Source organism: Devosia sp. Root436 (assembly GCF_001426345.1).
Classification (GTDB): domain Bacteria; phylum Pseudomonadota; class Alphaproteobacteria; order Rhizobiales; family Devosiaceae; genus Devosia.
In genome coordinates, this window is record NZ_LMEM01000012.1 from 243,196 (window position 1) to 353,843 (window position 110,648).

The following is a 110,648-nucleotide window of genomic DNA, read 5'->3' on the forward strand; positions in this document are numbered from 1 at the left end:
CCTCGCAACCCAGAAGCCTTGACTTGCCATTGCGCCACCGCCACTTTCCGGCCACTTTAGGGCGCAAGAGCAGCGGCCCATAATACAGGGTCCACGGACAGACCCCGAACGGGCAGGTTGATGCAGTCTTATCTCGATTTCGAAAAGCCGGTTGCCGATCTTGAGGGCAAGATCGCCGAGCTCAAGGCCATGGCCGCTACCGACCAGGCCGTGAGCATCGACGAGGAGGTCAACCGGCTGTCGAGCCGCGCCGACGAGGCGCTGGTCGAAATCTACAAGAAGCTCACGCCCTGGCAGAAGACGCAGGTGGCGCGCCACCCGCAGCGCCCGCATTTTTCCGACTATGTCGGCAAGCTCATCACCGAATGGACGCCGCTGGCCGGGGACCGGAAATATCGCGAGGACGCGGCCTTGCAGGCCGGCTTCGGCCGCTTCAACGGCCAGTCCGTTGCCATACTGGGCCAGGAAAAGGGCAGTTCCACCGAAACCCGCCTCAAGCATAATTTCGGCATGGCCAGCCCCGAGGGCTATCGCAAGGCCGTTCGCATCATGGACATGGCCGACCGCTTCAACATTCCGCTGATCTCTTTCGTCGACACGGCCGGCGCCTATCCCGGCATCGGCGCCGAGGAGCGCGGCCAGGCCGAGGCCATTGCCCGCTCGACCGAGAAATGCCTCGAACTGGGCGTGCCCAATATCGCCATCGTCATCGGCGAAGGTGGCTCGGGCGGCGCCATCGCCATCGCCGTGGCCAACCGTGTGCTGATGCTGGAAAACGCCATCTATTCGGTGATTTCGCCCGAAGCGGGCGCCTCGATCCTGTTCCGCGACGCCGCCAAGGCGCAGGACATGGCGACGGCCCAGAAGATCACCGCGCAGGATCTGCTCGGCTTCGGCGTCATCGACGGCATCATCCCCGAGCCGGCCGGCGGCGCCCATCGCCACCACGAGGCGATCATGGATTCGACCCGCGGGGCCATTGCCAAGTTCCTCGCCGATTTCGAGGGCAGGGGACGGCTGGAAACGCGCGAACACCGGCGCGAGAAGTTCCTGGCGATCGGCAGCGCGCTTTAGCGACGACCAGATCACTGCGTTCAGGTCCGAGGGTAATCATCCACACGCTTGCGTGATATTGCCCCGCTTCCCGCCGATTTCGCGCCGTGCTAACGCTTCGTTCACCAGCAAAACTCATGCTGCGGTAACCACCGGCCCCTATGGGTCGCAGCTTCCTTTCGTCCATTCGGGCCGCCGACCTTGACCGCCATTATGTTTCGCAAAATTTCCGCGGCGCTGATCCTGCTCTGGGTCGCCTTCGGGCTCGTCGCCTGTGGCGGCTTCCTGCCCAAGAGCAACGACAACCGGCACAACCAGCCGCTGTCGAGCATGACCCAGGCCGGTCTGCGCAATATGGGCTCGTCCCCTGGCCAGGCCATGGTCATCCGCATCTTCAAGGAGGAAAAGACCCTCGAAGTGTGGAAGCGCACCAATGCCGGCGCCTTCAAGCTGTTCAAGACCTACGAGATCTGCGCCTTTTCCGGCGATCTCGGCCCCAAGATCAAGGAAGGCGACCGCCAGAGCCCGGAGGGCTTCTATACGATCACGCCCGGCCTGATGAATCCGCGCTCCAACTATTACCTGGCCTTCAATACCGGCTTTCCCAACAAGTTCGACCGCGTCTGGGGCCGCACCGGCAGCGACCTGATGGTGCATGGCGATTGCTCGTCGCGCGGCTGCTACGCCATGACCGACGAGGGCATTGCCGAGATTTACGCGCTGGCCCGCGAGACCTTCAAGGGCGGCAACCAGAGCTTCCAGCTGCAAATCTTCCCGTTCAGGATGACTGCCGCCAAGCTGGCCCAGCAGGCCTCCAGCCAGCATCTGAGCTTCTGGAAGGACATCAAGGAAGGCTACGACCTGTTCGAGCTGACCAAGACGCCGCCGACCTGGGACGTCTGCGAACGCCAGTATATCTTCAACGCCGCCGGTGGCGGCGCGCTCAACCCGATGGGCCCCTGCCCCGCCGTGACCCAGAATGCGGCGCTGACCCGGCAGCAGCAGGCCGACGACATCGCCTTTGCCGCCGCGGTGGAAAGCGAAGCGCAAAAGGCGGCGCGGCTGGCGGCGGAAGCCGAGCGGCAGGCCGCCGGGGAAGCCGCCGCCAAGGCGCGGGGCGAGGCCATAGGCGGCTTCTTCAGCGGCATCGGCAACATGTTCGGCGGCAAGGATGCCGATGTCGTGCCGGTGATCTCGGGCAAGCCGGCCCCCAGGCCGATGCCCCGCCTGCCGCGGTAGGATCAATCCCGGTCATTGGCAGGGCGATGCAATTGCCATTGCCCTGCACCATATCTGGGCCGCAATCTGCGCGGATCTGGACGCGGCAAAGCCAGCAATGGAGACGTCGTTTTGGAAGAGCCAGCATCGGTCGATGTTCAGGGCGAGAAGCGGGACGACCTGCCCCCTGCCCGCCGGCGCCTGCCGCTTGCCACCATGCTGAGCGCCGTGGTCGGGCTGGTGGGCATCGCCGCGCTGGGCGCCAGCGCCTTTGTCTATAGCCAAACCCAGCGCGACATCGTGCGGCTCTCCACCGATATCGCGCAATTGCGCGTCAGCCTGGAACTGTTCGGCCGCCAGCAGGGCACCCCATCGGGCACCGACAGCGCCAGCCTTTCCGACCTCGCCAATCGCCTCTCTATCCTGGAAGAAAGCTGGCGCGCTGCCCCGGCGCCTGCCGCAAGCCTGCCGTCGCTGCCGGCTGTGGCCGCCCCCGCCGACGCAGCGGGCGGCGACTGCCTGCCGACAGGAACGCGCTTCATGGTGGCTGCGGGCGACCGCTACCCGGTCTGCGGCACCGGCGCGGTAGTCGAGATCGGCGGGGTGGACGATGGCTTCATCACGCTGGCGGACGGCACCGTGATCGCCCAGGGCGGCAACATCGCCTTGCCCAACAGCGCCTGCATGATCGGCGTAGTGCCCGGCGAGGGCGGCAGCATCAGCGGCTTCGCGGAAATCAAGGTGACGTGCTGAGCATGGTGGCACGCCCTCGTGGTTCGAGGCTCGCGAAGAGCTCGCACCTCACCATGAGGGCTACTCCTGATGCGGTGTTCCAGTAGACCTCATGGTGAGGTGCGCTTCTTCAGCGCCTCGAACCACGAGGGCGTGCCACCAACAAAAAGGCCCGGATCGCTCCGGGCCTTTTTTCTAGAACGCACCGTGGCAGTGCTTGAACTTCTTGCCTGAACCGCAGGGGCATAGGGCGTTGCGGGAGACGCCGACCAGGAGCTTGGGATCGATCGGCTTGAGCGAGGGATCGTTGCCGGTGGCACCCAGCGAATCGGCGATGGTGTCGCCGCTATCGGCATCGTTCTCGCCGGTCAGCGGATCGATATGGGTCTCGCGGATGCGGGTGAGGTCGGGCGTCGGCGGGGCCACGGGGCGCGGCTGCAGCTCGACATGGCTGAGCTGGGTCGTCACCAGTTCGCGGAGGTTCGCCAGGAGACCCTGGAACAGCTCATAGGCTTCCTGCTTGTACTCGGTCAGCGGATCGCGCTGGGCGATGCCGCGCCAGCCCACTACCTTGGAGAGGTGGTCGAGCGTCACCAGATGCTCGCGCCACAGCCCGTCGATCGACTGCAGCAGGATGGACTTTTCCACCTGGCGCATGATGGCGGGATTGGGCGAGCCGGCGGCGGCCATATTGGCGACGGTACGCTCTTCCTTGGCGGCGGCCTGGGCATCGGCGGCGGCGATCAGCCGCTCGGTGACGATCTCGGCATCGATGCCTTCCTCGGCCGCCCATTCGGCCACCGGCACGTCGATATTGAGATAGGTCCGCGCAGCGGCGGCCAGCTGCTCGGTATTCCACTGCTCGGGATAGGAGCGCGGCGGGATGGCCTTGCTGACGATATTGTCGACCACGTCATGGCGCATGTCGATGACGGTCTCGCTGACATCCTCGGCATCCATCATTTCGATGCGCTGCTCGAAGATCACCTTGCGCTGATCGTTCATCACGTCGTCGTATTTGAGGATGTTCTTGCGGATATCGAAATTGCGCGCCTCGACCTTGCCCTGCGCCCGCTCGATGGCCTTGGTGACCCAGGGATGGGTGATGGACTCGCCCTGTTCCAGCCCCAGCTTGCCCAGCATGGAATCCATACTGTCCACCGGGAAGATGCGCATCAGGTCATCCTGGAGGCTGAGGAAGAAGGCTGAGTGGCCCGGATCGCCCTGGCGGCCGGAACGGCCACGCAGCTGGTTGTCGATGCGGCGGGATTCGTGGCGCTCGGTGCCGATGACCATGAGGCCGCCAGCCGCCAGCGCCTTGGCCTTGTCGGCGGCGATGGTCTGCTTGATCTCGGCGATCTTGGCCTCGCGCGCTTCCCCTTCGAGACCTTCGGTCTCGCGCTGGATGCGCATTTCGAGATTGCCGCCGAGCTGGATGTCGGTGCCGCGGCCCGCCATGTTGGTGGCGATGGTGATGGCGCCCGGCAGCCCGGCATCGGCGACGATGAAGGCTTCCTGCTCGTGGTGGCGGGCATTGAGCACATTCATGCTGCCGACATTCTTCTTGCGCAGCAGCTCGGCCAGCATTTCCGACTTTTCGATCGAGGTCGTGCCGACCAACACGGGCTGGCCGCGCTCCTGGCAATCCTTGATCAGGTCGGCAATGGCGTCGAACTTCTCGGCGGCGGTGCGATAGATGGCGTCTTCATCATCGACGCGCGCCACCGGCACGTTGGTCGGCACGGTGACCACGTCGAGCTTGTAGATGTCGGCGAATTCCTCGGCCTCGGTCGCCGCCGTGCCGGTCATGCCGGCCAGCTTCTTGTAGAGGCGGAAATAATTCTGGAAGGTGATCGACGCCAGCGTCTGGTTTTCCGGCTGGATCTTGACGTGTTCCTTGGCTTCCAGCGCCTGGTGCAGGCCTTCCGAATAGCGGCGGCCCGGCATCATGCGGCCGGAAAACTCGTCGATGATGACCACTTCGTCATTGCGGACGATATAGTCCTTGTCCTTGCGGAACAGCTTGTGCGCCCGCAGGGCCGAATTGGCGTGATGCACCAGCGCAACGTTTTCCACGTCATAGAGCGAGCCGGTCTTGAGCAGGCCGTCTTCGGTCAGTTTGGCTTCGAGCTTTTCGATGCCCTGGTCGGTGAAGGTGGCGGCGCGCTGCTTTTCGTCGAGATCGAAGTCGCCCTCCCCGATCATCGGCATCAGCGCGTCGATAGTGGTGTAGAGGCTGGAGCGGTCATCGGACGGGCCGGAGATGATCAGCGGCGTGCGCGCCTCGTCGATGAGGATGGAATCCACTTCGTCGACAATGGCGAAGGCATGGCCGCGCTGCACCATCTGGGCGCGCGTATATTTCATGTTGTCGCGCAGATAGTCGAAGCCGAATTCGTTATTGGTGCCGTAGGTGATGTCGGCGGCATAGGCCGCCTTGCGCTCGGCATCGGTGAGGCCATGCACGATGATGCCATAGCTCAGCCCAAGAAAATTGTAGATCTGGCCCATCCAGGCGGCGTCGCGGCGGGCCAGGTAGTCGTTGACGGTAACGACATGCACGCCCTTGCCGGTCAGGGCATTGAGATAGACGGCAAGGGTCGCCACCAGCGTCTTGCCTTCACCGGTCCGCATCTCGGCGATGGAGCGGTCGTTGAGCACCATGCCGCCGATGAGCTGCACGTCGAAATGGCGCATGCCGAGCACGCGCCTGGACGCCTCGCGTACCGTGGCAAAGGCCGGCACGATCAAATCGTCGAGATCGGCACCCTTTTCGAGTTGTGCCTTGAAATCGGCGGTGCGGGCGCGCAGCTCATCGTCGCTGAGCTTTTCCATCTGGGCTTCGAGCGCGTTGATGGCGCTGACCTTGCCCTGGAACCGCTTGACGTGGCGGTCGGACGGAGACCCGAATATCCGCCGGGCGAGCGAGGCAAGTGCCATATGTCAGGTCCTTTTATGACTCATCGGCGTGCGGCGGGGGAGGGGCGGAATTGGACCGGGCGGCCACGTCGACGCGATGAGAAAGCCTTTCCGGCTTTTGAATTTCTGTCATCCCGCCATACGGCGGAAAAAGCGGGGCAGATGTAAGAGCGGGCCCCTCTATTGTCAACGCCGCCGAAATGGGCGACACCTGCCTGCCCCCGCCGGAAACCCCGGCAGAAACGGGATTTTCGGCGATTGGTTGCTCACAAGGCGCGGCGCGGCACATTTTGGCCCGGTTGACGTGTGACGGCAGGCCGGAAACAGCGTTCCGGGCCGACCGGGGCGTGCTATTGCCGACCACAACGAGCCAGACGCGAGCATTTGGAAGCGCCGGCCAAGGAGATCTATCCGATGAATTTTTCCCTTTCGCGCCTCGCCCGCACCGCGAGCGTCCTTGCGCTCATGCTGGCCGCCGGCGCCCTGGCCCCGGCCTTGGCGCAGGATGCGGCGCCCGCGGCTGAGGCGCCTGCCGCCGCCGCTGCGCCAGTTTCGCCCGATACGGTGGTGGCCACCGTCGGCGGCGAGGCGATCACCGAGGCCGACCTGAGCTTTGCCGCCGAGGACCTGACCCAGGAACTGCAGCAGATGCCTCCCGAACAGCGAAAGCCGTTCCTCGTGCGCGTGCTGATCGACATGAAGGTGATGGCCCAGGCCGGGCGCGACGCCGGCATGGCCGAGACGCCCCTGTTCCAGCAGCGCCTCAAATATCTCGAAGAGCGCTCCCTGCGCCGCGCCTTCTTCGCCGAGACCATCGCCAATGCGGTGACCGAGGAGGCCGTGCGCGCAGACTATGACAAGTTCGTCGCCGACTTCGTGCCCGCCGATGAAATCCGCGCCAGCCATATCCTGGTGGCATCGGAGGAAGAGGCCAATGCGATCAAGGCCGAGCTCGATGGCGGTGCCGATTTCGCCGCTATCGCCAAGGAAAAGTCGATCGATCCCGGCGCGGCCAATGGCGGCGACCTGGGCTTTTTCGGCAAGGGCATGATGGTTGCGCCGTTTGAAACCGCCGCCTTCGCGCTGACCGATATCGGCCAGATTTCGGCGCCGGTGCAGTCCCAGTTCGGCTGGCACATCATCAAGCTGGAAGAAAAGCGCCAGTCGACCCCGCCGGCCTTCGAGCAGGTCGCCAGCCAGCTGCAGCAGCAATTGCTGATGACCACCTTCGACGACACGGTGGCCAAGCTGATGGATGGCGTGCAGATCGACATCCCCGACGCCGACCTCAAGGCCGCGGTGGATGCGCAGACCGAGACGGAAGTGGGCGCAGAACCGGCAGCGCAGTAGGGCCCGAGCGGTTCACCCTCTTCTTCACCTCTCCCTTTGGGGGAGAGGTCGACCCTCTTGGTCGGGTGAGGGGGCCTTTACTTGACGCGGTGAGGAGGAAGGCCCCCTCACCCGGCGCTACGCGCCGACCTCTCCCCCAGAGGGAGAGGCCAGAAGCCCCCGCACCATCTGCCTGGCCACCTGCCGCAACTGGACCGGGTCGCGCTCGATGCGGCCGGTCAGCAGGCGCTGCCAGATGAAGCCGGCCAGCATGTCGGCGCATAGTCCGACATCGATATCCTCGGCCAGTTCCCCTCTGACGATGCCACGCTGGAAAATCGCGCCGCTCTGGATGCGCCGTTCGGCGGAATAGTCGGCCAGCGAAGCCGCAGCGGTTTCGTCGCGCTGCGCTTCGGCAATGACGAAGCGGAACACCTGGCCCGCGCCGGTATCGCCCCAATGGGCGAAAACGCCGGTGAGGAAGGCGAAAATATCGCCCTCGACGCTGCCGGTATCGGTATGCACCGAAGCCGGCTTGTGCCGGTGATAGACATCGAGCAGCAGGGCCGTCTTGCCCGGCCACCACTTGTATATGGTCGGCTTGCCGGCGCGGGCGCGCTTGGCCACCGCCTCGATGGAAAAGCCGGCTATCCCCTCCTCGGCCACGATGGCTTCGGCAGCCTCCAGGATTGCCTGTTCGGTTTCCGGATTGCGGCGCGCGCCGATGGACCGGCGGCGATCGTCGATGTCGTCAGGGGCAAGCTCGCTCATGGAGCTCAATATGGGTCAAAAAGATTCCGAAGCAAAGGACTTGAACGAAACGTGCCGTTCCGTTACATAACGAAACGTATCGTTTCAATAGGAGCAGCAAATGCAACCCTCCCTCGCCTCCAAGCTGCGCATGGCGCTGGTGATGACCCTGGCGGTCTATCCCATCGTGACGCTCTATCTCTATGTCCTGATGCCCCTGACCATGGGCTGGGAAATGTGGCAGCGCAGCCTTGTGCTGGTGCCTGTCATGGCAAGCACCATCGTCCTGCTGGTCGTGCCGTTCATCGGCAGGCATTTCGGCGCTTTTATCGCCGGGAAGAAGGCGATGGCTTGATGAATGGGGCTACCCCTCTCCCCTTGAGGGAGAGGGTGGATTGCTGCGTTCAGCAGAAATCCGGGTGAGGGGTGCTGCGCTCGCCCATGCTTCAGTGCTCATGGATAGATCGATACCCCTCATCCGCCCTTCGGGCACCTTCTCCCTCAAGGGGAGAAGGGGACTCCGTGGCCAGCCAATCGGCACCGTCTTGCGAATGCTGCATGTTTCGGGCACACCCTTGCGACTTCGCTTGAGGACTTTGCCATGGCTGCTCACCCGGTTTCCCCGCTCGCTCCCAAATCCTATCCCGACCTGCCCGCCATATCGGGGGTGCGCTTTGCCACCGCCGAGGCCGGCATCAAGTACAAGGGGCGAACCGATGTGCTGCTGATGGCCTTTGACGAGGGCACGACGGCGGCGGGTGTGCTGACCAAATCCAAATGCTCGTCGGCCGCGGTGGACTGGTGCAAGGCCAACCTGCCGGGCGGGGTAGCACGCGGGCTGGTGGTCAATTCGGGCAATGCCAATGCCTTTACCGGCGCCAAGGGCAAGCAGAGTGTTGCCCTGACCGCCGACTATGCGGCCAAGGCCTTGGGCTGCAAACCTTCGGAAATATTCCTCGCCTCGACCGGCGTCATCGGCGAGCCGCTCGACGCGGGCAAATTTGCCGGCGTGCTGGACGCCATGGCCGGCAAGATGGGCGATGCGCCATGGATGGACCCGGCCAAAGCCATCATGACGACAGACACTTTCCCCAAGCTCAGTGGCGCCGTGCTCGACATCGACGGGGTGGAAGTCAGGATCAACGGCATCGCCAAGGGCTCGGGCATGATCGCGCCCGACATGGCCACCATGCTGAGCTTCGTGGTGACCGACATGCCGATATCGGCGCCGGTGCTGCAGGCTTTGCTGGCGCGCCATGTGCAGACCAGTTTCAACGCCATTACCGTGGATAGCGACACATCCACATCGGACACGCTGCTGGCCTTCGCCACCGGCAAGGCCGGGGTGGAGCCCATCCAGAGCATTGACGATCCGCGCGCCGAAACCTTCGGCGAAGCGTTGCGCGACGTGCTGTTCGACCTGGCCATCCAGGTGGTGCGTGACGGCGAAGGCGCCACCAAGCAGGTGTCCATCCATGTCGAGGGCGCCACCTCCGACGCCTCGGCCTTCCGCATTGCCAAGTCGATCGCCGATAGTCCACTGGTCAAGACCGCCATTGCCGGTGAGGACGCCAATTGGGGCCGCGTGGTGATGGCCGTGGGCAAGGCCGGCGAACCCGCCGACCGCGACAGGCTGGCCATCCGCTTCGGCGACCTGCTGGTCGCCAAGGACGGCGAGCGCGCCCCGGTCTATGACGAAGCGGCCACCTCTGCCTATATGAAGGGCGAGGACCTGGAGCTGACGGTGAGCCTGGGGCTCGGGGACGGCCGCGCCACCGTCTATACCTGCGACCTGACGCATGGCTACATCACCATTAATGGCGACTATCGGAGCTGACATGGGTCTTCCCGATACGCTGGCCCTCGAACGTGCGGGCCTCAAGGCCTGGCCGGGAATCGAGGTGGAGTGGGATGGCCAATGGGTGCGCCGTGCCGCTGGCGGCTACACCAAGCGCGCCAATTCCCTGCAATGCTTCGACCCCGATGACGGCGACGATGCCGGCGCCCGGCTGGCGGCAGGCGTCGCCTGGTTCGAGGCGCGCGGTATTCCGCCCGTGGTGCGCACCACCCCGCTGGCCAGCGCCAGCCTCAATGCGGTGCTGGACGCCGAAGGCTGGGCGACCATCGACCGCAGCTATCTCTATGCCATGCCTCTGGCCGCGCATGAGCCCGATACGGAAGGGCGGGTCACCGCCCTGCTCGACCCGCAATTCCTCGCCGCCCAACAGGCGCTGCAGGGACACGGCGATGCGCTGATGGCCCGCATGCGGGCCCTGCTCGCGGTCATGGCGGTTCCCGCTTGCGGCATCGTGATCTATCGCGATGGCCTGGCCGTGGCCTCGGGGCTGATGGCGATTGCCGATGGCATCGTCATGACAGGCAATGTCATCGCCGACCGGACGCGCCGCCGCCAGGGGCTGGGCGCCGCCATGATGCGGACCGGGCTGGCCTGGGCCAGGACAAATGGCGCCACCATCGCCGCCCTCAACGTGCAGGCGGACAACCTGGCCGGCCAGGCGCTCTATGCCAGCCTCGGCTACCGGCACCTCTACGACTACACCTATCGCGTCCGGAGGCAGGCATGAGCGGGTTCAAGCTGCTGCTCGTCGTCGCCTGCGCCCTGATCGATGCCGACCGGCGCGTGCTAATCGCCCAGCGCCCCCAAGGTAAGTCACTGGCGGGACTTTGGGAATTTCCCGGCGGCAAGGTGGAGGCAGGCGAAAGCCCCGAGGCGGCACTGATCCGCGAGCTCGAGGAAGAACTCGGTATTTCCACCAAGACGGCGTGCCTGGCTCCGGTATCCTTCGCAAGTCACTCTTACGATAATTTTCACCTGTTGATGCCACTTTACGCCTGCCGGAAGTGGCAGGGTGAACCCCAGGCGCGGGAACATTCAGCCCTCAAATGGGTCCGCCCGCAGAAGCTGCGCGACTATCCCATGCCTCCGGCCGACGAACCACTGGTCGCCGCTTTATGCGACCTGCTCTAGCGGGGCAAAAACATGTTGGCTGAGACGATCAGAAGATTCGTCGATGACGAGGTTGGCGCCACCGCCATCGAATACGGCCTCATCGCCGCATTGATTGCCGTTGCCGCCATCGGCAGCTTCGCCGCCTTCGGCAATTCCCTGGTGAACCTGATGGGTATCGGCACCGGCAGCGCCGCCGAAGTCTTCGCCAGCCAGAGCGCCAAGCTCGACTGACCGCTACTGCAGCACCACGACCTTGTATTTCTCGCCCGCGACCACCGGATCGCCGGGATAGAGGTCGTTGATGATATAGAACAGCTCACTGCCGCGATTGAGCCCGGCCATCTGGCGGGCCAGCGAATCGGCGCTGTCGCCGGATTTTGCCGTCACCACCCGCACCGCCACCTTGCGCACCTGGTCGAGATCGGCCGCCTCGGTGCGGCGGAAGCTCTTGAGCGTCGCCTCGGCGCCGGCAGCGAAGCGGGCGCTGTCGGCCTTGGCGGCGAAGATGAAGCGATAGACCTGGCCATCGAGCCGCATCACCGAGACGCGGAAGAACCACTGATCGGTCTGGGCCAGGCCCGAAGCCATCTCGATGCCATTGTAGCTCTGCGTAGTGACGCTGTCGGCCTTGAGCCCGGCAATCCAGCCCGAGCGCAGGTAATCGGCCAGCGGCACATTGGCCTGCACATCGGCACTGTCGAAGCGCACGGCCTCGCCATCGCCGGCCACACCCACCACCGCGCTCTGCGAATTCTGCAGCGTATAGCCCTCGGGCACGGTGAAGGCGAATTTGGAGGCGGTATGGATGAAGCGGCGCCCGACAATAGAGCCCTGCGCCGGGCTGTCGCCAAAGGTCAGCCCGGCAATCGAGGCCAGGTAGCCATCCCGGTCGGTCTCGCCCAACTGGGACTGGCCGAACATGGTCGTGGCCGTATCGAGCGCCTTCTGGATGCGGGCGGGGGTCGAGGGATGGGAGGACAGGAACCCTTCCCCGCCATTGTCGCCAGCCGAGAAGCTGGCAAAGCGGCTCATGACGCCCAGGAACCGCGCCGCCGCCTGCGGATCATAGCCCGCCTTGCCGGCGAACTTGATGCCTTCCTTGTCCGCTTCCAGTTCCTGGTTCTGGCTGAACGCGGCCATGGATTCGCGGGTGCGGTTGGCGGTGGCATCTGTCGAGGTATCGCCGCCGAAAACGCTGGTGATGACGCGATCGACGATCTCGGATGTGCGGGTGCGATCGGTGCGGGCACGGGCATGGCGCAGGGTCACATGGGCGATTTCATGCGCCAGCACCGCGGCCAGCTCGCTGGTATCGCTGGCCAGTGCCAGGATGCCGCGCGTCACGTAGATATAGCCGCCCGGCAGCGCGAAGGCATTGACCTCGGAGCTGTCGAGGATGGTGACCTGGAACTGCGCATTGGGCTGGTTGGCGGCAGCCAGCAGGCGCCCGACGATGCGCGCCACCATGATCTCGGCAGGGCGGTCGGAATAGACCCCGCCATAGGCGGCGATGATGCGCGGATGCTCGCGGCGACCGATAACCACGTCTTCGGGATCGGTGCCTTCGGGCACTACCGTTGGGGCCGGATTGTCACCCGTCTTGCTGACGGCGATATTGGGCCCCAAACTGGTGCAGGCGCCCAGCGCCAGCAGCGACACGGCCACCAGGCCCATGCGCAATGCAGGTCGCAATCCCCCCCAGATATGCCCCAATCCCGTCATCGTGTCGCCAGAACCTCGATCTGCTCGGGATGGGTTACCTCGATGCGCGGACCATCCCGGTCGTCCACCCATCCACGGATGCGCACCAGCGCATTTTCGAACGCCAGCGGATCGATGCCGGTTTTGGCAAACAGCCGCAGAGCCGGCGCTTCGATCACGGCGGTAAAGTCTTCCTTCCAGAACCGGCCAAAATTGAGATAGACCCGCCCGCCGGTTTTCTCGGCGAGCAGAATTCTGCCTTCGACAAGTTCATATTGGCCTGCCCGCGCGAGGATATCGCCGGGCCGGTCCGCCGCACGAGTGCTGTAATAGGGATCGGCCCAGATGCCAAGCCTGCCCAGCCTTGCGCGACCCTCTGCCGCGAACAACAGATCGAGACAGGCGCGGTTATCGGGAAAGGAATAGACCCGCGCCAGCCCCAGCCCGACCATCGCCTGCTGCGCCCAGACTTCGCCTTCGGGCCCATCGACAAAGACATGGGCCAAGACCCGCCCATAGCGATCCACCCTCTCCCCGCCAAAGCCCAGCCGCACCGGCTTGCCGAGCGCAATGGCTTCCAGGGCCGCCTTGGCCTCGGGGGCCAGCGGCCAGGCAACGAAATCGGGGCGGTCGAGCGGCAGCTTGGGCGCCTGCGTGCCGATCATCCGCACCACCCGGCCATCGTCCAGGATCACCGTATCGCCATCGGTAACCGCGGTGACCATGCCGCCCTTTTCCATGCGCAACTGTTCGCAGGCCAGAGCCGCGACCGACACGGAAGAAAGGGCCGCAAGCGCAGCAAGACGGACGAGACTGGCTTTGAACAATGGGCGCCCCGGAAACAGACGATTCACCTTGCACGCAATTGCGGCAAAAAATCATGAAGGCTCGCGAAGGCGTGATCGGACAAGGCTATCGCCGGGCAAAGCGCGACCGCAAGGCCGCCACGACGCCGGCCAGCCCGATCACCACCATGCCGGCCATGCCGACCCCATCCGGCAGCTGGCCGAAGACCACCCAGCCCAGCGCGCCGGCCCAGAGCAGATGCAGGTAGCTCATCGGCGCCAGCAGCGACGCCTCGGCATAGCGGTTGGCGGCGGTAAAGCAGAAATGCCCGATGGCGGCCGTCAGCCCGAGGCTGAGGAACAGCGCCATCTCGAACAGGCTCGGCACGGCGCCGAACCAGTACCACGGCATGGCCAGCCCGAAGCAGATCGCTCCGGCCAGCGCCGAATAGAACAGCAGAGCCAGCGTCCGCTCGCTGCGCGCCAGCACGCGCGACAGCATGTAATACGTCACGGTTGCCCCGACATTGCACAAGGCGAAGATCACGCCCGCCGGATCGAGCCCGGCCCCCGGCCGCGCGATCAGCACCACGCCGGCAAAGCCGCCCAGGGCCGCCAGCCAGCCGAGCAGGCCGATCCGCTCGCCCAGCACGGGCCGCGCCAGCAGCACCACCAGGATCGGCGAGAGGTAGATGATGGACGTGGTCTCGGCGATCGGCATGAGCTGCAGGGCAAGGCTGGCGAACAGCGACCCGATCACCAGGCAGATCGAGCGCACGGCAACAAGGCCGCGCCGCCTGACCACGACCAGCTCACGCCCCCGGCTCGGCCCGAGCACCGCCAGCATCAGCAGCGCATGCACGATATAGCGAATGGCGGCGACCAGGGGCACATCATAGGTGGCGATGAGATATTTGTTGGTGGCGTCATTGGAGGCGAACATCAGCGTGGCGACAACGATCAGCAGGATGCCGAGCAGCGGCCGATTTTCGGTCAGGCTGGTCGACGGCCGCGCCGCGGCATCCATTTCCGCGCTGGCATCAGCAACGGCCTCATCGCTCATCATGATCTCCGGGAAGGTTCGTCCTGCCGCCAGGCCAAAGGCTCAGGCGACTCACCGGCTGATCAACCGGCGGGCACAGCATGAGTCGGCGCGCGCCATTCATCAATAGGGCCTTGCACTGCAAACGGGGTTTCGCTGCCCCGGCGCATTTGCTATCCACGACCCCGTGGTCTCGTAGCTCAGCAGGATAGAGCACCGGATTCCTAATCCGGGGGTCATGGGTTCGAATCCCGTCGAGATCACCAGAATTCAGGTTTGGCAAAGTCTACGCCGCTCCTCCCACCCTCACAGATTCTCCAGCGGCGCGCCCAACGTGTTTCGCAGAAAGCGAGAGCGGAATTTTGCGCAAGATAATGCGCAATTTCTTGACTTCCTCCGAAGTTTTGCGCAAATATATGCGCATAGCAACCAACAGGGAGGTAAAATCGAAACACGAGGACCGAGCGAAGAAGATTATCGCGCGTTTGGAGCGTGAGGGATGGACGAATGTGGGGGGTGCCAACCACGACAAGTTCACCAAGGCGGGGAACAAGCCAATAATTGTCCCAAGGCACATATCAGTTTCGCCCGGTGTGGCGAGGTCGATAGCGAAGGCGGCGGGCTGGTGAAAGACCAGCCCCTCACCACCAGGATTGATTGATTGGCCGAATGTGGCCGCTAAGGGGAAATGAATGTCTAGATACGTTGCCATTGTCGACGGCGCACCAGGTGCCTACGGGGTGAGTTTCCCCGATGCGCCAGGCTGCACCGCGATGGGCGATACCGTGGACGAGGCGATTAAGGCCGCCGGCGCCGCGCTTGCCGAATGGAGCGCGGACGTTTTGGCTGACAGTGGCGCGCTTTTGCAGCCACGCACTATTGAGGAACTTCGGCACGATGAGGATGTCTTGGCAATATTTGCTGAGGGTCCGGCTTTGTTCGCAGTAGTGCCCCTCGTCATCAACTCCGGTAAGCCCGCCCGCGCAAACATATCCCTCGACACCGGCCTGCTTCAGGCCATCGACGATGCCGCCGATAGATTGGGATTGACCCGGTCCGCCTTTCTTGCGACAGCAGCTAGAGAGAAAATCGAAGAGACCTACTAAGCACCATCACCGCCGAGGCATCGCCGCGCCTCGGCGGCACTTTTTGATACAAGACGGAAACGGGCTATCCCGCACCTTGTCTCAAACGCCCACCCCCATCCGAACCGCGATACAGCAATCGGCCGGCCGCCGACCGACCATGGCGCCGAACGGAAAAATGCATGGGAGTTCTTCCACTGTTCGGGGGCGTTCCACTCGGCGATCATCGTTCCGGCGCTCGCACCACCTGCGAGCAACGAACCCGATCGGAGCGTCAAGATGGGGTACAAGAAGATCAATGCCATCGACCTGTTGGCACACTTTGAACACCGGCCACGTGACTACAGCAGGATTGCCGACCACCTCCATGCCGCCTCGAACCTGAGCGGCCTCACGCATCTGGCCGGCATTGCCCGGCGCGTCCGCCAGGACTGCCGGACGGACGAGTCGCTCCTGGCGATGATCAAGCTGAACCTGATGAACCTGCCCAACCCGCTCGAACTGGCGATTTTCGGCGATAGCGGGCTGCTGCACGAGCAACGCGCCCTCTTGCCGCGCACCGAAACGAAGTCGCGCACCTCATAGCCTTGAGCGGGCGGGCGCTGGTCTGCAACGCGGCATGAGCCGCGAGCAGGCCGGACGGCCCTACCGCGCGGCCCAGTTGATCCCGCGGCGCAGGATCGTTGCCATTTCCGGGACCTGGAATTCCGACGAGACATGCCCCAGCGCCGAGTAGAACACCCGGCCAGCGCCGTGCTTGCGCTTCCACACCACCGGCATGGTGACGCCGTCGATCCAGCTGGCGTGATCGCCGTTGAAGGTGGTGGTGGCCAGCACCTCGTTGGAGGGGTCGACATGCATGTAATATTGCTCGGAACGATAGGCGAAGCCGTTGACCCCGGCCATGACCGGATCGTCCTTGCGGGTAATGTCGACGCGGTAGTCGATGATATTGCCCGGATGGGCCACCCACTGGCCGCCGACCATGAACTGGTAATCCACCGCATCGCGGAAGGCATCGCCCATGCCGCCGTGATGGCCGGCCAGGCCAACGCCGGATTCCACGGCGGCCGTGAGGTTGTTGACCTCTTCCTTCTCGATCTTGCTCATGGTGAAGATCGGGACGATGAGGCTGAGATCGCGGATGGACGGATCGGCGAAGGCTTCGGTCGTGTTCTCGACATAGACCCTGAAGCCGTCTTCCTCGAGCCAGCTCTTGTAGATCATGGCGCATTGCTCGGGCTCGTGGCCGCTCCAGCCGCCCCAGACGATCAGTGCTTCGCGCATCCTATTCTCCTCACGCGATAAACCGGCCGGCGCCGAGCGGCATCCGGCGATGAATAAACTACTGGGCGTGCCGCGCCGGGCCGGTGGTGCCCCAGGGCGAGCCATAGAGTTCGCCCAGGGCCACGGCAGCCGCGCCGCGGGCCCACAATTCGTCGCCGCAATCGTCGATGACGATCTCGGCCAAAGTGGTCAGCGGCGCTGGAATGGCATTGGCGAAGGCCTGGCGCAGCGGCGCCAGCAGATGCTCGCCCAAAGCCAGGGTCGAACCGACGAGGATGACGCGCGGCGGCGCGAACAGCGCCACCAGGTTGGCGATGGCAATGCCCAAAGCGGCCCCGGCTCGTGCCGCCGCATCGCGCAGGCCTTCCTCGCCGGCTTCGAGCAGGCCCTTGACCTGCGTCATGCCCTGCCCCAGCCGCACCGCTTCGCTCAACCGCGGATCGGCCTGCAGCGACGACAGGATCGCGCCTTCGCCGGCCAGGTCGGCCAGCCGCACCGCATTGTCGCCGCCCGCGCCCATGATCATGTCGCCCAGCGTCAGGCTCAGCCCATGCGCACCGCGGAACAACTGCCCGCCATGCATCACGCCCAGCCCCAGCGTTTCTTCGACGGCGACCAGCACGAAATCGTCATGGCTTCGCGCCTGCCCGAACCAGTGCTGCGCCATGGTGATGGCATTGGCGTCGCTCTCGATGATGGTGTCGATGCCCAGCCGCGTGGCGATGGCCTGGTGCAGCGACACATTGAGATCGGCAAGCACGCTCGAGGCCAGCACCTTGCCGGTGCCATGCTCGATGACGCCGGGCAGGCTGAGGGCAATGGTCTTGATCTGGTCGAGCCCCAGCCCCGCATCGCGCACGCAGCGCCGCACCCCGTCTTCCACCAGGTCGGCGATAACGGATGTGGGGATGCGGTCGACACGCACCGGCAGCGTCAGGCTGGCCAGCACGTCGCCCTGGAAATTGGTGGCGACGAAGACGATGCGGTTGGCGGCGAGCTTTGCCCCGACCACCCAGGCTGCCTGGGGGTTGAGCGCCAGCATGACGCGGGGCCGGCCGCGCAAGGTCTGGCTGCGGATATCGCCCTCGTGCCGTACCGTGATCAGCCCGTCATCGAGCAACGAGGCGGTGATGGCCGAAACCGTGGTCGCCGACAGGTCGGTGCGTTCGCCAATCTCGACACGGGCAATCGAGCCGTGCCGACGTATGGTGTCGAGCACATGAAAGCGGTTGATGGCCCGCATCAGTTCGGGATCGGCAGTCTTCATGAAGGGCGCAGGCTCGCTGGCGGGCTCCCGATTTAAATCGGGATGCAAAATAACTGTGTCACTTCTAGTCGCCTGCCATACAAGAAGGCAAGGCAAATCGCTTTGGGCGTTAAGCTCATTGCAGTGCGCATACGCTATCAAGGCGGCAACCATCTTTTGGCCTTGCTGGCCGCCTAACCGGGCCACGACCACTCTTGTTCCAGGATTTTTTCATGACCGTTTTGCACCATTTCAAGCCGGCCATCCTTCCCCTCGCCATCGCCCTGGCCGGCGTCACCCTCGCCGCCTGCAGCATGGGCGGTGGCAGCACCACCGCCATTGCCCTCTCCCCGGGCCTTTCCGCCCGCATGGACCAGCCCGGCGCCAGCCTCGACCGCGCCCAGGCCATAGCGATCATCAATGCCTATCGCGCCACCAACGGCCTGCCGGCCCTGACGCCCGATGCCGCGCTGGACGGCACGGCCCAGGCCCTGGCCAACCAATATGCCCAGACCGGCACGCCGCCCCGCGCGCCGCAGGAGCTGACGGTGATGAAGCTCAGCGCTGGCTACGCCACCTTTGCCGAGACTTTCTCGGGCTGGCGCAACAGTCCGGCCGATGCCGCCGGCCTCAAGGCGACTGCGGGCAAGGCCGGCGTGGCCATGGCCTATAGCCCCACGTCGAGCTATGGCGTCCACTGGGTGCTCGTCCTTGACGACTGACCCCCAAACCATCGATGCGCGCGGGCTCAAATGCCCGCTGCCCGTCCTCAAGATGGAAAAGCGCCTGGCGTCATTGCCGCCTGGCGCGAGCCTTGTCGTTCTGGCGACGGATCCCATGGCCAAGGTGGATATTCCCCTGTTCTGCAAGCAAAACGGGCATGATTGCACGGTCACGACCGAGGACGACGCCATGCGCTTTGTCATTCTCAAGGGGTGACAGGGCAGGCTGCATGAGGTGAAGTGGACCGGCGGCGAGCAGAGGAGGTCCACAATGACACATTTCCCATGCCGGGCTGCGGCGCTGGCCGCCGGCCTGATGTTTTCCGCAGGCGCCATGGCCCAGGACGATCCGGGCTGGCACGGCAATGCATATGACGGCATGACCACACTGTTCTACGGCGTTCCGCAATCGGACCATGTCGAGATCGCCCTGTCCTGTCAGGCGGGGAGCAAAGCGGCCAATTTCGTCTTCGCCTTCGCCCCGATTGAGGCGGTCGACGGCGTCCAGGTGCAGGTGACGCTGGAGGCCGACGATATCTCGCTGCCCATCCAGACCACCGGTACCTTGATGCAGATGGACGACCTGTTCCTGCTGGAAGGCGAGGTCGCGGTCGATGCCAGGCTCATCGACCTGCTCGGTTCCCCAGGCATGCTCAGTGTTTTCGTCGAGGACGGCGCGGCGGAATATCCACTGGAGGGTGCACTGGACGCGGCAGCCGCTCTGATCCAGGCGTGCGGCCAGGATGCCGAAACGGCGGCGATCGAAAGCTGCGACCTCAATGCCTGGATCGAGGCCGAAGGCCCGGCCGCCCAGGTCATCCGCGACGGTCCGTCCGCCAATGCCACGGCCATTGCCGACATGCCGCAGCCCTATGAAGGCTACGACGGCATGGCCTATCCAACGGCCAGCATCACCGGGTCCAGGGACGGCTGGTTCCGCATCAAGGAGGTCGTGACCAACCTCTATGCCGAGGCGGATCCGGTCACGGTCTTTTCCGGCGAGGGCTGGGTACCCGGCAAGGCGCTTGGGCTCTATGTGGAAAGCCCGGCTCTGCTGGACCGGCCAGCCGATGATGCAGCCGTCGCCGTGGACTTCAGCGATGGCGGCGAGAATTTCCTCACCGTGGACCGGCTTTACGACTGCCGCGGCGATTGGGTCGAAATCGGCGGCACCTATGCCGGCAAACGGGTGCGCGGCTGGTCGAGCGATATCTGCGAAAGCCAGATCACCACCTGCTCTTGACCGCTTATGACGACGGCAGCGCCTGCCGCAGTTGGGCCACGAAGTCTTCCGACCGGACCGACATCAGCTTGATGGGGCCGCTTGCATGAGCGATGTCGATGCGCTCCGACGCCATGCGTTTTTCCACGCCGATATCGGCAATCTCGGCGAGCGGGATGGTCCAGCTGGCGGGCGGATTGCGCGACTTGGTCAGCCGCGTCTGGGTGAACTGGAGATTGCCCTCCGCCAGGGTGAGCGTGCCGCTCATCCACACGCCGCCATTGCGCTTGAGCATGAGCGTGGTGGCGGGCAGGACGATCCAGCGCCAGAACGGTATTTTATGGCCTTGCGGCAGCGGCCTGAGCCAGGCGGCGGGGATCGAGGCGACGGTTGCGGTTTCGGTCAAGTCGGCTCTCAGCTTTCGCCAGGGAGTAGGCTATTGGTGCCCCCCGCCGGACTCGAACCGGCACGCCTCGCGGCGGAGGATTTTGAGTCCTCTGCGTCTACCATTCCGCCAGAGGGGCACGGGCAGCGTTCCTAGCCGAGTTGACCGCTTGCCGCAACAGGGAGCGACGATTATCCGGCGATGAGCAGCCGGATGAGGTAGACCATGGCGACCCCGGCCGCCATTGCGGCGAAGAGGTTTCGCGTGAGGATGAAGACGCCGCCCGTTGCCAGGGCGGCAACCGCTTCGGCCGGGCTGCCGGTGATCAAAGCGGGGGCCACCAGCGCGGCCAGCACGGCGCCGGGAATATGGCGCAGCCAGGCGGCGGCAAAACCTTCGCGCGGCAGGCGATCGGCCAGCAGCAAGCCGCTGGCCTTGACGGCGATGGTGACCAGGGCCATGCCCAGAATGGCGATAACGGCTTCAGGCGTGGTGTGCATGCTTGCGAACCTCCACCAGGGCGCCGGCAAGGCTTCCCGCTAGGCCACCGACCAGGATGTGCCAGCTGCCCTCGACGAATTGCGCCGTGACGATGGCGGCCAGCGCCGCGACCAGCCAGGGCACGAGATCGCTCCGCCCCTTCCACATGCCGAGCAGCAGAGCGAGGAAGGTGGCGGTGAAGGCGAAATCGAGCCCCCAGCGCGCCGGATCGTCGATCGCCGAGCCCAGGCCATAGCCGATGAGATTGGTGCTCATCCAGCTGATCCAGGCAAGGACACCTCCACCCATGAGAAAGGCGACACTGCCGCCGCCCCGCGCCATGGCCGCCACGGTCATGGCCCAGTTTTCGTCGGTCACCAGATACATGCTGAGCGCCCCGCGCCACAGGCCCTTTTCGGGATAGAGCGGGCGCAAGGTGGCCGTCAGGAGCAGGTAGCGCAGGTTGACGATGAGCGCGGCGAGGATCAGCGGCCCTATAGGCAGGCTCGATGGCGTGGCGGTCCACAGGTCGAGCGCCACGAATTGCGCCGAGCCGGCAAAGACCAGGCCGCTCATCATCACCACTTCGATGAGGCTGAGGCCCGCCCCGCGCGCCAGGACGCCCCAGACCAGCCCATAGGCCGCCACCGAAATGGCGACCGGCACGCAGGCGCGGGCCCCGGCACAGAACTGCTCGGAAAAGCGATAGGGGGCGGCAAGCGTGGACATGGCTGATGCTTAGCCTGTGACGGCACGCAACGCATCGGGAATTTGCGACCTGGCGATGACAAGTGGTGATGGTGGGTATTCGCGGGGGTGATGATCGTCACCGCGGCGCGCGGGCCTACCCTCTCCCCTTGTGGGAGAGGGTGCAATTTCCTCGTTCGGAGGAAATTGCGGGTGAGGGGGTCTGCGCCATCCCATGCTTCAGTGCTGGCGGATCGCTCAATTCCCCCTCATCCGCCCTCCGGGCACCTTCTCCCACAAGGGGAGAAGGCAAGAACTCAAGCCCAGGCCCGCAGAGAAGCCACATTGACGCACCCCCGCCCCGGGCGTAGTAGAACCGCCCGTGTCATTTCCATGCCTCCCGCGCCCGTCCAGCCTGCGCCCCGCCTTCGGGGTGTGAATCGGTCCCTGCAGCGGCCTGAACTTTGCTCAGATCACCACTGCTTCCGGGCCCGTGACGTGACGCGCGATTATTTGTCGAGGTTCTCAGGAGTGTTCAAATGAACCCCCAGTCCAGGCCGCTCTGGCAGCGATTTGCCGTGTTTCTCGTGCCGCTCATGGCATCCAATATCCTGCAGGCGCTCTCCGGCACGATCAATTCCATCTATATCGGGCAGATGATCGGCGTCGAGGCACTGGCGGCCACCGCTACCTTCTTCCCCATCATGTTCTTCCTGATGAGCTTCATCATCGGGCTCTCGGCCGGCTCGACCATCCTGATCGGCCAGGCCTGGGGGGCCCGCAATGTCGACAAGGTCAAGCAGGTGGCGGGCACCACGCTGGCCGCAACCCTGGTGCTGGGCCTGATCGTCGCCATCTTCGGCGGGCTGCTGACCGAACAGATCATGACCGTGCTCGGCGCGCCCGAAAATATCCGCGCCCTCTCGGTGGGCTATGCCCGCATCGTGCTGATCGGCATGCCCGGCTTCTTCGTATTCCTGGTGGTCACGTCGGTCTTGCGCGGCGTGGGCGATACGATCACGCCGCTCTTCTCGCTGATCCTGTCGATGGTTGTCTCCATGCTGGTGACGCCGGCCCTGATCCAGGGCTGGTTTGGCCTGCCGCAGTTGGGCGTCAATGCCGCCGCCTGGGCCTTCATCGCCGGCTTCATCACGGTGCTGATCTTCCTGTTCGTCTATATGCGCGCCCGCAACATGCCACTGGCGCCCGACGCAGTATTGCTCGGCGCCATGATGCGGCCCGATTTCAAGCTGCTCGGGCTGATCCTCAAGCTCGGCGTGCCGGCGGGCCTGCAGATGGTGATTTCCTCCATCGCCGGCATCGTCGTGATCGGGCTGGTCAACCGCTTCGGCTCGGACGCCACGGCGGCCTATGGCGCCTTGGGGCAGGTAATGAGCTATGTGCAGTTTCCAGCCATGTCGATCGGCATCGCCGCCTCGATCTTCGCGGCGCAGGCCATCGGCGCCCGTCAATTGCACCAGCTCGGGCCCATCACCCGCACGGCACTGCTGCTGAACCTTGTGATTACCGGTGGGCTGATCGTGCTGGCCTATCTGTTCAGCCAGCACCTGGTGGCTTTGTTCATCACCGATCCGGAAGTGATCGAGCTGACCGAGACGCTGCTGCATGTGGTGCTGTGGAGCATCCTCTGCTTCGGCTGGAGCGTGGTATTTTCGGGCATGATGCGCGCCAGCGGCACGGTCTATGCGCCGATGATCCTGTCGCTGGCCTGCATCCTCTGCATCGAGCTGCCGGGCGCCATCCTGCTGAGCCAGACCAGCCTGGGGCTGACAGGCATCTGGATCGCCTATGCCACCAGCTTCACCATGATGCTGGTGCTGCAGGCGAGCTGGTACCAGTTCGTCTGGAAGAAGAAGCAGATCGTGGCGCTGGTTTAGACTGCACTATTAGCGCTTGAAGCGCCGCTCCAGCCAATCCACCGCGAAAGCGACGATGGCCGGGGCGGCGACCAGGACCGAGGGGGCGTGGCCGATGAGGCCGCGCCGGCCCTGGCCGGTGGCGAGGAAATCTTCCACCACCTCTTCGAAATAGTCGTCCGCCAGCCCCTCGACGACGGGATCCGACGTGTCGAATTCCTCCAAGCTCCGCCACACCGTATGCCCATCGACGAGGATGGGGCTCTGGTAGCGGCGCAGCCGCTTGCCGGGGATGTCGGCCAGGTGCTCGGCATGGTGCAGCAGCGTCATCGTATCGAGCGGCGCGCCCACCAGCAGCGTCTTGCCCTCAGCGGCCACTAATTTGCCCAGCGGTGATTGCGGGCCATAGCCATAATCCATCGCATGGTCGGCGGTAAACCAATCCGCCTTGCCACCCAGGGCGGCGAAGGACGCGCCGGGATTGCCGCTGCGGCGGGCGCCGGGCGTGGTGCGCAACAATTCGGGGAAGGCGCCATTGTCGCGCGTAGCGCGGGAACGCGTCGGATCGAAAGGCGGGACATGCGGCCGCAAAGCCGGATCGGCCAGGTCGCGGTCGTCATAGTTCCAGTCGCAATAGCCCAGGATCGTCCCATCTGGTCCCACCGTATCGCGTAGCGCATCGATCAGCGTATCCGGCCCGCCCAGCATCGGGCCGACCGAGCGCAGGCCGGCATGCACCAGCACCGCGTCGCCGGGTACGAGGCCGAGCGCCGCCAGATGTTCGGCCAGTGCCGCGCGGGTCCACATGGCTCAGCCGCGTGCGTAGGCGACCTTGCGCGGCTCGGCGGCGGCCACGGCGTTTTCGCGCGCATCATAGACGGCGCGGGCATCGATGATGGCGGCATGATGCTCGGCCGACCAGTCCCACAGCTTGCTGATGGGACCGTCGAGCGTCTTGCCCATTTCGGTGAGGCCATATTCGACGCGCGGCGGTACTTCGGGATAGATGGTGCGGGTCACCAGCCCATCGCGCTCCAGATTGCGCAGCGTCAGGGTCAGCATGCGCTGGGAAACGCCGTTGATCATGCGCTTGAGCTCGTTGAAGCGCAAAGTGCCGTTGCGGCCGAGCATGCCCACCACCATCACGCTCCACTTGTCGCCGATGCGATTGAGGACATCGGACATCGCCGTGCAATTGGCGGGCTTGGATGTGTCATGCAGTGACATTGCTGTTCCTTCTCGTGCGTAACTCAGGCACAAATATAAACACAGTTCTCTATTGTGCCTAGGGTACAAAGTCGCATTAGTTCGAGAAAGGAGTGTGACCGCAGACACCGATCAATCCGCGCTGATTTGGCAGATAACATTATCGATAATCGACGTTGACAGCGCCTTGGTGGCACTGTCTTGTCGGCCTGCCGTGACGTGAAGGAGGCCCCATGAGCGACCGTATCGAAGCCCTTGCCGACCAGATGACCCTTGAGGAAAAGGTGTCGATCCTGTCCGGCGAAGATTTCTGGTCGGTTCCGGCGGTGGCGCGGCTAGGCATCGGCAAGCTGCGCGTCACCGACGGACCCAACGGCGCGCGCGGCGGCGGCTCGCTGATCGGCGGCGTCAAATCGGCCAGCTTCCCGGTCGGCATCGCGCTAGGCGCGACGTGGAATACCGAACTGGTCAGGGAAATCGGCGCGGCTTTGGCCGACGAGGTCAAGTCCAAGCAGGCCCATATGCTGCTGGCACCCACGGTCAACATCCAACGCTCAGTGACCAATGGGCGCAATTTCGAATGCTATTCAGAAGACCCGATCCTGTCGGGCGAGCTGGCCGTGGCCTATATCACCGGGCTCCAGGGCGAGGGCATCGGCGCCACGATCAAGCATTTCGTCGGCAATGAATCCGAGATCGAGCGCACCACCATGTCGAGCGAGATCGACGAGCGGGCCTTGCGCGAGATTTATCTCATTCCCTTCGAATGGGCGGTGAAGAAGGCCCAGACCTGGGGCGTCATGAGCTCGTACAACCGGCTCAACGGCACCTTTACCTCCGAGCACAACTGGCTGTTGACCGACGTGCTGCGCAAGGAGTGGGGCTATGACGGCATCGTCATGTCGGACTGGTTCGGCAGCCATTCGACAGCGGAGACGGTCAATGCCGGGCTCGACCTCGAAATGCCCGGGCCCCCACGTGATCGCGGGCAGAAGCTCATCGAGGCGGTACAATCCGGCGCGGTGAGCGAAGCCACCTTGCGCCAGCGCGCCATCGCCATGCTGCGGCTTATGCAGCGGGTCGGCTCGCTCGAGGACCACAGGGACTTCAAGGAAACGGCCGATGACCGGCCGGAGCATCGCGCCTTGATCCGCCGCGCCGGGTCAGAAGCCGCCGTATTGCTCAAGAACAATGGCGTTTTGCCGTTAAGGGGCGACGGCACCATTGCCGTCATCGGGCCGAATGCCAAGATCGCCCAGATCATGGGGGGCGGCAGCGCCCAGCTCAACGCGCATTACCGCGTCTCGCCCTGGGATGGACTGGTTGCGGCTGTGGGCGAGGACCGCTTGCGCTATGCGCCGGGCTGCACCAATCACCGCTTCGAGCCAGTTTTGCGCGGCAGCTTCAGGATAGAATATTTCGCCAACGAAAAGCTCAGCGGCGAGCCGGTGCAAACAGGCACGCAGGAGGATGCCCAGGCCTTCTGGATCGGCCATGTCGCCGAGGGCAAGGTCGATCCACTGCATTTTTCCGCCCGCCTTACCGGCAACTATGTGCCCGAGGTCAGCGGTACCCACCGCGTCGGCATCTATTCGGCCGGCTTCGCCAGGGTTTTCGTCGACGGCAAGCTGATTGCCGACGCCTGGACCAACTGGACCAAGGGCCGTACCTTCTTCGAGGAGGGCTGCGACGAAGTGGTGGGCACTGTGGCGCTGGAAGCCGGCCGCGCCCATGAGGTGGTGATCGAATTTGCCACCAAGGATTTCGCCACGCTGGGCCTCGCCGCCTTTGCCGCCGGCATCGGCCTGCCGTTGGGCGGCGACGCCATTGCCGAAGCCGTGCGCGCGGCCCGCAATGCCGATACGGCGGTGGTCTTTATCGGCCGCAACGGCGAATGGGACACCGAAGGCAGCGACCTGCCCTCGATCGACCTGCCCGGGCGGCAGAACGAGCTGGTTGCGGCCATCGCCAATGCCAATCCCAATACAATTGTCGTGATGCAGACCGGCGGCCCGGTGGAAATGGAATGGATCGGTTCGGTCGCCGCGCTCATCCAGGCCTGGTATCCGGGCCAGGAGGCCGGCAATGCGATTGCCGATGTGCTCACCGGAGCCGCCGAACCCTCGGGCCGCCTGCCCCAGACCTTTCCGGTGCGCTGGGCCGATAACCCGGCCCATAGCCAGGACCACGAGGTCTATCCGGGCTTTGAGGGCAAGGTGCGCTACGATGAGGGCATCTTCGTCGGCTACCGCCACTATGACCGGCTGGGCATTACCCCATTGTTCCCGTTCGGCTTCGGGCTGGGCTATGCCAGTTTCCGCCTCTCCGATCTCAGCATCGACGATGCCGAATTCGAGACCGAGGGCAATGTGATGGTGGGCGTCACCGTGACCAACACATCCGACCGTGAGGGCTCGGCCGTGGTGCAGCTCTACGTGTCTGATGACGCCTCATCCGACCCACGCCCGGCCAAGGAGCTCAAGGCATTCAGCAAGGTGCGGCTGGACGCCGGCGAAAGCCGGCGGGTCACGCTGGCCCTCGATGCCCGCGCCTTTGCCTTCTACCGGGTCAAGGCGAAACACTGGCTGGTAGAAGACGGCAGCTTCACCCTGCTTGCTGGCCTGTCCTCGACCGACCTGCCGCTGAGCGGCACGGTAACGCGCAACACGACGCTGATGCTCCCGGTTTAGCTCTTTACCTCTCCACACGGAAGGGTAAGGCAGGTTCAAAAGCCTGTCAGCGTCGCTGCCGCGCATTGAGGTGCACCGCCCCCGCTGCTAAGAGAATGCCGCCTTTCCCGCCCATCGGAGCCGTTTCCCCTTGCTGTTCGCCCGCCGCTTCGTCCTCGTCCTCATGCTGGCGCTGCTGAGCCTCGCGCCAGCCCGCGCCAATCCGATGCTGCTGGTGGATATGGACAGTTTCGACGTGCTCTACGCCCAGGAAGCCGGCCAGCCCTGGCATCCGGCCTCGCTGACCAAGCTGATGACGGCCTATGTCGCCTTCGAGCAGATCGCCCTGGGCAAGGTGACGCTCGAAACCCCGGTGGTGATTTCCAGGAAGGCCTTCAACCAGGCGCCGTCCAAATCGGGCCTCGCCATCGGCAGCGCCGTAACCCTGGAGGACGCGCTCTATCTCATGCTGGTCAAATCGGCCAATGACGTGGCCGTCGCCATTGCCGAAACGCTGGCCGGCGACGAGGCGGATTATGTGGCGCTGATGAATGACGCCGCCGCGCGCATGGGGCTGACGGCGACTCACTATGCCAATGCCAATGGGTTGCACGATCCCGCACAGGTCACCTCGGCGCGCGATCTGGCCGTGCTTTCGCTCTATATTCGCCAGAGCTTCCCACAATACCTGCCCATCTTCGGCACCGGCACGGTGATGCTCAACGGCAAGAAGCTGGAATCGGAAAACAAGCTGCTCGAAACTTTTGCCGGCACCACCGGCATGAAGACCGGCTTCATCTGCGCCTCGGGCCTCAATATGGTGGCGACAGTGGACCGCAATGGCCGCCACCTGCTCGCCGTGCTCCTGGGCGGCGCCTCGGCGCGCGACCGCAACGAGCGCACCGCCGAACTGATCCTGCGCGGCCTCTCCGGCGCGGCCACGCCCACCGGCCAGACCGTGCTGACGCTGGGCAACAATCCCGGCGCATTGCCGGTCGACATGCGGTCGCAAATCTGCGGCAAGGACGCCAAGGCCTATACGGCGGCCCAGGAAGCGGCCTTTCCCATGGGACTCAAGGGCCAGCCGAGCTTCCTCACCGATACGGTGCTGGCGGCATCCTATGTGGCGACCGACCTTGGTCGTATCGCCGTGGGCGTGAACCTGCCGCGTCCGCGCCCCGTGCATGTGCCGGTTTTCACCGCGCCGACCGAAGAAGCCGCGCTCAGCGGCGACCTGCGCCCCGGCCTGCCGGTGGCGAGCGATGGCGCCGTGCCGTATCCGCGGCCGCGCCCCAGCTTCTAAGCACCCACCATTCATACGCCTCACGCAGAGGTGACGGCGAGCCATGGCGATACCGCATGGCGTTAACCTTGTTCCTTACCGGGGTGTTAATTTCTTCGGTCGCATTTTGCCGAAAACCTTCATCCCTATTGCAGACGAGGACATCCATGAAGCGCATCGGCATCATGCTTTCCGCGATCCTTTCGCTGACATCAGCCGCCCAGGCCGCCGATCTCGGCTGGAACAGCGGCGCCAGCCCCATGTATTCGCCCACCCCCGCTTCGGGCTGGTCGGGCTTTTATGCCGGCGTCAGCGGCGGCTATGGCTGGGGCACCCAGACCGTGACGCCCGCCCCCGGCGCACAGGCGACCAACAACACTGGCGGCTGGAGCCTCGGCGGCCAGGCCGGGTACAATATGGACATGGGCGGGTTCATCCTGGGCGCCGAAGGCGACCTGCAATGGACCAATGTCAACTTTTCCGAAGCCGTTCCGGGCGGCACCTTCAAGACCGGCATCGACTTCTACGGCACCCTGCGCGGCCGCGCCGGCATGAGCTTTGGCCAGGTCATGCCCTATGTGACCGGTGGCATTGCGGCGGGACGCGGCTCGGCCAGCTACGATAATGGCGTCGTCACCTCGCAATCGGCCACCCATATGGGCTGGACCGCCGGCGTGGGCCTCGAAGCCCAGGCCACTTCGAACATCTCGATCAAGGCCGAATATCTCTATGTCGACCTGGGCACCCAGACCTATAGCGGCCTGCCCGCCCCCATCGGCAATATCGACGCCTCGCAGCGCTTCAGCGTGGTACGCGCCGGGCTGAACTACAAGTTCTAGGCGGTAACGGCGGCCCAGGCCGTCGCCAGAATGAGCACCAGGGTCACCAGCGCGGACGACACATAGAGCACCGTCCGCAACTTGCCGCCCCTGGCCGCCTCGCCGCCGCGCAGATAGACGGAGAGATGGATGAACCGAAGCGCCAGGTGCAGCCAGACCAGCGCGGCGAGCAACATGGGCTCCACCCCGAGCAGCATGGCCAGCACCGTGGGTATGGCGAACGGCGTCAACGCCTCGACCGAGTTCATGTGGACCCGGTCGATGCGATAAAGCCTGTTGTCGTCACGCGCATCGAGCACCGGGCCCGCCAATGCGCCGGCCGCCCCCTTCGAGCGACCTGAATAGACCGCCAGGACCAGCGAGACGAGGCAAAGCACCAAGAGGCCCACGGTGCTCAAGACGTATTTTTCCATTTTCTGCTCCGGGCGCAGTCGATCAAGCCGGCAAGGTCTGCCCAAAAAGCCGGGTTGGCAAGCCGGGTTGCGCCCCTCCTGCCCGCATATTTCGATGCAGACCCGGACGGTTTGCGCTAGCTTGGCCCGAGGCCAAGGTAGTGGAGGATTTCCCGGCATGACGACTGGCGCGATACGCACTGGAACGGCCGGCTGGGTGTTCGAGCCCTGGCGCGGCACCTTCTTTCCCGCCGGCCTCGTGCAGAAAAAGGAGCTGGCCTATGCCAGCTCGCGCCTCGGCAGCATCGAGATCAACGCCACCTTCCGCGCCAACCAGAAGCCCGAGAGCTTCGCCAAATGGGCCGGCGAGGCGCGCGAGGGCTTCGTGTTCTCGATCAAGGGCCCGCAACTGGTCACCCACATCAAGCGGCTCAAGAACTGCGAACAGGAACTGGCCAATTTCTTCGCCTCGGGGCCCCTGGCTCTGAGCGCCAAGCTCGGACCCTTCGTCTGGCAGCTGCCGCCCAATGTCAGCTATGACAGGGACGTGCTGGCAGCCTTCCTCAGGCTGCTGCCACGGAACACGGCGGATTATGCCGCCTTGGCCGGCAAGGCCGATGGGCGGCTCAAATCCACGCCATTCCTTGCCACTGATGGGGTCGGTCCCATCCGGCATGCCATCGAGATGCGCAATGCCAGCTTCGACCTGCCGGAGGTCAATGGACTGCTGGCCGGGCATAATGTGGCCCGCGTCATTGCCGATACGGCCGAAAATCCGTCACGCGAGCTGACCGCCGATTTCGCCTATTGCCGGTTGCAGGGGCCGCCCCGCGGCGATGGCTACCAGGCGTCCGACATCGCCGACTGGGCCGGGACGGTCAAAGCCTGGGCCGCGGATGGCAAGGACGTGTTTGCCTATTTCGTCCATGAGGACAAGCTGCACGCCCCGGCCAATGCCATCGCCCTGCGCCAGGCCGCCGGCATCGGCCTGCCCGGCGACTGATCACAAGCCCGTTTGCTCTCTGGAATCGGCCGCAATGGCGGTCTATGCCAGCCCCTGTTTCAGCGTCATCCAAGAGTTCCCAGCATGGCCGCATCCATCCTCCACCCGCTCGACAAGAAATCGGCCGGCCTCGCCTTCCTGATCGGGCTGGCGGCGATCCTGGGGGCACTGGGCTCGCAGGTCGTCGGCGGGCTGGTGCCCTGCGAGCTCTGCCTCGAACAGCGCATGGCCTATTACTGGGGCCTGCCGATCCTGCTGGCGGTGCTGGTCACCTGGAACCGCCTGCCGCTCGCGGTATGGTACATCGCCATGGCCATTGTCACTGCCATCTTCGTCTGGGGCGCCTATATGGGTGCCTATCATGCCGGCGTCGAATGGGGCTTCTGGCCGGGGCCGACGGCCTGCACCGGGGTCGGCGAGATGATGGATTTCGACGCGCTGAGCAACCTGACCCCGGTCATCGGCTGCGACGTGGTGCAGTTCCGCTTCCTCGGCATCTCGCTGGCGGGCTACAACGCGCTGGTCTCGGTGGCCATCGTGGCGCTGCTGGGCATTTCCATCGCCGCGCAGATGCGGCGCAAGCGGGGCTGAACGGGAATCAGCAGCCTAGAACTGGACAGCTCTATCAGTCCCACTAGCTGTCCAGAATTCGGCGATGATCCATAGCATCGTTCAGAATGTGAACCACGACGACGTCCTCGGCGCTGTTGACCTGATAGTAGATCGAGTAGCCCTTGTACGGAAATCGCCGCAAGCGCTGCCCATAGTCAGCGACAATGGGTTGGCGAAGCGGCCGAACCACGAGGGCGTGACAATTGGCCACCAGCTCTTGAACGAACGACACCGCGCGAAGCGGACTATCGGCAGCGATATAGCCGGCAATCGCTTCAGATCCGCGTCCGCTTCCGCAGCAATCGTGACAGTCATGATGACTGCTCGTCCGCCATTCTCTGGTATTTCGCAATCAGACGATCAGCTACTTCATCGAGCGGCTTGACGCGCCCTTCCTCTATATCCTTCATCCCCCGTTCCAGCGCCGCCCTTAGCCGCGCCTCGCGCTCCTGTACTAGCCTGACGCCTTCGCGCAGGACCTCGCTCTTGGAGTTGTAGCGGCCATTTTCGACCAGGTCGGTCACGACTTTTTCGAGGGTGTCACCCAATTCCGCACTAATCGCCATGGCTCTTCTCCGCTTGGGGCAAACCAATAATAGTTATTGGCCATGTCCCGCGCAAGAGACCGGCCCTACGGCTCCAGTTCGATATCCCAGTAGAGATAGTCCAGCCAGCTCTGGTGCAGGTGGTTGGGCGGGAAGGCGCGGCCATTGTTGTGCAGGTCATGCACCGTGGGGTGATAAGGCTTCTGGTGCGGGAACATGCGGATTTCGCTGGGCAGGCGGTTGGCCTTGCGCAGGTTGCACGGCGCGCAGGCGGCCACGACATTTTCCCAGGTGGTCTGGCCACCCTTGGAACGGGGAATGACGTGATCGAAGGTCAGATCGTCCTTGCTGCCGCAATACTGGCACTGGAAGCGATCACGCAGGAACACGTTGAAGCGGGTGAAGGCCGGGTGGCGCGCCGGCTTCACATAGTCCCGCAGCGACACCACGCTGGGCAATTGCATCTCGAAGCTGGGGGAGTGGATGACCGTGTCGTAATGCGACACGATATTCACCCGATCCAGGCACACTGCCTTGATGGCGTCCTGCCACGACCATAGCGAAAGCGGGTAGTAGCTGAGAGGCCGGAAATCGGCATTCAGCACCAATGCGGGACAGGCCTCAGGCGACACGTGGATCGTCACTTGAGTCTCCCGGAGCGGGAATCGAGTAAGTCCATAGCTCCCTTATACTAAGCCCTTTGTGTCAGGGCTGTGAAGCGGGGAGCATAGCGTTTTCTGGAAAAGTGGTGGCTCGCGTCATCGACGCCTATTTCGCGGCAATTCTCTGGATGAAGGCGGTGGCGAAAGCCAGCCCATCCGGGGCGATGCCATGGCCGACACCCTCGCTCACATGATAGGCGACATCATAACCCGCCAGCCGCAGGGCCACCTCGGCGTCGGCGCTGTGCTCGAGATCGACCACCGCGTCCCTGTCGCCATGCACCAGGCAGACCGGACTTTTGGCCAGCGGCCGGCTGCCGAAACCCTCGGGCGGCACGAAGGCCCCGGAAAAGGCGATGATGCCCATCAGCGGCTTTTCCAGCGACAGCCCGGTATGCAGCGCCATCATGGCGCCCTGGCTGAAACCGACGAGGATGGTGTTTTCCGGCCCGATGCCGCTCTGGCTCCACAGGTCATCTAGAAACTCCATCAGCACCGGACGGGCACTGGCCACGCCCTCCTGGCGCCGGGCCAGCCGGTCGCCCTCCATGCTGACATCGAACCACTGGAAGCCGAAGGCCAGTTGCCGGCACGGTTCGGGCGCATTGGGCGAGATGAACACGGCGTCGGGCAAAACGCCCTGCCATTGCGGCGCCAGCCCGATCAGGTCATTGCCATCGCTGCCATAGCCATGCAGCAGCACCACGGCCTGTTTGGGCAGGCCGCCCGAGGCCGGCGGCAACATGGGGCCGGAGAGCTTGGTCACAGAAGAATTCCTTCCCGGTCGCGCATGACCGCAAAATAGCGCCAGAACAGCAAAGCGGCGGCGGAACGGTGCGGCGTCCAGCCGACGGCAATGCCGATCATGTCCTTGATGGTGGGACGGGCGTCAAGCCCGAGCCCATGCTGCACCGCCTTGAGCAGAGCCAGGTCGCCGGCGGGAAACACATCGGGATGACCGGCGCAGAACATGAGATAGACCTCTGCCGTCCATGGCCCGATGCCCTTATGGGCGGCGAGATAGCGCACGGCCGCCTCGGCCGGCAGGGTTTCGAGATGATCGAAATCGAGCGTCCCGGCCACCATAGCCTCGGCAATGGCGCGCACGGTGCGGAACTTGCCGCCGGAAAAACCGGCGCCCCGCACCGCCTCTTCGGTGAGCGACAGATAGGTCACCGGGTCGAGCGCGCCGGGCAGGCTTGCGAACCGCCCCCAGATGGCATTGGCGCTGGCGACCGACACCTGCTGGCCGCAGATCACCTTGACCATGCCGGCAAAGCCGCGCTGGGCGACGCGTGGCTGCACATCGCCGGCAAAATCGCGCACCGCGGCCAACCGGGGATCGATTGCCACCAGCGCCTCGATATGACCGGCAATAGCAGCGACGCTGTCAAGCCGCGGTGACGACAGCAACTCGCTCATGTAGAAACGCCCCGTGTCAAAGCAGTCATCCAGTCCCGTCCTTCGCTTCGCTCCCAGCCCCAACGGGCTGCTGCATCTCGGCCACGCCTTTTCGGCGCTCTATACCTGGCAGGCGGCGCGCCTGCTCGGCGGCACGGCCCTGCTGCGGATCGAAGACATCGACGCCGAACGCAGTAAACCCGAATTCACCGCCTCCATCTTCGATGACCTGCATTGGCTCGGCCTCGACTGGCCCGAGCCGGTGCGGCAGCAGTCCCAGCATATGGACGCCTATGCTGATGCGGGCAACCACCTGCGCGATCTGGGCCTGCTCTATCCCTGCTTCTGCTCACGCAGTGACATTGCCTCCGCGGCTACCGGCACCGATCCCGATGGGGCGCCGCTCTATCCCGGCACCTGCCGGCATCTGGACCGGGGGCAGCAGATCGAGCGGCTGCAGCGGGGCTATGCGGTGCAGTTCCGGCTCGATAGTGCAAAAGCCATCGACAGCGCCGGCATGCTGACCTTCTCGGTGGTCGGGCCGCTGGTAACCGACCGCCCGCAAGTCCGTCATGCACGGCCCGAACGCTGGGGCGACGTGGTGCTGCAGCGCAAGGGCACGCCATCAAGCTATCACCTGAGCGTGGTGGTGGACGACGCGGCCCAGGGCGTGACGCATGTCACCCGTGGCCGCGATATGGAGGCGGCAACCGACATTCATGTCCTGCTGCAGATGCTGCTGGGCCTGCCCTCGCCCATCTACAATTTCCACCGGCTGATCCTCGACGACGAGGGCCGCAAGCTCAGCAAGTCGAAAGGCTCGAAGAGCCTTGCCGACCTGCGGGCCAGGGGATGGACGCCGGACGATGTGCGCAGAGCGGTCGGGATCGTCCAGTAGATTCGGGGCCGGAGGGGATGTCGGCATCAGGCGGCCTTCTTCACCGCCTTGCCGAGAAGTTCTTCGACCGTCACCCGTACCGCCACGTCGAATGGCGTGGCGAAATCCGGACCCAGCAGGGCATGGAGGCGCGGATCGGTCAGTTCCATTTCGTTGCGCCACAGGTAGCGCATGCGGTAGATGTCGCGCATTACCGGATTGACCAGCCCCAGCGCCCGCAGCAACCACCACGGCATCGGCTTGACCGCCAGCGGCGCCGGGGCCGCCTGCTGAATCGCCGTCATCACCTGGCGATGGGTCACCCAATGGCCGGCAAAGTGCCGGTTCTCGAAGGCGGCGAGCTGCGCACGCTGCTCGCCAAGCGCCGCAAAGGCCCGGCCCAGGTCGGGCAGATAGGCCCAGCAATGACGCATATCGAGGTCGCCCAGGTGATAGAGCCGGCCCTTGGCATGCTCCATCAGCATGGCCTGTTCAAACCACTCGCCGCGATTGCCCGGACCATAGAAATCGCCGGCCCGCAGGATGATCGCCTGGAACTGCCCCGCCTCGGCCGCCGCTTTCAGCATCTGTTCGAGCCGGATGCGGATATCGCCGCGCTTCGCCTCGGCACGCTGGCGCAAGTCCGGTCCGATGATACGGTCGCCCGCGCTATAATTGTAGATCGTGCCCGGAAATAGCAGCGTCTTGCCGCTGCCCGCCATGGCGTCGATCACCACCTGCAATTGCGCCTCGGCCCGGCCATTGCCCCAGCCGTCGTAGCGCAGATGCAGACCATGGACCACCACATCGGCATCGACGATGGCGGCCTTGACCACCGCGACATCGTCGGCATCCCCGGCGATGAACCGCGTATGCTCCACCGGGCGGCGATTGCTGCGTCCCAGCCCCGTAACCTGCCAGCCCGCATCGCGAAACGCCACCATGGCGGCATTGCCGAGGTGACCGTTGCTGCCGAGAACCGTAACCTTACCCTTGGACATGCTGTGCTCCTTTGTTGATGACACCAGCATGCCCAATGCAATAATGTTGCACTATTCTCGTTTTTCGTGGGTTTGACATTCAACCATGAATAGGCAACCGGACTGGTCGCTGTGGCGCAGCTTTGCCGCGGTGATCGCCAATGGCTCGCTCTCTGCCGCCGCGCGGGCGCTCAAGCTCAGCCAGCCCACCTTGGGCCGACATATCGAGGCGCTGGAAGCCGGCCTGGGCCTGCCGCTGTTCGAGCGCACGCTGACCGGCCTCAAGCCCACCGCCGCTGCATTGCAGCTCTATGGGCCCGTAGCCGAGGCCGAGGCGAATCTCGCCACGGCCACCATGCTGGCCGAAGGAGCGCAGGCCGAGCCGGGCGGCACCGTGCGGATCACCGCCAGCGCCATGATTTCCAACTATGTCCTGCCCGACCTGCTGCTTGGCATCCGGGAGCGCCATCCGCGCATTGCCATCGAAGTGGTGCCCTCCGATTCGGCCGAGAACCTGCTGCTGCGAGAGGCCGACATCGCCATCCGCATGTTCCGCCCCACCCAGCTCGAACTGGTCACCCGCCGGCTGGGCGACATCGCGCTGGTACCCGCCGCCCATGAGCGCTACCTGGAGCGCCGCGGCACACCGGCATCGGTCGACGCACTATGGAGCCACGACCTGATCGGGTTCGATCGGTCCGACGCCATCCTGCTGCATGCGCGCAACCTCGGCATCACCCTCAGCCGCGACAATTTCGTCCTGCGCTCCGACGACCAGCCGCATCTGTGGGAACTGATCAAGGCCGGCCTTGGCATTGGCTTTGCCCAGGAAAACCTGGCCCGGCGCACCCCGGGAATCGTCGCCCTGCCGATCGACCTGGCCATTCCGCCGCTCGAAATCTGGCTGACCACGCACAGGGATTTGTTCACGTCGCACCGGATTCGTGCCATCTATGACGCGCTGGCCGAGGGTCTCCTCACCTATATCAACGCCTAGCAACCTTTTCGGCAGGACCTCATGCAGACCGCTCTCAATATCGCCATCGCCCTCGCCTTGCTGTTCGTCGTCATCGTGCTCGGCATGGGCCTGTGGAACATGCTCAAGGGCGGGCCGGGCAATACCAGCCAGCGCCTGATGCGCCTGCGCGTCGCCGGCCAGGCCGTGGCCCTGATCCTGCTGCTGGCCGCGCTGTTCCTCTTCGGCGGACGCGGCTAAATCCCGGCCATGGTCAAGCTCAACCGCATCTACACCAAGACCGGCGACGACGGCACAACCGGCCTGGTGCGCGGCCCCCGCCGCCCCAAATACGACCTGCGGGTCGCAGCCTATGGCACGGTGGAGGAAGCCAATGCCTGCGTCGGCATGGCGCGGCTGCACACCGCCTCCATGCCCAAGATCGATATGCTGCTGGGCCGCATCCAGAACGACCTGTTCGATGTCGGCTCGGACCTGGCAACGCCCGGCGCCGACGAAGCCGACGCCGACTATCCCTCGCTGCGCATCCGTCCGGTACAGACCGAATTCCTCGAAAAGCAGATCGACCACTACAATGCCGATATCGAGCCGCTGAAGAGCTTCATCCTGCCCGGCGGCTCACCCCTCGCGGCGGCCCTCCATGTGGCTCGCACGGTGACCCGGCGGGCCGAGCGCATCACCGTCGAACTGGCCGCAACCGAGGCCGATACCAGCCCCGAAGCCGTGCGCTACCTCAACCGTCTCTCCGACCTGCTCTTCGTGCTGGCGCGTGTCGCCAACAATAATGGCGTCAAGGACGTGCTCTGGATTCCGGGCAGCAATGGCGACGTCAAGAAGGGCGGCGCCAGGGAGTAGGGTCAGGCCGCACGGTGTGGTGATTCCACGATACTGAGCGCCGGGCCCACTGCCGCCGGGGACCGCAGCAGCATTTCCCCCGAAAACACGACCCGGTTGCGCCCGCCGCGCTTGGCGGCATAGAGCGCCGCATCGGCTTGCACGAACAGCGCGTCGCTGGGTGTGGTGCCGGGGCCGACGGCGACACCGAAGCTGGCCGTGATGGCGATGGTTCGCCCTTCCCAATGGATGTCCAGCGTCTCGATGGACCGGCGCAATCTCTCGGCGATCACCTGCGCCGCGACCGGATCGGTATCGGGCAGCAGCACCGCCAATTCCTCCCCGCCGAGCCGCGACAGCAGGTCGCGATTGCGCATATTGGCCCGCAGGATCATCGATATCTGCTGCAGCACATAGTCGCCCGCCGCGTGGCCATGGGTGTCATTGACCACCTTGAAGTGGTCGAGATCGATCAGCAGCAGCGCCGCCGAGCGGTCATCGGGCCGCAGTCCGGCAATGCCGCGCTCGAAGGCGCGACGATTGGGCAGGGCCGTCAGCGGATCGGTCAGCGCGCGGGTTTTCCAATGCTGCTCGCGGGCAATCTGGTTGAGCTCACGGTCGACGAACAGGCCGAGCAGCACCGAGGCGAACACCGAAGCGGCGACCATATAGGGGCCGATCAGGCTCAGCAGCGTCGCCATGCTCGCATAGCCCATGCTCATGCCGGTGAAGAGATAGCACGAGACTACGAGGCCCAACACAACCAGGTGCCGCGCCTTGATGCGCGTCCTGGGGCGCAGGAAATAGCGCCAGCCCAGTCCGAGCAATGCCGCCACCGCGATTCCCACCGCACCGGGTAGCGCTGCCGCGCCGCCAAGCCAAATCCGGTAGCCAGCGCCGACCACCACGGCGACCAGCGCCGCCGGCCAACCGCCGAAGGCGGCGGCAAAGCCCACGATAAGCGCACGCGAATCGACCATCACGCCCTGCCCGATATGGGCCGGCGCCATCATGGCGACAACCGCGCCGATGCCGAAGATCACCCCGTGGATCAGCGAGCGCAGGATGGGATGCCAGAGTTGCCGCTCGACTGCGCCAAAGGCGATAGCCAGCAGCGCCAGCAGGCTGACGCCGTGGATCAGGGCGAGAAGCAGTTCCTGGACGAGCATGGCTTGCGGACCGGCTCCGGGCATCGAATGGCACCATTTGCCGATAGAAGCGTAAGCGAGGCGTGAACTTGCGGCCGCGCCCGCGACAACTCCGTCCAGCGCCGTTAATGCGGGGTAAAGGCCTGCGACCTTTGCAAATTTCACTAAATTGCCACGATTGCCCAAGGTTTTGTTTACATCCGATCCCTAGGCTGAATGTCGGGCTATCAGCGAAAAGGAGGTCCGGCATGAATTCCGACCTCTCGATGCAGATGATGCAGATGAACTCGGTCAAGCTGCAGAACAGCATGCAGATTGCCGTGTTCAAAAAAGCCAACGAGATGCAGACCGACCTGATCAACACCCTGATCGAGGTGTCGCAGTCGGCACCCCCGCCCGGCCAGGGCACCAAGGTCGACAAAACGGCCTAGCAAGCAAGGAGACCGCCGATGAGCGCCCTTGGAATTGGCCCAGCCGTCATGATCAATCGCCTTGTCCACCGGGAAGGCGATGCCACCACACCCCACCTGGCCAAGGTCGCCAAGCTGCGCATGGACCTGATGGTCGCGGCCGACAAGGAAGAGGCCAGGCAGGCGCTGTTCAAACCGGCAGACGAAGTCGAACCGACACTGATCGATTCCGGCGCCGTGGTGGACAGGCTGGTCTAGAGCATGTCTCCCGAAAGTGGGCCCGGTTTCGGGACAAAGACATGCGTGAAATCAAAAGGCTAAAGCGAACGGAGCGAATCTGAAAGATCGCGACTCGCTTTAGACCCCAAGCTCCAGCAGCTTTTCGATCACCGCTTCGCCATCGGGCGTGTCCCAATGCGCCGGGCCCTGCAACACGGCCAGTTCGCACCCATTCTCATCCAGCACCAGCGTCGCCGGCAGGCCGATCGCCACCGCCTGCTGCTTGAGCCGTTCGAACGCGGCAAAGGTGTTGTCGGCATAGAGCGGCAGGTTGTTAAAGTTGTTCTCGTCGAGGAAGGCCTGCGCCTTTTCAAGCCCACCCTCGCCAATGTCGAGATTGACAGGCAGCACCATGAAGGCGTCCGAATTGTATTTGGTAGCCAGGGCATCGAGCGCGGGCATTTCCTCGCGGCACGGCACGCACCAGCTTGCCCAGAAATTGACCAGCAGCGCCTTGCCCTTGAAATCGGCAATGGTCATCGCGGTGCCGGCAGCGTCCTTGAAGGCCATGGCCGCATAGCCCCGGCCCTCGCCGGTGCCGTTGAGTGCGGCCAGCTCGCCCACCGCCGCCATGTCGATGGCTGCGGCATCCTCGGCCTGCACCGGGCATTCCTTTGCCTGCCCGGCATTGCCGAGCCACACCCACGCCGCTATAGCTACCGCCAATCCCACAAGGCCCAGGATGACCCATAGCCGGACCCGGCTCGTCGCTCCGGGGCGGGGTGCTTGCGTGTCGGTCATAGAGGTCTCCGGAAATGAGCAACAAGATGTGGGGCGGACGGTTTGCCACCGGCCCCGACGCCATCATGGAAGAAATCAACGCCTCGATCGGGTTCGACCAGCGCCTGTTCCGCCAGGATATTGCCGGATCGATTGCCCATGCCACAATGCTCGCCGAGACGGGCATTCTGACGCATGAAGACCGCGACAGCATTGTAGCGGGTCTAACCGAGGTGCTGGCCGAAATCGAGGGCGGCAGCTTCACGTTCTCGCGGGCGCTGGAAGACATTCACATGAATGTCGAAAGCCGGCTGCGCGAAAAGATCGGCGATGCTGCCGGCCGGCTGCACACGGCCCGCTCGCGCAACGACCAGGTGGCGACCGATTTCAAGCTCTATGTGCGCGACACCATCGATACGCTGGTGGTGCAGGTGAACACCTTGCAACTGGCGCTGGTGACCCGCGCCGAGGACGAAGCCGAGACCATCATGCCCGGCTTCACCCATTTGCAGAGCGCCCAGCCGGTGACCTTCGGCCACCACCTGCTCGCCTATGTCGAAATGCTCGGGCGCGATGCCGGGCGGCTGCTCGACGCACGCAAACGGTTGAACGAAAGCCCGCTGGGCTCGGCCGCGCTGGCCGGTACGCCCTACCCTATCGACCGGCACATGACGGCCGAAAAGCTCGGCTTCGACCGCCCGACGGCCAATAGCCTCGATGCCGTGTCCGACCGCGATTTCATCCTCGAAACCCTGGCCGCCGCTTCGATCTGCGCCATGCACCTGTCGCGCTTTGCCGAGGAAATGGTGATCTGGAGCAGCGCCCAGTTCGGCTTCGTGCGGCTTTCCGACAAGTTCACCACCGGCAGCTCGATCATGCCGCAGAAGCGCAATCCCGATGCCGCCGAACTGGTGCGCGCCAAGATCGGCCGTATCCTGGGCGCGCTCACCAGCCTGCTCGTGGTGATGAAGGGGCTGCCGCTGGCCTATTCCAAGGACATGCAGGAAGACAAGGAAGTCGCCTTCGACGCGCTCGACGCCCTCTCCCTGTCATTGGCCGCCATGACCGGCATGGTCGGCGATCTGGTGCCCAATCGCGAGCGCATGCGGGCTTCGGCTTCGGCAGGCTTTTCCACCGCCACCGACATAGCCGACTGGCTGGTGCGCGAGATCAACATCCCCTTCCGCGACGCCCACCATATTACCGGACAGATCGTTGCCCTGGCCGAGCAGAAAGGCTGCGGTCTCGAAGGACTGACCATCGAGGACTTCAAGTTCATCGACCAGCGCATCGACAGCCGCATCCACAAGGTTCTAACCGTCGAAGCCTCGGTCGCCGCAAGGCAGAGCTATGGCGGCACGGCCCCCGCCAACGTGTTGATCCAGGCCGCGCGCTGGAAAACCGAACTCACCGGCCAGCCGCATGAGCCGAGGCCCCTGGGCAAGAAGAAGCATGGCGGCCATGGTGAAGGGGGGGGTTGAGTAATTTGTGGCGAGCCCCGATCCTACCCCTCTCCCCTTGAGGGAGAGGGCGGAAATTCTTCGTCCAGAAGAATTTCCGGGTGAGGGGTTCTGCGCCATCCTATGCTTCAATGCTTATAGATGGCGCAGGACCCCTCATCCGCCCTTCGGGCACCTTCTCCCTCAAGGGGAGAAGGGAAGAACGGAGAGAACATTGCATAACAAAAGCAGACAGATGCGCCTCACCGAGCGTCATGTCGGCTATCTCAGCCCCGAGGCGCCCTCCGAGGATATGCCGCCGCCGCCATCAGGCATGCGCATCGCGACACCGGAAGACTTCACCGCCACCATTGCCCAGTTGTTGCCGCCCGATCACGACCATGACGAAGTCTGGATCTTCGCCTATGGCTCGCTGATCTGGAAACCGGCCTGTGACTTCGTCGAGATGCGTACCGGGCTGGTGCGCGGCTGGCACCGCGCCTTCTGCCTGGGCTGGAACAACCGCTTTCGCGGGTCGGACGCCAATCCTGGGCTGATGCTGGCGCTCGATCGCGGCGGCGCCTGCAATGGCGTGCTCTACCGCCTGCCGCCGGGCAAGATCGATGAATGCCTGACCAAGCTGCTGGAACGCGAAATGGGCTGGCTGCCGTCATCCTTTCCGCCGCGCTGGGTCAATGCGCGGAGTGGCGACCGGGTGATCCGCGCCATCACCTTCTGCATCGACCGCCATTCCGGCCGCTACGTCTCGGGCCTCACCATCGATGCCATAGCCGACGTCCTGGCGACCGCCGTGGGCTCTCGCGGCTCGATGGCCGAATATCTCTTCGCCACCGTGCGGCATCTCGAGGAGATAGGCATCCACGATCCCCACCTCTGGCAATTGCAAGCGCTGGTCGCCGACCGCATCGAAGCCGCTTATGAGCCGGATCGGTAAGTCTTGCTTTTGTTTTCGGTAGCAGTGAACTACGGAACTATCAACCTCTCTCAATGTCATTCCGGCGCAGGCGTGACATCGTGGGTGTGGATATTTTGAGGACGATGCCTTGGTCCACCATTTCGAACACCGCGACGGCACCCTTTTTGCCGAGGACGTCAACCTGAACGACCTCGCGGCCAGGGTCGGCACGCCCTTCTATGTCTATTCCAGCGCCACTCTGCGCCGGCATGTGCGGGTGGTGAAGGCCGCCTTCGAGGGCATCCCCACCCTCCTCGCCTATGCCATGAAGGCCAATTCCAACCAGGCTGTGCTCAAGCTGATGGCATCGGAAGGCGCCGGAGCCGATGTGGTCTCGCTGGGCGAGTTGGAGCGCGCTCTGGCCGCCGGCATCAGGCCGGAGATGATCGTCTTTTCCGGCGTCGCCAAGACCGTCGCCGAAATGCGCCGCGGGCTTGAGGCCGGCATCAAATGCTTCAACGTCGAGAGCGAGCCCGAGCTCGAACGTCTCTCCATGGTCGCCTCGGACATGGGCCTCACCGCCCATATTTCCGTCCGCATCAACCCCGATGTCGACGCCCGCACCCATGCCAAGATTTCCACCGGCAAGGCCGAGAACAAGTTCGGCATCCCCTATGCCCGCGCCCGCGACGTCTATCGCCGCATCGCCGAATTGCCCAATGTCGAGGCCGTCGGCGTCGACATGCATATCGGCAGCCAGCTGACCGATCTTGAACCCTTCGGCACCGCCTTTGGCCTCATGGCGGAGCTGGTCAAGACCTTACGCGCCGATGGCCACGATATAAGCCATGTCGATGTCGGCGGCGGGCTGGGCATCCCCTATCATCACGATCAGGAAGCCCCCCCGCACCCCGAGGCCTATGCCGCTGTGATCCGCGACAAGGTCGGCCAGCTCGGCTGTACCCTGGTGATCGAGCCGGGGCGCCTGCTCGTCGGCAATGCCGGCCTGCTGGTGACCAAGGTGGAATATGTGAAGGAAGGCGGCACCAATTTCGTCATCGTCGACGCGGCGATGAACGATCTCATCCGCCCCACGCTTTACGAAGCCCATCACGACGTGGTGCCGGTCAACCACTCCAACCTCGCCCCCATCACCGCCGACATTGTCGGCCCGGTCTGCGAAACGGGCGACTATCTCGCCAAGGCCCGCACCATGCCCGGCGTGAGGGAAGGCGACTTGCTTGTGGTGATGAGCGCCGGCGCCTATGGCGCAGTCATGGCCTCGACCTACAATTCGCGGGCGCTGATCCCCGAAGTGCTGGTCGATGGCGACAGGTTCCATGTCATCCGCCCGCGCAAGAGCCTCGACGAGCTGATCGCACTGGATTCAGTGCCCGACTGGGTGTGAGACAGGCCTACTGTTCCCGCGCCTGCCGGGCCAGCGACAGCACTTCCACCGGCTTGCCTGCCAGCGCGTCGTCGACCTTGGCGATCAGGTCGGCTAGGGTGAAGGGCTTGGTGATGACATCGTAGATCAGCGCCTCGAGCCCATGCGCCCGCTCGCGCTGGTCGGCAAAGCCGGTCATCAGCACGATGATGATGCCGGGATATTTGGCCGCCACATGCAAAGCCAGTCCGATGCCGTCCATGATCGGCATCTTGATATCCGACAGCAGCAGGTCGAAGCGTCCGTTCTCGGCATCGACCGTCTCCGCGGCAAGGCCGCCATCCTCCTCGGCCACCACTTCATGGCCCTTCATCGTCAGGGCGCTGACCACGAAGGCGCGTACCGAGGGATCGTCTTCGGCAACCAGAATGCGGGCCATCAATGCTGCTCCGGAATAGTAGTATTGGGTTCGGATGCTTTGGCCGCCGGGGCCTCGGCACGGTCGTTGGCGGCCCTGGCACCCGCCGCGACTATGGGGATGCTCTGCCCGCCGGCAAAGCTGAGGCGAACCCGTGTCGCTTCGCCCGGCGGCAAGGGGAGCTGGGTATCGAAGGTCGAGCGCTCGCCGCCCATCAGGTCGCGCACCGAAGGCGCGACGCTCCATTCATAAATGCCCTGGCCATGCGCATCGATCAGCGTCACCACGACAGGCGGCACCGGCACCGGCTCGGGCATCATGCCGACGATCTGCGCCGACACGACAAGCACTTCCTTGCCGTCGCGCAGCGTGCGCAGGCTCGATACGTTGGAGAAATCGAGCCCCACGACATTGACGCCCAGGCCCACCGCCGCATAGACGCCGGCCATGGCCGGAAAGCGTTCCACCACCTCGATGCGGCCGAAATAGCCGGTAACCAGGATCAGCCCGAGCGCGACGAAGCCGGCAATCCGCGACGTGCGGCGCAGCCGCGCCAGCGGCAATTCGGCCGCCATGGCCGTCTGCCGGCGCGTGAACGCCATCTGGCGCTTGCGCAGGACGGCCGCATCGGCCTTGGCCGCCGCGCTGGACATGCTGGCCGCCTGCATCTGCTGTTCCAGTTCGAGGCGCCGCGTGACGTCGCTCGCCACGGCGCGTTCCTCGGCCGTCAGGGCCTCGTCGAGCCCGTCTTCGGCCATGGCCTCGAAGGCGTCCTTCTGTGCCGGGGTGGCATCATCCCTGTCGAGCGCCTGCTGCTGCCAGGCACGTTGGCAATGGGCGCATTGCACCTTGCGGCCGGCCGAACCGATGGCCTCGTAGGTCACCTGATACTTGGTCTGGCAATGTGGACAGGTGATAATCATCGGGCCAGACGGAAGGGAGGACGGAATTGGTCACTCCCGACCCTAAAGGGCGGGGGTTAAAACTCCTCAAACCATTCCGCCACTTCCGCCAATCCACCACATTTGCGCCGCTTTCGTGCCCGCAAGCAGGCTGCCATGCGCAAGCGGGCGCCATGGCTGTTATGATGCGCCCGACACCTGATTCGCCTTGATCTGCGCACCAATTGCGGAGCCTCCATTCTTGATCGAGTTTTCCAATGTCGGGCTGCGCTATGGTAACGGGCCCGAGATCCTGCGGGACCTGACCTTTTCGGTCGAGCCGGGCTCGTTCCATTTCCTCACCGGCCCTTCCGGCTCGGGCAAGACCAGCCTCCTTCGCCTGCTGCTGCTGTCGCTCAAGCCTTCGCGCGGCCGCGTCACCATGTTCGGCGAGGATGTGAGCAACCTGACCCAGGACCGCCTGCTGCAGATGCGCCGCCATATCGGCATCGTCTTCCAGGAATTCCGCCTGCTCGACCACCTGACCACCTTCGAGAATGTCGCTTTGCCTTTGCGCGTATTGGGCCAGCCGGAGAGCGAATACCGGCCCAATGTCACCGAACTGCTCGAATGGGTCGGCCTGGGCGAGCGCATGAACGCCCTGCCCTCGCTGCTGTCAGGTGGCGAAAAACAACGCGCCGCCATCGCCCGCGCCGTCATCGCCCGGCCCAAGGTGCTGCTGGCGGACGAACCCACCGGCAATGTCGATCCGGACCTGTCGAGCCGGCTGGTGCATCTTTTCGCCGAGCTCAACCGCACGCTGGGCATGACCATCATCCTGGCCACCCACGAATTGCCGCTGCTGGATCAGTTCAACTATCCGCGCATGCTGCTGAGCAAGGGCGAGCTGGTGATCCATGATTGAGCGCATTCTCCACCTCTGGCCTGCCCGTAAAGGCGCGGCCCCCATCGTTCCGGAAAAGAGCGTCGCCGGCCGCACGCTGCTGCTGCTCATCACCATCATGAGCTTCCTCTCCGCCGTGACCTTGGGCGGGGTGGTGCTGGTGCAGAAATCGGCCATCGCCTGGTCGGCCGATGTCGGCCGCGAAGTCACCATCCAGATCCGCCCGGTCGAGGGCGAAGTGATGGATTCCAACCTGCGCACTGCCGTTTCCCTCGCCGAATCGACGCCCGGCGTCGCCTCGGCGCGGGCGCTGACCATCGAGGAAAGCCAGCAACTGCTCGAACCCTGGCTCGGCACCGGGCTCGACCTCACCGCCATCGAAATCCCCCGCCTGGTCGTGGTGCAGCTCTCCGATCCGGTCGATGCCGATATCGAGGGGCTCGGGCGCAACCTGGCCGCCGTCAAGGGCGCCAGCCTCGATACCCATGCCGCCTGGCGGCAGCAGCTCAACACCATGGCCGGGACCATCGTGCTCTCGGGCCTGCTGGTGCTCATCCTGATCGGTGCCGCCACCGTGCTGGCCATTGTCTTTGCCACGCGGGGCGCCATGGCGACCAACCGCGAGATTGTCGATGTGCTTCACTATATCGGAGCCTCCAACAAGTTCATTGCCGGCGAGTTCCAGGGACGGTTCCTGTCCATCGGCCTGCAGGGCGGCCTGCTCGGCACCGTCGCAGCAATGCTGTTTTTCGCGCTGATCGGCACCGCGGCCGGCAACATGCTGTCGAGCGAGGCCGGCGCACAGGTGGGCGTGCTGTTCGGCCGTTTCGCGCTGGGCATCGACGGTATTGTCGGCATCGTCGCGGTGGTGCCCGTCATCGCCGCGCTGACTGCCATCACCTCGCGCGTCACCGTGCGGCGCTTCCTCGCCGAGACGTCATAGGTTCGGGAACGCGCTCGCCAAGGCGGCGTTTGCCCGCTAAGACGCTCAAAACGGCCCAAGCCGTGGGAGAGGTTCATGGCATTCGTGCAGGCAGTGCGATCAGCGCTGTTCTATTTCGTCTTTATCGGGCAGACGGCGATCATCGCCTTCATCATCGGTTGCATCGCGCTGATCAGCGGTCGCACCCCGCTCAGTTGGGCCATGGCCGTATTCTGGTGCCGTTCCAACCTGGCCTACCTGCGCGTCCTGACCGGGGTGAAGACGCTGGTCTCCGGCCAGGAGAACATCCCCGAGGGCGGCTGCATCATTGCCGCCAAGCACCAGAGCGACTGGGACGTCTTCTCGATCTTTCCCCATAGCGGCCGGCCCGCCTATATCGTCAAGAAGGAGCTGATGCGCATTCCCTTCTTTGGCTGGGCCGCCCGCTCGCTCGACTGTATCGAGGTCGACCGCAAGCGCGGCGCCGAGGCCATTCCCGCCATGATGGCCCAGGCCCATGCCGCCATCGATCGCGGCTGCCGCATCGTCATCTTCCCCGAAGGCACCCGCAAGGCGCCGCTGGCACCGCCCGACTACCGCCAGGGCATCGTGCGGCTCTATCTGGAGCTCAATGTGCCTGTCGTGCCGGTGGCGCTCAATTCCGGCCTGTTCTGGGGCCGTAATAGCCTGGTCATCTGGCCCGGCACCGCCGAAGCGAAATTCCTGCCGCCTATCGAGGCTGGCCTGTCGGCCGATGTCTTCCTCGACCGACTCAAAAAAGCCATCGAATCGGAGTCCAACGCCCTCATTCTCAAGGCCGAGGATCAGGGCCTGTCCCGCCCCATCGGACCTGAAATGCGCGAACGCCTTGATGCGCTGCGTCAGGCGGGCACCACCGCCCAATGACCACTACATATTGACGAAACCGGCAAACACCCACATACATATAGTCGTGATACATGAGGCCGCTTGACATGCCTCGCATTTTGTTCTATTTTTGTTCTTGTTCGATACCCGCTGTGGGGATAGCGTGATGGCCGGCAATATCGAGAACAAGGTTCTGATCCATGGCTTCGGCCGACTGAGCAACTGGCTGGGCCGCTCCGGGCGCGCCTATGGCCTGGTCAGCGAAAGCCTTGAACGCTTCGCCATGACCGATGCCGATCTCTACCTCGTGGCCCAGGGAAATCATGTGCTCTGGGTTGGCTCGACCGGAGAGCTGGTCGCCGATCCGATGAGCCGCACGCGCTTCCGCCTGGCGCTGGACTGCGCCACCAACGTCTTCCGCCTCATGACGCCCGGTGCCGCCGCCGAACGGCTGACCACCATCTGGGATCTCGAAGGCGCCGAACCCGCCCAGGGCGCGCAGGCGGCTTAACGTCATCGCACCCAGATTGCCCCCGTCATTCCGTTCCCCACCCACCGGCCGTCACCCTCGGCTTGACCCGAGGGCTCTGCACTTGCGGAGCACAGAGTAAGTGAAGTGCCCGCGGGCCAAGCCGCGGGTGACGATCGAGTATGTGGCGGAAGACCCGCGGATCAAGGCCGCGGTAGGCGGCTGTCGATAGGGGTGGAATTGCGCATGCGACTCCTCGCACAACCCCCTAGCCAAGCCTCCTCTCTTCCTCTATAGAGCCGAGCAATCCCTTTCAGAGATGAACTCTCTGGGCCGCTCTGCGGCGCAACGATATTGAATTCGGAGTACCGACCATGGCAGTGCCAAAACGAAAGACCTCGCCGATGAAGCGCGGCTTCCGCCGCTCGGCCGACGCTCTTGCCACCGCATCCTATGTCGAGGACAAGGATTCGGGCGAGCTGCGCCGCCCGCATCACGTCGACCTCAAGACCGGCATGTATCGCGGCCGGCAGATTCTCGACGTCAAGAAATAAGCCGAAAGGCGGTTTGGCGCTCATGCGCTCGATCTGATATTCGACGGCCGGTCCTGCAAGGGATCGGCCGTTTTGCTTTGTTCGCCGCCCCGGCGCGGCATTTCTACGGAGAATGGGATGAGCACGCGCGTTGAATCGGACACGATGGGCACCATCGAGGTCCCCGCCGACAAATATTACGGCGCGCAGACCGCTCGCAGCCTGATGAATTTCGATATTGGTGGCGAAAAGATGCCGACCGAGATCGTCACTGCCTTCGGTGTACTGAAGAAAGCCGCCGCCCTCGCCAATCACAAGCTCGGCCTGCTCGACGAAAAGACCCGCGACCTGATCGTCGCCGCGGCCGACGAAGTGATCGCCGGCAAGCTGGCCGACCACTTCCCGCTCGTCGTCTGGCAGACCGGCTCGGGCACCCAGTCCAACATGAATGTCAACGAGGTCATTTCCAACCGCGCCATCGAGATGGCGGGCGGCACCATGGGTTCCAAGAAGCCCGTGCATCCCAATGACCATGTCAATATGAGCCAGTCGTCCAACGACACCTATCCCACGGCCATGCATATCGCCGCTGTCGAGGCACTGGAAAATTACCTCTTCCCGCGCGTGGCTCTGCTGCGCGACACGCTCCATGCCAAGTCCGAGCAGTTCATGGATGTGGTCAAGATCGGCCGCACCCATTTGCAGGACGCCACGCCCCTGACCCTGGGCCAGGAAATCTCCGGCTGGGTCGCCCAGATCGACTATGCCGTCGCCGCCATCAAGGCCACCCTGCCCCAGCTCAGGGAATTGGCCCTGGGCGGCACCGCTGTCGGCACCGGCCTCAATGCCCATCCCGACTATGCCGTCGCGGTGGCCAAGGAAATCGCCACGCTGACCGGCCATGATTTCGTCACCGGGCCGAACAAGTTCGCACTGCTGGCCGGCCACGACGCCTTTGTCGGCACGTCCGGCGCGCTGAAGCAGCTCGCCGTTGCCTTCATGAAGATCGCCAATGACGTGCGCTGGCTGGCCTCAGGGCCCCGCTCGGGCCTGGGCGAGCTGACCATCCCCGAAAACGAGCCCGGCTCGTCCATCATGCCGGGCAAGGTCAACCCGACCCAGTCCGAAGCCATGACCATGGTCGTCGCCCATGTCATGGGCAATGACGCCGCGATCGGTTTTGCAGCGAGCCAGGGCAATTTCGAGCTGAACGTGTTCAAGCCCGTCATCGCCTACAATTTCCTGCAGGCCGTGCGCCTGCTGGCCGACAGCGCCAAGAGCTTCAACGACAATTGCGCCGTGGGCATCGAGCCCGACCGCAAGCGCATCAAGCAACTGGTCGACCAGTCGCTGATGCTGGTCACCGCGCTCAACCGCAAGATCGGCTACGACAACGCCGCCAAGATCGCCAAGACCGCCCACAAGAACGGCTCCACCTTGCGCGAAACGGCCATCGCGCTGGGCTTGCTGACAGGCGAGGAATTCGACGCCGAAGTGAAGCCCGAACAGATGGTCGGTCCGCTCAAGCTGAAGAAGTAAGCCCCCATCTCCTACCCCTCTCCCCTTGAGGGAGAGGGTGGTTCTTCCGCGTTCAGCGGAAGAACCGGGTGAGGGGTGCTGCGCTCGCCCATGCTTCAATGCGGATGGATAACTCGTGACCCCTCATCCGCCCTTCGGGCACCTTCTCCCTCAAGGGGAGAAGTAGGCACTCTTTGCTGCGGACCGCCAATCTGGCATGGTCCGCACAGGGAACAAGGAGAGCCAACTTGGTTGAACATGTCTATGTGCCACCGACCGGCGCCGCGCCGCGCCGCGCCGGCCCGTTCATTCCGCCTCTGCTGATCGTGCCGTTCCTGGTCTACAACCTGGTCGTCTTCATCTTCCTGGGCGGCAACCCGGCCGGCTGGAGCAATACGGCCTTTTCCATCCCCATGGTCTCGGGCGTGCCATGGGCCGTCTCCATCGGCGACCTGCTGGTCGTCGGCTCACTGATCCTCTTATTCTTCGAACTGCTGAAATCCACCCGGATCGGCACGGTCTCCATCCTCGAGCACATGCTCTCGATGATCGTCTTCGTGGTGATCCTGGTCGAATTCCTGCTGCTCGGCGCGGCATCGAGCTCGGTGTTCTTCATCCTGCTCGTCATGTCATTGATCGATGTCGTGGCCGGCTTCACCATGTCCATCACGTCAGCCACGCGCGACATGAGCATGGCAGGCCACTAGGCCCGCACTCAGGGCTCAGGCGACGATGCTCGTCCGAAATCCCATCGGCATGCGCTTGATACCGGCCCTGGCGCCATCGGCATAAGCCCCGATGGCGCCTTCGGCATTGCCACGCCGGCGCGCGCGCTGCGGCGCCAGATTGTTGCGTTCGGCGAGCAGCTGGCTGACGAAGGCGGCCGTGGTTTGGTTGCGCCGCAGCGAAGGGCGCGGGCGCGCGGCTTCGATCAACATCGGCAACCCGGCTTGCTTTGTTTCAGAACTGGCCATCTTTTGCCTCGCTTGTCTCAAAGCGGGCCAGCTTGTCTCAAAATGAAACAGAGGATCTGGCCCTGTGCCCTATTAGGGGCAATCGGCGTGCCAGATGCTAACGTTTTGTTAACGGTTTCCGCTCCCAAAGCGCGAAATGGTTAAATCAGAAATTGTCCTTGCCCTTGCGAATGGCCGCAAACACCTCGGCCGGGTCGGCGCCTTCGAGGCCATAATGCTTTGCCAATGCCGGATCGTCGGCGCGCAGGAACGGATTGGCCGCCTTGTCCTCGCCGAGCAGGAACGGGATTGTCGCCCGCCCGGCCTCGCGCAAGGCTGCCACCTCGGCCGCCCGCGTCTGCAGGGCTGCATTATCAGGGTCGATCGACAACGCGAATTTGGCATTGCTGGCGGTATATTCGTGGCCGCAATAAACCAGCGTATCGTCGGGCAATTCGCGCAGGGCCCTGACCCCGTCCCACATCGGCCCCGGCGTCCCCTCGAACATGCGCCCGACCCCGAGCGAAAACAGCGCATCGGCGGTGAACAGGTGCTTGCCCGCTTTGTCGTGGAAGACGATATGGCCCAGCGTATGGCCCGGCGCGTCATAGACGTCGAACGTGGTCTCGCCCAGGCGCAACCTATCGCCACCGGCCACCAGTTCATCGAGATCGGCGATCTTGTCTGCTTCGCCTCGCGGCCCGACCACCCTGGCGCCGAATTCCGCCTTGAGCTCGGGAATAGCCTCGACATGGTCGATATGATGATGGGTGATGAAGATGTCGGTCAGCGCCCAGCCGCGATGCACCAGCCCATTGCGGATAGCCGCCGCTTCCGGCGCATCGATGGCCGCGGTGCGGCCGCTTGCCGTGTCATGCACCAGATAGCCGAAATTGTCGCTCCGGGCAGGAAACACATCGACGATCAGACTCATGGGGGCACTCCGAAGCAGGGAGGTTGAAAGCTAGGGGCGCTGGCGCCACATGACAACCGCCCCGTTGGACAAGTTCTTGGGAAAGCGGCAGAGTTGCAGCCATGACCGCCGACGTCACCCGCCTCATCGCCTATTACAAATCTCCGCTGGGGCGCATTTCGCGCGCACTGGTGCGCGAGCAGGTTCTCGGGCTGGCCGGTGACGTGGCGGGCAAGCGCATCCTGGGGCTGGGCTTTGCCACCCCCTATATGCGCTTCACCCTGGAGAGGGCCGAGCGCGTACTGGCCTTCATGCCGGCGCGGCAGGGCGCCTCTGCCTGGCCGCGCGAAGGCCCGTCCCATACCGTGCTCTGCGATCCGCTGGAAATGCCGCTGACCGACGCGGCCATCGACCTTACCGTAGCCATCCACGCGCTGGAGCATGTCGCCGACGCCGAGGAACTGATGCGCGAACTGTGGCGCATCACCGCGCCGAACGGGCACCTGCTCCTCGTGGTGCCGCGCCGCAGGGGCATCTGGGCGCAGCGCGACAACACGCCCTTCGGCTCGGGCAATCCCTATTCCGGCGGCCAGCTTGATAAACTCCTGCGCGACCACAGCTTCGTCCCCGAAGCCTGGCGCGATGGCCTGTTCCTGCCGCCGTTCCAATCGTCGCTGGTGCTCAAATCCACTCGCTTCTTCGAGCGGGTCGGACGGCTGTTCGGCCCGGCCATGAGCGGGGTCATCTGCGTCCGCGCCCGCAAGGAGGCTTTCCCGGCGGTGCCGCGCCGCAAGCGCGAGGAACGCTTCGTGCGCGTACCAGGCCTGAGCACCGCGACCGCGCGGTCAAGCTGGAGCAAAGGGAGATTCCCGCTTTCGCGGGAATGACGTTGTGGGTTGATCAGCAGCCGTGGCGCATGTCCACCGCGTCATTCCCGCGAAAGCGGGAATCTCCCTTGCCTCCCCTCACGTGTCACCCTTTGCCTTCCCCTCTCACTTTGACTATGGTCCGCGCGGTTTTTCCGCCCAGATTGGCATCATGTCCGACGACACTATCCGCCCCACACCGCAGCCCGGCATTCTCGACGTTGCACCCTACCTGCCCGGCAAGTCGGGCGCACCGGGCAGCAATGCAATCAAGCTCTCGGCCAATGAAAGCCCCCTCGGCGCCAGCCCCAAGGCCGTGGAAGCCTTCCGCTCGGCCGCCGATCACCTCGAAATCTATCCCGAGGGCTCCTCGAAAATCCTGCGCGCGGCTCTGGCCGAAGTGCATGGCATCGACCCTGATCGCATAGTCTGCGGCAATGGCTCGGACGACCTGCTGCACCTGCTGGCCCAGACCTATCTCGGCGAAGGCGACGAGGCAGTGATGAACCGCTACGGCTTCTCGGTCTATCCCATTATCACCAAGGCGACCGGCGCCAGTATCGTCATGGTCGAGGAGACCGACTATACCGCCGACGTCGATGCCATGCTGGCGGCCGTGACGGAGAAGACGAAGGTCATCTGGCTGGCCAATCCCAACAATCCTACCGGCACCTATCTCAGCGACGCCGAAGTGCGGCGGCTGCATGCCGGTTTGCGCCCCGACATCCTCCTCGTCATCGACAGCGCCTATGCCGAATATGTTACCGCCGCCGATTATTCGGTCGGCCTCGATCTCGTGGGCGAGGCGAGCAATGTCGTCATGGTCCGCACCTTCTCCAAGATGGGGCTGGCTGCCGCGCGCATCGGCTGGATGGTGGGCCCGGCCCCTGTCGTCGACGCCATCAACCGCATCCGGGGCCCGTTCAACGTCAACCTGCCAGCGCAACTGGCGGGCGCTGCCGCCACGCACGATGTGGAGTTCAACGCCCGACTCAAGGCCCACAACGCCAAATGGCGCGAATGGTTGACGGCGGAACTCCATTCCAATTCCATGCGCGTCGTGCCCAGCCAGGCCAATTTCATCATGGTGCTGTTTGCCGACGCCGAATCCGCCGCCACGGCCTTCGAGACCCTGCGCGAGCGCGGCCTCATCGTGCGCGAGATCGGCCCGTCCTACGGCATTGCCAACGGGCTGCGCATTTCCATCGGTTCCGAGCAAGCCATGCGCGGCGTCGCCGGCATCCTCAAGGCATTGGTCAAGATTTCATGAGCGTTCATTTCCGCAAACTTGCCTTGATCGGCATCGGCCTCATCGGCTCCTCCATCGCCCTGGCCGCGCGGCGGCAGGGGCTGGTCGAAGTCATTTCCATCGCCACCCGCAGGCAGGAAACCCTCGACGAAGCGCGCGAACTTGGCCTGGGTGATATCTACACGCTCGACGCCGCCGAAGCGGTGCGCGGCGCCGATCTCGTCATCATCTGCACGCCCGTAGGAACCTATGCCGACGTGATGGCAACCATCGCCCCGGCGCTGGAGCCAGGCGCCATCCTCAGCGATGTCGGCTCGGTCAAGGGTCATGTGGTCAAGACGCTGGCCCCGCTCGTTCCGGCCGGTGTCAGCTTCATTCCCGGCCACCCGCTGGCCGGCACTGAACATTCCGGCCCGTCGGCCGGCTTTGCCGAGCTCTTCTCCGGCCGCTGGTGCGTGTTGACCCCCGGCCCGGAAGTCGATCCGGCCCAGACCGAGAAGCTGGCCACCTTCTGGCGCGCCATGGGCAGCCAGGTCGAAAGCATGGATGCCGGGCATCACGACATGGTGCTGGCCATCACCAGCCATATTCCCCATCTCGTCGCCTACAATATCGTGGGCACGGTGGCCGATCTGGAGGCCGCCACGCAGTCCGAAGTCATCAAGTTCTCGGCCTCCGGCTTCCGCGATTTCACCCGCATCGCCGCTTCGGACCCGGTGATGTGGCGCGACGTGTTCCTGACCAATCGCGAGGCGGTGCTCGAAATGCTCGGCCGCTTCCTCGAAGATCTCTCGGCCTTGCAGCGCTCGGTGCGCACCGGCGACGGCCCGGCGCTGGAAGCCCTGTTCACCCGCACGCGCGCCATCCGCCGCTCGATCATCTCGGCGGGGCAGGAAACCGCCGCACCCGATTTCGGCCGCACCCATGAAGCGCCGCCCGCGCCTGAAGTCCCCTTCGTGCGCGAACATGGCGGCGGCGACGACGCCTAGAACAGCGGCGGGACGGCGGCGATCGGCAGCAGCCCGGAGAACATGGCGCCGGCGCGGAAATTGATCTGGTTGGCATGCGAGCCATCCGGCCGCGGCGAGCCCAGCACCAGCGTCCGCCAAGGCTCCTGCAGCATCGGCCCGATGCGTTCGGCGACGCCGGTCGAGGTGACGGCAATTTCGCCATCGAGCTGGCCCTGCGGATCGAGCCGTATCTCACCGGTGGCGTCGAGCGTCGAGGTGGCATCGGTGCCGTGTATCGACACGACATTGAGCTTGCCGCCCGCCTGCTGCATGGCCGCCAGCAGCATCGGATCGCCCCAGTTCCTGACATCGTCGGGCAGGCCGGAAAGTTCGAGCTGCACCTCAGCATTGGTGTCCGTGAGCGTCAACCCCGGCCAGGCCGCGGTCTCCGCCCGCGCATAGAGCGCCAGCGCCGCCAGATGGCGCTCGGCATCGTGCTGCTCGGGAATATCGAACAGATGCACTTCCGCCAGCGGGCTCTGCGCGATCACCGCATCGCCGAACAGCGCATCGGTCCACACCAGGCCGGTGCCCGAGACCGAGGCACGGGCAATGCGCCAGTTATCCAGCCGCACGCTGGCTTCGAGCGTCGACCAGGCCACGCCATTGCGCATGCCGGTAAAGCTGTCAGTCAGTTGCAGCGGCCCCTTGGCCGAGGCCAGCACATGGAATGGCGCATAGACACGAATGCTGGCGCGAATGCCGGGGACGTCCACCTCGATATCGCCAGTGACGATATGGGCCGTGACGCAATCGACATCGAAGCGGAACGGAAAGCCAGTCACGCCCAGCGCCTCGCAACTGACGCGCGGCGTGGTGACCCCATCGGCCTGCGCCAGGGCCTGGATATTCTGTTTGACCACGCCCGCCAGCACCAGCCACGCCGCGCTCCATAGCACGACGACCGCCACCACGACACTACCGAGAATGATGATTCGCTTTTTCATGGGCGGCACTCTTACCTGCGCTGGCGGCCAGACCAAAGCATCTTCATCACCAGCGGCATTTCATCGGCGGTAAATCCGGGTCGCGCCAGTATCGCATGGCTTCTATTGAGACAGCGCAATTGCCTTGGCCGGCAAGCTTGCCTAGGTTTCTGTTCAGGTTATGGCGATGCACGATACGGACGATACAGCGACCCACTGGGTCTTCGGCTACGGTTCCCTGATCTGGAATCCGGGATTTGCCCATGTTTCGGCGCAACAGGGCCTGCTCAGGGGCGCCCATCGCAGCCTCTCCATCGTCTCGCACCACCATCGCGGCACGGTCGAACGGCCGGGGCTGGTATTCGGGCTCACCCGCGGCGGTTCCTGCCGCGGCATGGTGTTCGAAGTGGCCGATGCCGACTGGAAAGACGTCTATGCCTATCTGCAGGACCGCGAGCAGGTTACGGCAGTCTATCGCGATGTCCAACGCCCGGTGCGACTGGCCGATGGCCGCACCGTCAGCGCATTGGCCTTCCTGGTCGACGAACGGCATGAGCAGTTTGCCGGCCAGTTGAGCCTCGATCAGCAGCTGGCCATGGTACGATCAGGGGTGGGCCTTTCCGGCCGCAATATCGACTACGTGCTCAATACCGCGCGCCACCTGCGCGAACTGGGCATCCGCGACCGGCAATTGATGGCGCTGGCCGACCTGCTGGCAGGCGATGCTGCCGCCGTCGCCTAGAGCGACAGCCGCCCATTCTCCCCGACACAATCGGCGCGGGCACCATATTCGATGACACGGCCCTCGATGATGGCGGCAATGCGCAACATGCCCGCCGATGGTCGCGCCGGCTGGCGCAACAGCGGATTGGGCAATGCCGTTACAAGCAGCGTCGCGGTGCGCCAATCGAGATTTTGCGGCGCGATACCGAAGGCGCGGCGCGCCCCGGCCGCCACCCCGAACTGTCCCTCGGGCCCCCATTCGGCGATGTTGAGATAAATCTCCATGATCCGCCGCTTGGGCAGCACCAGATCGATATAGAGCGCCAGCGGCACTTCCAGCGCCTTGCGGACCACGCTTTGCCCGTTCCACAAGAACAGGTTCCGCGCCACCTGCATGGTGATGGTCGAAGCGCCCCGCGCATCCTCCCCGGCCATGAAATTCTGCACCTCGTCGCGCAAGGCCCCGAAATCCACGCCCCAATGCCGGCAGAACTGGCCATCCTCGGACAGGATCACCGAAGCCTTGAGCCGGTCTGAAATATCGGCGAGATCGCGCCATTCCCGATCCACGGGGCGACCGGAGAGCGTGCGCGCCAGCATGGGCACCGAGAGTGGATCGACGAACAGATAGACCGGCGTCAGCACGACGGGAATGGCGACGAGCACGGCCATGACGAGCGCCACGGGCCGGAGGATCCGCCAGATGCCTTTGGGTTTGCCGCGTCGTACCATGCAGGTCCAATAGCGGGCGATGGCCGCAGAATCCAGTGCCACGCCACCTTGCCGCCATGCTCATGAACGGCTAGCAACAAGCCATGTACGACTTCGCCGCCGACATCGCCGACTGTGCCAAAGCCGTGGAAGCGGGGCTGGCCCAACAGCTCGATGCCGGGCGCCTCACCGGCCCCGGTCCCGCACCCGGTCGGCTGATTGCGGCCATGCGCCATGGCAGCCTGGCCGGCGGCAAGCGGCTGCGCCCGCTACTGGTTCGCCAGGCCGCGGCGATCTTCAACATTCCCGCCGCGCAGGCGCTGACGGCGGGCCTCGCGGTGGAAATGGTCCACTGCTATTCGCTGGTCCATGACGACCTGCCGGCCATGGACGATGACGACCTGCGCCGCGGCCGTCCCACCGTGCACAAGGCCTATGACGACGCCACCGCCATCCTGGCCGGCGATGGCTTGCTCACCCACGCTTTCGGCCTGCTCGCCGACCCCGCCTGCCACCCCGACCCCGCGGTGCGCATCGCACTGGTGGCCGAACTGGCTGTCGGCTCCGGCGCCGGCGGCATGGCGGGCGGACAGATGCGCGATATCGAGGGCGAACAGGCGGGCCTTTCGCCCGAGGAAATTTCTACCATGCAGGCGATGAAGACCGGCGCGCTTATCCGCGCCAGCGTCCGCATGGGCGCCATTCTGGGCGGCGCCGATGCGCGAGCGCTGTCGGTGCTCACCCTCTATGCCGAACTCGCCGGCCGCGCTTTCCAGCTTGCCGACGACATTCTCGACGTTACCGCCACGCCCGAAGCCATGGGCAAGGCCACCGGCAAGGATGCCGCGCTGGGCAAGCAGACCCTGGTTGCGACGCTCGGTCTCGAGGGCGCGCAGGCCCGATTGAACCAGACGGTCAATGAAGCATTGTCCACTCTGCGCACCTTTGGCCCCAAGGCCGACGGATTGCGCGCCACGGTGCGCTATTTCGCCAGCCGGGAGAACTGAGCTTGGCCATCCTCGCCAGCGTCAATATCGGCGCGCCCCAGCCCATTCCCGGCAAGAGCGGCAAGACCGGCATCTACAAGACCCCGGTCGAGGGCGACGTGGCCATCACGCGCGAAGGCGTGGCTGGCGATGCGGTGATGGACAGCAAGCATCACGGCGGCCGCGACCAGGCGGTCTATCTCTATTTCAGCGACGACTATCTCTGGTGGTCGGGTGAACTGGGCCGGGACATCGCGCCCGGCACCTTCGGCGAAAACTTGACCATTGGCGGCGTCGAAGGGCGCCATGTGGCGGTCGGTGATCGTTTCACCATCGATAAGCTCGTGCTCGAAGTGACCTCGCATCGCACGCCCTGCAATGTCTTTGCCCTGCGCATGGGCGATCCGAAATTCGTCCGGCGCTTCCACCGCGCCGGCCGCCCCGGCGCCTATTGCCGCGTCATCAGCGAAGGCGCGCTGCATGTCGGCCAGCCGGTGCGCTACACGCCCTTTGCCGGCGAGCGGACGAGTGTGAGCGATTTGATGGCGCTCGATGGCGTGCGCGGGCCCGACCCCGCCATTCTCCGCCGGGCGCTATTGGCGCCCGTCCACTACAAGATGCGTGCCGATTTCGAAGACAAGCTGGCGCGACTGTTCTGAAAGTTCCCCGATGAGCCTCCAATCCGTCCAGACCGACCTGGCCAGCCGCGCACCCGACCTTGCGGTGATCGTCACCGACGCCTCCACCGCCACCGTGCAACTGGCGGCCGAAGTGCATGGCGTCGAGCCGGGCCAGATTGCCAAGACCCTGTGCATCCGCGTCAGGGACGAGGAATTCCTGCTGGTGACGCGCGGCGATGCGCGGCTGGACAACCAGAAGTCCAAGGCCGCCTTTGGCGGCCGCCCGCGCATGCTGGGCGCCGAGGATGTGCTGCGCCTCACCAGCCACCAGGTCGGCGGCGTCTGCCCCTTCGGCCTGCCCGCGCCGCTGCCGATCTATCTCGATGTGTCGCTGAAGATCTATGACCTCGTGATCCCGGCGGGTGGCGACACCCACGCTTCGGTCAAGCTCACGGTCGATCGGCTGGCCGCGCTCTGCGGCAACAAATGGGCCGATGCCTGCATACCGCCGGGCGAACCCGCCGCTAGCTGAGGTTTCCGGTCAGCGCCAACGCCGCCAGCACCAGCAGCAGCATGCCGACCCAGAACCAGCGCCGCGGCGAGGACTGGAAGGGCGTGAACAGGCGCCGGAAGAAATCGCTCATTCCGCCGCCGTCTTCTGGCCCGAGCCGAACTTGCGTTCGATATAGTCGGCGACCATGACCTTGAACTGATCGGCCACGTCGGCCCCGCGCAGGGTGGCCACCTTTTCGCCATCGACAAAGACCGGGGCGGCAGGCGTCTCGCCGGTGCCGGGCAGCGAAATGCCGATATTGGCATGCTTGCTCTCGCCCGGCCCGTTGACGATGCAGCCCATGACCGCCACCGACAGCGTCTCGACGCCCGGATAGCGCTCGCGCCATTCCGGCATGGAGGTGTTAAGATGGTCCTGGATATCCTTGGCCAGTGTCTGGAACGTGGTCGAGGTGGTGCGACCGCAACCGGGGCAGGCCGCCACGACAGGCAGGAACTGGCGGAAGCCCATGGTCTGCAGCAGTTCCTGCGCCACCTTGACCTCGGTGGTGCGGTCGCCGCCCGGCTCGGGCGTCAGTGAAATGCGGATCGTGTCGCCAACGCCCTGCTGCAGCAGGATACCCAGAGCCGCCGAGGAGGCGACGATGCCCTTGGAGCCCATGCCCGCTTCGGTGAGGCCGAGATGGAGGGCATAGTCGCAGCGCGAAGCCAGGTCCTGATAGACCGCGATCAGGTGCTGGACGTCCGACACTTTGGTCGAGAGGATGATCTTGTCCCGTCCCATGCCGAGCTCTTCGGCCCGCTTTGCCGACAGCAGCGCCGACTGGATGATCGCCTCGCGCTGCACCGCCGCAGCCGAAATCGGCGCATCCGAAACCGCGTTCTCGTCCATGAGCCGGGTGAGAAGTTCTTCGTCGAGAGACCCCCAGTTGACCCCGATGCGGACCGGCTTGTCGTATCTGTTGGCGATGTCGATCAGCGTCGAGAATTGTGTATCGCGCTTGGCCTTGAAGCCGACATTGCCCGGGTTGATGCGGTATTTGGCCAGCGCCTCGGCACAGGCCGGATGGTCGGTCAGCAGCTTGTGGCCGATATAGTGAAAGTCGCCCACCAGCGGCACGTCATAGCCCATGAAGGCCAGGCGATCGCGGATGATCGGCACCGCGGCGGCCGATTCATCGCGATCCACGGTGATGCGCACGATTTCCGAACCGGCCCGCGCCAGTTGCATGACCTGCTTGACCGTCGCGTCGATATCGGCGGTATCGGTATTGGTCATCGACTGCACGACCACGGGTGCGCCGCCGCCGACCAGCACGCCCCCGACATTGACACCTACCGATTGCCTGCGCATTGCCGGGCCAGCCATGAAACACCTCTGGAGTTCTGAGGGAGAAATAAGCCCGCAAGGGTAGAGACGCAATGTTTCTCGATTGTGTCGAACGGACGCGGGCCAAGGGCCGCATCTTGAATGCGTCCGCGCAAGGACCATCTATGGGCTATGTTCAAGATGCTCCTCCCCCGCCTCGTCCTCTTTCGCAAGGAAGTCGTCCAGCTCTGGAAGGCTTTCTGGGCGCCCGAGACCCCGCTCCATCTCAAGGCCGCGACGCTGTTCGTCGCCTTCTACCTGGTCAATCCGCTCGACATCATCCCCGATGCCATCCCCCTGCTCGGCTGGGTCGATGACATGATCCTGGTGCCGTTGATGGTGAGCTGGATCGTCAGCCGCCTGCCGCGCCCGGTCTATGCCGGCAGGTATGGCAAGACGGTCGATGGCCGCGCGCGGCGGCTTTAGCCGCAGGCGATTTGACAAAGCACGTTATATGGCCATGATGCCAGCTATGAGCCGGTTTTTTACTGCTGCACGCCTGTTTGAGAGTCGCCTTCGCAAGGCAGGCTGATCGCCTGGTGTTGCTACCTGCCTGATGGGCAAGAGCGGCACCAGGACTGCATCACTTAGCTCCCCCCAAAACCTGAACATGCTCCCCATGCCACCGCGCATGGCGATGACGCATGCTGTCTGCAAGGCGACACCAAATGACGTTCAAATACTCCGTAACCCTGCCCATCAGCGGCGGCGACAAGCTGCGCCGTTTCCGGGAATGGGCCGAAAAGCACCTGCCCGAACTGAGCTATAGCCTGCCCCCGCAGACCCCGATCAAGACCGAGACCATGACCATCCGCCTGCTCAACGTCGAAGACCGGGCGCGCATCCTGCAGACGCTCGCTGCGACCCCATTGTCATGAGCTGGAAAGGAAAACCTCATGCGCAGCCTGCGCTATTGCAAATCCTGCTCCGGCCCCCGTCCACGGGCAGCCCGCCGCTGTCCCTGGTGCCACCGGCCCTATGACGGCCGGTCGTCCGGACCTGAACGTCTTTTCACCCACTTCGAGGGCGGATCAGGTGCCGATGCCGCCACGCCAACCAGGAGGCAAGAGCGCCAATGACCACGATTTCCTTGTCCGATTGGGGCCAATCGCCCCAGATACTGGTGGGTGAAAGCGAACACCGCCTGCTGACGGCCACGGCATTGACCAATATCGGCGCCGATGCCGAGCGCACCGATTTCCTGCTCTATGAGCTGGATCGCGCCCAGATCGTGCGGGATGCCCTGCTGCCCCACGATGTCGTGCGCATCGGCAGCATCGTGCACTACAGGCCGATGCCGGGCGACGAACGCATCGTCAAGCTCGTCATCCCGGAGAACGACGAGGCCGCCGGCGCCTATCGGCTCACGGTCACGTCCGTCCATGGGGCAGCCCTGCTCGGACTAAGGCCAGGCCATATCATGACCTGGCTCGACCCCGACGGCACGACACAGCGCCTCAAGGTGCTGCAGGTGACCAATCCCCTGCCCGGAGACGATCCGGGACCAATCGCAGCATAACTTTGCCAAGAGAAGAGGCCCGGATCACTCCGGGCCTTTGTTATTCGAATCTGACCAGCAAATCCTTGGCGTCGATCTGGTCGCCCGGCTTGATGAAAAGCTCGGCGATCACCCCGTCTATCTCGGCATGCAGCGCCGTTTCCATCTTCATGGCTTCAATGGAACACAGCACGTCGCCTGATGTCACATGCTGGCCTTCCTTGACGGCCAGCGTCGAGATGACGCCCGGCATTGGTGCGCCGACCTGTTTGGAGTCGCCGGGCACCGCCTTGGCCCGCACCTTGACCTCGCCGACCTTGAGGCGATCGGGCACCAGGATGGTGCGCGGCTGGCCATTGAGATCGAAGAATACCCGCACCTCGCCCTTTTCATTGGTCGGGGCGCGGCCGAGATAGTTGACGACCAGCGTCTTGCCCTTCTCGATATCGACCAGCAGTTCATCGCCCTCTTCGAGGCCGTAGAAATAGACCGGGGTTGGCAGCACTTCGGTCGGGCCGTAGCGATCCTGGGTCTTTTCGAAATCCGAATAGACCTTGGGATACATCAGGTACGAGGCGAGCCGCAGGTCGTCGATCTCGTGACCTACCTCGCCGGCGATCTTCTTGCGCTCGGCTTCGAGATCGACAGGCTTGAGATAGGAGCCCGGCCGCTCGGTCAGCGGCGTCTTGCCCTTGAGCACCTTCTTCTGCAGCGCCTTGGGGAAGCCGCCCGGCGGCTGGCCGAGGTCGCCGGCAAAGAACCCGACCACCGAGTCTGGAAAGGCGATATCCTTGTCTGGATTTTCCACGTCGGCCCGCTTGAGCCCGGCCGAGACCATGGCCAGGGCCATGTCGCCCACCACCTTGGACGATGGTGTCACCTTGACGATATCGCCGAACATCTGGTTGACGTCGGCATAGGTCTGGGCGACCTCGTGCCAGCGCGTTTCGAGCCCCAGCGAGCGCGCCTGTTCCTTGAGATTGGTGAACTGGCCGCCCGGCATTTCATGCAGGTACACTTCCGAAGCGCCACCCTTGAGGTCGCTCTCGAAGGCGCGATATTGCGTGCGCACCGCTTCCCAATAAAACGAAATCTGGCGGATCGCCTTGGCATCGAGCCCCGGATCGCGCTCGCCGCCGGCCAGCGCGGCGACGATCGAGCCCAGGGTCGGCTGGCTGGTCGTGCCGGAAAGCGCATCCATGGCCGCGTCAATCGCATCCACACCGGCTTCCACCGCCGCCAGCACCGTGGCCGACGCCGCGCCTGACGTGTCGTGGGTGTGGAGGTGGATCGGCAGGTCGATTTCCTGCTTCAGCGTCGCAATGAGCTTCCTGGCCGCGGCCGGCTTGAGCAGCCCCGCCATGTCCTTGAGGCCCAGCACATGCGCACCGGCCTTTTCGAGCTCCTTGGCCAGCCCGACATAATATTTGAGGTCGTATTTGGAGCGGTCGGGATCGAACAGATCGCCCGTATAGCAGATCACGCCCTCGGCGACCTTGCCCTCCTCGATCACGGCATCGAGCGACACCCGCATGTTCTCGACCCAGTTGAGGCAATCGAACACCCGGAACACATCGACCCCGCCGGCCGCCGCCTGCCTGACGAAGAACTTGACGACATTGTCGGCATAATTGGTGTAGCCGACGCCATTGCTGCCGCGCAGCAGCATCTGGGTCAGGATATTGGGCGCACCTTCGCGCACCTTGGCCAATCGCTCCCACGGATCCTCGTTGAGGAAGCGCATCGACACATCGAACGTCGCCCCGCCCCAGCATTCCAGCGAGAAAAGTGCAGGCAGGCCGCGAGAATAGGCCTGGGCAATCCTGGTAATATCGTAGGATCGCATGCGGGTAGCCAGCAGGCTCTGATGCGCATCTCGCATCGTCGTATCGGTGAACAGCACCCGCTTTTGGCTCTTCATCCACCGGGCCAAAGCCGCCGGGCCATCACGATCGAGAATCTGCCGGCTGCCCTCGACCGCGGCGAGAGCCGGGAATTCCGGCACCACCGGCGCCGCGGCTTCCGCGGGCGGCTTCGGCCGGTCGCGCACTTCGGGGTGCCCGTTGACCGTCACGTCGGCGATATAGCTCAGCAGCTTGGTCGCGCGATCCTTGCGCGGCTTGAAGTTGAACAGTTCCGGGGTCGTATCGATGAACCGCGTCGTATAGCGGTTCTCGACAAAGTCAGGATGGGTGATGATGTTTTCGAGGAAGGCCAGGTTGGTGGCCACGCCGCGAATGCGGAATTCGCGCAAGGCGCGATGCATGCGGGCGATGGCTTCCTCGGCCGATGGCGCCCAGCAGGTGACCTTTTCCAGCAGCGGATCGTAGAACCGGGTGATGACCGCCCCGGCATAGGCCGTGCCGCCATCCAGCCGCACGCCGAAACCGGTGGCGCCGCGATAGGCGGTGATACGGCCATAGTCGGGGATAAAATTCTGCTCGGGATCTTCCGTCGTCACCCGGCACTGGATGGCATTGCCGTTGAGCCGGATATTCTCCTGCAGCGGCACGCCCGATTCCGGCGTGCCGATCACTGCGCCATCCAGCAGGTGGATCTGCGCCTTGACGATGTCGATGCCGGTCACTTCCTCAGTGACCGTATGCTCCACCTGGATGCGCGGATTGACCTCGATGAAGTAGAACTTGTCGGTGTCGGCATCCATGAGGAATTCGACCGTGCCGGCGCCACGATAGCTGGCGGCATTGCCGAGACGGACGGCGGCATCCGTCAATTCCTTGCGCACAGCGTCGCTGAGGTAAGGCGCCGGGGCGCGCTCGACGACCTTCTGGTTGCGCCTTTGCACGGAGCAGTCGCGCTCATAGAGGTGGACCAGGTTGCCATGATCGTCACCGATCAACTGTACCTCGACATGGCGGGCCCGCTCGATCAGCTTTTCGAGATACATCTCGTCTTTGCCGAAGGCAGCCTTGGCTTCGCGCTTGCCTTCCGAGACTTCCGCGATCAGGGTCGATTCGTCCATGATGCGACGCATGCCGCGCCCGCCGCCGCCCCAGCTCGCCTTGAGCATCAGCGGATAGCCGATCTCGGCGGCTAGTTTCTTGATCTCGGCAGGATCATCAGGCAGCGCCTCGGTCGCCGGCACGACCGGCACATTGGACGCAATCGCCATGTTGCGCGCGGCAACCTTGTTGCCCAGGTCGCGCATGGTCTGCGCCCGCGGCCCAATGAAGATGATGCCGGCATCCTCGCAGGCATCGACGAATTCCGGGCTTTCCGAAAGCAGGCCGTAGCCCGGATGGATGGCATCGGCGCCCGAGATGCGGGCGATGCGGATATATTCGTCGATCTGCAGATACGCCTCGACCGGGCCCTTGCCCTTGCCGATCAGGTATGCCTCGTCGGCCTTGAAGCGGTGCAGCGCCAGCTTGTCTTCTTCGGCATAGGCGGCCACCGTCTTGAGCCCCAGCTCATTGGCGGCGCGGAATACGCGAATCGCGATTTCGCTGCGGTTGGCGACGAGGATTTTCTTGATGGGCATGTATGTCCGTCCGAGCAGGAGGGGTTATGGACCCTGACGGGTCCGGCTCAGGGTATGCGGGCGGCTGGCGACGGTTGCCCGTCCAACCGTCGAATAGAAAGTCTATGTGCGGCTGAGATGGCCTGCGAGGTGACTCATGTCGTAGCCGGCCTCGGCCGCCTCACGAATGATTTCGCTTGCCTCCATCTCCCCCGCCTGGCTCAGCGCCCACAGGGTAGTGGAGCGTGTTCCCGAACGACAGAAGCAGAAGACCGGACCCGCGCTCCCCTCGAGCACGGATTTGGTCTTTTCGACCATGTCGGGGGAAACCCCCTCACGGCCGAGCGGGATGGCATAATAGTCGAGGCCCGCGGCCTTGGCGGCCGCTTCGATAGTGGCGCTGTCCGGCTGGTCGGGCGATTCCCCATCCGGGCGATTGTTGATGATGGCGACGAAACCGGCGGCTTTGAGCGCGGCGACATCCTCGGGCCGAATCTGTCCCGAAACACTGACGCGATCGTTGATCCGCTTCAAATCCAAGTCACTACTCCCGCTGCCACATCGAGGCTTCCCCGGCCCCTTATATCCGTGCGGCCACGCCCGACGCAACTATGACTAAAGCCTACCTGTCATGAAGCTGTCAGCCTACCCCTGGCGTATGGCGGGCCAGGGCCTTGATCACCTGCTTGGCGGTGATCCTGCCGATTTGCCGCCCGTTCTCGTCCACCACCCCGACCCATTGGTGCTCGGCAAATAGCGGCAACACATCCTCGCAGCGGGCATCACGCGGCACCGATTGCGCGCATGGCTCGTGCTCGCCGACCTCCATGATCGAGCGCACATGGATGGCCCGCGCCTTGTTCACGTCGCGCACGAACTCCTCGATATGCTCATTGGCCGGCCGCAACACGATATCCTCGGGCTTGCCTATCTGCTGCACCGCACCATCCCTCAGCACGGCGATGCGGTGGCCGATCTTGAGTGCTTCATCGAAATCATGGGTGATGAACAGGATGGTCTTGCCCAGCGATTTCTGCAGCTCGATCAACTGGTCCTGCATGCCCGAGCGGATCAGGGGATCGAGTGCCGAAAAGGCCTCGTCCATGAGAATGATCTCGGTGTCGAGCGTCAATGCCCGCGCCAGCCCGACGCGCTGCTGTTGCCCGCCCGAAAGCTGGCGCGGCCGCGACTGCTCGTAGCCGGAAAGACCGACGATCTCGATCCATTTGGCCGCTTCCTTGAGCCGCTCGGCCTTGCCCACGCCGCGCACTTCGAGGCCATAGGCGACATTGTCGATAACCGACCGATGCGGCAGCAGTCCAAATTTCTGGAACACCATGGCCACCTGCGTCCGGCGATAGAGGCGCAACTGGTCCAGGCTCATCTTGAGCACATCGCTGCCATTGACCACGATCTCGCCTGCCGTCGGCTCGATCAGCCGGTTGACATGCCGGATCAGCGTCGACTTGCCCGAGCCCGACAGGCCCATGACCACGAATATCTGCCCCTTGGCGACATCCAGCGAAACATTGTCGAGCCCGACGACATGACCGGTCTCGGCCTGCACGTCGGATTTGGACCGGCCCGATTGCAGCAGCGCCAGCGCCGTCTCCGGATCGTCACCGAAAATCTTGGTCACGCCGCGCATGGCGATGGCGAGGTCGGTATGAGTATCGATCGCGTTCATGTCAGCGCACCTCCGCCAGGCCGATCCGCCCCTGCAACTGCCTGCCGAAGGATTGGGTGATGCGGTCGAAAATGATGGCGAGCACGACAATGCCCAGGCCGGCAAACAGCCCGCGGCTGACTTCGAGCCGCCCGATGCCCTGCAGCACCTGGTAGCCGAGCCCGCCTGCCCCGATCATCGAGGCGATGACCACCATGGCCAGCGCCATCATCGTGGTCTGGTTGATGCCGGCCAGGATGGTCGGCAGCGCCAGGGGGATTTGCACGCCGAACAGCCTTTGCCGCGGGTTGGTGCCGAAGGCCCGGCTGGCTTCCATCACCGCCGGATCGACCGAGCGCAGACCCAGGTCGGTCAGCCGCACCAGCGGCGGCGCGGCATAGACGATGGTGGCGATCAGCGCCGGAATCTTGCCGGGCCCGAAAATCATCACCGTGGGGATCAGATAGACGAAGCTGGGCAGCGTCTGCATCAGGTCGAGGACGGGCGTGACGACTTTGCGCACATGGAGCGAACGGCTCATCCACACCCCGACTGGAATGGACACGACAATGGCGGTGATGGTCGCGGCGATCATCAGCGCCATGGTAGTCATCGCGTCTTCCCACAGGTCCATCACCCCCAGGAACAGCAGCGACACCAGCACCATGGCCGGCAGCTTCCAGCTGCGCGTCGCCAGCCAGGCAATGCCCACCAGCACGGCCATGATCAGCCACCAGGGGGTGGCGATCAGCAGGTCTTCGATGGCCTTGAGCAGCATCAGCAGCGGATAGGCCGCCGCTTCGAATTCATCGCTCCAGTTGCGCACGACCCAGTTGAGGCCATCATCGATGGCGCGGCGCAGCGGGCGGGTATCAATCAGTTCTGGAAACACGCTTGTTCTCTTCTTCGCGCTTGGCGCGTGATGCCGGAAAGCGGTCGCCGAATGGCTCGCCTTCGGGCATCACGCGGAAAACGGCCGGGTCGAAACCCGGCCGCATCGGCTTTTCGCTGTGAGGCAACGATCAGCTAAGGCTTGCCTTGACCTTTTCGGCCACTTCGGGCGAGACCCAGCCGGTCCACAGATCTTCCTTCGTCTTGAGGAAGTTTTCTGCGGTCGCGGCAGCGTCGGCCTGGTTCTCGTCGCCATAGACCAGCAATTCGCTGATCTCGGCATTGGTGAGACCCACCTTGGAGAAATACTCGGCCACTGCTGGCGCTTCTTCCTGCAGCCAGGCGGCTGCACCGACGATGGCGGGGGAGGACGGATAGGCCGTCACGCCGGCCGGCTTGTCGCAATCCGGATCCGTATTGCAGACATAGACTTCCGGCTTGGCTTCACCCAGATCGAGCTGCACCGCGTCATACTTGCCCAGGATAGCCGTCGGCCCCCAATAGTAGAACAGGATCGGCTCTTCGCGGGTGAAAGCGCGGGCAATCGATGCGTCCAGCGCGCCGCCCGAACCGGGCGAGAACAGGTTCCAGGTGTCTTCCATGTCGAAGGCCTCGAACAGCGCCGAGGTGGACAGCTCGCAGGCCCAGCCCGGCGGGCAGGAATAGAGACGGCCCTGTTCGGGCTCTTCCGGATCGGCAAACAGGTCCGGCCGTGCGATCACCGCTTCGGCCGTGGTCAATTCGGGATGGGCTTCCTGCACATAGCGGGGTATGAACCAGCCCTCGACCGTTCCGTCCGTAATGGCATCGGACAGGGCCACCACGTCGCCCGCGGCAACGCCTTGTGCCCAGGGTTCTTCGATGGCGCTGGTCCACAGCTCCGGCGCCACGGCGGGCGTGCCGCGCGTCAGCATGGAGGAGGAGGTGGGAACGGTATCGCCGGTCACGATCTCGACGTCACAGCCGAAGCCGGCCTCGAGGATGGTGGCGTGAATATGGGCCAAGGCGGCCGCTGATGGCCAGGTCATCTCGGCAATATCGATGGTTCTATCGGTACCGCAGGCGGCGGCGTCGGTTTCCTGGGCAGTGGCGTTGAGGCTCATCGCGGACAAAAGCGCAACGGCCATCGCGGCGGCAATGCCACCGGACTTCAATATCATCAGGTCGTCTCCTGGTTTTATGTGATGACGGACCATAGATGCAGCAATACAGCCATGTCAAATCGACGATTACTTGCTGCAAAACTGTTCTTTTTGGCAATCTAAATTTGCCGGATGAACTAGAGCGGACTTGTGTACAACTAGCAATCTAGAAAAACTTGCTCATCTAAGAGGCGCCGTGGCACTGGAAAATTAAGCGACAAGCAAAAAAATATTCTCGGCCTTGATTTAGCCGCGAATTCGCCCTGTTTTCAACCGTCTAGGGCGCGATCGAGGACAGCCATGTGCCCCAGATATCCTTGCGCTCGGCAACGAAGCGCTCGGCAACGCCCTCGACGGTCGCGCCCGGTTCGTTGAGCTGGGCCAGCAGCACATTCATTTCCTTGAGCGGCAGGCTGCTGCGCTGGAAATAGGCCGCGATGGCGGGAATGTCGGTAAAGACCCATTCGGCCAGCGCCACCACCACCGTTTCGCTGGAAAAGGCGCTGGCAACAGGCGTGGGGCAGGCCAGCCGCGCCAGGCATTTGGCAGCGTCCTCATCATAGGCGCCCATGTCGAGCGCCACGAAGTTGAACTGCGCCAGCACCGCATTGGGTTGCCAGTAGTAGAACAGGAACGGCTCCTTGCGGCTCACCGCCTCGGCGATCAACGTATCCATTTCGAACCGGTTGGCCGGCTCCACCACCTCCAGCATACCCGTAAGGCCCAGCGCCCGCACCAGATTGCGGTTGATCAGCGCGCAGGCCCAATCGGCCGGACACGAAATGAACCGCACCTTGGTCCCGCCATTGAGGCTCGGCGCCGCCGCCGCTATGCCCGCCGCGCCGGTCAGTTCGGGGTGGCCCAGCGCCACATAGTCGGGCATGAACCAGCCTTCCAGCTGCGCCTCGACATAGGTGGGCGCCGCCGGTCGCAGCATCTGTGCCTCGATGCCGGCATTCCACACATCGGCAATGCGAGTGACCCACATTTCGGGCGCCACCGCTGGCTGCCCGGTCGACCCCATCGACGACCCAGTAGCCGCCAGATCCCCCGGCGTGACCCGCGTCTCGCAGCCGAATTCGCGCTTGAGGACGAGGGCATGGATTTCGGCCAGCAGTTCGGCCGAAGGCCAGCTCATCCGGGCGATGCTGAGCGGCTGGGTGCCGCAGGGCGGGGGCGGCGCGACGGCCTCCTGGGGCGCCGCATCCTGGGCCTGGTCAAGCACGGTGATCTGGGCAAAAGCGGGTCCCGTCGCCAGCAGGGCCAACACCAGGACCACCACCTTGCCCAATAGCTTTGCCATCATGGCCGCCACTCCCTCATCAGGCTTCCACTCCATGCAAAAACCCGCCCGTTAAGCAACAGCAGCAGCAAGCTGATTTGCCAATCAATACCCGGTGACTCCCGCTTATCAAATGTGCAACAGTCGCTTTCAGCGGGGCGCGGGTTGCGCCCCCTTTATCGCGTCGTTTCGTACGGAAGACTGGCCCGGCACAGGGCCTCTCGGCGGAGCGACCCAAGCAGAGGGACGTACATGCGCAATCTCAAGAACACCCTGGCACTGGCCGTTGCCGCTTCGACGCTCGCCGTCGCCGCGCCCGCCATCGCCCAGGATACCGGCGCCACCATCGGGTTCATCGGCGGCTTCACCGGCCCGATCGAATCCCTGACCCCGCCGATCTTCGCCGGCGCCGAGCTGGTCGTGAAGCAGGTCAACGAGCAGGGCGGCATCCTGGGCGGCGAGCTGACCATGATCTCGGCCGATAGTGCCTGCGATGCCACCGGCGGCGCCACCGCTGCCGACAAGATCATCAACACCGACAATGCCGTGGCTGTCGTCGGCGGCCTGTGCACCGGCGAAACCATCGGCGCCTTCAACGGCTCCGGCCTGAGCGGCAATGTGGTCTTCGTCTCGCCGGCCTCTTCGGCCCCGGCCCTGACCACACTTGAAGACAACGATCTCGTCTACCGCACCACCCCGTCGGACGCGCTCCAGGGCGTCAAGCTGGCCGAGCTGCTGCTCGCCAAGGGCGTCAAGGACATCGCCATCACCTATGTCAACAACGACTACGGCAAAGGCTTCGCCGACGCCCTCAGCGCTGCCTACACCGCCGGCGGCGGCACCGTTGCCGCCAACGTCGCCCATGAAGAAGGCAAGGCCGACTACCGCGCCGAGCTGGGTAACCTAGTCGCTTCGCAGAACCTGGTGATCCTTGCCTACGCCAATGCCTCGGGCAACACGATCCTGCGCCAGGCCGTCGAATCCGGCAACTTCACGCTTTATGTCGGCGGTGACGGCATGGTCGGTGACGACCTGCTCTCGGGCATCGACGCCGCTGCCGTGGAAGGCCTGATCGCCACCCGCGCCGGCGCTCCGGAAGGCATTGCCACCACCACCTATAACGACCTGGCCACCGCTGCCGGCATCGAAGCCAACGCGACCTATGCGCCGCAGGCTTACGACGCCGCCTTCCTGCTGGCTCTGGCCATCGAGAAGAACGGCTCGGCTTCGCGTGACGGCCTCTCGGCCGCGCTGCGCGATGTCGCTTCGGCTCCGGGCGAAACCATCCTGCCGGGCGAGTGGAGCAAGGCCGTCGAGCTGATCAAGGCCGGCACCGACATCAACTATGAAGGCGCCGGCGGCCCGCTCGACTTCGACGAAGTCGGCGACGTGGACGGCATCATCATGGAACTGGCCGTCGAAGGCGGCGCCTTCGTCGAAAAGGGCGTGATCCAGTAAAACGGATTGGACTGAGCTATCGAAGGCCCGGGAGCGATCCCGGGCCTTTTCGTTGGGGAGAGCCGATGCCCGATCGCGAAACGCTCAAATTCTACGCCGACAATGCCGCAGCCTACGTGCGGCACGCTACCGCTGCGACCCCGCAACTCGCCACCTTCCTGGCGCACCTGCCGCCTGGCGGCACGGTGCTCGAACTGGGAACGGGCAATGGCCGCGACGCCGCCGCCATGCTGGCATCGGGCTTTGCCGTGACGCCATCCGATGCTTCGCCCGAACTGGCCGCAAAGGCCGAGGCACGGCTTGGCATCCCGGTGCGGATCATGGCCTTTGACGAGCTTGACGAAACCGCGGCCTATGACGGCGTCTGGGCCTGCGCCTGCCTGCTGCATGCGCCGCGCCACGAGCTGACCGACGACTTCGCCCGCATCTACCGGGCGCTACGCCCCGACGGGCATTTTGCCGCCAGCTTCAAGGCCGGCGGCGGCGAGGGCCGCGACGCCTTGGGGCGCTACTACAACTACCCCGATGCCGGCGCGCTGCGGGCCCATATGACCGACGCGGCCGATTGGGCCACCATCGACATCACCGAGAACGATGGCTCGGGCTACGACAACCGACCGACACGCTGGCTCTGGCTACACGCCCGCAAGCGTGGGGCTTGACCTCAGGCGTCCCGCCGCACCACTTCCGGTATCAGCCCCTTGGGGGCAAACCGGAGCGCAATGGTAATCACCAGCCCCAGTACGAAGACGCGCATCTGCGCCGAGCGGGACTCGATGTCGGGAATGGCGCCCCAGCCGATATGGGTCGACCAGGTGCTGGCGAAGTCGAAGATGACCTTGGCCAGGGGCTCGCTGACCACCCAGACCAGCCAGATCAGCACCGCGCCGAACACCGCGCCCCAATTGTTGCCGGCGCCACCGACGATGATCATCACCCAGATAAGGAATGTATGATTGATCGGCTGGTAGCTGCTGGGATCGAAGATTTGCGTGAAGCTCACTAGCATGGCCCCGCCAATGCCCATCAGCACCGAGCCAAAGACGAAGATTTCGAGCTGGCGTGCCGTGACGTTCTTGCCCATCGAGGCCGAGGCGATATGGTTGTCGCGGATGGCCCGCATCATGCGGCCCCAGGGGCCGGCATAGGCCCGCGAAATCAGCCAGATGGCGATGCCCAGTACGGCAAGGGCCAGCAGCAGGAAGCCACCGCGCGCCAACAGGAGCGAGGAAACCATGTCCGAGCCGCCAGCCTGGTAGTCCTGCGGCAGCGGCGTCGGCCACGGGATCGGCGACACGGTCAGCGTGCCGCGAGTCAGCCAGTCCATGTTCTTGATCAGCGCCCGGATGATCTCGGAAATGCCGATCGTGGCGATGGCGAGATAATCGGTGCGCAGGCCCAGCGCGATCTTGCCGACGATAAAGGCGATCACGGCCGCCAGCACACCGCCGAACAGCCATCCCACCACCGGATGGGCGCCCAGCCCGCCGACAAAGCCGGCATTGGCCTCGATATAGGCCGCGGCAGGATCGAGCTGGCTGCGATAGATGCAATAGGCGACGAACCAAGCCAGCACGGTGACAAAGGTCTTCCAGCCGCCGCGAATACCCAGCCTGTCGCTCTTGCGCGCGCCGATGACCAGCAGCGCCCCGGCCGCGAAGGCGATCAGCGCCCGCCCCAGCATCCAAGGCCCGTCAGAGTCCCAGAAAGCCGGATTGACCGGATAGGACATGAAGGTGACGGCAAAGCCGCCCAGCATCAGGAAGCCCATGATGCCGAAATTGAACAGCCCGCCATAGCCCCACTGGATATTGAGCCCCAGCGCGATCAGGCTATAGGCGGCGGCTTCGACGAGCCGCGACGATGTGAAGGGCAAGCCCATGAACCAGCCGATCACCAGGATCAGCACGAACAGGCCGGCAAACAGCGTGAGCGAACGCCGGATCATGACGAAGCTCCTTTGAAGATGCCCGTCGGTCGCACCAGCAGCACCACCACGAGAATGACGAAAGCCACGGTGAGCTTGTATTCGGTCGGCACCAGCGCCAGCGTCGCCGGCAACTGCATCCATTCGGGCAGGATGGCGTTGAGCGGCCGCAGCACCATGGTCCAGTTGAACACCGCCAGCGACTCGGCAAAGCCGATCAGCAGGCCCCCGGCAATGGCGCCATAGGCCTGGCCCAGGCCACCGACAATGGCCGCCGCGAAGATGGGGATGATGATGTTGAAGGCCAGGTCCGGCTTCAGCGTCACGTCGAGCGCCAGCATGGTGCCGGCCATGCAGGCCAGCGCCCCAGCCACGATCCAGGTCACCCGCACCACCAGCGCCGTATTGATGCCGGAGACCTGCGCCAGATCGGCATTGTCGGCCATGGCGCGCATCGCCTTGCCCAGCCGCGAACGCGTCAGGAAGAAATGCAGCGCCAGCACCGAGATGATGGTCACGACGATCATCAGCAATTGCGGCTCGGTAATCACCAGCGGCCGGGTCGAGCCGATCGCACTGGTGTCGATGCGGAAGATTTCCTTGGTCTCGGTCTCGAAGAACGACCAGGAGCCGGCGCCGAAGAACAGGCGGATCAGCCCCTGCACCATCAGCGTCACCCCGATCGAGGCGATGAGCAGGATGACCGGCTTGGCACCGCGCTTGCGTAGTGGGGCATAAAAGCCCTTGTCGATGCCCAGCGCCAAAATAGCCGACATCACCATGGCGATGGGCAGCACCACGAAACCCAGCGGGATCGGCGTCACGACGCCCCAGCTGGCAAACAGGGCTGCAAGCAGGAACGCAAAGAAGGCGCCGGAGGTCATGAGTTCGGAATGGGCAAAATGGGCAAAGCGCAGGATGCCGAAAATCAACGTGATGCCGACCGCGCCCAGCGCATAGATGCAGCCCAGCACCGCGCCCGATATGACGACCTGGTTGATGAAGAAAACGAGTTCGGTCATGCGGAGACCTCACCGACGCACGGCACGTCTCCGCACCACAGCGTCATTCCCGCGCAAGCGGGAATCTCCCTGTGATGGGCACGGCAGAAAGGGAGATTCCCGCTTGCGCGGGAATGACATGGTAGGTTGGACAGGCCGGTCCGTTGCATCATCAGCCTCCCAAAAAGCTTTTGGCGACTTCGGGATCGGCGATGAGCTCGGCGCCCGTGCCGGTGAAGCGGTTCTGGCCGCTGGCGAGCACGAAGCCTCTGGAGGCAAAGGCCAGCGCCTGCCGCGCATTCTGCTCGACCATGAGGATGCCCACGCCTTCCTTGTTGACGCGCACGATCGTCTCGAAAATCTCGATTACATAGCGCGGCGACAAGCCGGCCGAAGGCTCATCGAGCATCAACAGCCTGGGCTTGCTCATCAGCGCCCGGCCCATGGCCACCATCTGCCGCTGCCCGCCCGAAAGTTCGCCCGCCGGCTGGCGGCGCTTTTCCGCCAGCACCGGAAACATCTGGTAGACCCAGTCCATGGTACCCCTGAAATCGTCGCGCCTCGTGAAGGCGCCCATTTCGAGATTCTCCTCGACGGTCATCGAGGTGAAGACGTTCTTTTCCTGCGGCACGAAGCTGAGTCCCATCGGCACCAACGCATCGGGCAGCGAATTGGCAACATCCTTGCCGGCGAACTCGATGGTACCACCAGTCACCTTGAGGAGGCCGAAAATGGCCTTGAGCGTCGTCGACTTGCCGGCCCCGTTCGGGCCGACGATGACGCCGATATCACTCTGCTCGATGGCCATGTTGACGCCATTGAGAATAGGAGCGCCGCCATAGCCACCGACGACATGCTTGAGTTCGATAAGGGGCATTTACGCTACCTCGACCGGAGTGCCGAAATAGGCTTCGACGATAGCCGGATTGGCGCGGATTTCCGCCATCGGCCCCTCGGCGATCTTCTCGCCCTGCGCCATGACGATCACCGGATCGCACAGCCGTCCGATCAGGTCCATGTCATGCTCGATGACGAAGAACGTATAGCCCAGCTCGCGGTTCATCCGCTCGATATTGGCGGCAAGGTCGTTGAGCAGCGTCTTGTTGACGCCAGCCGCCACCTCGTCGAGCAGCACCACCTTGGCATCGACCATCATGGTACGGCCCAGTTCGAGCAGCTTCTTTTGCCCGCCTGACAGGTTCCCCGCCAATTCGTTGCGCACATGGCCGAGCTTGAGGAAGTCGATGACATCGAGCGCCTTCTTGCGCACCTCGGTCTCGCGCGATTTGGAAAGACCAGGGCGGAACCAGGCATTGCCAAGATATTCGCCCGGCTGGTCGCCCGGCACCATCATCAGGTTTTCCAGCGCCGTCATGTTGGAGAATTCATGCGCGATCTGGAAGGTGCGCAACATACCGGTGCGGAACAGCTGATGCGGCTTGAAACCGGTGACGTCGGTACCGTCGAAAATCACCTGCCCTTCATCGGGCACGATATTGCCGGCGACGATGTTGAACAAAGTGGATTTGCCCGCCCCGTTCGGCCCGATCAGCCCGGTCACCGAGCCGCGTCGCACCGACAGCGAGCAGTTGTTCACGGCGGTCAATCCGCCAAAGCGTTTGCTGACGTTGCGAACGTCGATAACCAAGTCAGAGGACACTAAGCCCGTCCCGTTTTCCCAATGCCACGAAGCCCGGTTCAATCCAGGCGATTTTGGGGCATCTGCTCATAAGGTAACGCAAGGGTCAACCTTGACCAACCAGTCAAAGGTAGGCGAGCACCGCGTCTGCTGTGGATTTGTTGTTGGCGCAGGGCACATCGTAAAGCGTCGCCAGCCGGGTCAGTGCCTTGACGTCGACATCATGCGGCTGCGCCGTCATCGGATCTATGAAGAAGATCAGCACGTCGAGCTTGCCCTCGGCGATCATCGCGCCCAGTTGCTGGTCTCCGCCCAGCGGACCACTCTTGAGCAGGGTTACCGGCAAGCCGGTCGCCGCCATGACGCGGCTGCCGGTCGTGCCCGTGCCCCACAATTCATGCTGGGTGAGCTTGTGCTTGTGATGCTCGGCCCAGACGCAGAGATCGTCTTTCTTGTCGTCATGTGCCACCAGGCCAATCCGCGCCATGCTGCCCTCCAAATGCAGGAAAACTACATGCATGCTTCAGGCAAACAGGGCAATGGCCTCGCTGAGCAGGATGCCGATGGGGTCGACCGGAATGTCGTCGCCGGGCACGAGACGCAGATAGCGCCCCTTCTTGAGCCCCTCGCCTTCAAGCAGGCCATCGCCATGTTCAAGCAACCGCCCATGTTCGAAATAGAGCGACACCCGGCCCTCCTGCGGAAAGACCGAGCAGACATGGCCGGCATCGGCATGACGGAAATTGACCGAGCGCCAGCCGCTCATCACCTTGCCCGATAGCCCCGGATGCGCCGCGACCAGCGCCACTAGACGCGCCGTGAGTTCAGCCACCGGCGCCGGCAGGGGCGCGATGAGCGCGGCGAACTCGCTGGAATAGACGGGGTCGACGGCGGAGGTGAGCATGGCAGGCACCCGATTTTACGCAGATGCCTTTTCGCACGCGCTCCTGACAAAGAGAGTCAGGAGCAGCTTTCCTAGAACTCGTTCCAGTCCGGGGCGATGGCGGCATTGCCCACGGTCCGAAATGACGGGGTGGGCCGGGCCTGTGGACGCACCGGCGCCGGAGCCCCGCCGTCCATCTTGAACACCTCGACAATGCGGTCGAGCTCGCTGGCCTGCGCCTCGGTCTGCTCGATGGCGGCATTGGTCTCCTCCACCAGCGCCGCATTGTGCTGGGTCATCTCGTCCATTTGCCGCACAGCGACCGATACCTCGTCCAGCGCCTCGGCCTGCTCGCTATTGGCCTGGGCGATGGAATCGATCAGCGTCGAGCTTTCCTGCGCCCCGCTGAGAATGGCGAGCAGCTTTTCGGCGGCCTGTCCCACCAGGCGCGAGCCATTCCTGACCTCGCTGGCGCTGGCTTCGATCAGCACTTTCACTTCGCTCGAAGCCTGCGCCGCCGACTGCGCCAGCCGCCGCACTTCCACCGCTACCACGGCAAAGCCCTTGCCGGCATCGCCGGCCCGCGCCGCTTCCACCGAGGCATTGAGCGCCAGCAGGTTGGTCTGGAAGGCGATGTCGTCGATCAGCCCGATAATATTGGAAATCTTGCCCGAACTGGTCTCGATCGCCGCCATGGCTGCATTGGCCTCGTTCATCACGGCGCCGCCTTCGGTGGCGCTGGTCGAGACGGCCTGCGCCTTCTGGCTGGCCGTGGCGGCACGCGTCGCATTTTCCTGCACCGCCGTCGAAAGCTGCTCCACCGAGGCCGACGTCTCCTCGATGGTCGCCGCCTGCTTGGTCGTGCGCTCGGAAAGATCGTTGGCGCCCGACAGAATCTCGCTGGTCGCGGTCTTGAGCGAGCGCGACGTCTTCTGCAGGCCGGTGACGATATCGAACAGCCTGCCGAGCGACTGGTTGAAGGCCAGGCGCAATTGTTCGTACTGGCCGGTGAACTGGGTATCGATACGCCCCGTAAGATCGCCCTCGGCCATCTTGGCGAGGCTCGCTGTCAGGTCGGCGATGATGCCTTCCGCCCGCTTGCGCTCGGTGATGTCGGTGGCGAACTTGATCACCTTGACCGGCCTGCGCTGCGCATCGAGGATCGGATTATACGAAGCCTGGATCCAGATTTCCTTGCCGCCCTTGCCGAAGCGCTGGAACTCGGCGGCGATATATTCGCCGGCTCGCAGCCGTTCCCAGAACCGGGCATAGTCCGGCCCGGCCGCGTAGGCAGGATCGCAGAACATACGATGATGCTTGCCCATGATTTCATCGAGCCGGTAGCCCAGCGTGGCAAGAAAGTTCTCATTGGCCTCGCGTATCGTGCCATCGAGGCCGAATTCGATAACCGCCTGCGCACGGCCGATGGCGGCGATCTGGGCTTCGTGGTCGGCTGCCTGGTTCTTCTGTGCCGTAATGTCGGTGGCGAACTTGATCACCCGGATCGGCTTGCCGGCCTTGTCGAAGACCGGATTGTAGCTCGCCTGGATCCAGATTTCGCGGCCACCCTTGCCGATGCGCCGATAGGCCGCCGCCTGGAACCTGCCGGCGGCAAGATCGGCCCAGAACTGCTTGTAGCCAGGCGCCAGCCCCTCCTCAGGATCAACGAACATACGGTGGTTCTTGCCCACGATTTCGCCAAGCTCGTAACCGAGCGCCGCAAGAAAGTTTTCGTTGGCGGTGATGATGGTGCCCTCGAGGTCGAACTCGATCACCGCCTGGCTGCGCATGATGGCTTCGACCTTGGCCCGGTCTTCACTGCTGTTTCGTGCGAATAATCCCATCGAGAAAGGCCCTCCAGCCCCTGCCCCTGCCGCATTGCGGCGCTCGTGCAATATTATGGAAATCTGGATAAATGGGGGTTCTGACGCTGCTTGCGGGTTCTGCGTAGCCGCCTACGCAATTGCCCGAAAACCATGCCGGAATCCGTCAGCCCCGAGGGGCCGGAGTGCTGACGATCGCAATCTTATCGCTGTTTGGTGCATGGCCGATCGTTCATCTGTCACCACCGGTCCCCACCAGTGACAATGCTGTTGATCTGCGTCCGCTACTGAAGCTGCCCGCGAAAGGTTAATGGAAGGCCAACACGATCCCGGTCGAAAGAAAATGGGCGCCTGCCCGGCGCCCATTTTCATGCAGTTCGATTGTATTTGAAAACCTGCCCCGGCGCTATCCGCGCCCCAGATAGGCGCCCGCCGCGGCTTTGAGCCCCTGCAGCATGCCGCGCGCGCCGCTTTCACGCTCCGACGCCGCCTTGGCCGCGCCTCCGACCGTAAAGACGCCGATGACGCGATCGAGTTCGTTGGCCTGCGCCTCTGTCTGCTCGATGGCGGCATTGGTCTCTTCCACCAACGCCGCATTGTGCTGGGTCATTTCGTCGAGCTGGCGCACCGCCACATTGACCTCGTCGATCGAAGCAGCCTGTTCGCGGCTCGCCCTGGCGATGCTATCCAGCATGCCGGCATTGGCGCGGATGGCCTCCTGCACCGCCACCAGCCGCTCGGCCGCATTGGCCACGAGGCGCGTGCCACCCTTGACCTCGTCGGCCGACTGCTCGATCAGCGCCTTGACATCGGCCGAGGCGCTGGCCGCGGACTGCGCCAGCCGCCGCACTTCCACCGCCACCACGGCAAAGCCTGCGCCTGCTTCCCCAGCCCGCGCCGCTTCCACCGAAGCATTGAGGGCGAGCAGGTTGGTCTGGAAGGCAATATCGTCGATCAAGCCGATAATGTTGGAAATCTTGGCCGACGATTGGGTGATGCGGTCCATCGCGCCGGTCGCCTCGCCCATCACCGCCCCGCTGGCCTCGGCTTCCGTCGAAACCGCGCGGGCCTCGTGGCTCGCCGCATCGGCCTGGGCCGCATTATCGACCACGGTGCGGCTGAGCTGCTCGATGGCGGCACTGGTTTGCTCGATAGTCGCCGCCTGCCGCGTCGTGCGCTCGCTGAGGTCATTGGCGCCGGAGAGGATTTCCCCGGTTGCCGTCTTGAGCGCGCCCGACGTGCCGCTCAGCTGGGTAACGATCTCGCCGAGTTGCTCGGCTACGCCATTGGTGTCCTGCTTGAGCTGGGCGAAGGCACCCTTGTAGTCGCCCGTCATGCGGTGGGTCAGGTCGGCTCGGGCCAGCGACGCCAGCACGCTGCCGGTTTCGGTCAGTCCGCGGTCGACCGTTTCCACCAGGTCGTTAACGTCCTGCGCCAGGCGGCGAAGTTCGGGATCGTTGAGCTCGGTGCCGACGCGGCGGGAGAAGTCGCCGTCGATGGCCGCGCCGACCACCGCGCCGATATCCTGCTGCAGCGCCTGGATAACACTGACCCGGCTGGCGCGCTCCTCGCTCATGTCGAGCTCGGCGGCCCGCAGGTCGCGCATCTTGATGCCGTTGCTGCGGAACACATCCACGGCCTCGGCCATGTAGCCCAGTTCGTCGGCGCGCTCGAGGCCAGGCACCGCGATATCCAGCTTGTCACCGGCAATCTCGGCCATGGCACCGGTGAGGCGTGAAATCGGCCGCGTGATGGTTCGGGCAATGAGGATGCTCACCACCGCGGCCAGCGCCAGCAGCACCAGCCCGATAATGAGCATGGTATTGCGCAGCCCGACTGACGGCGCTGAAATATCGGCCTCGCTTTCCAGCGCCACCACAGCCCAGTCGACGCCGCCAAAGGTCAGCGGCTCGCTGGCTGCCGCATAGGCCGCCCCGTCGTGATGGGACAGCGTGCCCATCGCGGCCGTACCCGTCAGGGCGGCACTGACGGCATCGCCCTGCAACGACAGCGCCAGCACGTCATTGCCCTCGGTCTTGGGCGAATCGTTGCGCACCAGCCCATCCTGGCCGACGAGGTAGGTCTCCCCGCTCTGGCCGAGCCCCTTCGTGCGGTCCAGCACGTCGCCGATGCGGCCGGTCGGCATCTGGAAGGCCAGGACGCCGATCAGGAAGCCCTGGTCATAGACCGGCGCAGCAATGAAGCTGGCCGGCGCCCCGGCGCTCGGGCCATAGGGGGCGAAATCGGAGAGGAACACCTGCCCCTCCTCCCCGGCCATGGCTGACCGCACCACCTTGCCCAGGTCGCTATCGGCCCACGGCCCGCCGCCCTCGGCAAAATTGGTGGCGAAATCGGCTTCCTTGAACACGGTATAGACATTGTTGAAGTCGGTATCGAACAGGAAGATGTCGTAATAGCCGCGCTTCTCCAGCAGGTCGCGGAAATCGGCATGGAGGTTCCGGTGATGCAGGTCATAGACCGGCAGCTTGTCGGACGTATCGAGCCTGATCCGCTCGCCCGCCGGATTGGGATTCTGCGTGATATAGGCGCCCTGCAGCAGTTCGGTGGGGTCACCCTGCCCCTTCAGTGAACGCATCGCGCCCGAGAACAGGTCGATATCGGCCGCGATTTCCGACCGCCCGGCAAACAGCGTCAGGTCTTCGGCCACTTCGCTGAGATAGGCATCGAGTGCCGAGCGCGCATTGGCCGCCGCCGCGGTAAGCCGCTGCTCGGCCTGATTTTCGACGATGGCGCTGCTGGCGACATAAGCGGCCAGCGCCAGGCTGGCTCCGGTGACAAGCGCGATCGCCACCACCATGGCCGGCAGCTTGAAGGCTAGTTTGAGCTGGGTCGTCATCGAGGAAACTTCCGGAGTTGTGGCACTGCTGCCTTTGACAAGGCATGCCCGCAGCTCCTCTTCCGCGGTCATGACGCGCTTAAACCATAGGAACGGTATGGTTAAGGAAGCCCTTCCGGGCGCGTCACGGCGCCGTCATGCGGGCTCCCGGCCAAACCGGGAACCCGCCTTGGAGATCGGCCTAGAACTCGTTCCAGTCGGCCGAGATGGCGGCATTGCCCTGGCTGAGATAGGCCTGCGCCGCTTTCCGGACATGGGCCGGGCGCGCGGCCGGCGCAGGGGACGCCGGGACGCGTGCCGGCGCGGCCCGCTCGCTGCCGGTATTGAACACGGCCACGATCTCGTCGAGGGCGCTGGCCTGCGCTTCGGTCTGCTCGATGGCGGCATTGGTTTCTTCCACCAAGGCCGCATTGTGCTGGGTCATCTCGTCCATGGTGCGAACGGCGATATTGACCTCCTCGATAGCCGAAGCCTGTTCGCGGCTTTCCCTTGCGATGCCGTCCATCAGCTGGTTGCTGGCCCGCGCCGCATCCAGCATGGCCGCCAGCCGTGCCGCGGCGTCAGAAACGAGACGCGAACCGAGTCCCACTTCGCCGGCCGACTGCTCGATCAGCACCTTGACGTCGGCCGAGGCGCTGGCCGCCGATTGGGCCAGCCGCCGCACTTCGACGGCCACCACGGCGAAGCCCTTGCCAGCATCGCCGGCCCGCGCCGCTTCCACCGAAGCGTTGAGGGCCAGGAGATTGGTCTGGAAGGCGATATCGTCGATCAGCCCGATAATGTTGGAAATCTTGCCCGAGCTGGCTTCGATTGCCGTCATCGCCTCATTAGCCTTCTGCATGACCTGCCCGCCCTCTTCGGCGGTGCGGGTCACCTCGGCCGCATTGACGCTGGCTTCCTTGGCGCGCTGCGCATTCTGCAGCACGGTCGAGGCAAGCTGCTCCATGGCCGCCGAGGTCTCCTCGATGGTCGCCGCCTGTTTGGTGGTACGCTCGGAAAGATCGTTGGCGCCCGAGAGGATTTCCCCCGTCGCGGTCTTCAGCGTGCGCGAGGTCGAGCGCAGCTGCGTCACCACTTCGGTCAGCTTGTCGCCCACCGCATTGGTATCGGCCTTGAGGCGGGCAAAGGCGCCCTGGTAATTGCCGTCCATGCGCATGGTCAGGTCGGTATTGGCCAGCGCCGTCAACACGCGGCCGGTTTCGTCGAGCCCGCGATCCACCGTGGCGACGAGGCTGTTGACACTGCTGGCGAGGCCGTTCAGCTCGGGATCGGGGAACTCGGTCTCGACCCGCCTGCTGAAATCCCCGGCAATCGCCGCATCGACCACCTGGCCAAAGGCGCCCTGCAGGTCCGACATCATGGCGCGGCGGCTCTGTTCCTCGGCAATGATGCGTGCCGCCTCGGCTTCGGTCATCTGGCTGACCTTGAGCCCGTTCTGGCGGAACACTTCCACCGCCCGCGCCATGGCACCGATTTCGTCGCGATTTTCGCTATAGGGCACGAAGACATCGTATTCGCCTTCAGCCAGGCCATCCATGATGCCCGTCATCTTGCGGATGGGCTTGGCCAGCACGCCGGCGCCGAACCACACCAGCCCCAGCACCACGGCCAGCAGCGCGGCTGCGGCGCCGAGGGCCAGGTTGCGCATCTGGTCGACGCCGGCAAAGATCGTTGCCGCCGGCACGTCCATCAGCATGGTCCACTGGTCGGGCACGCCATCGAAGGTCAGCTGTGTCGCGATGACGAACTGCTGCACGCCATTGGCGTCATAATAGTAGAGACCCTTCTGCAGCAGGCCCGGATCCAGCAACGCACCGGCCACTTCCGGCGCCACCTTGGTACCGACCAGCTTGGGATCGGGGCTGGCGACCCATTGTCCGTCCCCGCTGACTAACGACACGTTGCCAACGTCGAACGGCCGGAGCTGGCCGATCACGCCGGCAATCGTATTGAGGCCGAGATCGGCGGTGACGATGCCCACCGGCTTGCCCGCCTTACGGACCGGGATGCTGATCGTGGTCATCAGCACATCGACGCCATTGATGGCGTAGGAATAGGGCGGAGTCAGCACCGAGCGATCCTCGGCCATCGGCAGATCGTACCAATTCTCGTTACCGGACGACATGTCCAGTTGCTGCACCACCACCTTGCCATCCTGGTTGGTGAAGTAGGGCACGAAGCGCCCGGTGGCGTCGGAATAGGCGTGGCCGATGAAACCGGCATCATTGCCGTCAAGGCCATTGGGCTCGAAGGCCAGTGTCATGCCGGCCAGCGCCGGGCGAGACGCGGTCGCGGCCGTCATCAGCCGGCCCAGTTGATCGCGATCCACCGGGCCTTCGATAAGCCCTTCGACGGAGGCCGTCACGCCACGCGCCAGCGAGATGATGCCGCCCATCTGGCCGGAGGCCAGTTGGCTATACTGCCCCAGCAATGCCCGTGCCCGCGACTCGGCCTCGCTGCCCGCCGTGCCATACATCAGCGTCGTGCCACCGAAGACGATGGCGCACATCGACGCCGCGAACAACACACCTGCGCCGATAACCAGCTTCTTCTGGATCGACAGGTTTGAGAATTTCATCCTGTATTCCCTACCAATTATTGCCCCTGACGGGGCCGCCCCGGCGACCCTTCGCAAGGGCCGCTTCAAATCGACCGCATCTGTCCCTGATGGTAGCCGCAGCCAGCTCGGCACCGCCCACGCGAAGCGGGCTGTGGGGATTCTGGTTGTCGGGAAAGCGACGCCATGTTGCTCCCGTCATGGCTTCCGCCACGACATGCCAATTCAAAGTACAACTGCGTCCGGGAACACCTTGCCAGAGCGGCCTTAAGGCCTGGTTAAGTACGTTTGCTTCTGTGATCGCATGACAAAAAGGGCGCCACGCGGCGCCCTTTTAAAAACTCATGATCGAGGACGGCCGCTAGAATTCCGACCAGTCCTTGGCGATGGCGGCATTGCCCTGTGTCAGGTAGGAACGGGCCGCCGAGCGCACTTTGTCGACCACGCCCCGCTGCGGCGCTGGCGCCGCAGCGCGTTTCGGCGCCTCGGCGGCATCCTCGATGGTGAAGATATCCACCACGCGGTCGAGTTCGCTCGCCTGCGCCTCGGTCTGCTCGATGGCCGCATTGGTCTCTTCCACCAGTGCCGCATTGTGCTGCGTCATCTCATCGAGCGTCCGTACCGCCACCGACACCTCGTCGATGGCCGCTGCCTGCTCGCGGCTGGCCTTGGCGATCGATTGCATCAGGCTGGCATTCTCGTTGACGGCCTGCAGCATCGCCGTCAGCTGCTCGGAGGCGTTGGAGACCAGCTTGCTGCCGCCCTTGACCTCGTTGGCGCTCTGCTCGATCAGCGCCTTGACGTCGGACGATGCACTGGCTGCGCTCTGGGCAAGGCGGCGCACTTCCACGGCCACTACGGCAAAGCCCTTGCCGGCGTCACCGGCCCGCGCCGCTTCGACAGAAGCGTTCAGCGCCAGGAGGTTGGTCTGGAAGGCAATGTCGTCGATCATGCCGATGATGTTGGAAATCTTGGCCGAACTCGAAGTGATGCGCTCCATCGCTTCATTGGCCTCGGTCATCGTCACGCCGCTCTGCGCGGCACTGTGGGACACCGACTGGGCCATAACATCGGCATCTTCCGCCATGCGGGCATTTTCCGCGACGGTCGAGGCAAGCTGTTCCATGGCCGCCGAAGTCTCCTCGATCGTCGCCGCCTGCTTGGTGGTGCGCTCGGAAAGATCGTTGGCGCCGGAGAGGATTTCCCCCGTCGCGGTCTTGAGGGCGCGCGAGGTCGAGCGCAATTGCGTCACCACATCCGTCAGCTTGTCGCCAACCGCATTGGTGTCGGCCTTGAGCTTGGCGAACGAACCCTGATAGTCGCCTGCCATGCGCTTGGTGAGATTGGTATCGGCCAATGCCGCCAGCACGCTGCCGGTTTCGCTGATGCCGCGATCCACCGTCTCGACCAGGTTGTTGACACTGCCGGCCAGCGCGTTGAGCTCGGCATCGGGGAATTGCGCATGCACGCGCTTGGAAAAATCGCCGGCAATGGCGGCATCCACCACCTCGCCGAAGGCCGCCTGCAGGGCCACCATCATATCGGTGCGCTCGACGCGACGCCGCTGCGACGCGGCGCGCTCCTCCTCGGTCATCTGACTGACCTTGAGCCCGTTCTCGCGGAAAATCTCCACAGCCCGGGCCATCTCGCCGACCTCGTTGCCCTGGGTGATAAAGGGCACCTCGGTTTCATAGTCGCCTTCCGCCACGGCCTTCATGGTCTGCGCCAGCTTGGGCACCGCCGCCATCATCAGGCGGGACATGACGTAGCCCAGCACACCCAATATCACGAGGCTGACCGCACCCACGCCCAGCAGAACCCAGAGGGTCGACAGAATTCCGGCCTCCAGCCTGGCCTTGTCGGTGCCGGCATAGAGCACGCCAATCAGGCCGCCTTCCTGATCCTGGATCGGCTGGTAGGCGGTGTAATAGGCCGTGCCCTGTATCGTAGCTTCGCCGAAATACGGCTTGCCTTCGAGCAACGTGGCATAGGCCGGATCGGTCGCGTCGAGCGGCTGGCCCATCATGCGCTCGCCCTCGGGCGTGAGCAGCGTGCTGCTGAGCGCCGTGAGCGGCTTGGTGGCGTCTTCGGCGCCGTAGATGGTCACGCTTTCGCCGGTGAGGCGAACCACCGAATCCACCAGGTCGTGATTGACGAAGAGGCGTGGCATGGCCCAGGTCTTGACCGAGGCGATGCTGCCATCTTCGGCCCAGGCCACTTCGGCGCCTGGCAGCTTGCCGCCCACCACGGTCGCCGCCGTGCGCAGGTCGCCTTCCAGCTGCGACATGGCGCTGGCACGCGTCGAGGCACTGAGGGTAAGATAGGTCGCCGTCGTCACCGCAGCGATCGACACGATGATCGCCGAGATCACCAGGATGGCGATCATCGTGGTCAGCTTGATATTGCCCAGGAAGTGCCCAGCGCGCTTCAACATGTCGATTTACCCCGTATCCCCCGCGCAGTTCAGTGGGATCTGCCCGCGCTTTGATCCGGGAAAAATATCAGCGCAGGCTTAATCGAGTGTTTATCATCCCCGAATCCGGCGGCCCGCCGCCTGTCGGGAGGCCTGGGAAACGCCCTAGATCATTCAATTATATAGATAATCCAACTTGTTCGGACAAATTTGAATTGCCTCGGTCCGGGCATGAAAAACCCCGCATGCACCGGGTGCCGCGGGGTTGGTTCGTTCCGGTAGCCTGCTGGAGCTAAAATTCGTTCCAGTCCGGCGCCACGGCGGCATTGCCGTGGGTGGTGAGATTGGCCGAGGCCGCATGCAGGCGCTGCTGCAGGTCGCGCGCGCCACCGGCGGGCGCTGTCCGCTCGACACGCGCCTTGCCCGTCTCCTGCTGGGAGATGCGGAACACATCGACGATGCGGTCGAGTTCGGTGGCCTGCGCTTCGGTCTGCTCGATGGCCGCATTGGTTTCTTCCACCAATGCCGCATTGTGCTGGGTCATCTCATCCATGGTGCGAACGGCGGTGGTGACCTCCTCGATCGCCGAAGCCTGTTCGCGGCTGTCATTGGCGATGGATTCCAGCAGCCCGTTATTGCCGCGCGCCGCATCCAGCATGGCCTTGAGCTTGCCGGCCGCGTCGCCTACCAGCTTGGAACCGGAATTGACTTCCCCGGCCGACTGCTCGATCAGCACCTTGACCTCGCTCGATGCCTGCGCGGCGCTCTGCGCCAGGCGCCGCACTTCCACGGCCACCACGGCAAAGCCCTTGCCGGCATCGCCGGCCCTGGCAGCCTCGACCGAGGCGTTCAGCGCCAGGAGGTTGGTCTGGAAGGCGATGTCGTCGATCATGCCGATGATGTTGGAAATCTTGGCCGAGGATTGCGTGATGCGCTCCATTGCCGATGTCGCCGCATCCATCACCTGCCCGCCTTCTTCGGCGGTGCGGGTCACCTGCGCCGCGTTGACGCTGGCATCCTTGGCGCGCTCGGCATTCTTGAGCACGGTCGTCGCCAGTTGCTCCATGGCCGCCGAGGTTTCCTCGATGGTCGCGGCCTGTTTGGTGGTGCGTTCGGAAAGGTCGTTGGCGCCCGAAAGGATTTCCCCCGTCGCGGTCTTCAGCGACCCCGACGTGTGGCGCAGCTGGCCGACCACTTCGGTCAGCTTGTCGGCCACCGCGTTGATGTCGGACTTGAGCGTGGCGAAGGCGCCTTCATAGTCGCCCTCCATGCGCTCGGTAAGATCGGTATTGGCCATCGCCCCCAGCACATGGCCGATCTCGGTCACGCCGCGATTGAAGGTCGACACCAGGTTGTTGACGCCGGCCGCCAGCCCGTTGAGCTCGGGATCGGGGAATTCCACCGCCACCTGCCGCGTGAAGTCGCCGGCAACGGCCGCATCGACCACCTCGCCGAAGGCCGACTGCAGCTCGCTCATCATCTTCTGCCGGTTTTCCTGGTCGGCTATGATGCGCGCGGCTTCCGCTTCGGTCATCTGGCTGACGCGCAGCCCGTTCTGGCGGAATACTTCCACGGCGCGGGCCATGGCGCCCACTTCGTTGCCCTGCTCGGTATAGGGCACTTCGGTTTCGTAATTGCCCTCGGCAATGGCTTCCATCGAGCCGGCCAGCTTGGGAATGGGCTTGGTGATCAAGCGCGACAGTAGCAGCCCGATAAGGCCCAGCCCGACGGTCACGAGACCACCAACCATCAGGATCAGCCCCAGCACGCCATTGGCCGAAGCCTCGACATTGGCCATCGGCGTCCCCACGAAGATAGCGCCCATCACTTCGCCGCTCATCTTCTCGATGGGCTGCAGGGCCGCAAAATAGCTGATGCCGTTGATCGGCAGCTGGCCGATGAACGGCTCCCCGGCCAGGATCGCTTCATAGGCGGGGCTGGAGGCGTCGAGCATCAGGTCCGCGACACGCGTCCCGTCCGGAGCGGCGATGCTGGTGGTCTTGCCCGCCAGAACCTGCGTCGCAGCGTCGAACACATAGATGCTTGCATCCTGCTTGGTGACGCGCGTCACCGAATCGATGATTTCAGTGTCGTAGAATGGGGGCACGGCCCAGCTCTGGAACGCATCCATCGTGCCTTCCTCGGTCCAGTTCAGTACCGAACCGGAAATGCGCCGCTCCAGGATCGTAGCGGCAACCGCCAGATTGGTTTGCTGCTGCACCTTGCTGTCGGTAATCGACTGGGCATACAGGTTCATATAGATGGCGCCCGACACCGCGGCGATGGATCCGATAATGGCGATCAGGACCAGCGCCGCGATGGCCGTGGTCATCTTGATATTGCCGAAGACGGCAAAGAGCTTGCGCATAGGTTTGTTCCCCCGACGGTCCGGACGCGGCGAGACTATCGCGCGTGCTTTGCGGACTTACTGATCAGGAAAATTACGGGATAGCCGTTAATCGAAAGTTGTCCAAATCGGCCCGGTATCGTTTCCGGCGACAAATTAGTCGTTTCGAATGCAGAATTATGACGAAAACTTGGACAATCGACCCCGATTGCCACCGCGTACCGGTCAAGACCAGCCCGGGAATCGGCTCACACTTGTATGGAAGCCCGTAGGCCGCGAGTGCTAATAGGTAGTTGCGGTGCCGCGCCAATGAAAAAGGGCGCCCGATGAAGCGCCCTTTCTTCTGGCTCGTGCCAATTCGGCTAGAACTCGTTCCAGTCCTTGTCGACTGCGGCATTGCCGTGGCTGAGATAGGATTTGGCCACCGTCTTGAGCTTATCCTGCAATCCACGCGCGCCATCGGCAAACGTCTTGACCGGGGCAGCGCGCGCCGGCTCGGGACGTGCCTGACGCTGGGCCGGCGCCGTCTCGTTGATGGCGAAGATATCGACGATCCGGTCGAGTTCCGTGGCCTGGGCCTCGGTCTGCTCGATGGAGGCGTTGATCTCTTCGACCAGCGCAGCATTGTGCTGGGTCATCTCATCCATGGTGCGAACGGCGGTATTGACCTCTTCGATGGCCCCGGCCTGTTCGCGGCTGTCCTTGGCGATGCCGCTCATCAATTCATTCGACGACCGCGCCGCGGTCACCATGGCCTCGAGTTTGCTGGCAGCGTCGAGCACCAGCTTGGAGCCGCCCTTGACCTCGCCTGCCGACTGCTCGATCAGCACCTTGACTTCGCTCGACGCATTGGCCGCCGATTGCGCCAGCCGCCGCACTTCCACGGCCACCACGGCAAAGCCCTTGCCGGCATCGCCGGCCCGCGCCGCTTCCACCGAGGCATTGAGCGCCAGCAGGTTGGTCTGGAAGGCGATATCGTCGATCAGCCCGATAATGTTGGAAATCTTGCCAGAGGACTGAGTGATGCGTTCCATGGCTTCGGTCGCCTGGTGCATTACCTGCCCACCCTCTTCGGCCGTTCGGGTCACCGTCGAGGCGACGCCGCTGGCTTCCCTGGCGCGCTCGGCATTCTGCAGCACGGTCGAAGCGAGCTGCTCCATGGCCGCCGAGGTTTCCTCGATGGTTGCCGCCTGCTTGGTGGTGCGCTCGGAAAGATCATTGGCGCCGCTGAGAATTTCCCCCGTCGCGGTCTTGAGCGTGCGCGAGGTGTCCTTGAGCTGGCCGACAATGTCGGTCAGCTTTTCGGCCACCGCATTGGTATCGGCCTTGAGCTTGGCGAAGGCGCCCTGATAGTCGCCCTCCATGCGGCGCGTCAGGTCGGTATCGGCCAGCGAAGCCAGCACCGAGCCGGTTTCGCCCACGCCGCGATCCACCGTCGCCACCAGGTTGTTGACCGAGCGGGCCAGCGTATTGAGCTCGTCATCAGGGAATTCGGCATCGACCCGCTTGGTGAAATCGCCGGCAATAGCGGCATCCACCACCGCGCCGAAGGCCCGCTGCAGATCCTGCATCATGGCGGCGCGTTCGGCCTGGGTCCGGATGATCTGGGCGGCTTCCGCCTCGGTCATCTGCGCCACCTTGAGTCCGTTTTCGCGGAACACTTCCACAGCGCGGGCCATGGCGCCCAGTTCGTCCTTGCCATCGGCGCCCTGCACCTCGACATCGAGATCGCCATCGGCCAGCGCATCCATCGTCGTGGTCAGGCGGCTGATCGGCCGGCTGATGGAGCGGGAGAAGACATACCCCACCAACGCGGCGAGCGCGAGCAGCGCCCCACCCACGAGCAGGATCATGTTGCGCATATTGTTGACCGGCGCATAGACCTCGTCCTGCGGCTGCACAGCCGCCACGGCCCAGGTAACGGCGCCGACACTGACCGGCCCGGCGCGCACCACCATGGGTGCGTTGCGATAATCGGTGCTGAAGCCTTCGCCATTCTCGCCGGCAAAGGCGCGCGCAATAACATCGGAGGTCAGGGTCGTCTGCAGCACGTCGGGCGCTTCGGTGCGCGGCGACTCCGTGCGCAGCAACCCATCGGCGCCCACCACCAAGACTTCACCGGTCTCACCCAGGCCCGACAGCGCCGACACCCTTGCGCTGAGCGCATCGGTCGAAATGGCCAGCACCATGATGCCGGTCTTTTCTTCCTTTTCGAACACCGGCATGGCCATGAAGCTCTCGGCCGTGCCTGTCGGCCCATAGGTCGTGTAGTCAACGAACGCAGCCTGGCCGTCGGCAAGATCCTTGGCGGCCGCGAAGGCCTGGCCCAGTCCCGAAGCGGCCATTGCCGGATCGGTGACGACGTTGGTGGCAAAATCGGTGTTCTTGGCCACCGAATAGACTACGTCGCCGGCAGCGCTGATCAGCAGCACGTCCGAATAATCGCGTTCCTGCATCAGCGAGCGGAAGCCGGGGTGGTATCGCTTGTGCGGCGCGTCGTAGGTCGCGCCCTTTGCCCCGACAGTGTCGACCGCGGCGCGGTCCTCGGGATTGGGGCTTTCGGTGCCATAGGCCGCCTGCAATTGCGGGGCGGCGCGCTCCTTGAGGCCCATGCGCATTTCGTCGAGCGCCCGCGTCAGGTTCTTCATAGCCGTCACGGTATCGGAGCGCTGCACAAAGAGCCGCAGGTCGACTTCGGCGCTCGAATAATAGTCGCTGACCAGTGAGACTGCCGTGTTGAGCGATGCCTGCATGGATTGGTTGCGCTGGTTCTGCACGGTCCCCAGACCGATCAGATAGCTGGAAAGCCCGACGCCCGCGCCCACGAGCAGGGCCGAGCCAACAAGCACCAGCGGCAACTTCTGGGCAATCTTCAACTGCGGAAACAATTTCATTGGTCCTGATGCTCCTCACCGATCGTCGCGCCTGCCTTGATGGGAGCCCTGCTTGGCTCCGGCAGCGACAATCGCCCCCGACGTGAATCGAATTTCTGCAAACGATATATCCGGGGGATTAACCGCTCCTTACGGTTATTCACGGTGCGTCCGGATTCACCCGCTTCTGCCGCAAAAATGAGCATCACAAAGCAGAACACCTCCCGACCGGGGTCGGGAGGTGTCAAAAAATCCTGAATTATGGGCCGCTTGCCCGATCAGCTCAGCGCGCCGATCACCGCTTCGATACGCTTCTTCATGGTCGAGGCGTCGAATGGCTTGATGATGTAGTTGTTGACGCCGAAGGAAATGGCTTCCTTGACCTGCTCCTTGTCCGAGCGCCCGGTCGCCATGATGAACGGCATGGCCTGGGTGCGCGGATGCTTGCGGATGACCTTGAGCAGGGTCAGCCCGTCGATATCTTCCATGTTCCAGTCGGAAATGATCAGGTCGACATTGGACTTTTCGAGCTTGCCGAGCGCATCGCGCCCGCTCTTGGCCTCGATGATATCCTTGAAGCCGAGCTGGGTGAGAATGTATTTACAGATACCGCGCATGGACTGCTGGTCGTCGACGATGAGGACGCTGACTGCGCTGGCTTTAGGCATGGTCGTATTCACCTTCTGGCGCGTGGAGTCCGAGGACTCCGTTCTTTCGAGCAAACCCTAGGCAAGAAGCGTTACAAATCTCTCAACCTGGCGCATGGCATTGCGACAGAGGCCTTAGGCAGCCGATTTCAGCCGCACCAGGGCATTGGCGAGCCGCGCGGCGATTGCTTCGACCGGCGCCTGCTCCACCACCGCGCCTTCTTCGAACGCCACCCGCGGCATGCCATAGACCAGGGCCGATGCCTGGCTCTGGCCCACCGTATAGGCGCCGGCATCGCGCATCATCTTGAGCCCGCGTGCGCCATCCCGGCCCATGCCGGTGAGGATCGCACCGACCGCCATGGGACCGACCGTCCTGGCCACTGACTCGAACAGCACATCGACGCTGGGGCGATGGCCGCTTTCCAGGTCGTCGTGGGTCAAGCGCGCCTTGAGCTGGCCTGATGAGCGTTCGACGCGCAGGTGGTAGTCGCCCCGCGCCACATAGGCATGGCCCGCCAGCAGCGGCATACGGTCTTCCGCTTCCACCACCTTGAGATCGCAAACCTCGTCGAGCCGCGCCGCAAAGCGGCTGGTAAAGCCCGGCGGCATATGCTGGGCGATGACGATAGGCGGGCAGTCGACCGGCATGCTGGCCAGCACCGCCCGGATGGCTTCGACGCCGCCGGTGGAGGCGCCGATGGCGATGAGCGCCCCGGCCGGCGCGGCAGCGGTCTTGACCGCAATCTTGGGCGCCTCGGCCCGCCCGGTCGAGCGACCATGCACGTCGGATTTGGCGGCAGCGCGGATCTTGTCGCGCAGGTTGGCGCCAAACGCCTCGATGCCGCCTTCGGCTTCGGCACTGGGCTTGGCCACGAAATCGACGGCGCCCAGCTCCAGCGCCAGCAGCGTCTCGCTGGCCCCTTTCTTGGTCAGCGTCGACACCATCACCACCGGCGTCGGTCGCAGGCGCATGAGCTTGTCGAGAAACTGCAGCCCGTTCATGTTGGGCATTTCGATATCGAGCGTCACGACATCGGGATTGAGCGCCTTGATCTTCTCGCGTGCGTCGATCGGATCTTTTGCCGTACCCACCACGTCGATATCGCCATCGCGCGTCAGCATGCGCGTCAGCACTTCGCGGATCAGCGCCGAATCGTCGACGACCAGGACCTTGATGCTCATGCCACTTCTCGTTTGTTCAGTTTCTGCTTTGATTGGTAGATGGTCTTGCCGACCAAGCGGAATCCGTCGCCGCCCGAGCCCAGATTTTCCGAATGGCCGATATAGAGGAAGGCTTCCGGCGCCAGCAGCTTGCCGAGGCGGCCGAACACTTCCCCCTGCGTCGGCTTGTCGAAATAGATCGCCACGTTGCGGCAGAAGATGGCGTCGAAGGGGCCTTTCATCGGCCAGTTCGGCCCGATGAGATTGAGTGGCTTGAACGAGACCAGCTCCCGCACCGCCGCGGGAATGCGGATCGTGCCATCGCCCACCTTCTCCAACTGCCTGGCGCGCTCGGCGCTGAGCCCGTTGAGTTCATTTTCTGGATACGAGCCGCGCGCCGCCTTGGCGATGACAGCCGTGTCGATATCGGTCGCCAGGATCTTGAAGTCCCAGCGCTTGAGCTCGGGAAACGCCGCCAGCAGGTCCATGCCGATAGTATAGGGCTCCTGCCCCGTCGAGCAGCCGGCGGACCAGATGCGCAGGCGGTTGCCGCGCGGCTTTTCGGCAACCAGCGCACCGACATAGGAGCGCAGGTGTTCGAAGTGATGGTCTTCGCGATAGAAGCGGGTGAGGTTGGTGGTCAGCGCATTGACGAAATCCTGCCCGTCCTGGGCCGAACCGGCGCGCTCGAGATAGTCCACATAGGCGTCGAAGCCCGGCAGGCCCAGGGCCCGCACGATCTTGCTGAGCCGCGAAATGACCAGTGTTCTCTTGGCATCGCTCAACGAGATACCGGCGACAGAATAGACCCGGTTCTTGATCCGCGAAAACTCACGGTCGCTGAGGGAGATTTCTCCCTGTTCCATGCGGCATACCCCAATTGCCTACTGGTCCGCGGATGCGGGGATCAGGCGCGCGCCCGTCGCACAAGCGGGGCCGCACCGGGCTCCGCTGTCTCGCCGAACGACGCCATTCGCCCGGTGAGGCGCTTCAGCGCCGCGTCACCCTCGTCCAGTGTCGCAACGATCGTATCGGTTTCATTGCTTAGATTGCGTAAATGCGCATCGAGCCCGGCAATCATTTTTTGCAGGCCCTGCGCCTCGCTCACCCCGGTCTCGGACTGGGCCCGGCCGCGCTTGACCACGCCGCGGATATCGCGGGCCGAACGGTTGGTCAGTTGCGCCAGCTGGCGCACCTCGTCGGCCACCACGGCAAAGCCCGCCCCCTTCTCGCCCGCCCGCGCCGCCTCCACCGCGGCATTGAGCGCCAGCAGGTTGGTGCGGAAGGAGACATCCTCGATGGCCTGCACCATCTTGTCGATTTCCTGGGTCATCTGGTCGATCTCGCCCACCAGCGCCTGGTTGCGCCGCACCGCCATGTCGGCCTGCCCCAGCAGCTCCTGTGCCTCGCGCCCGATGGCAAGCGCCTGCCGCAGCCGCCCGCCGCCATCGGCCAGGGCGCGACTGGTGGCTCCGGCATCGTCGCGGCTTTCCTGGGTCAGTGCGCCATAGCGGGCCACCCGCTGCTCGAAGCCATCGAGCAGGCGCCCGACCGCTGCCAGCCGCTCCTCGAGCCCCGTCCGCAGCCCACGTTCCTCGTCGAGCTGTTCGACGATGGCAGCGATGAAATCATGCAGCCGCGTTGCCAATGCGCCCAGCGGTCCTTCGAGCCCATTAGGCAGTTCGCCGCCGCCGGCCGCCACATCCTCGAGCTGCAGCAGCCCCGCATCGAGGGTGGCGAGACCGTCATTGAGCGCCGCAAGCGCCGGATGGACCGCCGCGGCCCTGGCTTCGAAGCGGAACCCGGTCTGTCCGCTCGCCAGGGCCCCGGCAAAGGCGTCGAGATCGTCGTCTTCGATATAGAGGCCGGCCGGCACCAGTTCGAGCAGATAGCGGCCCGAGGCAATGGGCCTGCGCCTCACCGTGAATCGTCCGCTCCCAGCGGTGATCATGGTTTCTTCGGGCGCGCCGCCGCCGGTATCGAGATAGCCCGGCCCGAACAGGACATCGAGCGTAGCCCCCTCCTCGGCGCCCCTGACCAATGCGGTCGCGCCGGCGCTGGCCACCAGGATCACCCCCTCATCGTCCACGACCAGGGCGGGTTGCTGCAGGGCGGCGATGGCGATCTTGCTGTGATGGGCCCGTTCCAGGCGCTTGCCCAGCCGCATGACGATGCCGGCAATGGTCAGCACTTCGTCCGGCCGGTCGCCGAGCCCGGCCGCCAGCGCCACCGAAGCCAGCATATCCCGGTCCCGCCGGTCGAGCCTGGTGGCAATGAACAGCGTTGCGGCCAGGGCCACGAGCACCAGCCCAGCCACACTCCCCTGCCCCGCCGGGCTGGCGCCGAGCGTGAGGGTGACAACCCCGGACAGCGCCATGGTGCCCAGCCACAATGCAGCGATGACAAGCGCTAGGCGCAGATTGGGCATGGCGCGCCTGATCCACAAATCAACAGGGGGTCCAACATGGCCGGACTCTACGTCGGCAATGGTTAATCAAATCTATAAAGACCTGTCGGCACGTAAGACTTTGCTAAGCCCGATTGCGACAATCTGAAGATTTGTCCTGTTTCGGGACAGGGGCCGCGATCTGCGACAAACGGTGGGCAGAGTTTTGCGAAGAGACTTGCGTCAGGCCGGGCCGAAGGCGGCATCCCGCAAGTATCGAAGTCAAAACAGTTCGATATCGTCCACCGGAGCCGGCAACACGATGCGGCGCTTGGCGATCGCGGCTTCTTCGCGCGCCACATTGTCACCCACATCGCTGTCGAGGCGCTTGACGAAAGCGCGGCCGGAATGCGGCTTGAACAGCACGCGGCGGGCATAGGTGCCGCCCAGATCCTCGCTGATGGCGACATAGCCTTCATCGAGCAGGAATTGCCGCACGAAGTCGATATTCTTGCGGCCGACATCGTCCAGCGCCGAATTGATCTTGCCGCCGCCGAACACCTTGATTTCGAGATTGGCCTTCTTGCCGGTGCCCTTGGTCAGCACCTTGTTGATGAGCTGTTCCATGGCGAACGCCCCGTAGCGGGCCGAGGCGCCGTAGCGGTCCTTGGCGGAGCCGGATTGCTCAGCGAGCAGGAAGTGGTTCATGCCGCCCACATTGGCCACCCGGTCGCGAACGCAGGCCGAAATACAGGAGCCCAGGACGGTGGAATAAGTGAGGTCGGCCGCATCGGAGACATGGCAATCGCCCTGGTGCACGGTCGTAACCACCCCACGATCGAATTCGGGTGGTAGAGAGTTCGGCAATACCATTTGTCGTCTTGCAACCCCAACGCGCCAATGGTTCGGATCGTAGCGGAAAACTCGTTAGCCAATTGCTAACCACGCCGACCGAGGAATACCACACCGCCAAATTCGGCAAGAAGAGCTTTAGAAATACTGCGATAGGGTGGTCTGAACGGGGCTAGGATTCAATCTTTATGTCACTGCAGAAACTCGCGAGAGAACTCGATGAGACGGCGCGCCAGACGGCGTCGATGCTAGAAGGCATCACGGAAGCGCTAGACCTTCTTGCCGACAAGAACCTGAGCAAGGACGCCACCATAAACGAGGCCGTCCAGATGATCGTAACAGCCCTGCAGGGCCAGGATCGTATCGAGCAGCGCTGCCACAACATGGCGCTTGCCGTCCGCCAGTTCGCTCTCTTGCCCGCCAACGCACCCGACAGCGTCTATGACGAGATCTGGTCGAGCCTCACCCTCGACGAACTCCGCGTCCCCGCCCTTTCAGGCATCGCCGCCCACCAGAGCCACGGCGACGTCGACCTGTTCTGAAACTTCCGCGGAAACCGATTGATGCAGAGGCGCCGAACGGCGCCTTTTTCATGGGCGCATACCCGACCGCGCATTCGGCTGCTTTCGACCCCTTTTCTACCCTTGGACCCTATTCGTCAGGCTCCCCAAAGCGGACTTGTTTGCCGACCTTCAGGGCCGAAATAGTAAGTCGTAAGCCTCGACGTGGTGCGGAAACAATTCGTCGTAGGGAGGGGAGCTTATCCCCAGCACCTCGACCTCGCTGGTATGTTTATCTTTGAGGTCGTAGCGGATGCAGACGCCGGCACATTGGAGCACGACGCCTTGGGAGGTCCTCGCCCCAAGCCTATTCCAGATATGGACGCGGTCTCCATCGGTGATGTCAGGGGGAACTGCGCGGACGAACGCGTCGAAACCTTCGGCTGGAACGAAGCGGCCAAAGGCGACCCCCATTGGTGGATCACCTTGCTCTAACTCGGAATACCCAAGAATCTGACCATCCGAAATGATCGCGAACATTGAGTTTCCTTCCGTTTGTCGACGTCCGAGCGAGCGCAGCGAGCCCTTATCGACGGCAGCTTGGCCACCATGGTAGCTAAAAGCAGCCAGTCAGCAAACCACCCCATGGCGGTCGCCGGAAGAGCCTCATTCCACAATTACGACTATACGCCGCCCAAACAAAAGGGCGCCGCAGCGCCCCTTCTATTCAACCCGGCGATGAACCAGCCTAGCCGTCCATCTTGGCGCCGCTGACCACGGCGTGCAGGTCGATCAGCCCGACCATGCGGCTCTCATGGGTGACGATGCCGTTGAGCAGCTCGGTATCGATCGAATTGCCTTCCGGCACATTGTGGATGTCGTCGCGCGACACGGTGAGAATGTCGCTGACCGCATCGACCAGGATGCCGACCCACTTGTCGCCGACGCTCATCACCACCACGACATGGTTCTTGGTGGGGGAGGTCTGGCCATCGCCGAAGCGGGCGCGCAGATCGAAGATCGGGACGATCGTGCCACGCAGGTTGATCACGCCACGCACGAATTCGCGCGTATTGGGCAGCGGCGTCGCGCCGTTCCAGGCGCGGATTTCGCGGACCGTGGTGATCTCCACGCCATAGGTCTGCTCGCCGATCGAGAAGGCGATCAACTGCAGGGAATTCTGGGCGGCGACAGCCGACTTGTCGCCCATGTCGTCACGCAAACCGAGCGCTTCCATTTTTTCGCCTTTCTGCCGCCTGTTCTGGGCGGCTACGCTTTTACCAGCGACCGCTTAAGGCCACGTTTATGTCCAGTGGCCGCTATGCCGCATTCTTGTGAACGATCGTGGTCTTGAGTCCCTGCACATCGACGATCAGCGCGACATTGCCGTCCCCCAGGATCGTGCCGCCGGCAATGCCGTCCACGCGTTCGAAATTCTCTTCCAGCGATTTGATCACCACCTGCTGCTGGCCGATGATGTCGTCGACGATGAGCGCCACCTTGGCCGAACCTTCGGCCTCGCACAGCACCACGAACCGGTTTTCGGGATCGGTCTCGGTCACCATCTCGAAGCGCTGCGCCAGGTCGATGACCTGTACATATTCGCCCCGCACCTGCAGCACCTGGCCGCCTGATGGCACCCGCTCGAAGCTGGCGCGCGAGCACTGGATGGTTTCGACGATCGAGGAGAGCGGCACCACGTAAGGGCTCTCGCCGACCTTGACCAGCATGACGTCGAGCACCGCCAGCGTCAGCGGCAGCCGCAAGGTCATGCGCGTGCCCTTGCCGGTCCAGGAGCGGACATGCACCGAGCCACCGATCTTCTTGATATTGCTCAGCACCACATCCATGCCGACCCCTCGGCCGGAAATGTCGCTGACTTCGCTGGCCGTCGAAAAGCCGGGCGCGAAGATCAACTGGTCGATCTGCTCGTCCGTCGGATTGACGTCGGGCGCCACGACACCCTTGTCGCGCGCCACTTGCAGCACGCGCTCGCGATTGATGCCACCGCCATCGTCCTCCACGATGATGAGGATATTGCCTCCCGCCTGTTCGGCCGAAAGACGGATCGTACCGGTCTCGGACTTGCCGCGGCCTGTGCGCGTCTCAGGCGACTCGATACCGTGGTCGGCCGAGTTGCGGATCATGTGAGTCAGCGGATCGCTCAACTGCTCGATGACAGTCTTGTCGATTTCGGTGTTCTCGCCGATGGTTTCGAGCTTGATCTTCTTGCCGGTCTTGGTCGCCAGCTCGCGCACCAGCCGCGGCATTCTGGAGAACACCGATTTGACCGGCTGGGCGCGGATCGCCATCACCGAATCCTGCAGCCCGCGCGTCGTCTGCGCCAGCACTTCCAGGCCCCGCACCAGTTCCGTATAGCGCGCCCGCAGCGTCTCATCCATCTGCTGGGTGAGCATGGACTGGGTGATGACCAGCTCGCCCACCATGTTGACCACGCGGTCCACCTTGTCGAGATCGACACGGATCGACTGCACGCCGACACTGCGATTGCCGCCACTCTCTTCGCCCTCGCTGGGAGCGGCCGGCGGCGCAACGCGGACCGGCGCCGCCGCAGCGGCAACAGGCGTGGGCGGCTTGGCTACCGGGCTTGGCTGGATGGTTTCGGCCAGCTCGGCAAAGCTGAGGGCCGGCGGCTCCTCGAAACTGTCCTGAACGCTGACCGGGGCAGGTTCCGGCTCGGGCGCGAACTGAGGTTCGGGCGCCACATTGGCATCCGCCGAAAAGTCGAGCAGGGTCGCCACTTCATCATCGGCCAGGGCCAGCAGGTCGGCCGGATCGGGCTCTTCGTTGATGGCCGGCTTGGGCACCGCCACGACCGGTTCGGGCGCCGGCGGGATATCGAACCCTGCCGTGGCGCTGCCGAGTTGGGCTACCGCGATATCGCAATCGCCTTCGACGAATTCGAAGACTTCACGGATCATCGCCTCGGTGAGCGAGGGGGAGATCATGGTGATCTCCCAGGAGCAATAGACCGCAAAGGGCTCGAAATCGCTCAGCGGCGGAATCTCTTCCAGCACGGCGCGGACATGCATCTCGCCCAAGGCCGCCAGTTCGCGGAACAGCAGCAGCGGATCGTTGGCGCGGGCATAGAGCGCCCGATGCGGCGTGAAGCGCACTTCCCAGTGACCCGGCTCGATCTGCATCGGGGCAGAATCGAAGGCATCGTCGACGGGTGCCTCGCCCGCGGCCATTGCCGCCGGGGCCTCGGGCGCGTCGAGATTGACCATGACCGGGGTAAACTCGATGTCGAATTCGTCGAGCGGATCGCCGTCTTCATCGTCGCCGGCAGCAGCGTCGCCGCGCGCCAGGGCGTCGAAGCGCTCTTTTTCGTCCATGCCGTAATCGGCCGGCAAGGCCTCGCCGGTCTGGGCCGCCTTGACGTGGTCGGCCACGATGTCGTTGGCGCGGATGCATAGCGCCACCACGTCGTCGCTCATCTCGATGCGGCCATCGCGCACATAGTCGAGCAGCGTCTCATAGGCATGGGCAAAGCCCACCAGCGCCGAAAAGCCGAAGGCGCCGGCGCCGCCCTTGATCGAGTGGATGGCGCGGAACACGGCATTGAGCCGGTCCGCATCGCGCTCACCGGCCTCGATCGCCGCGAACTGCTCCTCGAGCTCGGTCAAAAGCTCCGAACATTCGTCGAAATATGTGGCTTTGAAATCGTCGAGATCGCTCATGCGAACACGTCCAACCCTTCTGGGTTCTGGGGGCTTAGTGCACGACCCGGTGGATGACCGAGATGAGTTTTTCGGGATCGAAGGGCTTGACGATCCAGCCCGTGCCGCCAGCAGCCTTGCCCTGGTCGCGCTTGTCCTGGCTGGTTTCGGTGGTGAGGATCAGGATCGGCAGGCTCTGGTGATTGCCCGTTGCCCGCACGTTCTTGATGAATTCGATACCGTCCATGACGGGCATGTTGATATCGGTGATGACCACATCGACCGTCTCGGTCTTGAGGACATCGAGCCCCTGCTTGCCGTCTTCGGCCTGCAGAACCTCGAACCCGGCATTGGAGAGGGTATGGTGCAGCATGGCGAGGATCGTCCTCGAATCGTCCACCGTGAGAACCCGCAAAGTCGTCATCCTCTCATCATCCCCGAAAACTGGGTGCCGAGACCCAGGCGCTCGATGGCGGTCACAAGGGCCGCGCTCGGCTGCTCAATGGCAAAGTCAAAATGATTTCTCCGGGCGGTTTCGGCCGCGCTGATCAGCATGAACAGCGCATTGGTCGACACGCGCTCGACCGCCCCGGCCGTCACGGTAACCGGTCCCTCCTCGATCGCGTCGATCAGGCTGTCACGGATGCTATCGAGCGAATCGAGATCGATGACTGCTGGCAAAGCGACGGATTTCTTGGCCTTGCTGACCATGGCGAATAATGCCCCCGGAGTTTTCTCCAAGCGCCAGTTTCCATGGGAACGGTTTAAGAAGTGCTAACCTTGATGCGGATGGGGATTGCGGCGTTTCCGCCTTGCAACCAAGGCTTCGGCGCCCCTGCCGCCGCCCCGTTCTGGCACAACCGCGCTTTTCCCTTGCGGCCGACAATCGGAGGGGGGTAACCCAAGCACGACTCTTCGAATTTGGACCTGCCATGACCGCCTCAATCGCCCTGACCGGCCTCGCCCGCGACCTTGCCGCCCGCGCCGAAACCGGCAAGCCGATCCGCGTCGGCGTCATCGGTTCGGGCGAGATGGGCACGGACCTGGTGACCCAGATGAGCCTGATGGCCGGCATCGAGATGGCGGCTATCGCCACCCGCCGGCCCCATACCGCGCTCGACGCCATGACCATTGCCTATGGCGATGATTCCAGGGGGAGAATTGCCGACAGCGCGGCCCAGGCGACGGCAGCCATCGAGGCCGGCAAGATCGCCATCACCTCGGCCGAAACCCTTGTCACCACACCCAATATCGACGTCGTCATCGACGCGACGGGCAAACCCGGCGTCGCGGCGGATTACGACCTGCTCGCCATGGAACATGGCAAGCATCTGGTGATGATGAATGTCGAGGCCGACGTGACCATCGGGCCTTACCTCAAGGCGCAGGCCGACAAGCTGGGCGTGGTCTACTCGGTCGGCGCCGGGGACGAGCCCAGCTCCTGCATGGAACTCATTGAATTCGTGAGCGCTTTGGGCCTGCCCATCGTCGCCGCCGGCAAAGGCAAGAACAATCCCCTGCGTCACGACGCCGTGCCCGACGACTACCGGGAAGAGGCGACCCGCCGCAACATGAACCCCCGCATGCTGGTGGAATTCGTCGATGGCTCCAAGACCATGGTGGAAATGTGCGCCATCGCCAATGCAACCGGGCTGGTGCCCGACGTGCCCGGCATGCACGGGCCCAAGGCCGACCGCGACGACATGGCCAAGGTGTTGATTCCAAAGGCGGATGGCGGGATTCTCAACCGCTCCGGCGTGGTCGATTTCACCATCGGCAAGGGCGTGGCCCCCGGCGTCTTCGTCATCGTCAAGCCCGAGCATCCCCGCATCATCGAGCGGATGGATGACCTCCATATCGGCCACGGCCCCTATTACAGTTTCTTCCGGCCCTACCACCTGACGAGCCTGGAGGTGCCCCTGACCTGCGCCCGTATCATGCTCTATGGCAAGCCCGACATGGTGCCGCTGCCCCAGCCGGTGGCCGAGGTCTGCGCCGTGGCCAAGCGCAACCTGACACCCGGCGAAACCTTTGATGCCATTGGAGAAACCTGCTACCGCTCCTACACCATGACCATCACGGACAGCCGCGCTGCCGGTGCGGTTCCGGTGGGCCTGCTCGAAGGCGGCAAGGTGACGGCGCCGGTAAAAAAGGGCGAGCTGCTGACGTCGGCCAACAGCCAGCCGGATACCGCGACGCGCCTCTTCGCACTGCGCCAGGCGCAGGACAGGATGCTCGGCCTCGTGCGTTAACACCGGGCCGAGTTGGTTAGCAGACTGTTAGCATCGACGATTTCGACCTGTATTAAGGCTGCTGCCTATTGGCGGCTCGGCGTGGCCGATGCGCATGCGGAGCACCAGGCCGCTTCCATACTAGCCAATCCCCCACCTCGCCGCTAAAGCTCTGCGCACCAAACAGGAGTGCGTCATGAGCAAAAAAGTCCGCTGGGGAATTCTGTCCACCGCCAATATCGGCATGCAGAAGGTGACGCCAGGCATCATGGCTTCGGAACATTCCGAAGTCGTCGCCATCGCTTCGCGCGACCTGGGCAAGGCCCGCGCGGCAGCCGACAAGCTCGGCATCGCCAAGGCCTATGGCTCCTATGAGGCCCTGTTCGCCGACCCCGACATCGACGCCATCTATAATCCCCTGCCCAACCACCTGCATGTCCCCATGACCGTGGCGGCGGCCAAGGCCGGCAAGCATGTGCTGTGCGAAAAGCCCATCGCGCTCAACGCTGCCGATGCCGAAGCGCTGCGCCAGTGCCCGCCGGACCGTATCGTGCTCGAAGCCTTCATGGTGCGGTTCCATCCGCAATGGCAACGTGCCCGCGAGATCGTTCGCTCGGGCGAGCTGGGCGACGTGCGGGCCATCAATGCGGCCTTCACCTATTTCAATGCCGACCCCAATAATGTGCGCAACCAGGCCGATATCGGCGGTGGTGGCATCATGGATATCGGCTGCTACCCGATCACCGCCGCGCGCTTCCTGTTCGAGGCCGAGCCCAAGCGGGTCGTCTCGCTGGTCGAGCGCGACGCAAATTTCGGCACCGACAAGCTGGCCAGCGTCATCGCCGATTTCGGCAATGGACGGCAGCTCAGTTTCACCTGCTCGACCCAGACGACGCCGCATCAGCGGGTGCTGGTGCTGGGCAGCAAGGCCAAGCTCGAGGTGATCATCCCCTTCAACGCCCCGCCCCACGAGCGCACCGCCATCACCGTGGATACCGGCGCCCCCTTCGACGGCTCGCTGGCGCGGCGCGAAATCCTGCCGGCGGTGGACCAATATACCGAACAGGCCGAGGCCTTCGCGCTGGCCGTACTGGGCGAGAAGCCGCTGCCCTGGGGCATCGAGGACGCGATTGCCTCGATGCGGGTGATCGATGCGGTATTCGAGAGCGAGAAGACCGGGGGCTGGGCGACGGTTTAAGGCACGGCCTTCCCCTCTCCCCTTGCTACGGCCCTGCGGGCCGAGCGGCGCTGGGGGAGGGTAGGCACAGCGCTGAGTTCAGCTTAATTCCGGTCCGATCAACCGCTCGCACAGGACCGGGATCGCCGCCCGCACCGAGGTTTCGTCCACCATCTTGCGCGCCACGCCATAGCTGGCGGCCTGGATCAGGCGGTTGAGCTCGCCGGGTTCGGCCACGCCGGCTGCCTTCAGCGCCGCGACGATTTCCGCGTTCATGCGCGCGTCGAGTTCGCGGAAACGGGCCGAGACGCGGCTATGGGTGGCGTAGAGCTCCTCGGCAAAGGGCGAGCCTTCGATGGCATGGGCGATGGCGCCATATTTGCCGGCCATGGCAGCGCCGATGCGCTGGCCCACATTGCCCTTTCCGGCCATGCCGGCATCGAAGCCAGCCACCAGCGCCTCGGTCAATTCGTCGAGTATGCCCGCAAACACCGCTTCCTTGTCGGCGAACTGGGCATAGAGCGTCGGCTTGGCAATGCGCGCCTCGCGGGCAATGGCTTCCATCGTCGTGCCGCGCAGCCCGTCGCGCAGCATCAGCAGTCGGGCAGCATCGAGAATGCGCCGCCGCCGCTCCGCCATCTTGTCCTGCGCCGCCTGATTCAAATTCGCGACCCCACACTTGAACATATTGAACGATTATCGTATCTATCGTTCAATATGTAAGGGAGATTTCGATGACCGACCGCGTCCTGCTGACCGGCATATCCGGCTTTCTCGGCGGCCATGTCGCCCTCCAATTGCTCAATGCTGGCTACACCGTTCGGGGCAGCCTGCGCAACCTCGGCAAGGCCGGCAAGGTGCGCGATACCCTCCAGCGCGCCGGTGCCGACATATCCCGGCTCGAATTCGTGGCGCTCGAGCTGATGGACGATGCGGGCTGGAACGAAGCCGCCGCGGACTGCCGCTATGTGCAGCACACCGCCTCGCCCTTCGTGCTCGAAATTCCCGCCGACAAGATGGCGCTGATCGGCCCGGCCGTGGAGGGCACCACGCGGGCGCTCAACGCCGCCAACAAGGCCGGCGCCGAGCGGATCGTCTTGACCTCGTCCATGGCTGCCATCGCCTATGGCCACGACCGAAGCCGGACGAGCTTCACCGCCGACGACTGGACGGACCTGCATGGCCGCGGCGTCAACTTCTACCAGGAATCCAAGACCCTGGCCGAACGCCGCGCCTGGGAGATCATGGACGCCGCCGGCCGGCATGACGCGCTGGCGGTGATCAATCCCAGCGGCATTTTCGGGCCGCTGCTCGACGAAGATCCCGGCACCTCGGCCATTCTCATCCAGCGCCTGCTCAATGGCTCGGTGCCGGCTCTGCCGCGCATTCCCATTACCGTCATCGATGTGCGCGACGTGGCCGCTGCCCATGTGGCGGCGATGACGGCGCCCCAGGCCGGCGGCCAGCGCTTCCCCATGGGCGAGCGCACCCTGTTCTTCAAGCAGGTGGCCGACCTGGTGGCGGCGCGCTATCCCGACCGGCGCGTGCCGCGGCGGCAAATGCCCGACTGGGCCGTGCGGCTCTATGGCCTCTTCGACCGCGACGTGCGCGGCAGTCTGGCCGAACTGGGCCTGCCCAAGCAACTCGATTCGAGCGGCGCCATCGCCTTGCTCGGCCGCCCCCTGATCCCCGCGCCCGACGCGATTCTCGCCACAGCTGGAACGCTGGTGGCGTACAAGCTGGCTTAGCCAGATAGGGGCAAGGGCCATTTATCCCCCTTGCCCTCGCCCCGATTATTGTCCATATCAGCACGCGTCGGAACGGGGCTGTAGCTCAGTTGGGAGAGCGCGTCGTTCGCAATGACGAGGTCAGCGGTTCGATCCCGCTCAGCTCCACCATTCCGGCTTTTTCCTTTATTTGCGTCGGGGCTTGCCTTCGGCCATGCGCCCGGCGGCGCGGCCGAAGCCTTCGGTGATGACGGCTTTCATGGCGGCCCGGGCCTCGTCGGCATCGCCGGCCTCGATGGCACGGGCGATACGGGTATGCGACTTGACGGCGGCGGCCGTCAGCGCCGCGTCCTCGACCGGCGAGCTGATGGTGAACGCCGCTGTCAGCGCCAGTTCGACCAGCGCGCTGACCGAGGCCATGAACGGATTGCCCGAGGCCTCGGCCACGGTGCGGTGGAAGGCGAGGTCGGTGCGGGCGAATTCCTCGGGGGTCCTGGCCTCGCCCATGCTGATGGCGATGGCGAGCAGGGCCTCGGCCTGTGCGTCGCTGCGGCGCGACGCGGCCAGGGCCGCCGATTCCACTTCGACGCCGATGCGGATTTCGGCCAGGCTGCGCAGCAGCTCGACATCGGGCCCGGTTTCGAAATGCCAGGACAGCACGTCGGAATCGAACAGGTTCCAGCGCGAGCGCGGCAGGACGCGGGTGCCGATGCGGGCACGCGCCTCGATCATGCCCTTGGCGGCCAGGGTCTTGAGCGCTTCGCGCAACACGGTGCGCGACACGGCAAAGCGCGCCAGCAATTCGCTGTCGGACGGCAGGATGGAGCCTTCGGGATAGTCGCCCCCGACAATGGCGACACCGAGCTGCCACAGCACCTGCGAATGCAGGTTTCGCAGCGGCACGCGACCGGCAATCGAGGCGATCAGCTCGCTTGCCGTCCTGTCTGGTGTGTCGCGCGTGACCATGCAGCTCCCCTGCGGCACTGCCGCATTAGTGTTACTATATGAACTATCCGACCCGGCGCCGCACGGCAACCGGTGCTGGACAGCACGCGCCGCGGCGGCGAGTGTAGCGGCAAAAGGGGAATCAGCCGCATGACCGCCTCCACCCAGATCGATGCCGTTCTCGCTCATGTCGATGCCGGCCTCAACCAGAGCCTCGAACGGCTCTATGCGCTGCTGCGCATCAAATCCATTTCCACCGACCCGGCCTATGCCAGGGAGTGCCGGCGCGCCGCCGACTGGATCGCCAATGAACTCACGGGCCTGGGTTTCGACGCCACGGCGCGGCCGACGCCGGGCCATCCCGTCGTGGTGGCGCATGGGCCGGAACAGGCGGGGCCCCATGTGCTGTTCTATGCCCATTACGATGTGCAGCCGGTCGATCCGCTTGAGCTGTGGCATACCGATCCGTTCGAGCCGGTGCTGAAGACCGACGCCAATGGCCGCCAGATCATCGTGGCGCGCGGGGCTTCGGACGACAAGGGGCAGATGCTGACCTTCATCGAAGCCTGCCGCGCCTGGAAGGCGGCGACGGGATCGCTGCCTGTGCGCGTGTCGCTGATGCTGGAGGGCGAGGAGGAGAGTGGCGGCAAGAATCTGCCACCCTTCATGGAGGCCAACAGAGCCGAGCTTGGCGCTGCCGACATTGCGCTGGTCTGCGACACCGATATGTGGGATCGCCAGACGCCGTCGATCACCACCATGCTGCGGGGGCTGGTGGCCGAGGAGGTGGAAATCACCTGCGCCAACAAGGACCTGCATTCCGGCATGTTCGGCAATGCGGCGCGCAACCCCAACCAGGTTCTGGCCGAGATCATCGCATCCTTGCGCGCGCCGGACGGCTCGGTGACCCTGCCGGGCTTTTACGACGACGTGGCCGAGATCAGCCCCGCGCTCAAGGCGCAGTGGCAGGGGCTGGGCTTCGACGAGGCGGCCTTCCTCGGCGAGGCCGGGCTATCGTTACCGGCGGGCGAGGCGGACCACTCGGTGCTCGAAATGCTGTGGGCGCGCCCGACCTGCGAGATCAACGGCATGATCGGCGGCTATACCGGGGACGGCTTCAAGACCGTGATCCCGGCCAGGGCAAGCGCCAAGATCAGCTTCCGCCTCGTCTCGGGCATGCAGCCGGAACGCATCCGCGCCGCCTTCCGCAAGCATGTCGAGGAGCGCATCCCGGCCGATTGCTCGGTGAGCTTCCACGCCCATGGCGGCTCGCCGGCCATCACCGTGCCGTCAGACGGGGTGCATCTGCGCCGGGCGCTGCAGGGGCTGAGCGGCGAATGGGGCAAGCCGGCCGTGGTCACCGGCTCGGGCGGGTCCATTCCGGTGGCGGGCGATTTCAAGCGTATCCTCGGACTCGATACACTGCTGATCGGCTTTGCCCATGTGGATGACCAGATCCACTCGCCCAACGAGAAATACGACCTCGACAGCTATCACCGCGGCATTCGGAGCTGGGTGCGGGTGCTGGCCAGCCTGGCGGGATAGGCCCTACAGGTACATCACCGCCAGCATGGCGATGACGGCGGGCACGGTCTGGATAAACAGGATCTTCCGGCTGGCCGTCGCCGCGCCGTAAATCCCGGCCACGGCCACGCAGGCGAGGAAGAACATGGCGATCTGCCAGGCGAATTCCGGCTGCGGATGGACGAGGCTCCAGATCAGCCCGGCGGCCAGGAACCCGTTATAGAGCCCCTGATTGGCGGCCAGGGCCTTGGTCTGGGCCGCGAATTCGGGCGTCAGGCCGAAGGCCTTCTGGCCGCGCGGGCCGGTCCACAGGAACATTTCGAGGACGAGGATGTAGAGGTGGAGCAAGGCCACGAGGGCGACGAGGACGAGGGCGATGACGCTCATTTGGTCTTGGTCTTTCCTTGGGTAGCGGCAGGAGCATCCCACGATGCCTGGCGCGCCTGTTCGGCCGCGTAGGCGGCATCCTGATCGGGCAGGGCCGCGCGCGAGCCGCCCAGCTCCACCAGCCGGTCGAGGGTCGGCTGCACGCCCGGACCGGCCTCCGCACAGGTTTCGGGGCGGTCGAGCGCATCGAAGGCCGGGCCGTAGAACCGGCTGTCATACTCATCGACGCTGAGGCGCAATTGCTCGCGCGCCAGGATATCGGCGGAGTCGG

The 110,648-nt window shown here is 64.2% G+C and carries 114 protein-coding genes and 3 tRNA genes (1 of these 117 running past the window's edge); 56 read left to right on the forward strand and 61 right to left on the reverse strand.

All coding sequences use genetic code 11. The features are described 5' to 3' along the window. The first annotated feature begins 120 nt into the window (after window positions 1–120). The 3 genes from ASD04_RS14145 (at window position 121) to ASD04_RS14155 (ending at window position 3,024) form a co-directional block, all read left to right on the forward strand. Window positions 121–1,074: an acetyl-CoA carboxylase carboxyltransferase subunit alpha gene (locus ASD04_RS14145; RefSeq protein ID WP_056258150.1), complete on the forward strand. Its 954-nt coding sequence runs from the start codon at window positions 121–123 to the stop codon at window positions 1,072–1,074. 192 nt (window positions 1,075–1,266) lie between these two features. Then, entirely contained in the window at window positions 1,267–2,292 is a 1,026-nt protein-coding gene (locus ASD04_RS20035; RefSeq protein WP_200940270.1) for a murein L,D-transpeptidase family protein, read from the forward strand. A 111-nt stretch (window positions 2,293–2,403) separates the two neighbouring features. Further along, the gene (locus ASD04_RS14155) at window positions 2,404–3,024 is read left to right on the forward strand and encodes a hypothetical protein (protein ID WP_056258153.1); all 621 of its coding nucleotides are present in this window, start codon (window positions 2,404–2,406) and stop codon (window positions 3,022–3,024) included. Between the two features lie 174 nt (window positions 3,025–3,198). Here ASD04_RS14155 and secA read toward each other — a convergent pair whose 3' ends face one another. After that, window positions 3,199–5,943: a preprotein translocase subunit SecA gene (gene secA / locus ASD04_RS14160; RefSeq protein WP_056258159.1), complete on the reverse strand. Its 2,745-nt coding sequence runs from the start codon at window positions 5,941–5,943 to the stop codon at window positions 3,199–3,201. Window positions 5,944–6,336: 393 nt separating this feature from the next. On the opposite strand from secA, the gene ASD04_RS14165 reads away from it, so the two are divergent. Continuing rightward, complete coding sequence (locus ASD04_RS14165; RefSeq protein ID WP_244488327.1) at window positions 6,337–7,272, forward strand: peptidylprolyl isomerase; 936 nt, start codon at window positions 6,337–6,339, stop codon at window positions 7,270–7,272. A 117-nt stretch (window positions 7,273–7,389) separates the two neighbouring features. Here the strand turns inward: ASD04_RS14165 and ASD04_RS14170 are convergent, their stop codons facing one another. Then, window positions 7,390–8,022 carry a TetR/AcrR family transcriptional regulator C-terminal ligand-binding domain-containing protein gene (locus ASD04_RS14170; protein ID WP_056258161.1) on the reverse strand — a complete coding sequence of 211 codons (633 nt, stop codon included), beginning with the start codon at window positions 8,020–8,022 and terminating at the stop codon, window positions 7,390–7,392. Window positions 8,023–8,122: 100 nt separating this feature from the next. Between ASD04_RS14170 and ASD04_RS14175 the strand changes: the two genes are divergently transcribed. The 5 genes from ASD04_RS14175 (at window position 8,123) to ASD04_RS14195 (ending at window position 11,203) form a co-directional block, all read left to right on the forward strand. Beyond that, window positions 8,123–8,356 (forward strand): hypothetical protein, encoded by a 234-nt coding sequence (locus ASD04_RS14175; RefSeq protein WP_056258164.1) that lies wholly within the window; start codon window positions 8,123–8,125, stop codon window positions 8,354–8,356. Window positions 8,357–8,602: 246 nt separating this feature from the next. Beyond that, window positions 8,603–9,838, forward strand: a complete 1,236-nt coding sequence (gene argJ, locus ASD04_RS14180; RefSeq protein WP_056258166.1) for a bifunctional glutamate N-acetyltransferase/amino-acid acetyltransferase ArgJ — start codon at window positions 8,603–8,605, stop codon at window positions 9,836–9,838. A gap of 1 nt (window position 9,839) precedes the next feature. After that, window positions 9,840–10,586, forward strand: a complete 747-nt coding sequence (locus tag ASD04_RS14185) for a GNAT family N-acetyltransferase (RefSeq protein ID WP_056258169.1) — start codon at window positions 9,840–9,842, stop codon at window positions 10,584–10,586. Continuing rightward, the gene (locus tag ASD04_RS14190; protein ID WP_056258172.1) at window positions 10,583–10,990 is read left to right on the forward strand and encodes a (deoxy)nucleoside triphosphate pyrophosphohydrolase; all 408 of its coding nucleotides are present in this window, start codon (window positions 10,583–10,585) and stop codon (window positions 10,988–10,990) included. Before ASD04_RS14185 ends, ASD04_RS14190 begins: the two co-directional genes overlap by 4 nt. A 12-nt stretch (window positions 10,991–11,002) precedes the next feature. Beyond that, window positions 11,003–11,203 carry a Flp family type IVb pilin gene (locus tag ASD04_RS14195; protein ID WP_056258175.1) on the forward strand — a complete coding sequence of 67 codons (201 nt, stop codon included), beginning with the start codon at window positions 11,003–11,005 and terminating at the stop codon, window positions 11,201–11,203. A gap of 3 nt (window positions 11,204–11,206) precedes the next feature. Here ASD04_RS14195 and ASD04_RS14200 read toward each other — a convergent pair whose 3' ends face one another. The 3 genes from ASD04_RS14200 to ASD04_RS14210 all read right to left on the reverse strand — a co-directional run bounded on the left by ASD04_RS14200 (window position 11,207) and on the right by ASD04_RS14210 (window position 14,521). Then, on the reverse strand, window positions 11,207–12,646 hold the full coding sequence (locus tag ASD04_RS14200) for a M48 family metalloprotease (RefSeq protein ID WP_056258177.1): 1,440 nt from the start codon (window positions 12,644–12,646) through the stop codon (window positions 11,207–11,209). Between the two features lie 44 nt (window positions 12,647–12,690). Next, entirely contained in the window at window positions 12,691–13,500 is an 810-nt protein-coding gene (locus ASD04_RS14205; RefSeq protein WP_156461258.1) for a thermonuclease family protein, read from the reverse strand. 85 nt (window positions 13,501–13,585) lie between these two features. After that, window positions 13,586–14,521 carry a DMT family transporter gene (locus tag ASD04_RS14210; protein WP_200940271.1) on the reverse strand — a complete coding sequence of 312 codons (936 nt, stop codon included), beginning with the start codon at window positions 14,519–14,521 and terminating at the stop codon, window positions 13,586–13,588. 168 nt (window positions 14,522–14,689) lie between these two features. On the opposite strand from ASD04_RS14210, the gene ASD04_RS14215 reads away from it, so the two are divergent. The 4 genes from ASD04_RS14215 to ASD04_RS14230 all read left to right on the forward strand — a co-directional run bounded on the left by ASD04_RS14215 (window position 14,690) and on the right by ASD04_RS14230 (window position 16,170). Then, a tRNA-Arg gene (locus tag ASD04_RS14215) sits at window positions 14,690–14,766 on the forward strand. Between the two features lie 150 nt (window positions 14,767–14,916). Then, a complete protein-coding gene (locus ASD04_RS14220) occupies window positions 14,917–15,129 on the forward strand; it encodes a type II toxin-antitoxin system HicA family toxin (protein WP_082531253.1) in 213 nt (70 codons plus the stop codon). A 63-nt stretch (window positions 15,130–15,192) separates the two neighbouring features. Further along, window positions 15,193–15,606, forward strand: coding sequence for a type II toxin-antitoxin system HicB family antitoxin (locus ASD04_RS14225; protein ID WP_056258186.1), 414 nt, complete (start codon window positions 15,193–15,195; stop codon window positions 15,604–15,606). 258 nt (window positions 15,607–15,864) lie between these two features. Then, a complete protein-coding gene (locus ASD04_RS14230) occupies window positions 15,865–16,170 on the forward strand; it encodes a hypothetical protein (RefSeq protein WP_056258189.1) in 306 nt (101 codons plus the stop codon). Window positions 16,171–16,230: 60 nt separating this feature from the next. On the opposite strand, the gene ASD04_RS14235 is transcribed toward ASD04_RS14230, so the two are convergent. Together ASD04_RS14235 and ASD04_RS14240 are read right to left on the reverse strand one after the other, a co-directional pair. Next, window positions 16,231–16,872, reverse strand: coding sequence for a ThuA domain-containing protein (locus tag ASD04_RS14235; protein ID WP_056258191.1), 642 nt, complete (start codon window positions 16,870–16,872; stop codon window positions 16,231–16,233). Between the two features lie 58 nt (window positions 16,873–16,930). Further along, on the reverse strand, window positions 16,931–18,139 hold the full coding sequence (locus tag ASD04_RS14240) for an ROK family transcriptional regulator (protein ID WP_056258194.1): 1,209 nt from the start codon (window positions 18,137–18,139) through the stop codon (window positions 16,931–16,933). A 212-nt stretch (window positions 18,140–18,351) separates the two neighbouring features. On the opposite strand from ASD04_RS14240, the gene ASD04_RS14245 reads away from it, so the two are divergent. Genes ASD04_RS14245 through ASD04_RS14255 form a run of 3 tightly spaced genes read left to right on the forward strand, consistent with a single transcriptional unit; the run spans window position 18,352 to window position 20,083 of the window. Further along, on the forward strand, window positions 18,352–18,840 hold the full coding sequence (locus tag ASD04_RS14245; RefSeq protein ID WP_156461259.1) for a CAP domain-containing protein: 489 nt from the start codon (window positions 18,352–18,354) through the stop codon (window positions 18,838–18,840). Further along, window positions 18,830–19,057 (forward strand): sulfurtransferase TusA family protein, encoded by a 228-nt coding sequence (locus ASD04_RS14250; protein WP_244488328.1) that lies wholly within the window; start codon window positions 18,830–18,832, stop codon window positions 19,055–19,057. The genes ASD04_RS14245 and ASD04_RS14250 overlap by 11 nt, the downstream gene beginning before the upstream one ends. A 54-nt stretch (window positions 19,058–19,111) precedes the next feature. After that, the gene (locus tag ASD04_RS14255; RefSeq protein WP_056258205.1) at window positions 19,112–20,083 is read left to right on the forward strand and encodes a hypothetical protein; all 972 of its coding nucleotides are present in this window, start codon (window positions 19,112–19,114) and stop codon (window positions 20,081–20,083) included. 4 nt (window positions 20,084–20,087) lie between these two features. On the opposite strand, the gene ASD04_RS14260 is transcribed toward ASD04_RS14255, so the two are convergent. From ASD04_RS14260 to ASD04_RS14275, 4 genes are all read right to left on the reverse strand, one after another. After that, window positions 20,088–20,468 (reverse strand): hypothetical protein, encoded by a 381-nt coding sequence (locus ASD04_RS14260; protein ID WP_056258209.1) that lies wholly within the window; start codon window positions 20,466–20,468, stop codon window positions 20,088–20,090. A gap of 34 nt (window positions 20,469–20,502) precedes the next feature. Then, window positions 20,503–20,586 (reverse strand) — tRNA-Leu (locus ASD04_RS14265). A 52-nt stretch (window positions 20,587–20,638) separates the two neighbouring features. Further along, window positions 20,639–20,947, reverse strand: coding sequence for an AzlD domain-containing protein (locus ASD04_RS14270; RefSeq protein ID WP_056258212.1), 309 nt, complete (start codon window positions 20,945–20,947; stop codon window positions 20,639–20,641). Beyond that, window positions 20,931–21,656, reverse strand: coding sequence for an AzlC family ABC transporter permease (locus tag ASD04_RS14275; RefSeq protein WP_056258215.1), 726 nt, complete (start codon window positions 21,654–21,656; stop codon window positions 20,931–20,933). The genes ASD04_RS14270 and ASD04_RS14275 overlap by 17 nt, the downstream gene beginning before the upstream one ends. A gap of 497 nt (window positions 21,657–22,153) precedes the next feature. Between ASD04_RS14275 and ASD04_RS14280 the strand changes: the two genes are divergently transcribed. Beyond that, window positions 22,154–23,512: an MATE family efflux transporter gene (locus tag ASD04_RS14280; RefSeq protein ID WP_056258218.1), complete on the forward strand. Its 1,359-nt coding sequence runs from the start codon at window positions 22,154–22,156 to the stop codon at window positions 23,510–23,512. Window positions 23,513–23,521: 9 nt separating this feature from the next. Here the strand turns inward: ASD04_RS14280 and aac(3) are convergent, their stop codons facing one another. Both aac(3) and ASD04_RS14290 read right to left on the reverse strand, forming a co-directional pair. Continuing rightward, window positions 23,522–24,298, reverse strand: coding sequence for an aminoglycoside 3-N-acetyltransferase (gene aac(3) / locus ASD04_RS14285; protein WP_056258222.1), 777 nt, complete (start codon window positions 24,296–24,298; stop codon window positions 23,522–23,524). Window positions 24,299–24,301: 3 nt separating this feature from the next. Continuing rightward, window positions 24,302–24,718, reverse strand: coding sequence for a helix-turn-helix domain-containing protein (locus ASD04_RS14290; protein ID WP_056258224.1), 417 nt, complete (start codon window positions 24,716–24,718; stop codon window positions 24,302–24,304). A 212-nt stretch (window positions 24,719–24,930) separates the two neighbouring features. Here ASD04_RS14290 and ASD04_RS14295 point away from each other — a divergent pair, with 212 nt between their 5' ends. The 3 genes from ASD04_RS14295 (at window position 24,931) to ASD04_RS14305 (ending at window position 29,487) form a co-directional block, all read left to right on the forward strand. After that, window positions 24,931–27,387 carry a glycoside hydrolase family 3 C-terminal domain-containing protein gene (locus tag ASD04_RS14295; protein WP_056258227.1) on the forward strand — a complete coding sequence of 819 codons (2,457 nt, stop codon included), beginning with the start codon at window positions 24,931–24,933 and terminating at the stop codon, window positions 27,385–27,387. Between the two features lie 130 nt (window positions 27,388–27,517). Continuing rightward, window positions 27,518–28,669 (forward strand): D-alanyl-D-alanine carboxypeptidase family protein, encoded by a 1,152-nt coding sequence (locus tag ASD04_RS14300; RefSeq protein WP_056258229.1) that lies wholly within the window; start codon window positions 27,518–27,520, stop codon window positions 28,667–28,669. A gap of 146 nt (window positions 28,670–28,815) precedes the next feature. Next, entirely contained in the window at window positions 28,816–29,487 is a 672-nt protein-coding gene (locus tag ASD04_RS14305) for an outer membrane protein (RefSeq protein WP_056258231.1), read from the forward strand. Here the strand turns inward: ASD04_RS14305 and ASD04_RS14310 are convergent. Beyond that, complete coding sequence (locus ASD04_RS14310) at window positions 29,484–29,900, reverse strand: MAPEG family protein (RefSeq protein ID WP_056258233.1); 417 nt, start codon at window positions 29,898–29,900, stop codon at window positions 29,484–29,486. The two genes, ASD04_RS14305 and ASD04_RS14310, sit on opposite strands and share 4 nt — an antisense overlap. Before the next feature lie 157 nt (window positions 29,901–30,057). On the opposite strand from ASD04_RS14310, the gene ASD04_RS14315 reads away from it, so the two are divergent. After that, on the forward strand, window positions 30,058–30,882 hold the full coding sequence (locus tag ASD04_RS14315; protein WP_056258235.1) for a DUF72 domain-containing protein: 825 nt from the start codon (window positions 30,058–30,060) through the stop codon (window positions 30,880–30,882). Window positions 30,883–30,966: 84 nt separating this feature from the next. Beyond that, window positions 30,967–31,473, forward strand: a complete 507-nt coding sequence (locus ASD04_RS14320) for a disulfide bond formation protein B (protein WP_056258239.1) — start codon at window positions 30,967–30,969, stop codon at window positions 31,471–31,473. Window positions 31,474–31,516: 43 nt separating this feature from the next. Here ASD04_RS14320 and ASD04_RS20005 read toward each other — a convergent pair whose 3' ends face one another. The 5 genes from ASD04_RS20005 to ASD04_RS14345 form a co-directional block, all read right to left on the reverse strand. Then, the gene (locus ASD04_RS20005) at window positions 31,517–31,846 is read right to left on the reverse strand and encodes a type II toxin-antitoxin system RelE/ParE family toxin (protein ID WP_082531241.1); all 330 of its coding nucleotides are present in this window, start codon (window positions 31,844–31,846) and stop codon (window positions 31,517–31,519) included. After that, on the reverse strand, window positions 31,806–32,060 hold the full coding sequence (locus ASD04_RS14330) for a type II toxin-antitoxin system ParD family antitoxin (protein ID WP_056258245.1): 255 nt from the start codon (window positions 32,058–32,060) through the stop codon (window positions 31,806–31,808). The genes ASD04_RS20005 and ASD04_RS14330 overlap by 41 nt, the downstream gene beginning before the upstream one ends. 65 nt (window positions 32,061–32,125) lie before the next feature. Next, window positions 32,126–32,683, reverse strand: coding sequence for an HNH endonuclease (locus tag ASD04_RS14335; protein WP_056232976.1), 558 nt, complete (start codon window positions 32,681–32,683; stop codon window positions 32,126–32,128). Between the two features lie 124 nt (window positions 32,684–32,807). Continuing rightward, window positions 32,808–33,467, reverse strand: a complete 660-nt coding sequence (locus ASD04_RS14340) for an alpha/beta hydrolase (protein ID WP_082531242.1) — start codon at window positions 33,465–33,467, stop codon at window positions 32,808–32,810. Further along, window positions 33,464–34,123, reverse strand: coding sequence for a DNA-3-methyladenine glycosylase (locus tag ASD04_RS14345; protein ID WP_056258248.1), 660 nt, complete (start codon window positions 34,121–34,123; stop codon window positions 33,464–33,466). The genes ASD04_RS14340 and ASD04_RS14345 overlap by 4 nt, the downstream gene beginning before the upstream one ends. 13 nt (window positions 34,124–34,136) lie before the next feature. Between ASD04_RS14345 and gluQRS the strand changes: the two genes are divergently transcribed. Beyond that, complete coding sequence (gene gluQRS, locus ASD04_RS14350) at window positions 34,137–35,000, forward strand: tRNA glutamyl-Q(34) synthetase GluQRS (protein ID WP_056258250.1); 864 nt, start codon at window positions 34,137–34,139, stop codon at window positions 34,998–35,000. A gap of 26 nt (window positions 35,001–35,026) precedes the next feature. On the opposite strand, the gene ASD04_RS14355 is transcribed toward gluQRS, so the two are convergent. Then, complete coding sequence (locus ASD04_RS14355) at window positions 35,027–35,980, reverse strand: NAD-dependent epimerase/dehydratase family protein (RefSeq protein WP_056258253.1); 954 nt, start codon at window positions 35,978–35,980, stop codon at window positions 35,027–35,029. An 85-nt stretch (window positions 35,981–36,065) separates the two neighbouring features. On the opposite strand from ASD04_RS14355, the gene ASD04_RS14360 reads away from it, so the two are divergent. From ASD04_RS14360 to ASD04_RS14370, 3 genes are read left to right on the forward strand one after another with little or no spacing between them, the layout of a single operon-like run. Continuing rightward, window positions 36,066–36,956 carry a LysR family transcriptional regulator gene (locus tag ASD04_RS14360; RefSeq protein WP_056258255.1) on the forward strand — a complete coding sequence of 297 codons (891 nt, stop codon included), beginning with the start codon at window positions 36,066–36,068 and terminating at the stop codon, window positions 36,954–36,956. 21 nt (window positions 36,957–36,977) lie between these two features. Next, complete coding sequence (locus tag ASD04_RS14365) at window positions 36,978–37,175, forward strand: twin transmembrane helix small protein (RefSeq protein WP_056232985.1); 198 nt, start codon at window positions 36,978–36,980, stop codon at window positions 37,173–37,175. Between the two features lie 9 nt (window positions 37,176–37,184). Continuing rightward, entirely contained in the window at window positions 37,185–37,790 is a 606-nt protein-coding gene (locus ASD04_RS14370; protein WP_056258257.1) for a cob(I)yrinic acid a,c-diamide adenosyltransferase, read from the forward strand. A 2-nt stretch (window positions 37,791–37,792) separates the two neighbouring features. Here the strand turns inward: ASD04_RS14370 and ASD04_RS14375 are convergent, their stop codons facing one another. Continuing rightward, on the reverse strand, window positions 37,793–38,962 hold the full coding sequence (locus ASD04_RS14375) for a diguanylate cyclase (RefSeq protein WP_082531244.1): 1,170 nt from the start codon (window positions 38,960–38,962) through the stop codon (window positions 37,793–37,795). Window positions 38,963–39,165: 203 nt separating this feature from the next. Between ASD04_RS14375 and ASD04_RS19625 the strand changes: the two genes are divergently transcribed. Together ASD04_RS19625 and ASD04_RS14385 are read left to right on the forward strand one after the other, a co-directional pair. Continuing rightward, entirely contained in the window at window positions 39,166–39,348 is a 183-nt protein-coding gene (locus tag ASD04_RS19625; RefSeq protein ID WP_056258262.1) for a putative motility protein, read from the forward strand. Window positions 39,349–39,366: 18 nt separating this feature from the next. Further along, window positions 39,367–39,585 (forward strand): hypothetical protein, encoded by a 219-nt coding sequence (locus ASD04_RS14385; RefSeq protein ID WP_056258264.1) that lies wholly within the window; start codon window positions 39,367–39,369, stop codon window positions 39,583–39,585. A 99-nt stretch (window positions 39,586–39,684) separates the two neighbouring features. Here ASD04_RS14385 and ASD04_RS14390 read toward each other — a convergent pair whose 3' ends face one another. Continuing rightward, window positions 39,685–40,347, reverse strand: a complete 663-nt coding sequence (locus ASD04_RS14390) for a redoxin family protein (RefSeq protein WP_056258267.1) — start codon at window positions 40,345–40,347, stop codon at window positions 39,685–39,687. Window positions 40,348–40,361: 14 nt separating this feature from the next. Between ASD04_RS14390 and argH the strand changes: the two genes are divergently transcribed. The 3 genes from argH (at window position 40,362) to lysA (ending at window position 44,089) form a co-directional block, all read left to right on the forward strand. Then, a complete protein-coding gene (gene argH / locus ASD04_RS14395) occupies window positions 40,362–41,807 on the forward strand; it encodes an argininosuccinate lyase (RefSeq protein ID WP_056258271.1) in 1,446 nt (481 codons plus the stop codon). A gap of 193 nt (window positions 41,808–42,000) precedes the next feature. Then, complete coding sequence (locus ASD04_RS14400; RefSeq protein ID WP_156461261.1) at window positions 42,001–42,720, forward strand: gamma-glutamylcyclotransferase; 720 nt, start codon at window positions 42,001–42,003, stop codon at window positions 42,718–42,720. A gap of 109 nt (window positions 42,721–42,829) precedes the next feature. Next, on the forward strand, window positions 42,830–44,089 hold the full coding sequence (gene lysA / locus ASD04_RS14405; protein ID WP_056258277.1) for a diaminopimelate decarboxylase: 1,260 nt from the start codon (window positions 42,830–42,832) through the stop codon (window positions 44,087–44,089). A gap of 7 nt (window positions 44,090–44,096) precedes the next feature. Here lysA and ASD04_RS14410 read toward each other — a convergent pair whose 3' ends face one another. Together ASD04_RS14410 and ASD04_RS14415 are read right to left on the reverse strand one after the other, a co-directional pair. Then, the gene (locus tag ASD04_RS14410) at window positions 44,097–44,507 is read right to left on the reverse strand and encodes a response regulator (RefSeq protein ID WP_056258281.1); all 411 of its coding nucleotides are present in this window, start codon (window positions 44,505–44,507) and stop codon (window positions 44,097–44,099) included. Then, window positions 44,507–45,409, reverse strand: coding sequence for a zinc-ribbon domain-containing protein (locus ASD04_RS14415; RefSeq protein WP_056258282.1), 903 nt, complete (start codon window positions 45,407–45,409; stop codon window positions 44,507–44,509). The genes ASD04_RS14410 and ASD04_RS14415 overlap by 1 nt, the downstream gene beginning before the upstream one ends. Window positions 45,410–45,629: 220 nt before the next feature. Here ASD04_RS14415 and ftsE point away from each other — a divergent pair, with 220 nt between their 5' ends. From ftsE to ASD04_RS14450, 7 genes are all read left to right on the forward strand, one after another. Further along, window positions 45,630–46,292: a cell division ATP-binding protein FtsE gene (ftsE, locus tag ASD04_RS14420; RefSeq protein WP_056258285.1), complete on the forward strand. Its 663-nt coding sequence runs from the start codon at window positions 45,630–45,632 to the stop codon at window positions 46,290–46,292. Next, on the forward strand, window positions 46,285–47,214 hold the full coding sequence (locus ASD04_RS14425) for an ABC transporter permease (protein WP_056258287.1): 930 nt from the start codon (window positions 46,285–46,287) through the stop codon (window positions 47,212–47,214). The genes ftsE and ASD04_RS14425 overlap by 8 nt, the downstream gene beginning before the upstream one ends. A 75-nt stretch (window positions 47,215–47,289) precedes the next feature. After that, window positions 47,290–48,099, forward strand: a complete 810-nt coding sequence (locus ASD04_RS14430) for a lysophospholipid acyltransferase family protein (RefSeq protein WP_056258289.1) — start codon at window positions 47,290–47,292, stop codon at window positions 48,097–48,099. Between the two features lie 127 nt (window positions 48,100–48,226). Further along, window positions 48,227–48,571: a hypothetical protein gene (locus ASD04_RS14435; protein ID WP_056258292.1), complete on the forward strand. Its 345-nt coding sequence runs from the start codon at window positions 48,227–48,229 to the stop codon at window positions 48,569–48,571. A gap of 332 nt (window positions 48,572–48,903) precedes the next feature. Then, window positions 48,904–49,083, forward strand: coding sequence for a 50S ribosomal protein L32 (gene rpmF / locus ASD04_RS14440; protein ID WP_056233007.1), 180 nt, complete (start codon window positions 48,904–48,906; stop codon window positions 49,081–49,083). 117 nt (window positions 49,084–49,200) lie between these two features. Further along, complete coding sequence (gene fumC / locus ASD04_RS14445) at window positions 49,201–50,601, forward strand: class II fumarate hydratase (RefSeq protein ID WP_056258294.1); 1,401 nt, start codon at window positions 49,201–49,203, stop codon at window positions 50,599–50,601. Between the two features lie 227 nt (window positions 50,602–50,828). Beyond that, on the forward strand, window positions 50,829–51,287 hold the full coding sequence (locus ASD04_RS14450; RefSeq protein ID WP_244488329.1) for a hypothetical protein: 459 nt from the start codon (window positions 50,829–50,831) through the stop codon (window positions 51,285–51,287). 15 nt (window positions 51,288–51,302) lie between these two features. Here ASD04_RS14450 and ASD04_RS14455 read toward each other — a convergent pair whose 3' ends face one another. Then, on the reverse strand, window positions 51,303–51,518 hold the full coding sequence (locus tag ASD04_RS14455; RefSeq protein WP_056258297.1) for a hypothetical protein: 216 nt from the start codon (window positions 51,516–51,518) through the stop codon (window positions 51,303–51,305). 181 nt (window positions 51,519–51,699) lie between these two features. Further along, on the reverse strand, window positions 51,700–52,467 hold the full coding sequence (gloB, locus tag ASD04_RS14460; protein WP_056258298.1) for a hydroxyacylglutathione hydrolase: 768 nt from the start codon (window positions 52,465–52,467) through the stop codon (window positions 51,700–51,702). Between the two features lie 101 nt (window positions 52,468–52,568). Here gloB and ASD04_RS14465 point away from each other — a divergent pair, with 101 nt between their 5' ends. From ASD04_RS14465 to ASD04_RS14475, 3 genes are all read left to right on the forward strand, one after another. Next, window positions 52,569–53,333 (forward strand): class I SAM-dependent methyltransferase, encoded by a 765-nt coding sequence (locus ASD04_RS14465; RefSeq protein WP_056258302.1) that lies wholly within the window; start codon window positions 52,569–52,571, stop codon window positions 53,331–53,333. A gap of 151 nt (window positions 53,334–53,484) precedes the next feature. Beyond that, window positions 53,485–54,582, forward strand: a complete 1,098-nt coding sequence (gene hisC / locus ASD04_RS14470; RefSeq protein WP_056258486.1) for a histidinol-phosphate transaminase — start codon at window positions 53,485–53,487, stop codon at window positions 54,580–54,582. Beyond that, complete coding sequence (locus ASD04_RS14475) at window positions 54,579–55,550, forward strand: prephenate/arogenate dehydrogenase family protein (RefSeq protein WP_056258305.1); 972 nt, start codon at window positions 54,579–54,581, stop codon at window positions 55,548–55,550. The genes hisC and ASD04_RS14475 overlap by 4 nt, the downstream gene beginning before the upstream one ends. Here the strand turns inward: ASD04_RS14475 and ASD04_RS14480 are convergent. Continuing rightward, a complete protein-coding gene (locus tag ASD04_RS14480; protein WP_056258308.1) occupies window positions 55,547–56,518 on the reverse strand; it encodes a DUF2125 domain-containing protein in 972 nt (323 codons plus the stop codon). The genes ASD04_RS14475 and ASD04_RS14480 overlap by 4 nt on opposite strands. 166 nt (window positions 56,519–56,684) lie before the next feature. Between ASD04_RS14480 and ASD04_RS14485 the strand changes: the two genes are divergently transcribed. Then, the gene (locus ASD04_RS14485) at window positions 56,685–57,239 is read left to right on the forward strand and encodes a gamma-glutamylcyclotransferase (protein ID WP_056258489.1); all 555 of its coding nucleotides are present in this window, start codon (window positions 56,685–56,687) and stop codon (window positions 57,237–57,239) included. On the opposite strand, the gene ASD04_RS14490 is transcribed toward ASD04_RS14485, so the two are convergent. Beyond that, complete coding sequence (locus ASD04_RS14490) at window positions 57,236–57,994, reverse strand: transglycosylase domain-containing protein (RefSeq protein ID WP_244488330.1); 759 nt, start codon at window positions 57,992–57,994, stop codon at window positions 57,236–57,238. The genes ASD04_RS14485 and ASD04_RS14490 overlap by 4 nt on opposite strands. 41 nt (window positions 57,995–58,035) lie before the next feature. Here ASD04_RS14490 and ASD04_RS14495 point away from each other — a divergent pair, with 41 nt between their 5' ends. Genes ASD04_RS14495 through ASD04_RS14505 form a run of 3 tightly spaced genes read left to right on the forward strand, consistent with a single transcriptional unit; the run spans window position 58,036 to window position 60,069 of the window. Next, window positions 58,036–58,938, forward strand: a complete 903-nt coding sequence (locus ASD04_RS14495; protein WP_056258311.1) for a polyprenyl synthetase family protein — start codon at window positions 58,036–58,038, stop codon at window positions 58,936–58,938. A 2-nt stretch (window positions 58,939–58,940) separates the two neighbouring features. Continuing rightward, window positions 58,941–59,576 carry an MOSC domain-containing protein gene (locus ASD04_RS14500; protein WP_056258314.1) on the forward strand — a complete coding sequence of 212 codons (636 nt, stop codon included), beginning with the start codon at window positions 58,941–58,943 and terminating at the stop codon, window positions 59,574–59,576. A 10-nt stretch (window positions 59,577–59,586) separates the two neighbouring features. Next, the gene (locus ASD04_RS14505; protein WP_056258317.1) at window positions 59,587–60,069 is read left to right on the forward strand and encodes a YbaK/EbsC family protein; all 483 of its coding nucleotides are present in this window, start codon (window positions 59,587–59,589) and stop codon (window positions 60,067–60,069) included. A gap of 108 nt (window positions 60,070–60,177) precedes the next feature. Here the strand turns inward: ASD04_RS14505 and ispG are convergent, their stop codons facing one another. Continuing rightward, a complete protein-coding gene (gene ispG / locus ASD04_RS14510; protein WP_056258319.1) occupies window positions 60,178–61,419 on the reverse strand; it encodes a flavodoxin-dependent (E)-4-hydroxy-3-methylbut-2-enyl-diphosphate synthase in 1,242 nt (413 codons plus the stop codon). A gap of 132 nt (window positions 61,420–61,551) precedes the next feature. Between ispG and ASD04_RS14515 the strand changes: the two genes are divergently transcribed. The 3 genes from ASD04_RS14515 (at window position 61,552) to ASD04_RS14525 (ending at window position 62,938) form a co-directional block, all read left to right on the forward strand. Beyond that, window positions 61,552–61,845 (forward strand): DUF1232 domain-containing protein, encoded by a 294-nt coding sequence (locus ASD04_RS14515; protein WP_056258322.1) that lies wholly within the window; start codon window positions 61,552–61,554, stop codon window positions 61,843–61,845. A gap of 242 nt (window positions 61,846–62,087) precedes the next feature. Then, on the forward strand, window positions 62,088–62,297 hold the full coding sequence (locus ASD04_RS14520; RefSeq protein ID WP_056258325.1) for a hypothetical protein: 210 nt from the start codon (window positions 62,088–62,090) through the stop codon (window positions 62,295–62,297). 197 nt (window positions 62,298–62,494) lie between these two features. Continuing rightward, the gene (locus ASD04_RS14525) at window positions 62,495–62,938 is read left to right on the forward strand and encodes a GreA/GreB family elongation factor (RefSeq protein ID WP_056258327.1); all 444 of its coding nucleotides are present in this window, start codon (window positions 62,495–62,497) and stop codon (window positions 62,936–62,938) included. Between the two features lie 40 nt (window positions 62,939–62,978). Here ASD04_RS14525 and pyc read toward each other — a convergent pair whose 3' ends face one another. From pyc to ASD04_RS14555, 6 genes are all read right to left on the reverse strand, one after another. Beyond that, on the reverse strand, window positions 62,979–66,419 hold the full coding sequence (gene pyc / locus ASD04_RS14530) for a pyruvate carboxylase (protein ID WP_056258330.1): 3,441 nt from the start codon (window positions 66,417–66,419) through the stop codon (window positions 62,979–62,981). Window positions 66,420–66,521: 102 nt separating this feature from the next. Beyond that, entirely contained in the window at window positions 66,522–66,938 is a 417-nt protein-coding gene (locus tag ASD04_RS14535) for a TIGR01244 family sulfur transferase (protein ID WP_056258333.1), read from the reverse strand. A gap of 100 nt (window positions 66,939–67,038) precedes the next feature. Continuing rightward, window positions 67,039–68,085 carry a betaine/proline/choline family ABC transporter ATP-binding protein gene (locus ASD04_RS14540; RefSeq protein WP_056258335.1) on the reverse strand — a complete coding sequence of 349 codons (1,047 nt, stop codon included), beginning with the start codon at window positions 68,083–68,085 and terminating at the stop codon, window positions 67,039–67,041. A 1-nt stretch (window position 68,086) separates the two neighbouring features. Then, window positions 68,087–68,956: a proline/glycine betaine ABC transporter permease gene (locus ASD04_RS14545; protein ID WP_056258337.1), complete on the reverse strand. Its 870-nt coding sequence runs from the start codon at window positions 68,954–68,956 to the stop codon at window positions 68,087–68,089. 130 nt (window positions 68,957–69,086) lie between these two features. Beyond that, on the reverse strand, window positions 69,087–70,115 hold the full coding sequence (locus tag ASD04_RS14550) for an ABC transporter substrate-binding protein (RefSeq protein ID WP_056258339.1): 1,029 nt from the start codon (window positions 70,113–70,115) through the stop codon (window positions 69,087–69,089). Window positions 70,116–70,374: 259 nt separating this feature from the next. Continuing rightward, window positions 70,375–71,403, reverse strand: coding sequence for a glycine betaine ABC transporter substrate-binding protein (locus ASD04_RS14555; protein ID WP_056258342.1), 1,029 nt, complete (start codon window positions 71,401–71,403; stop codon window positions 70,375–70,377). Window positions 71,404–71,631: 228 nt separating this feature from the next. Between ASD04_RS14555 and ASD04_RS14560 the strand changes: the two genes are divergently transcribed. Beyond that, window positions 71,632–72,837 (forward strand): ABC transporter substrate-binding protein, encoded by a 1,206-nt coding sequence (locus ASD04_RS14560; RefSeq protein WP_056258345.1) that lies wholly within the window; start codon window positions 71,632–71,634, stop codon window positions 72,835–72,837. A gap of 65 nt (window positions 72,838–72,902) precedes the next feature. Beyond that, window positions 72,903–73,499, forward strand: a complete 597-nt coding sequence (locus ASD04_RS14565) for a class I SAM-dependent methyltransferase (RefSeq protein WP_056258348.1) — start codon at window positions 72,903–72,905, stop codon at window positions 73,497–73,499. A gap of 2 nt (window positions 73,500–73,501) precedes the next feature. Here ASD04_RS14565 and ASD04_RS14570 read toward each other — a convergent pair whose 3' ends face one another. The 17 genes from ASD04_RS14570 to ASD04_RS14650 all read right to left on the reverse strand — a co-directional run bounded on the left by ASD04_RS14570 (window position 73,502) and on the right by ASD04_RS14650 (window position 98,185). After that, a complete protein-coding gene (locus ASD04_RS14570) occupies window positions 73,502–74,785 on the reverse strand; it encodes a branched-chain amino acid ABC transporter permease (RefSeq protein ID WP_056258350.1) in 1,284 nt (427 codons plus the stop codon). Further along, a complete protein-coding gene (locus ASD04_RS14575; protein WP_056258352.1) occupies window positions 74,782–75,786 on the reverse strand; it encodes a branched-chain amino acid ABC transporter permease in 1,005 nt (334 codons plus the stop codon). The genes ASD04_RS14570 and ASD04_RS14575 overlap by 4 nt, the downstream gene beginning before the upstream one ends. Window positions 75,787–75,937: 151 nt before the next feature. After that, the gene (locus tag ASD04_RS14580; protein ID WP_056258354.1) at window positions 75,938–76,642 is read right to left on the reverse strand and encodes an ABC transporter ATP-binding protein; all 705 of its coding nucleotides are present in this window, start codon (window positions 76,640–76,642) and stop codon (window positions 75,938–75,940) included. Then, the gene (locus ASD04_RS14585) at window positions 76,643–77,425 is read right to left on the reverse strand and encodes an ABC transporter ATP-binding protein (RefSeq protein WP_056258358.1); all 783 of its coding nucleotides are present in this window, start codon (window positions 77,423–77,425) and stop codon (window positions 76,643–76,645) included. It abuts the gene before it with no gap. Between the two features lie 103 nt (window positions 77,426–77,528). Then, complete coding sequence (locus ASD04_RS14590) at window positions 77,529–77,891, reverse strand: methylglyoxal synthase (RefSeq protein ID WP_056258361.1); 363 nt, start codon at window positions 77,889–77,891, stop codon at window positions 77,529–77,531. 36 nt (window positions 77,892–77,927) lie between these two features. After that, on the reverse strand, window positions 77,928–78,308 hold the full coding sequence (locus tag ASD04_RS14595; protein ID WP_056258362.1) for a DUF1801 domain-containing protein: 381 nt from the start codon (window positions 78,306–78,308) through the stop codon (window positions 77,928–77,930). 71 nt (window positions 78,309–78,379) lie between these two features. Then, complete coding sequence (locus ASD04_RS14600; RefSeq protein WP_056258365.1) at window positions 78,380–80,131, reverse strand: methyl-accepting chemotaxis protein; 1,752 nt, start codon at window positions 80,129–80,131, stop codon at window positions 78,380–78,382. 385 nt (window positions 80,132–80,516) lie between these two features. Further along, complete coding sequence (locus ASD04_RS19900) at window positions 80,517–82,967, reverse strand: methyl-accepting chemotaxis protein (protein ID WP_056258367.1); 2,451 nt, start codon at window positions 82,965–82,967, stop codon at window positions 80,517–80,519. Between the two features lie 181 nt (window positions 82,968–83,148). After that, window positions 83,149–85,545, reverse strand: coding sequence for a methyl-accepting chemotaxis protein (locus tag ASD04_RS14610; protein WP_056258370.1), 2,397 nt, complete (start codon window positions 85,543–85,545; stop codon window positions 83,149–83,151). Between the two features lie 340 nt (window positions 85,546–85,885). Then, a complete protein-coding gene (locus ASD04_RS14615; protein ID WP_056258371.1) occupies window positions 85,886–87,958 on the reverse strand; it encodes a methyl-accepting chemotaxis protein in 2,073 nt (690 codons plus the stop codon). A 271-nt stretch (window positions 87,959–88,229) separates the two neighbouring features. Continuing rightward, on the reverse strand, window positions 88,230–90,305 hold the full coding sequence (locus ASD04_RS14620; RefSeq protein ID WP_056258375.1) for a methyl-accepting chemotaxis protein: 2,076 nt from the start codon (window positions 90,303–90,305) through the stop codon (window positions 88,230–88,232). A gap of 341 nt (window positions 90,306–90,646) precedes the next feature. Continuing rightward, window positions 90,647–93,178: a methyl-accepting chemotaxis protein gene (locus ASD04_RS14625; RefSeq protein ID WP_056258378.1), complete on the reverse strand. Its 2,532-nt coding sequence runs from the start codon at window positions 93,176–93,178 to the stop codon at window positions 90,647–90,649. 257 nt (window positions 93,179–93,435) lie between these two features. Next, window positions 93,436–93,825 (reverse strand): response regulator, encoded by a 390-nt coding sequence (locus ASD04_RS14630; RefSeq protein WP_056233086.1) that lies wholly within the window; start codon window positions 93,823–93,825, stop codon window positions 93,436–93,438. 114 nt (window positions 93,826–93,939) lie between these two features. Then, complete coding sequence (locus ASD04_RS14635; protein WP_056258381.1) at window positions 93,940–94,989, reverse strand: chemotaxis response regulator protein-glutamate methylesterase; 1,050 nt, start codon at window positions 94,987–94,989, stop codon at window positions 93,940–93,942. Further along, window positions 94,986–95,834, reverse strand: a complete 849-nt coding sequence (locus ASD04_RS14640; RefSeq protein ID WP_056258383.1) for a protein-glutamate O-methyltransferase CheR — start codon at window positions 95,832–95,834, stop codon at window positions 94,986–94,988. Before ASD04_RS14640 ends, ASD04_RS14635 begins: the two co-directional genes overlap by 4 nt. Before the next feature lie 41 nt (window positions 95,835–95,875). After that, complete coding sequence (locus tag ASD04_RS14645) at window positions 95,876–97,396, reverse strand: methyl-accepting chemotaxis protein (RefSeq protein ID WP_056258386.1); 1,521 nt, start codon at window positions 97,394–97,396, stop codon at window positions 95,876–95,878. Between the two features lie 240 nt (window positions 97,397–97,636). Beyond that, window positions 97,637–98,185 carry a hypothetical protein gene (locus ASD04_RS14650; RefSeq protein ID WP_056258388.1) on the reverse strand — a complete coding sequence of 183 codons (549 nt, stop codon included), beginning with the start codon at window positions 98,183–98,185 and terminating at the stop codon, window positions 97,637–97,639. A 209-nt stretch (window positions 98,186–98,394) separates the two neighbouring features. On the opposite strand from ASD04_RS14650, the gene ASD04_RS14655 reads away from it, so the two are divergent. Beyond that, complete coding sequence (locus ASD04_RS14655) at window positions 98,395–98,748, forward strand: hypothetical protein (protein ID WP_056258390.1); 354 nt, start codon at window positions 98,395–98,397, stop codon at window positions 98,746–98,748. 150 nt (window positions 98,749–98,898) lie between these two features. On the opposite strand, the gene ASD04_RS14660 is transcribed toward ASD04_RS14655, so the two are convergent. The 5 genes from ASD04_RS14660 to ASD04_RS14680 all read right to left on the reverse strand — a co-directional run bounded on the left by ASD04_RS14660 (window position 98,899) and on the right by ASD04_RS14680 (window position 103,097). Then, the gene (locus tag ASD04_RS14660) at window positions 98,899–99,246 is read right to left on the reverse strand and encodes a hypothetical protein (protein WP_056258392.1); all 348 of its coding nucleotides are present in this window, start codon (window positions 99,244–99,246) and stop codon (window positions 98,899–98,901) included. Window positions 99,247–99,454: 208 nt separating this feature from the next. Next, window positions 99,455–99,943, reverse strand: coding sequence for a chemotaxis protein CheW (locus ASD04_RS14665; RefSeq protein ID WP_056258395.1), 489 nt, complete (start codon window positions 99,941–99,943; stop codon window positions 99,455–99,457). An 82-nt stretch (window positions 99,944–100,025) separates the two neighbouring features. Beyond that, entirely contained in the window at window positions 100,026–102,407 is a 2,382-nt protein-coding gene (locus ASD04_RS14670) for a chemotaxis protein CheA (protein WP_056258404.1), read from the reverse strand. A 34-nt stretch (window positions 102,408–102,441) separates the two neighbouring features. Next, the gene (locus ASD04_RS14675; RefSeq protein WP_056233101.1) at window positions 102,442–102,810 is read right to left on the reverse strand and encodes a response regulator; all 369 of its coding nucleotides are present in this window, start codon (window positions 102,808–102,810) and stop codon (window positions 102,442–102,444) included. Beyond that, the gene (locus ASD04_RS14680; RefSeq protein ID WP_056258407.1) at window positions 102,807–103,097 is read right to left on the reverse strand and encodes an STAS domain-containing protein; all 291 of its coding nucleotides are present in this window, start codon (window positions 103,095–103,097) and stop codon (window positions 102,807–102,809) included. The genes ASD04_RS14675 and ASD04_RS14680 overlap by 4 nt, the downstream gene beginning before the upstream one ends. A 221-nt stretch (window positions 103,098–103,318) precedes the next feature. Between ASD04_RS14680 and ASD04_RS14685 the strand changes: the two genes are divergently transcribed. Both ASD04_RS14685 and ASD04_RS14690 read left to right on the forward strand, forming a co-directional pair. After that, window positions 103,319–104,638 carry an NAD(P)H-dependent oxidoreductase gene (locus ASD04_RS14685; RefSeq protein WP_056258409.1) on the forward strand — a complete coding sequence of 440 codons (1,320 nt, stop codon included), beginning with the start codon at window positions 103,319–103,321 and terminating at the stop codon, window positions 104,636–104,638. Window positions 104,639–104,813: 175 nt separating this feature from the next. Next, window positions 104,814–105,815, forward strand: coding sequence for a Gfo/Idh/MocA family oxidoreductase (locus tag ASD04_RS14690; RefSeq protein ID WP_056258412.1), 1,002 nt, complete (start codon window positions 104,814–104,816; stop codon window positions 105,813–105,815). A gap of 78 nt (window positions 105,816–105,893) precedes the next feature. On the opposite strand, the gene ASD04_RS14695 is transcribed toward ASD04_RS14690, so the two are convergent. Then, window positions 105,894–106,457, reverse strand: a complete 564-nt coding sequence (locus ASD04_RS14695; RefSeq protein ID WP_162245140.1) for a TetR/AcrR family transcriptional regulator — start codon at window positions 106,455–106,457, stop codon at window positions 105,894–105,896. A 71-nt stretch (window positions 106,458–106,528) separates the two neighbouring features. Between ASD04_RS14695 and ASD04_RS14700 the strand changes: the two genes are divergently transcribed. After that, the gene (locus ASD04_RS14700) at window positions 106,529–107,542 is read left to right on the forward strand and encodes an NAD-dependent epimerase/dehydratase family protein (protein WP_056258416.1); all 1,014 of its coding nucleotides are present in this window, start codon (window positions 106,529–106,531) and stop codon (window positions 107,540–107,542) included. Between the two features lie 74 nt (window positions 107,543–107,616). Then, a tRNA-Ala gene (locus tag ASD04_RS14705) sits at window positions 107,617–107,692 on the forward strand. Between the two features lie 15 nt (window positions 107,693–107,707). Here ASD04_RS14705 and ASD04_RS14710 read toward each other — a convergent pair. Then, window positions 107,708–108,487, reverse strand: coding sequence for a FadR/GntR family transcriptional regulator (locus ASD04_RS14710; RefSeq protein WP_056258418.1), 780 nt, complete (start codon window positions 108,485–108,487; stop codon window positions 107,708–107,710). 129 nt (window positions 108,488–108,616) lie between these two features. Between ASD04_RS14710 and ASD04_RS14715 the strand changes: the two genes are divergently transcribed. Continuing rightward, entirely contained in the window at window positions 108,617–110,011 is a 1,395-nt protein-coding gene (locus ASD04_RS14715) for a M20/M25/M40 family metallo-hydrolase (protein ID WP_056258420.1), read from the forward strand. Between the two features lie 3 nt (window positions 110,012–110,014). Here the strand turns inward: ASD04_RS14715 and ASD04_RS14720 are convergent, their stop codons facing one another. Together ASD04_RS14720 and ASD04_RS14725 are read right to left on the reverse strand one after the other, a co-directional pair. Next, on the reverse strand, window positions 110,015–110,377 hold the full coding sequence (locus ASD04_RS14720) for a DUF1304 domain-containing protein (protein WP_056258423.1): 363 nt from the start codon (window positions 110,375–110,377) through the stop codon (window positions 110,015–110,017). Continuing rightward, window positions 110,374–110,648: the 3' portion of a hypothetical protein gene (locus tag ASD04_RS14725; protein ID WP_056258426.1), read on the reverse strand. Its footprint extends 208 nt past the window's final position; only the last 275 of its 483 coding nucleotides appear in the window; its start codon lies off the right edge, out of view — the gene reads right to left on this strand; it ends in the stop codon at window positions 110,374–110,376. The genes ASD04_RS14720 and ASD04_RS14725 overlap by 4 nt, the downstream gene beginning before the upstream one ends.

What these genes read in the sequence shown, in the direction of transcription:
- ASD04_RS14145 (WP_056258150.1), top strand. Translation starts at nt 121, where the DNA reads ATGCAGTCTTATCTCGATTTCGAAAAGCCGGTTGCCGATCTTGAGGGC.
- ASD04_RS20035 (WP_200940270.1), top strand. Translation starts at nt 1,267, where the DNA reads ATGTTTCGCAAAATTTCCGCGGCGCTGATCCTGCTCTGGGTCGCCTTC.
- secA (WP_056258159.1), bottom strand. Translation starts at nt 5,943, where the DNA reads ATGGCACTTGCCTCGCTCGCCCGGCGGATATTCGGGTCTCCGTCCGAC.
- ASD04_RS14165 (WP_244488327.1), top strand. Translation starts at nt 6,337, where the DNA reads ATGAATTTTTCCCTTTCGCGCCTCGCCCGCACCGCGAGCGTCCTTGCG.
- ASD04_RS14170 (WP_056258161.1), bottom strand. Translation starts at nt 8,022, where the DNA reads ATGAGCGAGCTTGCCCCTGACGACATCGACGATCGCCGCCGGTCCATC.
- ASD04_RS14175 (WP_056258164.1), top strand. Translation starts at nt 8,123, where the DNA reads ATGCAACCCTCCCTCGCCTCCAAGCTGCGCATGGCGCTGGTGATGACC.
- argJ (WP_056258166.1), top strand. Translation starts at nt 8,603, where the DNA reads ATGGCTGCTCACCCGGTTTCCCCGCTCGCTCCCAAATCCTATCCCGAC.
- ASD04_RS14185 (WP_056258169.1), top strand. Translation starts at nt 9,840, where the DNA reads ATGGGTCTTCCCGATACGCTGGCCCTCGAACGTGCGGGCCTCAAGGCC.
- ASD04_RS14190 (WP_056258172.1), top strand. Translation starts at nt 10,583, where the DNA reads ATGAGCGGGTTCAAGCTGCTGCTCGTCGTCGCCTGCGCCCTGATCGAT.
- ASD04_RS14195 (WP_056258175.1), top strand. Translation starts at nt 11,003, where the DNA reads ATGTTGGCTGAGACGATCAGAAGATTCGTCGATGACGAGGTTGGCGCC.
- ASD04_RS14200 (WP_056258177.1), bottom strand. Translation starts at nt 12,646, where the DNA reads ATGGGCCTGGTGGCCGTGTCGCTGCTGGCGCTGGGCGCCTGCACCAGT.
- ASD04_RS14210 (WP_200940271.1), bottom strand. Translation starts at nt 14,521, where the DNA reads ATGAGCGATGAGGCCGTTGCTGATGCCAGCGCGGAAATGGATGCCGCG.
- ASD04_RS14220 (WP_082531253.1), top strand. Translation starts at nt 14,917, where the DNA reads ATGCGCATAGCAACCAACAGGGAGGTAAAATCGAAACACGAGGACCGA.
- ASD04_RS14225 (WP_056258186.1), top strand. Translation starts at nt 15,193, where the DNA reads ATGTCTAGATACGTTGCCATTGTCGACGGCGCACCAGGTGCCTACGGG.
- ASD04_RS14230 (WP_056258189.1), top strand. Translation starts at nt 15,865, where the DNA reads ATGGGGTACAAGAAGATCAATGCCATCGACCTGTTGGCACACTTTGAA.
- ASD04_RS14235 (WP_056258191.1), bottom strand. Translation starts at nt 16,872, where the DNA reads ATGCGCGAAGCACTGATCGTCTGGGGCGGCTGGAGCGGCCACGAGCCC.
- ASD04_RS14240 (WP_056258194.1), bottom strand. Translation starts at nt 18,139, where the DNA reads ATGAAGACTGCCGATCCCGAACTGATGCGGGCCATCAACCGCTTTCAT.
- ASD04_RS14245 (WP_156461259.1), top strand. Translation starts at nt 18,352, where the DNA reads ATGACCGTTTTGCACCATTTCAAGCCGGCCATCCTTCCCCTCGCCATC.
- ASD04_RS14255 (WP_056258205.1), top strand. Translation starts at nt 19,112, where the DNA reads ATGACACATTTCCCATGCCGGGCTGCGGCGCTGGCCGCCGGCCTGATG.
- ASD04_RS14270 (WP_056258212.1), bottom strand. Translation starts at nt 20,947, where the DNA reads ATGCACACCACGCCTGAAGCCGTTATCGCCATTCTGGGCATGGCCCTG.
- ASD04_RS14275 (WP_056258215.1), bottom strand. Translation starts at nt 21,656, where the DNA reads ATGTCCACGCTTGCCGCCCCCTATCGCTTTTCCGAGCAGTTCTGTGCC.
- ASD04_RS14280 (WP_056258218.1), top strand. Translation starts at nt 22,154, where the DNA reads ATGAACCCCCAGTCCAGGCCGCTCTGGCAGCGATTTGCCGTGTTTCTC.
- ASD04_RS14290 (WP_056258224.1), bottom strand. Translation starts at nt 24,718, where the DNA reads ATGTCACTGCATGACACATCCAAGCCCGCCAATTGCACGGCGATGTCC.
- ASD04_RS14295 (WP_056258227.1), top strand. Translation starts at nt 24,931, where the DNA reads ATGAGCGACCGTATCGAAGCCCTTGCCGACCAGATGACCCTTGAGGAA.
- ASD04_RS14305 (WP_056258231.1), top strand. Translation starts at nt 28,816, where the DNA reads ATGAAGCGCATCGGCATCATGCTTTCCGCGATCCTTTCGCTGACATCA.
- ASD04_RS14310 (WP_056258233.1), bottom strand. Translation starts at nt 29,900, where the DNA reads ATGGAAAAATACGTCTTGAGCACCGTGGGCCTCTTGGTGCTTTGCCTC.
- ASD04_RS14315 (WP_056258235.1), top strand. Translation starts at nt 30,058, where the DNA reads ATGACGACTGGCGCGATACGCACTGGAACGGCCGGCTGGGTGTTCGAG.
- ASD04_RS14320 (WP_056258239.1), top strand. Translation starts at nt 30,967, where the DNA reads ATGGCCGCATCCATCCTCCACCCGCTCGACAAGAAATCGGCCGGCCTC.
- ASD04_RS14330 (WP_056258245.1), bottom strand. Translation starts at nt 32,060, where the DNA reads ATGGCGATTAGTGCGGAATTGGGTGACACCCTCGAAAAAGTCGTGACC.
- ASD04_RS14345 (WP_056258248.1), bottom strand. Translation starts at nt 34,123, where the DNA reads ATGAGCGAGTTGCTGTCGTCACCGCGGCTTGACAGCGTCGCTGCTATT.
- ASD04_RS14355 (WP_056258253.1), bottom strand. Translation starts at nt 35,980, where the DNA reads ATGTCCAAGGGTAAGGTTACGGTTCTCGGCAGCAACGGTCACCTCGGC.
- ASD04_RS14360 (WP_056258255.1), top strand. Translation starts at nt 36,066, where the DNA reads ATGAATAGGCAACCGGACTGGTCGCTGTGGCGCAGCTTTGCCGCGGTG.
- ASD04_RS14365 (WP_056232985.1), top strand. Translation starts at nt 36,978, where the DNA reads ATGCAGACCGCTCTCAATATCGCCATCGCCCTCGCCTTGCTGTTCGTC.
- ASD04_RS14370 (WP_056258257.1), top strand. Translation starts at nt 37,185, where the DNA reads ATGGTCAAGCTCAACCGCATCTACACCAAGACCGGCGACGACGGCACA.
- ASD04_RS14375 (WP_082531244.1), bottom strand. Translation starts at nt 38,962, where the DNA reads ATGCCCGGAGCCGGTCCGCAAGCCATGCTCGTCCAGGAACTGCTTCTC.
- ASD04_RS19625 (WP_056258262.1), top strand. Translation starts at nt 39,166, where the DNA reads ATGAATTCCGACCTCTCGATGCAGATGATGCAGATGAACTCGGTCAAG.
- ASD04_RS14385 (WP_056258264.1), top strand. Translation starts at nt 39,367, where the DNA reads ATGAGCGCCCTTGGAATTGGCCCAGCCGTCATGATCAATCGCCTTGTC.
- ASD04_RS14390 (WP_056258267.1), bottom strand. Translation starts at nt 40,347, where the DNA reads ATGACCGACACGCAAGCACCCCGCCCCGGAGCGACGAGCCGGGTCCGG.
- argH (WP_056258271.1), top strand. Translation starts at nt 40,362, where the DNA reads ATGAGCAACAAGATGTGGGGCGGACGGTTTGCCACCGGCCCCGACGCC.
- ASD04_RS14410 (WP_056258281.1), bottom strand. Translation starts at nt 44,507, where the DNA reads ATGGCCCGCATTCTGGTTGCCGAAGACGATCCCTCGGTACGCGCCTTC.
- ASD04_RS14415 (WP_056258282.1), bottom strand. Translation starts at nt 45,409, where the DNA reads ATGATTATCACCTGTCCACATTGCCAGACCAAGTATCAGGTGACCTAC.
- ASD04_RS14425 (WP_056258287.1), top strand. Translation starts at nt 46,285, where the DNA reads ATGATTGAGCGCATTCTCCACCTCTGGCCTGCCCGTAAAGGCGCGGCC.
- ASD04_RS14430 (WP_056258289.1), top strand. Translation starts at nt 47,290, where the DNA reads ATGGCATTCGTGCAGGCAGTGCGATCAGCGCTGTTCTATTTCGTCTTT.
- ASD04_RS14435 (WP_056258292.1), top strand. Translation starts at nt 48,227, where the DNA reads ATGGCCGGCAATATCGAGAACAAGGTTCTGATCCATGGCTTCGGCCGA.
- rpmF (WP_056233007.1), top strand. Translation starts at nt 48,904, where the DNA reads ATGGCAGTGCCAAAACGAAAGACCTCGCCGATGAAGCGCGGCTTCCGC.
- fumC (WP_056258294.1), top strand. Translation starts at nt 49,201, where the DNA reads ATGAGCACGCGCGTTGAATCGGACACGATGGGCACCATCGAGGTCCCC.
- ASD04_RS14455 (WP_056258297.1), bottom strand. Translation starts at nt 51,518, where the DNA reads ATGTTGATCGAAGCCGCGCGCCCGCGCCCTTCGCTGCGGCGCAACCAA.
- gloB (WP_056258298.1), bottom strand. Translation starts at nt 52,467, where the DNA reads ATGAGTCTGATCGTCGATGTGTTTCCTGCCCGGAGCGACAATTTCGGC.
- ASD04_RS14465 (WP_056258302.1), top strand. Translation starts at nt 52,569, where the DNA reads ATGACCGCCGACGTCACCCGCCTCATCGCCTATTACAAATCTCCGCTG.
- hisC (WP_056258486.1), top strand. Translation starts at nt 53,485, where the DNA reads ATGTCCGACGACACTATCCGCCCCACACCGCAGCCCGGCATTCTCGAC.
- ASD04_RS14475 (WP_056258305.1), top strand. Translation starts at nt 54,579, where the DNA reads ATGAGCGTTCATTTCCGCAAACTTGCCTTGATCGGCATCGGCCTCATC.
- ASD04_RS14480 (WP_056258308.1), bottom strand. Translation starts at nt 56,518, where the DNA reads ATGAAAAAGCGAATCATCATTCTCGGTAGTGTCGTGGTGGCGGTCGTC.
- ASD04_RS14485 (WP_056258489.1), top strand. Translation starts at nt 56,685, where the DNA reads ATGCACGATACGGACGATACAGCGACCCACTGGGTCTTCGGCTACGGT.
- ASD04_RS14495 (WP_056258311.1), top strand. Translation starts at nt 58,036, where the DNA reads ATGTACGACTTCGCCGCCGACATCGCCGACTGTGCCAAAGCCGTGGAA.
- ASD04_RS14505 (WP_056258317.1), top strand. Translation starts at nt 59,587, where the DNA reads ATGAGCCTCCAATCCGTCCAGACCGACCTGGCCAGCCGCGCACCCGAC.
- ispG (WP_056258319.1), bottom strand. Translation starts at nt 61,419, where the DNA reads ATGGCTGGCCCGGCAATGCGCAGGCAATCGGTAGGTGTCAATGTCGGG.
- ASD04_RS14515 (WP_056258322.1), top strand. Translation starts at nt 61,552, where the DNA reads ATGTTCAAGATGCTCCTCCCCCGCCTCGTCCTCTTTCGCAAGGAAGTC.
- ASD04_RS14520 (WP_056258325.1), top strand. Translation starts at nt 62,088, where the DNA reads ATGACGTTCAAATACTCCGTAACCCTGCCCATCAGCGGCGGCGACAAG.
- ASD04_RS14525 (WP_056258327.1), top strand. Translation starts at nt 62,495, where the DNA reads ATGACCACGATTTCCTTGTCCGATTGGGGCCAATCGCCCCAGATACTG.
- pyc (WP_056258330.1), bottom strand. Translation starts at nt 66,419, where the DNA reads ATGCCCATCAAGAAAATCCTCGTCGCCAACCGCAGCGAAATCGCGATT.
- ASD04_RS14540 (WP_056258335.1), bottom strand. Translation starts at nt 68,085, where the DNA reads ATGAACGCGATCGATACTCATACCGACCTCGCCATCGCCATGCGCGGC.
- ASD04_RS14550 (WP_056258339.1), bottom strand. Translation starts at nt 70,115, where the DNA reads ATGATATTGAAGTCCGGTGGCATTGCCGCCGCGATGGCCGTTGCGCTT.
- ASD04_RS14555 (WP_056258342.1), bottom strand. Translation starts at nt 71,403, where the DNA reads ATGATGGCAAAGCTATTGGGCAAGGTGGTGGTCCTGGTGTTGGCCCTG.
- ASD04_RS14560 (WP_056258345.1), top strand. Translation starts at nt 71,632, where the DNA reads ATGCGCAATCTCAAGAACACCCTGGCACTGGCCGTTGCCGCTTCGACG.
- ASD04_RS14565 (WP_056258348.1), top strand. Translation starts at nt 72,903, where the DNA reads ATGCCCGATCGCGAAACGCTCAAATTCTACGCCGACAATGCCGCAGCC.
- ASD04_RS14570 (WP_056258350.1), bottom strand. Translation starts at nt 74,785, where the DNA reads ATGATCCGGCGTTCGCTCACGCTGTTTGCCGGCCTGTTCGTGCTGATC.
- ASD04_RS14575 (WP_056258352.1), bottom strand. Translation starts at nt 75,786, where the DNA reads ATGACCGAACTCGTTTTCTTCATCAACCAGGTCGTCATATCGGGCGCG.
- ASD04_RS14580 (WP_056258354.1), bottom strand. Translation starts at nt 76,642, where the DNA reads ATGCCCCTTATCGAACTCAAGCATGTCGTCGGTGGCTATGGCGGCGCT.
- ASD04_RS14590 (WP_056258361.1), bottom strand. Translation starts at nt 77,891, where the DNA reads ATGGCGCGGATTGGCCTGGTGGCACATGACGACAAGAAAGACGATCTC.
- ASD04_RS14595 (WP_056258362.1), bottom strand. Translation starts at nt 78,308, where the DNA reads ATGCTCACCTCCGCCGTCGACCCCGTCTATTCCAGCGAGTTCGCCGCG.
- ASD04_RS14600 (WP_056258365.1), bottom strand. Translation starts at nt 80,131, where the DNA reads ATGGGATTATTCGCACGAAACAGCAGTGAAGACCGGGCCAAGGTCGAA.
- ASD04_RS19900 (WP_056258367.1), bottom strand. Translation starts at nt 82,967, where the DNA reads ATGACGACCCAGCTCAAACTAGCCTTCAAGCTGCCGGCCATGGTGGTG.
- ASD04_RS14610 (WP_056258370.1), bottom strand. Translation starts at nt 85,545, where the DNA reads ATGAAATTCTCAAACCTGTCGATCCAGAAGAAGCTGGTTATCGGCGCA.
- ASD04_RS14615 (WP_056258371.1), bottom strand. Translation starts at nt 87,958, where the DNA reads ATGTTGAAGCGCGCTGGGCACTTCCTGGGCAATATCAAGCTGACCACG.
- ASD04_RS14620 (WP_056258375.1), bottom strand. Translation starts at nt 90,305, where the DNA reads ATGCGCAAGCTCTTTGCCGTCTTCGGCAATATCAAGATGACCACGGCC.
- ASD04_RS14625 (WP_056258378.1), bottom strand. Translation starts at nt 93,178, where the DNA reads ATGAAATTGTTTCCGCAGTTGAAGATTGCCCAGAAGTTGCCGCTGGTG.
- ASD04_RS14630 (WP_056233086.1), bottom strand. Translation starts at nt 93,825, where the DNA reads ATGCCTAAAGCCAGCGCAGTCAGCGTCCTCATCGTCGACGACCAGCAG.
- ASD04_RS14635 (WP_056258381.1), bottom strand. Translation starts at nt 94,989, where the DNA reads ATGAGCATCAAGGTCCTGGTCGTCGACGATTCGGCGCTGATCCGCGAA.
- ASD04_RS14640 (WP_056258383.1), bottom strand. Translation starts at nt 95,834, where the DNA reads ATGGAACAGGGAGAAATCTCCCTCAGCGACCGTGAGTTTTCGCGGATC.
- ASD04_RS14645 (WP_056258386.1), bottom strand. Translation starts at nt 97,396, where the DNA reads ATGCCCAATCTGCGCCTAGCGCTTGTCATCGCTGCATTGTGGCTGGGC.
- ASD04_RS14655 (WP_056258390.1), top strand. Translation starts at nt 98,395, where the DNA reads ATGTCACTGCAGAAACTCGCGAGAGAACTCGATGAGACGGCGCGCCAG.
- ASD04_RS14660 (WP_056258392.1), bottom strand. Translation starts at nt 99,246, where the DNA reads ATGTTCGCGATCATTTCGGATGGTCAGATTCTTGGGTATTCCGAGTTA.
- ASD04_RS14665 (WP_056258395.1), bottom strand. Translation starts at nt 99,943, where the DNA reads ATGGAAGCGCTCGGTTTGCGTGACGACATGGGCGACAAGTCGGCTGTC.
- ASD04_RS14670 (WP_056258404.1), bottom strand. Translation starts at nt 102,407, where the DNA reads ATGAGCGATCTCGACGATTTCAAAGCCACATATTTCGACGAATGTTCG.
- ASD04_RS14675 (WP_056233101.1), bottom strand. Translation starts at nt 102,810, where the DNA reads ATGACGACTTTGCGGGTTCTCACGGTGGACGATTCGAGGACGATCCTC.
- ASD04_RS14680 (WP_056258407.1), bottom strand. Translation starts at nt 103,097, where the DNA reads ATGGTCAGCAAGGCCAAGAAATCCGTCGCTTTGCCAGCAGTCATCGAT.
- ASD04_RS14685 (WP_056258409.1), top strand. Translation starts at nt 103,319, where the DNA reads ATGACCGCCTCAATCGCCCTGACCGGCCTCGCCCGCGACCTTGCCGCC.
- ASD04_RS14690 (WP_056258412.1), top strand. Translation starts at nt 104,814, where the DNA reads ATGAGCAAAAAAGTCCGCTGGGGAATTCTGTCCACCGCCAATATCGGC.
- ASD04_RS14700 (WP_056258416.1), top strand. Translation starts at nt 106,529, where the DNA reads ATGACCGACCGCGTCCTGCTGACCGGCATATCCGGCTTTCTCGGCGGC.
- ASD04_RS14710 (WP_056258418.1), bottom strand. Translation starts at nt 108,487, where the DNA reads ATGGTCACGCGCGACACACCAGACAGGACGGCAAGCGAGCTGATCGCC.
- ASD04_RS14715 (WP_056258420.1), top strand. Translation starts at nt 108,617, where the DNA reads ATGACCGCCTCCACCCAGATCGATGCCGTTCTCGCTCATGTCGATGCC.
- ASD04_RS14720 (WP_056258423.1), bottom strand. Translation starts at nt 110,377, where the DNA reads ATGAGCGTCATCGCCCTCGTCCTCGTCGCCCTCGTGGCCTTGCTCCAC.